This is a genomic window from Microcella frigidaquae (assembly GCF_014200395.1).
Taxonomy (GTDB): Bacteria; Actinomycetota; Actinomycetes; order Actinomycetales; family Microbacteriaceae; genus Microcella; species Microcella frigidaquae.
The window spans coordinates 398,205-510,020 of record NZ_JACHBS010000001.1 but is presented as its reverse complement, the minus strand read 5'-3'; the positions used below and the strand labels follow the sequence as shown (position 1 = coordinate 510,020).

Here is a 111,816-nt window from a genome sequence, read left to right as displayed (position 1 = left end):
CTGCCGAACCCGGATGTCGAGCTGTGGGTCGTCGTGCCCTACGACCGCGGCGACCTGGTGTCGCTGCTGCACGAGCGCGGCCGCATCGTCGAGACCACCTACGTCGAGCAGGGAACCCGGGTGCATGCCTTCGCGCCGCCCGAGGTCGCGACCCTGGTCGAGCCGTACGTCGTCACCGACGCACCGGCGGCCGACGCGCGCTAGTCGCGCACGGGCTCAGACCGAGCGCAGCACCGCCACGACCTTGCCCAGCACGGTCGCCTGGTCGCCCAGGATGGGTTCGTAGGCCGAGTTCTGCGGCAGCAGCCAGGTGTGGCCGTCGCGCTGCTTGAACACCTTGACGGTGGCCTCCCCGTCGAGCATGGCGGCGACGATCTCGCCGTTCTCGGCGGTGCTCTGCTGCCGCACGACGACCCAGTCGCCGTCGCAGATGGCCGCGTCGATCATCGAGTCGCCGACGACGGTGAGCATGAAGAGCTCCCCCTTGCCGACGAGCTGCCGGGGGAGCGGGACGACCTCCTCGACCATCTGATCGGCTGTGATCGGAATGCCCGCCGCGATGCGGCCGACCAGCGGCACCATCGCCGCGTCGCCCACGGAGGGGCCGGGGACGGTCTCGGAGCCGATGCCGCCGCTGCCGCCGGCGTCGTGCTCGAGGTCGATGAGCACCTCGAGGGCGCGCGGACGGTTGGTGTCGCGCCGCAGGTAGCCGGCGAGCTCGAGCTGGCCCAGCTGGTGTGACACGCTCGAGAGGGATGCGAGCCCCACGGCCTCGCCGATCTCGCGCATGCTCGGCGGGTAGCCCCGGCGCGCGACCGAGGCCTGGATCACGCCGAGGATCGCGCGCTGCTTCTCGCTCAGGGTGGTGCGGCGGCGGGTCGCGCCGCCGAACTCGGTCTCATCGGCCATCACGGCTCCGATCGTCGGAGGTCCCCGTCGGAATGTCGGGGGTCACGGGTTCACTGTTCTCGCGACCCTCGAAACTCTATCCAGTTCTCGGGCTCTGCTCAAACATCTGTTCGAGCGTGTCCGGCGATCCGGAGACGAACCGGGCGAAAAGGGTTGTATCTGTGTTCGATAGAAGGTATGTTCGAAACACAGGTTCGCATCGGGCTCTCCCGGCCGAGAGTCGGATGCACCCCCCCGGCGGCCCCCCGGCGCCGGGGGGCCTGTACCCCCTCGCGAACGTCGAGAACATCGCGGACATCGAGGACCACGATCAGAGAGGTCGATGACATGAGCAGCATCACCTACAGCAGCACGGCCTTCGCCATGCCGACGGTCGCACGCACCCGCCTGCGCCTCACCCGTCGCGGGCGCTTCGTCGTCGCCGCCCTCGTCTCGCTCCCGCTCGTGCTCGGCCTGCTCGGCATCGCCCTCAACGGCGGTGGCGCGGTCGCCGGTTCGACCGCGGCCCCGGAGACCGTGACCGTCCAGGCGGGTCAGTCGCTCTGGAGCCTGGCGGAGGAGCTCGCGCCCGACGCGGCCACCGCCGACGTCGTCGCCGACCTGGTCGCCGTCAACGGCCTCGCCGGCGGAGCGGTGCTGCCCGGCCAGGTGCTCATCGTCCCGGCCGCCTACGCCGACTGATTCGCACCTCAGCCGCGAGAGGCGCCCAGGCGCCCGCGACTACGATGGCCGGGTGACGAGCCTCGCCGACCTGCCGATCCGCGACGACCTGCGGGGCCTGACGCCCTACGGTGCTCCGCAGAAGGCCGTGCGCATTGCCCTGAACGTCAACGAGAACACCCACCCGGTGCCGGACGAGGTCGTCGCGCACGTGACGCGCGCGGTCGAGCGGGCCCTCCGCTCGGTGAACCGGTATCCCGACCGCGAGTTCACCGCGCTGCGCGAGCAACTCGCGGGCTACCTGAGCACCGCATCCGCGTCGCCCGTCACGGTGGCCCGGGAGCAGATCTGGGCCGCGAACGGCTCCAATGAGGTCATCCAGCACCTCCTGCAGGCCTTCGGCGGTCCTGGTCGGACGGTGCTGGGCTTTCCGCCCACCTACTCGATGCACGCGATCATCGCCGCCGGTACCGGAACGACCTGGGTCACCGGGCAGCGCGACGCCGACTTCCGGCTGAGCCCCGCGACGGCCGCGGCGGCTGTCGACCGGCACGATCCCGACGTCGTCTTCCTGTGCGCGCCGAACAACCCGACCGGAACGCCGCTCGGCCTCGACACGATCGCGGCGGTCTACGAGGCGAGCCGCGGCATCGTCATGGTCGACGAGGCCTACGCCGAGTTCATGCCCGCGGGCGAGCCGGACGCGCTGAGCCTGCTGCCCGGCCGTGAGCGCCTCGTCGTCTCGCGCACGATGAGCAAGGCCTTCGCCTTCGCCGGTGCCCGACTGGGGTACCTCGCCGCCGACCCCGCCGTGATCGACGCCCTCCGGCTCGTGCGCCTGCCCTACCACCTGTCGGCACTCACCCAGGCGGCCGCGGTGGCCGCGCTCGAGCACGCTCCGACGATGCTGCGCACGGTCGACGCGATCCGCGAGCAGCGAGACCGTCTGCTCGTCGAGCTGGCGGGGCTCGGCTACGCCCCCCACGCCAGCTGGGCGAACTTCGTGCTGTTCGGCGGGGTCGCCGACCCGCAGGCGACCTTCGAGCACCTGCTCGCCCACGACATCCTGATTCGCGACGTCGGTCTGCCGAACCACCTCCGCGTCACCGCCGGGACCCCGGCGGAGACCACGGAGTTCCTGGACGTGCTGGCTAGGATGGCCCGGTGAGCACCCCCCGCATCGCCGAGCTGAGCCGGGAGACGAGCGAGTCGTCGATCGCGCTGCGGCTGAACCTCGACGGCACCGGCCGTTCGTCGATCTCGACGACCGTGCCCTTCTTCGACCACCTGCTGACGGCCTTCGCGAAGCACGCGCTCGTCGATCTCGACGTGACGGCCCGCGGCGACATCGACATCGACGTGCACCACACGGTCGAAGACACCGGCATCGTGCTCGGCGCCGCCATCGCGCAGGCGCTCGGCGACAAGGCCGGCATCGCCCGCTTCGGTGATGCCCTCGTGCCGCTCGACGAGGCGCTCGCGCAGGCCGTCGTCGACGTCAGCGGCCGCCCGTACCTCGTGCACAGCGGCGAGCCGGCCGGCTTCGAGTTCCACCTGATCGGCGGCCACTTCACCGGCTCGATGGTTCGGCACGTGTTCGAGGCCATCACCATGCACGCCGGCCTCACCGTGCACCTCACCGTGCTCGGCGGGCGCGACCCGCACCACATCGCCGAGGCCGAGTTCAAGGCCTTCGCGCGCGCCTTCCGCCAGGCCGTGCAGCATGATCCGCGCGTCCAGGGCATCCCCTCGACGAAGGGCGCGCTCTGACCGCCGTGGCGCCCCGCGTGGTCGTGCTCGACTACGGCTCCGGCAACGTCCACTCGGCGGCGAAGGCGGTCGAGGCGGCAGGAGCCCGGGTCGAGCTGACGGCCGACCGCGAGCGCGTGATGGCCGCCGACGGCCTCCTGGTGCCCGGCGTGGGCGCGTTCCGTGCGGTGATGGATGCCCTCCGCGCCGTGCGCGGCGACGAGTTGATCGACCGGCGCCTCGCCGGCGGCCGCCCAGTGCTGGGCATCTGCGTGGGCCAGCAGATCCTCTTCGAGCGCGGCGATGAGCGCGGCGAGGTCACCGAGGGGCTCGGCCAGTGGCCGGGCACGGTCACGGCGCTGCACGCACCGACGGTGCCGCACATGGGCTGGAACACGGTGGAGGCCCCCGAGGGCTCGCGCCTGTTCGACGGTCTGCACGACGAGCGCTTCTACTTCGTGCACTCCTACGCCGCCCACGAGTGGACCCTCGATCCGCACCCGGCGATCCCCGCGCCGATGGTCACCTGGGCCGAGCACGGCGAGCGCTTCATCGCCGCGGTCGAGAACGGTCCGCTGAGTTCCACCCAGTTCCACCCCGAGAAGTCGGGCCAGGCGGGGCTCCGCCTGCTGTCGAACTGGCTCGTCACCCTCTGACCTGCCGCCGCGGCGCCGACCGCCCGCATCGATGCTGGCCGGGCGCCCGGGCGCGACGGAGTACGATCTTGTGTTTGGCCGCCGGAAACCGGCGAGTCCGCGAGTGATCCGATCAGAAAGTTGTCGATGAGCGAGTTCTCGACCATCCCCGCCCTCACCCTCCTTCCGGCGGTGGATGTCGCAGGAGGCAAGGCCGTGCGCCTCACCCAGGGGGAGGCCGGAACCGAGACCAGCTACGGCGACCCGATCGATGCCGCGCACGAGTGGGCGGAGCAGGGCGCCGAGTGGATCCACCTCGTCGACCTCGACGCGGCCTTCGGGCGCGGCAGCAACCGCTCGATCATCAAGAAGGTCGTCAAGACGACGGCGAAGAACGTCAACATCGAGCTCTCCGGCGGCATCCGCGACGACGCCAGCCTCGAGGCCGCGCTCGCCACGGGCGCCAAGCGCATCAACCTCGGCACGGCCGCGCTGGAGAACCCCGAGTGGGCCGCCCACGTGATCGCGGAGTACGGCGAAGCGATCGCGGTCGGTCTCGACGTGCGCGGAACGACGCTCGCCGCCCGCGGCTGGACCGAGGAGGGTGGTGACCTCTGGGCCGTCCTCGAGCGACTGGAGGCCGCCGGCTGCGCGCGCTACGTCGTCACCGACGTCACCAAGGACGGAACGCTCAAGGGCCCGAACCTCGACCTGCTGCGCTCGGTCATGGAGCGCACCCACCGTCCCGTGATCGCCTCGGGCGGCGTCTCGAGCCTCGACGACATCGCCGCGCTTCGCGAGCTCGTGCCGCTCGGCCTCGAGGGCGCGATCGTCGGCAAGGCGCTCTACGCGGGCGCGTTCACCCTGCCCGAAGCACTGGATGTCGCCGGCCGCTGATCGACCGGCCGACTCGGCCGGTCAGCCCTGGGAGGGGCGGCGGTTCGAGCCGAACGCCAGCGCCGATGACGACGGCTCCGCGCCGCCGGAGTTCGTCGCCGCGATGGCCGCCTTCCGCGCGGGCGCGACGACGATCGCCGCGGTGGTCGACGCCGTGCGCGGCTGCCGGTTCCTCATCCCGCTCGTCGCCGTCGCCGGCGGGACCGGCGTGACCGACACGGGCCTCGTCGTCGACAAGACGCAGGAGCTCTCGATCGTCACCGTCGCCGGCCCCGACGGGCGCCCGATCCTGCCCGTGTTCTCCTCCGTCGACGCGATGCGCCGGTGGCGGCCGGATGCTCGCCCGGTGCCCGCCGACGCGGTGCGCGTCGCCCTGGCCGCCGCCTCCGAGCACACCGACCGCGTGGTCATCGATCCGCGCAGCCCCGAGACTCTGGTCGTGCTGCCGCGGCCGGCGGTGTGGGCGATCGCGCAGGGCGAGCCGTGGGTGCCTGCCGTCGACGACCCCGAAGTGCTGGAGGCGGTCGCGCGGCCCGCGGCGCAGCATCCGGAGGTCTGGGGTGTCAGCCTGCTGGCCGGAGACCCGGAGGGACACGGGGAGCGGCCCGAGGTCGTCGTGCGGCTCGGGGTCGAGCGCGGCACCCCGCCCGAGCGGGTGCGCGACATCGTCGCCGCGCTCAGTGCGACCTGGGCGGCCGAGCCGGCCGTGGCCGAGCGGATCGATTCGCTGACCGTGCAGCCGGTGATGGGGACCTCGGCCGGCGACTAGCTGACGGGGCCGGTGTACTTCTCTCCGGGACCCTGACCGGGAGCGTCGGGGAAGGGCGAGGCCTCGCGGAAGGCGAGCTGCACCGAGCGGAGGCCGTCGCGCAGCACGCGGGCGTGGTGGTCGCCGAGCTCCGGCGCGGCAGCGGTGATGAGGCCGGCAAGTGCGGTGATGAGCTTGCGCGCCTCGGCGAGGTCGATCTCGTCCTCGCCGTTCTCCGAGAGGCCGCACTTGACCGCCGCGGCGCTCAGCAGGTGCACGGCGACAGTGTTGATGATCTCGACGGCCGGAACCTCGGCGATATCGCGCGACGGGTCGGAGGTGATCTCGCTCATGGGGCCTTTCGGGTCGTGGGGCGGCAGGGGCCGACGGGCCGTCGTTCCGGAAAGGCTGCGCGCCTGCTAGTCTTATGCGGTCTCCGGGGCGTCAACCCTGGAAGGAAAGTGGAGGAACCTCCCACCCGCGCTTGACCGCTTACAGGTTACCGGGTCGAATCACCCCGCTCGTCGGCCTCGCGCCGCGCGAGGTCTGCGGGTGGTGCTGGCATGTTTGCCAGGGTGCGTTCTCCCGCTCTCCGACGGAATCATCACTGATCCGAACGGATCACGACAGAGGAGAATCGCATCAGCGAACCGAGAACGAACGACCGCATCCGCGTCCCCGAGGTCCGACTCGTGGGGCCCGCTGGAGAGCAGGTCGGAGTCGTCAAGATCGAGGTTGCCCTGCGCCTGGCGCAGGAGGCCGACCTCGATCTGGTCGAGGTCGCCCCGAACTCGAAGCCGCCCGTGGTCAAGATCATGGACTACGGCAAGTTCAAGTACGAGGCGGCGCAGAAGGCCAAGGAAGCCCGCCGCAACCAGGCGAACACCATCCTCAAGGAGGTGCGCTTCCGCCTGAAGATCGACAAGCACGACTACGAGACCAAGCGCAAGCGCGCCGAGGGCTTCCTCAAGGAGGGCGACAAGGTCAAGGCCATGATCCTGTTCCGCGGGCGCGAGCAGTCGCGCCCTGAGCAGGGCGTGCGCCTGCTGCAGCGCTTCGCCGAGGATGTCGCCGAGTTCGGCACCGTCGAGTCGACCCCGACGATCGATGGCCGCAACATGGTCATGATCATCGGCCCGCTGCGCAACAAGGCGGATGCGAAGGCCGAGCAGATGGCCCAGCGCGCCGCGTCGAAGGCGGCCCGCAAGGAGGCCGAGGCCGCCGAGAAGGCGCCGGCCGCGGAGAAGCCGGCAGCGGAGAAGCCGGCAGCGGAGAAGCCCGCCGCGGAGAAGCCTGCCGCTGAGAAGCCCGCGGCCGACGATGCCGCTGCTCCTGCTGCGGAGAAGCCCGCTGCTGAGAAGCCCGCCGCGGCGAAGCCCGCCGCGCGGAAGCCCGCCGCGCCGAAGGCCGCGGCACCGAAGACCGAGACGCCCGCAGACGCCTAGCGTCTCGCACCCCGACCACGAGAAACGAGGAAGCAATGCCCAAGCAGAAGACGCACTCCGGTGCCAAGAAGCGCTTCAAGCTGACCGGCTCCGGCAAGGTCATGAAGCAGGGCGCAGGCATGCGCCACAACCTGGAGAAGAAGTCGAGCGAGACCACCCGCCGCCTGAACCGCGAGGTCGTCCTCGCCCCGCAGGACGCGAAGGTCATCAAGAAGCTCATCGGCAAGAAGTAACGCCCGAGACACGATCTGAAGGACTGAAGAAATGGCAAGAGTCAAGCGGGCTGTCAACGCCCAGAAGAAGCGTCGGGTCATCCTCGAGCGCGCCGAGGGCTACCGCGGCCAGCGGTCGCGCCTCTACCGCAAGGCTAAGGAGCAGGTCACCCACTCGCTCGTCTACGCGTACCGCGACCGCCGCGCCAAGAAGGGCGAGTTCCGTCGCCTGTGGATCCAGCGCATCAACGCCGCGGCCCGCGCCAACGGCATGACCTACAACCGCCTCATCCAGGGCCTCGGCCTCGCGGGTGTCGAGGTCGACCGCCGCATGCTGGCCGAGCTGGCCGTCAACGAGCCCGCGGCCTTCACCGCGCTCGTGAAGGTCGCCAAGGAGGCCCTCCCGGCCGACACCTCGGCGCCGAAGACCGCCGCCTAGCACCGCCCGCGGCATCGGTCCGCATCCCGCGAACGCGGCGCGCCCCTGACCGGGGCGCGCCGCGTTCGCGCGTTCACCCGGGGTTCATCCTCGCCTCGCTACCATGGCCGCGTGATCGACAACCCGCGCTCGCCCCGCGTGCGCGCCGCGGCGAAGCTCGCCAAGAAGAACCAGCGGGCCGAGACCGGCCTCTTCCTCGTGGAAGGGCCGCAGGCGGTCGCCGAGGCTCTGCAGCACTGCCCCGACCGGGTGGTCGAGGTCTTCTGCACGGCAGCCGCACTCGACCGGCACCCGTCGCTGCTGCGCGACGCCGACGCTGCGGGCGTGCGGGTCGAGCGGGTGACGGATGCGGTGCTCGAGGTGATCGCCGACACGGTCACCCCGCAGGGCGTTGTCGCGGTCTGCCGCCAGCGCACGGTCGAGCTCGACGACCTCGTGGCCGCGCGGCCCCGGTTGGTGGCGGTGCTCGAGGAGGTGCGGGATCCGGGCAACGCGGGAACGATCATCCGCGTGGCCGATGCCGCCGGTGCGGATGCGGTGATTCTCACGGGCACGAGCGTCGACGTCTTCAACCCGAAGGTGGTGCGGGCCACCACGGGGTCGCTGTTCCACCTGCCCGTCGTCACCGGGGTCGGCCTCGAGCCGACGCTGCGCGGCCTGCGTGCCGCGGGGCTGCGCGTGCTCGCCGCTGACATCTCGGGCGACGATCTGCTCGCCGTGCGCTCGGAAGGGCTGCTCGACGGCCCGACCGCCTGGCTGTTCGGTAACGAGGCCCGCGGGCTCGACCCCGAGCAGCTGGCGCTCGCCGACCGTGCGGTGATCGTACCCATCTACGGTGCGGCCGAGTCGCTGAACCTGGCGACCGCGGCCGCCGTGTGCCTGTACGAGAGCGCGTTCGCCCTGCGGGCGAGCGGTGCGGTCGCGCCGCACTAAACTCGACTCTCGTGCCGCCCAGCCCCGAGAACTCCCCGAACGCCGTGATCTCCGAGCAGGCCGTCGCCGCTGCCGTCGAGGCGGCGCTGGCCGCGATCGCCGCCGCCGGCGACACCGCGCAGCTCAAGGCCGCGAAGTCGGCGCACGCCGGGGAGGCCTCACCGCTCGCGGCGCTCAACGCCACGCTGCGCGACGTGCCGGCGGATCAGAAGGCGGCGCTCGGTGCTCTCGTCGGCCGGGCGCGTGCGCAGGTCGGGCAGGCGCTGGCCGCCCGCGAGGCCGAGCTCGCCGAAGCCGAGGAGACCGCGCGGCTCGCCGCCGAGGCGATCGACGTCACGGCGATCCCGGCCCGCGCCCTGCCGGGCGCCCGCCACCCGCTCAGCACGCTCATGGAGCAGATGAGCGACATCTTCATCGCCATGGGCTGGGAGGTCGCGGAGGGGCCCGAGCTCGAGAACGAGTGGTTCAACTTCGACGCCCTCAACATGGACGCCGACCACCCCGCCCGCGGCACGCAGGACACCTTCTTCGTCGAGCCGGAGGAGCGGCACCTGCTGCTGCGCACCCAGACCAGCCCCGTGCAGGTGCGCTCGCTGCTCGACCGCGGCGTGCCGCTCTACGTGGTGTCGCCCGGTCGGGTGTTCCGCAAGGACGAGCTCGACGCGACGCACACGCCGGTCTTCCACCAGCTCGAGGGCATCGCGATCGACAAGGGTCTGACGATGGCGCACCTGCGCGGCACGCTCGAGCACCTCGCTCGCGCGGTCATCGGCGAGGGCGCGCGCATCCGCCTGCGCCCCAACTACTTCCCGTTCACCGAGCCCAGCGCCGAGCTCGACGTGTGGCACCCGACCTTCAAGGAGGGCGCGCGCTGGATCGAGTGGGGCGGCTGCGGCATGGTCAACCCCAACGTTCTCCGCGCCGCCGGCATCGACCCCGAGGTCTACCAGGGCTTCGCCTTCGGCATGGGTATCGAGCGCACGCTGATGTTCCGCAACGGGGTGCAGGACATGCGCGACATGGTCGAGGGCGATGTGCGCTTCTCGCAGCAGTTCGGAATGGTGGTCTGATGCGCATCCCGCTCTCGTGGCTCCGCGAGTACGTGCCCGTTCCGACGACGGGTGAGGCCCGTGCCGACGCCGATGCGCTCCACGCCGCCCTCGTGAAGGTCGGGCTCGAGGAGGAGGACGTCCACGGCGCCGCCCTGACCGGCCCGATCGTCGTCGGCCAGGTGCTCGAGTTCGTCGAAGAACCGCAGGCCAACGGCAAGACGATCCGCTGGTGCCAGGTGCAGACCGCGCCCGGCGAGGTGCGCGGCATCGTCTGCGGCGCGCGCAACTTCCACGTGGGCGACAAGGTCGTCGTCACGCTGCCCGGCGCCGTGCTGCCTGGGCCGTTCCCCATCGCGGCGCGCACGACCTACGGCCACGTCTCCGATGGCATGATCGCGAGCGCGCGCGAGCTCGGCCTCGGCGACGACCACGACGGCATCCTGCGCCTGACCACTCTCGGTCTCGACCCGGAGGTCGGCACCGACGCGATCGCCCTGCTCGGTCTCGACGACATCGCCGTCGAGGTGAACGTGACCCCCGACCGCGGGTACGCCCTGTCGATCCGCGGCATCGCTCGCGAGTACTCGCACTCGACCGGCGCGGTGTTCCGCGACCCCGCCGCCCTGCCGACGACCCCGGCCGAGGGCTTCCGCGTCGTCGTCGACGACCGTGCGCCGATCCGCGGCCGTCGGGGCTGCGACGCCTTCGTCACGCGGGTCGTGCGCGGCATCGATCCGTCGCGTCCGACGCCGCCGTGGATGTCCTCCCGCCTGCAGCTCGCGGGCATCCGCTCGATCTCGCTCGTCGTCGACATCACCAACTACGTGATGCTCGAGCTCGGCCAGCCGATCCACGCCTACGACCTGGCCGCGCTGCAGGGCGGCATCACGGTGCGCCGCGCCGCGCCGGGGGAGACCCTCGAGACCCTCGACGGCCAGACCCGCACCCTCTACCCGGAGGACCTGCTCATCACCGACGAGTCGGGCCCCATCGGGCTCGCCGGCGTCATGGGCGGCGCCAGCACCGAGATCTCCGACAGCACGGTCGACGTACTCATCGAGGCCGCCCACTTCGAGGCCGTCACGATCGCGCGCACCTCGCGCCGCCACAAGCTGCCCAGCGAAGCCTCGCGCCGCTTCGCCCGCGGTGTCGACCCGCTCGTCGCCGAGCCGGCGGCCCAGCGCGTCGTCGACCTGCTGGTCGAGCTCGCCGGCGGCACCGTCGACACCCTCGGCTCGCGGTGGATCGACGCGATGCTGCCGACCGCCATCCACCTGCCCGAGGGCGCGGTGGATCGCCTCATCGGCGTCGACTTCTCGCTCGACGAGATCACTGACACCCTCACCGCGATCGGCTGCCGCCTCGAGGTGCAGACGGACGGCTGGCAGGTCACCCCGCCGAGCTGGCGCCCCGACCTCGTCGACGCCCCGTCGCTCGCCGAGGAAGTCGCCCGCATCGTCGGCTACGACCGCATCCCCGCCGTGCTGCCCGTCGCCCCGCCCGGGCGCGGCCTCACCCGCGAGCAGCGCGTCCGCCGCGCCGTCGCCGATGCGCTCGCCGCGAGCGGCTTCACCGAGGTGCTCGCGTACCCGTTCTCGTCGCGCGACGAAATCGCGCTGACCGACGGTGACGCCCCGAGTGTCGCGCTCGCGAACCCCTTCGACAGCGACCAGGCGCAGCTGCGCCGCAGCCTGCTGCCCGGCCTGACGCGCATCGCGCACCGCAACATCGCGCGCGGCCTCACCGACCTCGCCGTGTTCGAGATCGGCCACGTCTTCCAGCCCGAGACCGGTCGCGCCTACGGCGTGGATGCGGTGCCGGGCATCCAGGCGCGCCCCGAGGCGCCCGTGCTCGACGCGCTCGAGCACAGCATCCCGGCCCAGCCCTGGTACCTGGCCGCGCTGCTCGTCGGCGACCGCCGCCCGCGCGGAATCGGCCAGGCGGCCGAGCCAGGCGGTGTGGCCGACGCGCTCGCTGCGGCGCACCTCGTGGCGAACGTCGCCGGGGCCGCGCTGCGCGTCGCGCAGGGCTCGCACCCTGCGCTGCACCCGGGCCGCACCGCCGCCCTGTTCGTCGGAGACCTGCCGGTCGGCGTCGCGGGCGAGCTGCTGCCCGCGGTGGCCCTCGAGCGCGACCTGCCGCGCCGCGTCGGCATGCTCGAGCTCGACCTCGACGCGCTCATGGCCGCCGGCTCGAGCGCCGTCGAGGCGGGCGTGATCGCCGGATTCCCCGCCGCCACGCAGGACCTCTCGCTGGTCGTCGCCGAGTCGGTTCCGGCCGGGGCGGTGCGGGACGCGGTGGTCGAGGGCGCCGGAGAGCTGCTGGAATCGGCGACCCTGGTCGACGACTACCGCGGCACCGGGCTCGAGCCGGGGACGAAGTCGCTCACCCTCGCCCTGCGGTTCCGCGCGAGCGACCGCACACTGACGGCCGCCGAGGCAACCGAGGCGAAGCTCGCGGGCCTCGCGGTCGCCGCCGACCGGTTCGGCGCGACGCTGCGAGCCTAGAGACGCTTCGCGCGCGCGGGCCGCGCCTAGCGGCGTCCGCCGCCGAGCAGCCCGCCGAGGGCGCCGGCGATGAGGTCCTGGCCCTCCTTGCTGCCGATGAGGCCGCCGAGCAGGTCTCCGAGCGGGTTGCCGCTCGAGGTCTCCTTCTTCGCGGGGGTCTTCTCGGGCTCGGCCGCGCCGCCGCCGAGGAACTGGTTGGCGACCCAGGCCAGCACGATGGGGGCGATGATCGGCAGCACCTGCTCGACGATCGGCCCGATGTCGAAGCCCTCGGCCTTCGTCGCCGCCTTCGTGGCGGCGGCCCGGGCGACATCGTTCTTCTTCGCGCCGAAGACGTTGGCGACGATCTTCTCGCCGTCGGACTCGTCGATGTCGGCCAGCTTCTTCGGCGCCTTGCCCTTGTGGTGGCCGAGCGCCTTCTGCAGCGAGGCCGCACCGTCGTCGTCCTTCGCGTTGGCCGCCATGCCGCCGACGATGGCGGGTACCGCGACCTCGACGGCGGCTTCGGCCACACTCCGGTCGACACCGAGCTTCTCGGCGATGTCGCCGATCGGGATCATGTCGATGAGGCCGCTGAGGTCGGTCATGGGGGCTCCTTGCGTCGTCGGGTGCGGGCGCGCGCCCGTGTCGATGGCCATCGTATTGTCATGGAAGAGTTAAGGGCATGACTCTCTCGGTCGCGATCGCCGGCGCCAGCGGATACGCGGGCGGCGAGGTGCTGCGCCTGATGGCGGCGCACCCCGAGCTCGAGGTGCGCACGGTCACCGCGCACAGCAACGCGGGCCAGCCCCTCATCGATGTGCACCCGCACCTGCGCTCGTATGCCGATCTCGAGCTGCGCGAGACGACCGCCGAGACCCTGGCCGGGCACGACATCGTCGTGCTCGCGCTCCCGCACGGCGCGTCCGGTGCGATCGCCGCCGAGCTTCCGGATGACGTGCTCGTGCTCGACTGCGGCGCCGATCACCGGCTCACGAGCGAGGCCGCGTGGCAGCGGTTCTACGGCGGCGAGTACCACGGCGCCTGGGCCTACGGTCTGCCCGAGCTGATCCACGTCGACGGCACGCGTCAGCGCGAGAAGCTCGTCGGGGCGCGGCGCGTGGCGGTACCCGGGTGCAACGTCACCGCGGTGTCGCTCGGGCTCGTGCCGGGCATCCGCGCCGGGGTCATCGAGGCCCACGATACGACGGCCGCGCTCGCCGTCGGTCCGAGCGGCGCCGGACGCACCCTGCGCACCGACCTTCTCGCCAGCGAGCTGCTGGGCTCCGCCGCGCCGTACGCGGTGGGCGGGGTGCACCGGCACATCCCCGAGATCCTGCAGAACGTCGCCCTCGCCGGTGCCGCCGACGCGAGCATCTCGTTCACGCCCGTGCTCGTGCCGATGGCCCGGGGCATCCTCGCCACCGTCACCGCGCGCCTCGCCCCGGGTGTCGACGAGGCGGGCCTCCGCGCCGCCTGGGTCGACGCCTACGCCGACGAGCCTTTCGTGCACGTGCTGCCCGCCGGACGGTTCCCGACCACTGCCTCGGCGGTCGGCGCCAACACCGCCCTTATCGGGCTCGCCCTCGATGCCGACGCGCAGCGCGCCGTGATCGTGGTCGCCCTCGACAACCTCGTGAAGGGCACGGCGGGTGCCGCCGTGCAGTCCCTCAACCTCGCGCTCGGCCTGCCCGAGACGCTCGGCCTGCCCGTGAACGGAGTCGCCCCGTGACCGTCACCGCCCCGAAGGGCTTTCGCGCCGCCGGCGTCGCCGCCGGGCTCAAGCGCTCCGGCGCCCTCGACCTCGCGCTCGTCGTCAACGACGGGCCGTCGTCGGCCGCCGCCGCCGTGTTCACGAGCAACCGAGCGAAGGCGAACCCGATCCTGTGGTCGCAGCAGGTCATCGCCGATGGCGCGGTCAGCGCCATCGTGCTCAACTCGGGCGGCGCGAACTGCTTCACCGGCGCGCAGGGCTTCCAGACCACGCACGCGACCGCGGAGGGCGTCGCCGAGGCCCTCCAGATCAGCGCGGGCGATGTCCTCGTCTGCTCGACCGGCCTCATCGGCGAGCAACTCGATCGCGACGCGCTCCTGAGCGGCGTTGCGGCCGCGGCGGCCGGTCTCGGCCCGCACGGCGACGCAGCGGCCCGCGCCATCATGACCACCGACTCGGTGTCGAAGACGGTCGTCGTCGAGGGCCCGGGCTACACGATCGGCGGCATGGCGAAGGGCGCCGGGATGCTTGCGCCCGGTCTGGCCACCATGCTCGTCGTGCTCACCACCGACGCCGACCTGCCCGCCGCCGAGCTCGACCGGGCGCTCCGCGCCGCCACGCGCGTCAGCTTCGACCGGCTCGACTCCGACGGCTGCATGTCGACCAACGACCAGGTGACGCTCATGGCGAGCGGAGCATCCGGCGTCACGCCCGAGACGGACGCGTTCACCCTGCTGCTGGTCGACGCTTGCATGAGCCTGGCCCTGCAGCTGCAGGCCGACGCCGAGGGGGCGAGCCACGACATCCAGATCCACGTGCGCGGCGCTGCAAGCGAGGACGACGCGGTCGAGGTCGGCCGCTCGATCGCCCGCAACAACCTGTTCAAGGCCGCCGTGTTCGGCAACGATCCCAACTGGGGCCGCGTGCTCGCCGCGATCGGCACCACCAGCGCGGCGTTCGATCCCTACGCCGTCGACGTCAGCATGAACGGTGTGCGCGTCTGCCACGCGGGGGCCCCCGACCGCCCGCGCGACGACGTCGACCTGAGCCCGCGCACGGTGATCCTCGAGCTCGAGCTGCACGCGGGCGATCACGCCGCGATGATCCTCACCAACGACCTCACGCACGACTACGTGCACGAGAACAGCGCCTACGCGAGCTGAGAGACCCCCTGATGAGCGAGCTGAGAGACCCCGCATCCGTCACCGACGACCACGCCCAGGCGGCCGTCAAGGCGGCGACCCTCATCGAGTCGCTGCCGTGGCTGCGCCGGTTCCGCGACCGCATCGTCGTCATCAAGTTCGGCGGCAACGCGATGGTCAGCGATGAGCTGCAGCGCGCCTTCGCGGAGGACATGGTGTACCTGCGCACGGTCGGACTGCGGCCGGTGATCGTGCACGGCGGCGGGCCGCAGATCTCGGCAATGCTCGACCGGCTCGGCATCGCCAGCGAATTCCGCGGCGGCTACCGGGTCACGAGCCCCGAGGCGATGGACGTCGTGCGCATGGTGCTCACCGGCCAGATCAGCCGCGCGCTCGTCAGCGCCATCAACGCGCACGGCCCTCTCGCCGCCGCCGTATCCGGTGAGGATGCGGGGCTCTTCCAGGGCCGCCGGCGCGGTGTCGTCGTCGACGGCGCAGAGGTCGACCTGGGCCTGGTCGGCGACGTCGTCGGGGTCGACCCGGCCGCCGTGCTCGCGCAGCTCGACGCCGGGCGCATCCCGGTTGTCTCCTCGATCGCCCCCGACGCCGACACCCCCGGCCAGAGCCTGAACGTCAACGCCGACTCGGCCGCCGCGGCGCTCGCCGTGGTGCTGAAGGCCGAGAAGCTGGTGATCCTGACCGATGTCGCGGGGCTCTACCGCGACTGGCCCGACACCTCCTCGCTGGTGTCGAGCATCGATGCGGCCGAGCTGCGTGCCCTGCTGCCGCGGCTCGAGTCGGGCATGATCCCGAAGATGACGGCCTGCCTCGAGGCGGTCGAGGGCGGCGTTGGCAAGGCCGCGATCATCGACGGTCGCGTTCCGCACTCGATCCTGCTCGAGATCTTCACGCAGGAGGGCATCGGCACGGAGGTCGTGCCGTGAGCGGCGGCGGTCCCGTGATCACCGGTGCCGAGACGGATGCCCTCCGCGAGCGCTTCGCCCGCGTCGCCATGCGCTCGGCCCCGAGCCCGCTGGCCGTGCTCGCCCACGGTCGCGGCGCGCGGGTGTGGGACGTCGACGGCACCGAGTACCTCGATTTCCTCGCCGGCATCGCCGTCAACGCGCTGGGGCACGCGCACCCGGTGCTCGTCGAGGCGCTCAGCGCCCAGGCGCAGCGGCTCGTGCACGTCAGCAACTACTTCACGACCCCGCAGGCCGTCGCCTTCGCCGAGCGCCTGGTGCGCCTCACCGGCATGGGGGAGACCGCGCGGGTGTACCCGGCCAACTCGGGTGCCGAGGCGATCGAGGCCGCACTGAAGCTCGCGCGCCGCACCGGCCGGCCGCGCATCCTGGCCTTCGAGCAGGGCTTCCACGGCCGCACCATGGGGGCGCTCGCCCTCACCGGCAAGCCCGCGCTGCGGGCTCCGTTCGAGCCGATGGTGCCCGGAGTCCAGCACCTGCCGACCGACCTCGACGCGCTCGCCGCCGCGCTCGGCGACGATGTCGCCGCCGTGCTGCTCGAGCCGATCAAGGGCGAGGCTGGCGTCGTGCCCCTGCCGCCTGGTTTCCTCGCCGAGGCCCGCCGGCTCACCCGCGCGCACGGGGCGCTGCTCATCGTCGACGAGATCCAGACCGGCGCCGGGCGCACCGGCGACTGGTTCGCCTTCCAGCACGAGCTCTCCGACCCCGACGACCTGCCCGACGCCGTCGTCGTCGCGAAGGGAATCGGCGGGGGAGTCCCCGTCGGCGCGCTCGTCACCCGCGGCGCCGCCAGCGACCTCTTCACGCTCGGCCAGCACGGCTCGACCTTCGGCGGCAATCCCCTCGCGACGGGGGTCGCCGACGCCGTGCTCGCCGAGATCGAGCGGGCGGGGCTCGCGGATGCCGCGCGCACGCTCGGCGAGAGACTGCGGTCGGGCATCCTGGCCCTCGATGCGCCGCTCGTGACGGAGGTGCGCGGACGCGGACTGCTGCTCGGGGTCGGCCTCGCCGCCCCGGTCGCCCCCGCCGTGGTGTCGGCGGCGCTCGAACGCGGACTCATCATCAACGCCGCCAACGACGACAGCATCCGCCTGGCGCCGCCGCTGATCATCGACGACGACGACGTCGACCGCTTCCTGACGATCTTCGCCGACGCCCTCGCAGCCGTCGGGCTGCCTGCTGGCTCGCCCGCGAGTCTGCCCGCTGACCTGCCCGCCCACTTCCAGGAGGACGCCTCATGAGCTCCGCCCCCGCCGCACCGAGCGCCGTCCGCCACTTCCTGCGCGACGACGACCTGACGCCCGCCGAGCAGGCCGAGATCCTCGACCTCGCCGTCGCGGTGAAGTCCGACCGCTGGGCACGGAAGCCGCTGGCCGGCCCGCAGACGGTGGCCGTGATCTTCGACAAGTCGTCGACCCGCACCCGGGTGAGCTTCGCCGTCGGCATCGCCGACCTGGGCGGCTCGCCGTTGATCATCTCGACCGCGAGCAGCCAGCTCGGCGGCAAGGAGACCCCGAGCGACACGGCGCGCGTGCTCGAGCGCATGGTGAGCGCGATCGTGTGGCGCACCTACGCGCAGGCCGGGCTCGAGGAGATGGCGGCCGGCACCACCGTGCCCGTCGTCAACGCTCTGAGCGACGACTTCCACCCCTGCCAGTTGCTGGCCGACCTGCTCACGATCCGTGAGCACCGCGGCCGCCTCGCGGGGCTCACGGTCGCCTTCCTCGGCGACGGGGCCAGCAACATGGCGCACTCGTACCTGCTCGCGGGAGCGACCGCGGGCATGCACGTGCGCGTCGCCGCCCCCGCCGCGTTCATCCCGCGCGCCGACGTGGTGGCCGACGCCGAGCGCCGTGCCACCGAGACCGGCGGCTCGATCATCGTGACCACCGACCCGGTCGCGGCGGTCGCCGGGGCCGACGTCGTCGTCACCGACACCTGGGTCTCGATGGGCAAGGAGGACGAGAAGGCGCACCGCGTCGCGACCTTCGGCGGCTTCCAGGTCGATACGGCGATGATGGCGCATGCCGCCCCCGACGCCCTGTTCCTGCACTGCCTGCCCGCGGACCGCGGCTACGAGGTGGCCCCCGAGGTCATCGACGGTCCGCAGTCCGTGATCTGGGACGAGGCCGAGAACCGCCTCCACGCTCAGAAGGCGCTTCTCGTCTGGCTGCTCGAGAAGGCCGGGGCGGGCCGGTGAGCGGGGCGACGAACGAGGGAGCCCTGTGGGGAGGCCGCTTCAGCGACGGCCCCTCTCCCGCGCTGCAGCGACTCAGCCGCTCGACCCACTTCGACTGGCAGCTCGGCGGCTACGACATCCAGGGCTCCCGTGCGCACGCGCAGGCGCTCGCCGCGGCGGGCTACCTCACCGCCGACGAGCTCGCGGCGATGCTCGCCGGGCTCGACCGCCTGCACGCCCGCTGGGCCGATGGAACCCTGGCACCCCGCGACGATGACGAAGACGTGCACGGCGCCCTCGAGGCCGCCCTCGTCGCCGACCTCGGGCCGGAGCTCGGCGGGCGCCTGCGCGCCGGTCGTAGCCGCAACGACCAGATCGCGACGCTCATCCGGCTGTACCTGCGCGACCACGCTGCCGTGATCGCCACGGAGGTGCGCGCGCTCATCGGGGCGCTCGCCGAGCAGGCGGACGCGCATCCCGATGCTGTCATGCCCGGCCGCACGCACCTGCAGCACGCGCAGCCGGTGCTGCTGGCCCACCACCTGCTCGCGCACTGCTGGCCGCTCGTGCGCGACCTCGAGCGCCTGCGCGACTGGCGCGCTCGTGCCGACCGCTCGCCCTACGGCGCGGGGGCGCTCGCGGGGTCGAGCCTCGGTCTCGACCCGGCCCTCGTGGCCTCCGAGCTCGGATTCGCGGGCCCGACCGAGAACTCGATCGACGCCACGAGCGCGCGCGACCTGGTCGCCGAGTTCGCCTACATCGCGGCCCAGGTGGGCGTCGACCTCTCGCGCCTGGCCGAAGAGGTCATCCTCTGGAGCACCCGCGAGTTCGCCTTCGTCACCCTGCACGACTCGTGGTCGACGGGTTCGTCGATCATGCCGCAGAAGAAGAACCCCGACATCGCTGAGCTCGCGCGCGGCAAGGCCGGCCGTCTGATCGGCGACCTCGCGGGCCTGCTCGCCACGCTCAAGGGCCTGCCCTTGGCGTACAACCGCGACCTGCAGGAGGACAAGGAGCCGGTCTTCGACGCGGTCGAGACGCTCGAGGTGCTGCTCCCGGCGGTCACGGGCATGGTCGCGACACTGCGCTTCGACACCGAGCGGATGGCCGCGCTTGCCCCGGAGGGCTTCTCGCTCGCCACCGACGTCGCCGACTGGCTCGTGCGCCAGCGGGTGCCGTTCCGCGAGGCGCACGAGATCGCGGGCGCCCTCGTCGCGCATTGCGAGCGGAACAGCCTGCAGCTGCACGAGCCGAGCGACGCCGACTACGCCGCGATCGATCCGCGCCTGACCGGGGATGTCCGCTCGGTGCTGACCGTCACCGGCTCGATTGCGTCCCGCTCCGGCGCGGGCGGCACGGCGCCGGCCGCGGTCGCCGCGCAGCGCGCCCACCTCGCCGAGCGCCTCGCCGCGCTCGCCTGAGGTGCACGAATGAAGGACGGGCGGCACCCGCGCTCGGCGTGTCGAGCTCGACGCGCCGGGGCCGTAGAGCCCGCATCCTTCATTCGTGCGCGGCCGGAGGGCGGGGGAGCGCCCGGAGCCCGCTGATACGCTGGCGCGGTGAATCCCGCCCCCGCCGTCTCGCTCGCGCCCCTGCAGAACGACCCGTCCTTCGGGTCCCTCTGGGACGAGCTGAAGTGGCGCGGGCTCGTGCACGTGTCGACCGACCCGGTCGCACTGAAGGTCGCCCTCGACGGCGACCCGATCACCTACTACTGCGGCTTCGACCCGACAGCCCCCAGCCTGCACCTCGGCAACCTGGTGCAGCTGCTGCTCATGCGCCGCCTGCAACTGGGCGGCCATCGCCCGCTCGCCCTGGTCGGCGGCTCGACGGGCCTCATCGGTGACCCGCGCCCGACCGCGGAGCGTCAACTGAACGACCGCCAGACCGTCGCCGAGTGGGTCGGTCGACTGCAGGGTCAGGTCATCCGGTTCCTGTCGCCCGAGGGCGACAACGCCGTCCGTTTGGTCAACAACCTCGACTGGACGGCCGGTCTGAGCGCGATCGACTTCCTGCGCGAGATCGGCAAGCACTTCCGCGTCGGCACGATGATCAAGAAAGACGCGGTCGCCTCGCGGCTGAACTCCGACGCCGGCATCTCGTACACCGAGTTCAGCTACCAGATCCTGCAGGGTTACGACTTCCTCGAGCTGCACCGGCAGTACGGCTGCGTGCTGCAGACCGGGGGCAGCGACCAGTGGGGCAACCTGACGAGCGGAACCGATCTCATCCACAAGGTGGAGGGCCGCAGCGTCCACGCCATCGGCACGCCGCTGATCACGAACAGCGACGGCACGAAGTTCGGCAAGAGCGAGGGCAATGCGATCTGGCTCGACGCCGAGATGTGCAGCCCGTACGCGATGTACCAGTTCTGGCTCAACACCGACGATGCCGATGTGGTCGACCGGCTGAAGGTCTTCACCTTCCTGAGTCGTGCCGAGATCGAGCAGTACGCGCAGCTCGTCGCAGACGAGCCCTTCCGCCGGGCCGCACAGAAGCGGCTGGCGCTCGAGGTGACGGGCCTCGTGCACGGGGCGGACGCCGTCGGGTCCGCGATCGCGGCCTCCGAGGCCCTGTTCGGCCAGGGCGATCTCTTGGCACTGGATGCGGGCACTCTCGCCGCGGCCATCGCCGAGCTGCCGCGTGCCGAGGTCGCGGAGTCCGACACCGTCGTGTCGGCCCTCGTGGCCACCGGGCTCTGCTCGAGCGCGAGCGATGCCCGGCGCGCGATCGCCCAGGGCGGCGTCGCCCTCAACAACGTGCGAGTCGAGAGCGACGACGCGACCTTCGCCGGTGCCGCACTCGCGGGCGGGGCGGCGGTGCTCCGCCGCGGCAAGAAGACCCTCGCCGGGGTGATCCTGCACTGAGCGGGAGGGCCCTGAATTCCCCGGATTTCCGCGCGACACGCCCGGGATTCGCCCAAATTTGCCCCGCACCCGAACGAACCGTAATGTTCTAACTCGTCACCCCAAAGGTGCGGCCAGCGAGAGAGCGGGCCGGCCTCAAGCGGGACACCACAGTCCTCCAAGACAGAGCAGCCACTTGCTGGTGCGCTCATCGCCAAGTAGGATTGCGAATCCGTCCAGATGCTTCGACCATACGGTCAGAGCAACGGCTCGATCTGCACGATCAGGCCCGGGTCACCGGAACCGCCGATTTGCTTCGGATCGCCGGGACGGATACGGTAGGGAAGTTGCCCAGTTGCGACAGCCGAGAGGCTGAAGGTCTGGAGCGTCCGATCCTTGAGAACTCAACAGCGTGCACTAAGTCAATGCCAAACAACCTCGACGACTGACTTCGGTCAGTTGGAAGAGATTCCTTTGGATTGAAACGAATGTCAGTAGATATTCGAACTTCAGTCAGAACAAACTCGCCGGGCTGCTTGCAGCCGGCACAGTGATTGCCGGTCTCTTCGGAGATCGTGCGCACAACCTTTACGGAGAGTTTGATCCTGGCTCAGGACGAACGCTGGCGGCGTGCTTAACACATGCAAGTCGAACGATGAAGCCGGAGCTTGCTCTGGTGGATTAGTGGCGAACGGGTGAGTAACACGTGAGTAACCTGCCCTTGACTCTGGGATAAGCGTTGGAAACGACGTCTAATACCGGATACGAGCTGGGACCGCATGGTCACCAGCTGGAAAGAACTTCGGTCAAGGATGGACTCGCGGCCTATCAGCTAGTTGGTGAGGTAACGGCTCACCAAGGCGACGACGGGTAGCCGGCCTGAGAGGGTGACCGGCCACACTGGGACTGAGACACGGCCCAGACTCCTACGGGAGGCAGCAGTGGGGAATATTGCACAATGGGCGCAAGCCTGATGCAGCAACGCCGCGTGAGGGACGACGGCCTTCGGGTTGTAAACCTCTTTTAGCAGGGAAGAAGCGAAAGTGACGGTACCTGCAGAAAAAGCACCGGCTAACTACGTGCCAGCAGCCGCGGTAATACGTAGGGTGCAAGCGTTGTCCGGAATTATTGGGCGTAAAGAGCTCGTAGGCGGTTTGTCGCGTCTGCTGTGAAAACCCGAGGCTCAACCTCGGGCCTGCAGTGGGTACGGGCAGACTAGAGTGCGGTAGGGGAGATTGGAATTCCTGGTGTAGCGGTGGAATGCGCAGATATCAGGAGGAACACCGATGGCGAAGGCAGATCTCTGGGCCGTAACTGACGCTGAGGAGCGAAAGCGTGGGGAGCGAACAGGATTAGATACCCTGGTAGTCCACGCCGTAAACGTTGGGAACTAGATGTAGGGACCATTCCACGGTTTCTGTGTCGCAGCTAACGCATTAAGTTCCCCGCCTGGGGAGTACGGTCGCAAGACTAAAACTCAAAGGAATTGACGGGGGCCCGCACAAGCGGCGGAGCATGCGGATTAATTCGATGCAACGCGAAGAACCTTACCAAGGCTTGACATATACGAGAACGGGCTAGAAATAGTCAACTCTTTGGACACTCGTAAACAGGTGGTGCATGGTTGTCGTCAGCTCGTGTCGTGAGATGTTGGGTTAAGTCCCGCAACGAGCGCAACCCTCGTCCTATGTTGCCAGCACGTCATGGTGGGAACTCATGGGAGACTGCCGGGGTCAACTCGGAGGAAGGTGGGGATGACGTCAAATCATCATGCCCCTTATGTCTTGGGCTTCACGCATGCTACAATGGCCGGTACAAAGGGCTGCAATACCGCAAGGTGGAGCGAATCCCAAAAAGCCGGTCTCAGTTCGGATTGGGGTCTGCAACTCGACCCCATGAAGTTGGAGTCGCTAGTAATCGTGAATCAGCAACGTCACGGTGAATACGTTCCCGGGCCTTGTACACACCGCCCGTCAAGTCATGAAAGTCGGTAACACCCGAAGCCAGTGGCCCAACCGCAAGGAGGGAGCTGTCGAAGGTGGGATCGGTGATTAGGACTAAGTCGTAACAAGGTAGCCGTACCGGAAGGTGCGGCTGGATCACCTCCTTTCTAAGGAGCATCTGATGCGTCACTCCGGTGGCTGCATCCAGAACCCAGATCGGAAGCGAATGTCTTCCGCTGGGAGCTCATGGGTGGAACATTGACTTGGGTGCTCGGCGATGGCCGGCAGCGCAGTACGCATCTTCGGATGCTGGAACCGCGGTCGATCGGAGTTGGGCACATGCACGCTGTTGGGTCCTGAGGGACCGGACCTCGAGCCGTATGGCTCGGGACACGTACCCTCGGACTTCTGGGCACCGGCCGACATGGCGCGGGGCAGGGAGTGCCGACCGTATGTTGAGAACTACACAGTGGACGCGAGCATCTTAGAACTGAGGCCTTCGGGTCTCGGATCTACGATCAACGTCTCGAAAGAGACATAGATCATTGGTCTGCCGCTGGCGCCTTCGGGTGTTGGCAGCCGATCGATTCAACTCATGTAGTCAAGTTTCTAAGAGCAAACGGTGGATGCCTTGGCATCTGGAGCCGAAGAAGGACGTAGCAATCTGCGATAAGCCTCGGGGAGCTGATAAGCGAGCTTTGAGCCGAGGATTTCCGAATGGGGAAACCCCGCTGGGCGTACTTGTGCGACCTAGTGACTCCCGCCTGAATATATAGGGCGGGTAGAGGGAACGTGGGGAAGTGAAACATCTCAGTACCCACAGGAAGAGAAAACAACCGTGATTCCGTTAGTAGTGGCGAGCGAACGCGGAAAAGGCTAAACCGAGCATGTGTGATAGCCGGCAGGCGTTGCATGTTCGGGGTTGCGGGACTCTCCTGGTGATCTGCCGATCACCAAGGGTTACAGCGCGATATAGACGAATGGTCTTGAAAGGCCAGCCACAGAGGGTGCCAGCCCCGTAGTCGAAATGTCGTAATGGCCCGGAGAGGATCCCAAGTAGCACGGGGCCCGAGAAATCCCGTGTGAATCTGTCAGGACCACCTGATAAGCCTAAATACTCCCAGATGACCGATAGCGGACAAGTACCGTGAGGGAAAGGTGAAAAGTACCCCGGGAGGGGAGTGAAATAGTACCTGAAACCGTTTGCTTACAAACCGTCGGAGCAGCCCTAGCAGCTGTGACGGCGTGCCTTTTGAAGAATGAGCCTGCGAGTTAGCGATATGTGGCGAGGTTAACCCGAGAGGGGTAGCCGTAGCGAAAGCGAGTCTGAATAGGGCGATTCAGTCGCATGTCCTAGACCCGAAGCGAAGTGATCTATCCATGGCCAGGCTGAAGCGACGGTAAGACGTCGTGGAGGGCCGAACCCACTTAGGTTGAAAACTGAGGGGATGAGCTGTGGATAGGGGTGAAAGGCCAATCAAACTTCGTGATAGCTGGTTCTCTCCGAAATGCATTTAGGTGCAGCGTTGCGTGTTTCTTGCCGGAGGTAGAGCTACTGGATGGCCGATGGGCCCTACAAGGTTACTGACGTCAGCCAAACTCCGAATGCCGGTAAGTGAGAGCGCAGCAGTGAGACGGTGGGGGATAAGCTTCATCGTCGAGAGGGAAACAACCCAGACTACCGACTAAGGTCCCTAAGCGTGTGCTAAGTGGGAAAGGATGTGGAGTTGCACAGACAACCAGGAGGTTGGCTTAGAAGCAGCCACCCTTGAAAGAGTGCGTAATAGCTCACTGGTCAAGTGATTCCGCGCCGACAATGTAACGGGGCTCAAGCACACCACCGAAGTCGTAGGATTCGCATATTAGGTAGGCCTTCGTGGTCCAGCCGTGCGGATCGGTAGGAGAGCGTCGTGTGGCCAGTGAAGCGGCGGTGTAAACCAGCCGTGGAGGCCACACGAGTGAGAATGCAGGCATGAGTAGCGAAAGACGGGTGAGAAACCCGTCCTCCGAAAGACCAAGGGTTCCAGGGCCAGGTTAATCCGCCCTGGGTAAGTCGGGACCTAAGGCGAGGCCGACAGGCGTAGTCGATGGACAACGGGTTGATATTCCCGTACTGACGAAGAACCGCCCAAGTCAATCCAGTAATGCTAAGAGTCCGAATACCGGTGACCGATCCCTTCGGGGAGGAGCTCCGGGGCTAGCACTCGACCCTATGCTGGTGCGGCTAGCGTATTAACAGGTGTGACGCAGGAAGGTAGCTGGGCCGGGCGATGGTTGTCCCGGTGTAAGGACGTAGGGCGAGAGATAGGCAAATCCGTCTCTCACACAGCCTGAGATCCGATGCGTACCCCTCACGGGGGAAATCAGTGATCCTATGCTGCCAAGAAAAGCATCGACGCGAGGTTCCAGTCACCCGTACCCCAAACCGACTCAGGTGGTCAGGTAGAGAATACCAAGGAGATCGAGAGAATCGTGGTTAAGGAACTCGGCAAAATGCCCCCGTAACTTCGGGAGAAGGGGGGCCGGATGTGTGAAGGGACTTGCTCCCGGAGCATTGAAGGCCGCAGAGACCAGTGGGAAGCGACTGTTTACTAAAAACACAGGTCCGTGCTAAGTCGCAAGACGATGTATACGGACTGACGCCTGCCCGGTGCTGGAAGGTTAAGAGGAGCGGTTAGCGCAAGCGAAGCTGCGAATTTAAGCCCCAGTAAACGGCGGTGGTAACTATAACCATCCTAAGGTAGCGAAATTCCTTGTCGGGTAAGTTCCGACCTGCACGAATGGCGTAACGACTTCCCAGCTGTCTCAACCGCGAACTCGGCGAAATTGCACTACGAGTAAAGATGCTCGTTACGCGCAGAAGGACGGAAAGACCCCGTGACCTTTACTACAGCTTGGTATTGGTGTTCGGTGTGGCTTGTGTAGGATAGGTGGGAGACTGTGAAGCTGGCACGCTAGTGTCGGTGGAGTCGTTGTTGAAATACCACTCTGGTCACTCTGGATATCTAACTTCGGACCGTAATCCGGTTCAGGGACAGTGCCTGGTGGGTAGTTTAACTGGGGCGGTTGCCTCCCAAAAAGTAACGGAGGCGCCCAAAGGTTCCCTCAACCTGGTTGGCAATCAGGTGTCGAGTGTAAGTGCACAAGGGAGCTTGACTGTGAGACTGACAGGTCGAGCAGGGACGAAAGTCGGGACTAGTGATCCGGCAGTGGCTTGTGGAAGCGCTGTCGCTCAACGGATAAAAGGTACCTCGGGGATAACAGGCTGATCTTGCCCAAGAGTCCATATCGACGGCATGGTTTGGCACCTCGATGTCGGCTCGTCGCATCCTGGGGCTGGAGTAGGTCCCAAGGGTTGGGCTGTTCGCCCATTAAAGCGGTACGCGAGCTGGGTTTAGAACGTCGTGAGACAGTTCGGTCCCTATCCTCTGCGCGCGCAGGAAGTTTGAGAGGATCTGACCCTAGTACGAGAGGACCGGGTTGGACGAACCTCTGGTGTGTCAGTTGTTCCGCCAGGAGCACCGCTGATTAGCTACGTTCGGGATGGATAACCGCTGAAAGCATCTAAGCGGGAAGCCGGCCTCAAGATGAGACTTCCACGCCCTCGGGCGAGAGGCTCCCAGCTAGACTACTGGGTTGATAGGCAGGATGTGGAAGAGGGGACTAAAGACCCTTGCAGCTGACCTGTACTAATAAGCCGATAACTTGACAACACCTCCTTCTAGAGAATGAGTTGCTGCTCGCGTCCACTTTGTGGTTCTCGATTTACGGTCGAGAACTGCGCACAGACTCCAGCCTGTTCGATCAGTGCTGAGCTTGTCTGTCCGTAAACGATTGATAAATCAATAGTGTTTCGGCGGCCATAGCGAAGGGGAAACGCCCGGTTACATTCCGAACCCGGAAGCTAAGACCTTCTGCGCCGATGGTACTGCGAGGGCGACCTCGTGGGAGAGTAGGACACCGCCGGACTTCTTTGTGAGATGGCCACCCAGTGATGGGTGGCCATTTCGCGTTAAGGCACCATGTCTATACGCGTCGAGCGGTCGATGCGGAGCACGAGCTCGAGGAGTCACTCATGGCTGAACGTTCTGATCGCCCCCCGCGGGACGATCGTCCGCGCCGTCCCAGCGGTCCACAGGGCGCGGGTGCCACGAAGCCGGGCGCTCCGAAGCGAGATGGTCATACGAAGCGTGACGGTGCGCCGAAGCGTGACGGTGCGCCGAAGCGTGACGGTGCGCCGAAGCGTGACGGTGCGCCGCGTCGTGAGGGAGCCGCTCCTCGTGATGGCGCCCCGTGGCGTGATGCTGAGCCGCAGCGTGATGGTGCGCCGCGGCGCGACGGCGCACCGCAGTGGTCGGGTACTCCGCAGCGCTCCGGCGGGCCCAAGCGCGAGGGCACGGGGTACCGCGGTCCTCGGCCGGCGGGTGCGGGTCGTCCCGAGCGGCCGAACCGACCGGACGGCGACAACGATCGTCCGCGGCACGATGACCCGACGATTCCCGAGACCGTCACGGGCAAGGAGCTCGACCGCATTGCGCGCAACGAGCTGAAGACCCTCGCCAAGGAGAACGCCGACCGCGTCGCGCAGCACCTGGTGATGGCCGGGATGCTCATCGATGAAGATCCCGTTCTTGCGCATCGGCATGCGCAGGCGGCCGCGCGGCGGGCGGGCCGGATCGCTTTGACCCGCGAGACGCTCGCCATCACCGCCTATGCGGTCGGCGACTTCGCGCTCGCACTCCGCGAGCTGCGCACGTATCGACGGATCTCGGGCTCGAACGAGCAACTGCCCCTCATGGTCGACTGCGAGCGCGGCCTCGGCCGTCCCACGAAGGCGCTCGAGCTCGGGCGATCGGTCGACCGCCGAACGCTGAGCGTGCCGACCCGCGTGGAATTGGCGATTGTGATGTCGGGCGCTCGTCTCGACCTCGGCCAGACAGCGGAGGCTCTCACCGAGCTGGAGATCCCGCAGCTCGACGCGTCCACTGCCTACAGCTGGAGCCCGGCCCTGTTCGACGCTTACGCGATCGTGCTGGCCGAGCTCGGGCGCGACGAGGAGGCCGCCGAGTGGGGTCGTCGCGCCGATATTGCCGCCGAGGCGCTGGCGGCCGCGGGTACTGACGAGGGCGACGAGACCATCGAGATCGTCGAGCTCGAGGGCGACGGCGCCGGGGATGTCCCCGGTGCCGAGCACGACTCCTCGACGGAGGCCGGCGATGGCCCGGAGGGCGCCGATGCTCGGTAGGCGCACGACGTCCTCGCCCCTCGAGGGCCGCGATGCAGTGCTTCTCGACCTCGACGGCGTCGTCTACGCCGGGCCCGGAGCGATCCCGCACGCGGTCGAGAGCATCACGCGCGCCGCGCGGCAGCTCCGCGTCGGCTACATCACCAACAATGCCTCTCGCACGGACGAGTCGGTCGCGGCGCACCTGCGCGAGCTCGGGCTCGCGGTGGAGGCCGCCGACGTGGTGACCAGCCCGCAGGCCGCGGTGCGCATCCTGGCCACGCTCGTCGAACCGGGGGCGCTCATTCTCGTGGTCGGCGGTGACGGCCTCGTGAGCGAGGTCGAGGCGGCGGGCTTCCGGGTGACCCGGTCGGCGGAGGACCACCCCGCCGCCGTCATCCAGGGATTCGCCCCGCACGTCGGCTGGGAGCACCTGGCTGAGGCGTCGTACGCCCTGCACACCGGGATTCCGTGGGTGGCGACGAACACCGACTGGACGATCCCGCAGGCCCGCGGCGTCGCGCCCGGCAACGGCACACTCGTCTCGGCCGTGCACCTCGCCGTCGGTCGGCTGCCCGTGTTCGCGGGCAAGCCCGAGACGGCCATTTTCGATGTCGCGAAGGAGCGCTTCGGCGCCGAGAACCCGCTGGTCATCGGCGACCGGCTCGACACCGACATCATGGGCGGCAAGCGCGCGGGCCTCGCCACCGCCCTCGTGCTGACCGGCATCGACCGCGCCAAGCAAGTACTGGCCGCGCCGCCCACCATGCAGCCCGACTACATCCTCGGCGACCTGCGCGAACTGTTCGAGCCGTACCCGGCCGTGCGGAGCGAGGTCGACGCCGACGGCGTGCGCACCGTCGAGGTCGGGCGTGCGGTGGTGCGCATGAAGCAGCACGTGGTGCGCGTCGCGCGCGCCGGTGCCGACCCGCTCGACCTGCTGCGCGCGGGCGCCGCCGCGATCTACGCGTCGGGGCTGCAGATCTACGGCCTCGATGTCGACGAGCAGCTGATGGCCCTGGCGGTATCGTCGTGACCATGACCGACGGCGATGGCGATGACCTCGAGCCCGGCACGACGAGCGCGACCATGGCGTCGACGCCGGTTGCGCCACTGACCGAGTCGAGCCTGCATGCCGACGCCGACCCGGCCCTGCTGTCGCGGCTCGCCCTCATCGACGGGCAGCCCCTCGGCGACCGGGCGGCCGCCTTCCGGCAGGTGCACGACGAGCTGCGCCAGCAGCTCGAATCCTCCGACGGCGACCCCGGCCGTTCGGCCTGATGACTGCTGCGCCGCCGGGGCCGGAGCACGACGGCGCGTCCTCCGACAGCCCCGCCAGCACGGCCGGGGATGATGGCCCGCGCCGCCTCGACCTCGCGCTCGTGGAGCGCGGCCTCGCGCGCTCGCGCGGTGCCGCCCGCGCGGCCATCGAGGGCGGGCGCGTGAGCGTCGACGGGCGGCCCGTGGTGAAGCCCGCGCATCCCGTCGCCGCGGCGAGCACGATCAGCGTCGACGGTGACGACCGCTACGTCAGCCGTGCGGCCCACAAGCTGGTCGCCGGCCTCGACGCGGCCGGCGGCGGATCATCACCCCTCGATATCACCGGGATGCTCGCCCTCGACCTCGGCGCGTCCACGGGCGGCTTCACGCAGGTGCTGCTCGAGCGCGGTGCCCGGCAGGTGATCGCGCTCGACGTCGGGCACGGACAGCTCGCGCCCGAGCTGCGCGCCGACCCCCGCGTGGTGGTCGTTGAGGGCGAGAACGCCCGCGAGCTCGACGCCGCCCGGCTCTCCGAGGTGTCGGGTGTTGTCGCGCGCCCCGACCTGGTCGTGGGCGACCTCAGCTTCATCTCGCTGCGGCTCATCCTGCCCGCGATCGTCGCCACCGTCGGCACCGCGGTGCCGCTCATCCTGCTCATCAAGCCGCAGTTCGAGGCGGGTCGGCAGGGCATCCGCGAGGGCGTCGTGCGCGACGCGGCGGTGCGGGAGGACGCGATCATGGGCGTGCTCTGGGCGGGCCACGATCTCGGGCTGGAGGTGGCTGCGTTGCTCTCCTCCCCGATTGTCGGAACGGGCGGCAACCACGAGTATCTGGTGGTCTTCCGGCCGACCGATGGAGGGCATCCGTCAGAATGGAGGGGGCGTGCCGCCGAGCTCGCCCGGAAGGGGTCACCGTGAGCGAGCGCAGCATCCTCGTCGTCGCCCATACGGGGCGGCCCGAGTCGCTCGGCGCCGCCGTCGAGGTGGTGCGCCTGCTGCGCGCCGCCGGCGTCCAGCCGGTCGTCGACGCCGAATCGCTCGATGACCTGCGGGCCGCCTGCGACGCGGATGCGGAGCTCCGGGTTCTCGGCGACGACGTCGCGGTCGGCGAGCTCGAGCTCGTGATCGTGCTCGGCGGTGACGGCACGATCCTGCGAGCGGCCGAGCTCGCGCGCGGCGGGTCGGCCCCGCTGCTCGGCATCAATCTCGGCCACGTCGGGTTCCTCGCCGAGAGCGAGCGCGATGATCTCGCGAGCGCCGTCGCCCGGGCGCTCGACCGCGACTACCTCGTCGAGGAGCGCATGACGCTGTCGGTGCGGGTCAAGCACGGCAGCGAGGTGGTCTACGAGACGTGGGCTCTCAATGAGGCGACCGTCGAGAAAGCCAGCCGCGAGCGCATGCTCGAGGTCGTCATCGAGGTGGATGGTCGGCCGCTGTCGAGCTTCGGCTGCGACGGCGTCGTCATGTCGACCCCGACGGGCTCCACCGCCTACGCCTTCTCGGCCGGCGGGCCCATCGTGTGGCCGAGCCTCGACGCCCTGCTGCTCGTGCCGCTCAGCGCGCATGCCCTGTTCGCCCGGCCGCTCGTGGTCGGCCCCAACAGCTCGCTCGCCGTCGAGGTGCTCGACCGCACCCAGGGGGTCGGCGTGCTGTGGTGCGACGGCCGCCGCGCCGTCGACCTGCCGCGCGGCGCCCGCGTCGTCGCCCGCCGCTCGTCGACGCCCGTGCGCCTGGCCCGCCTGCACCCGGGCCCGTTCAGCGATCGGCTGGTCAACAAGTTCGCCCTGCCCGTGCACGGCTGGCGGGGTCCCATCGACGAGGAGGGCCGCTCGACGTGATCGAGGAGATCTCCATCCGCAACCTCGGGGTCATCGGCGAGGCGCGCCTGCCGCTCGGCCCCGGGTTCACGGCGCTGACCGGCGAGACCGGCGCGGGCAAGACCATGGTCGTGACGGCCCTCGGGCTGCTGCTCGGCGATCGTGCCGACACCGGCGCGATCCGCTCGGGCTCGGGGCAGGCCCTCGTCGAGGGGCACTGGCACGTGGCCGAGCGCGGCCCGGTCGCCGATCGCGTGCGCGACGCCGGGGGAGACCTCGACGGCGGCGCCCTCATCCTCAGCCGCTCCATCTCGAACGAGGGCCGCTCGCGCGCCGTCGTCGGCGGGCGTTCGACGCCGGTCGGCGTGCTCAACGAGATCGGGCAGCAGCTCGTCGTCGTTCACGGCCAGAGCGACCAGGTGCGCCTCAAGTCGGCCACCGCTCAGCGCGAGGCCCTCGACCGCTTCGCCGGGCCCGAGCTGAGCGCCGTGCTCGGGGACTACCAGGAGGTCTTCCGGCGCTGGAACGACGCGCAGTCGGAGCTCGACGTTCTCGTCGCCGAGCGCGATCGCCGCGCCCGCGAGGCGGAGGAGCTGCGCGTGGCGATGGCCGAGATCGAGCAGGCCGCGCCGCGCCCGGGCGAGGACATCGAGCTCGCCGAGCGGGCCGAGCGACTTACCAACATCGAAGACCTGCGGCTCGCCGCCGCGCAGGCCCACGAGCTGATCTCAAGCGAGAGCCTCGACGAGGCGCGCGACGCCCTCGCCCTCATCGAGACCGCCCGTCGCACGATCGACCGGGTGTCGAGTCACGACGCCGCCCTCGTGCCGATCGTCGAGGCCGCCGCGAACGCTGGCTTCGTCGTCGGCGAGCTCGCCACGCAGCTGGCCTCGTACCTCGCCTCGCTCGACAGCGACGGCGGACGCGAGCTCGAGGCGGTGCAGGAGCGCCGGGCCGAGCTCGCGACCCTCATGCGCAAGTACGGCCCGACCCTCGACGAGGTCATTGACTACCTCGATTCGGGTAGCGGTCGGCTGCTCGAGCTCGACCACGACAGCGATCGCATCGAGGCGCTCCGCGCCGAGGTCGACGCCGACCGTGCCCGGGTCATGATGCTCGCCGACCGGCTGAGCGACCTGCGGCGGGTGGCGGGCATCCGCCTCTCAGAGCGTGTGACGGCAGAGCTGGCGGCCCTCGCGATGGGCTCGGCGCGCATCACGGTCGAGGTGACGCCGCGCGACGACTACACGGCGACCGGGCGCGACCAGGTGGCCATTCTGCTGCAGCCGCACCCGGGCGCCGAGCCGCGCCCGCTCGGCCGTGGGGCCTCCGGCGGTGAGCTCTCGCGCGTCATGCTCGCCCTCGAGGTGGTCATCGCGGCGACCGACCCCGTGCCGACCTTCATCTTCGACGAGGTCGACGCCGGGGTCGGCGGCGCCAGCGCGATCGAGATCGGGCGACGCCTGGCGCGGCTCGCGCAGACCGCGCAGGTCATCGTCGTCACGCACCTCGCACAGGTCGCCGCCTTCGCCACCAACCACCTGCGGGTCGTGAAGGACCACGACGGGCACGTCACCGCCTCGAGCGTGCAGCAGCTGCACGGCGACGAGCGCATCGCCGAGATGGCGCGCCTGCTGAGCGGCCTGCCCGACAGCGAGTCGGGCCTCACCCACGCGCGGGAGCTCATCGAGACGGCCCGCGAGCTCGTCGGCTGAGCCGGGCCGACCGGCCGCGGCGGATCGTGGCTGAGCGGGACCAGCGAGCCGCGACCCCGCTCAGTCGTTGATCGGGATGCGGAACCGCTGCGCAGTCCCGTCGCGCTGCTCGAACCGCACGGCGAGGGTGATCGGTCCGGCTTCGAGTCCTTCCGGCACGCCGAGCACGTGGGTGGTCGGGCTGAAGTCGGCGGTGCACACCCGCCCGGCCGGCAGGGGGCCGAACACGAGCTCGAGCTCGGTCGTGCCGATCGTGCTGAGCACGACGGCGGGCGGCGGGCAGCTCGAGCTTCCCCAGGTGACCACGCGCAACGACTCGCGCTCGGGGCCCCAGTAGGCGAGCGGCTCCCCGCGGTCGAGCGCGTCGGGCGGCAGCGTGATGTCGGCGGGCACCTCGCGCAGCGTCTGCACGGCGATCGTCGCCGGCTCGGGCCAGGGCCAGAGATCCACCGCCGTCACCACCTCGCCGAAGCCGGTGTCCACGCGGGTCACCTCGGCCGTGTACGGCCCATCGCCCGATCCCCAGCCTTCGGGAGTCGCCAGCACGTGCGTGTGCGGCGCGAGGTCGTCGGTGCACGCCTGCGCGGGGGCCGGCTGCAGCTCGATCGCGATCCTCGCCTCGTCGAGCACCTCGATCGCGGTGGCGATCAGGGGACACGACGAACTCCAGTAGCTGACGATGGTGAGCGTCCCGCGGTCGTCGGCCAGCCAGCCGACGGGCTCACCAGCCCAGGTCTCGTCGAACACGGGCTCGCCGATGGGCGCGTCGGCAGGAAACCCCGGCTGCTCGGTGAGAGCGACCGAAGCGGGGGCTCCGCCCAGGCCCGCGCATCCCGCAAGCGCGATCATGACGGTGGCGACGAGGGCCGCGGTCGCTCCCGGGAGGCCTCGGTGCCGCATCCGGGGGGCGATGTCGAGGGCGGGGACGCTCATGCCGCACACTGTACGCTCACGGCGCACCGCGCGTCGAGGGCCGACCGGCTGCGCGTCGGATAGGCTAGAGGCCCGTGGCGGACACTTCTGACTCGGGCTCGAGCACACGGATCACCAAGCACATCTTCGTGACCGGGGGCGTGATCTCCTCCCTCGGCAAGGGTCTCACTGCCGCCAGCATCGGCAATCTGCTCACCGCGCGCGGCCTGCGCGTCGTCATGCAGAAGCTCGATCCGTATCTCAACGTCGACCCGGGAACGATGAATCCGTTCCAGCACGGCGAGGTCTTCGTGACCGATGACGGCGCCGAGACCGACCTCGACATCGGGCACTACGAGCGCTTCCTCGACATCAACCTCAGCCAGGCCGCCAACGTCACCACCGGGCAGATCTACTCGCAGGTGATCGCGCGCGAGCGCCGCGGCGAGTACCTCGGCGACACCGTGCAGGTCATTCCGCACATCACCGACGAGATCAAGCGCCGCATGCGCCTGCAGGCGAAGGACGACCCGCAGCCCGACGTGATCATCACCGAGATCGGCGGCACCGTCGGCGACATCGAGTCGCAGCCGTTCATCGAGGCTGCCCGGCAGGTGCGCCACGAGCTGAGCCGTCGCAACGTGTTCTTCGTGCACGTCTCGCTCGTGCCGTTCATGGGCGCGAGCGGCGAGCAGAAGACCAAGCCGACGCAGCACTCGGTGGCGGCCCTGCGCTCGATCGGCATCCAGCCCGATGCCCTCGTGCTGCGCAGCGACCGGCCCGTCTCGAGCGGCAACCGGCGCAAGATCGCCCTCATGTGCGACGTCGACGAGGCCGCGGTGGTCAATGCGGTGGATGTCCCCTCCATCTACGACATCCCGTCGATGCTGCACAGCCAGGGCCTCGACGCCTACATCATCGAGCAGCTGGGGCTCGACGCCGGCGACGTGCAGTGGGATCGCTGGAAAGACCTGCTGACCGCGGTGCACGAGCCGAAGCGCGAGGTGACGATCGGCCTGGTCGGCAAGTACATCGACCTGCCCGACGCCTACCTGAGCGTCACCGAGGCGCTGCGGGCTGGCGGCTTCGCCCACCAGGCGAAGGTGCATCTGCGCTGGATCGCGAGCGACGAGTGCGAGACGCCGGAGGGCGCGGCGAAGAACCTCGCCGACCTCGACGGCATCTGCGTGCCGGGCGGCTTCGGCGTGCGCGGCATCGAGGGCAAGCTCGGCGCGCTGCGCTTCGCTCGCGAGAACCGCATCCCGACGCTCGGCCTGTGCCTGGGCCTGCAGTGCATGGTCATCGAGTACGCCCGCGATGTCGCCGGGCTGCCCGGCGCGTCGAGCACCGAGTTCGACCCCGAGACCGAGTTTCCGGTGATCGCGACCATGGCCGAGCAGGTCGACATCATCGCCGGGGGAGACCTCGGCGGCACGATGCGCCTCGGCCTGTACGAGGCGGCGCTCGCACCGGGTTCGATCGTCGAGCAGCTGTACGGAGCGCCCGTCTCGCACGAGCGCCACCGCCACCGCTACGAGGTCAACAACGCCTACCGCGAGCAGATCGCCGCCGCGGGGCTGCAGTTCTCGGGCACGAGCCCCGACGGCTCGCTCGTCGAGTACGTCGAGCTGCCGCGCGCGGTGCACCCGTTCTACGTCGCGACTCAGGCGCACCCCGAGCTGCGGTCGCGGCCGACCAGCGCGCACCCGCTGTTCCGTGGGCTCGTGGAGGCGGCGCTGGAGCGCCAGCGTGCGTCGAAGCTCTTCGACGACGAGACCGGCGAGGTCGCGACGGTCGAGATGCAGAACGTGGTCGGATCGAGCACCGCGGAGTGACCGGATCGACCTCCCCCGACGACGAGGTGCTCCTGGCCGACGAGGCCTCGAGCGTCGAGGTGCTCGACAGCGCGATCGCGTTCGCCGGGGCGGTGTGGGACATCCGCCGCGAGCGCTTCGCCTACGGCGAGGGGCAGCTCGTGCGCGAGTTCATGGAGCACCCCGGCGCGGTGGCCGTGCTGGCCGTCGACGACGACGGGCGCGTACTGAGCATCCAGCAGTACCGGCACCCCATCCAGACCCGCAACTGGGAGCTGCCCGCCGGCCTGCTCGACGTCGACGGCGAGGATCCGCTGACGGCCGCGCGGCGAGAATTGGCCGAGGAGGTCGACCTCGTCGCGGCCGACTGGCAGCCGCTCATCACCCTGCACACCTCGCCGGGCGGATCGGACGAGGTGATCCACGTCTTCCGCGCCACCGGACTGACGGCGGCGCCCGAGGTGTTCGCCCGCGACTCGGAGGAAGCCGACATCGTCACGCGCTGGGTCGCGCTGGAGGAGGCGGTGGATGCCGTGCTCGCCGGGCGCGCGCGCAACGGCATCTTCCAGGCCGCGGTGCTGGCCGAGCACGCCCGCCGCTCGCGGGCCTGAGACGGCAGCGAGCGCCGGTCGTGGAGCAGCTCGAGCGGGCCGTGGAGCGGTACCTCCGCCACGTGCGGCTCGAGCGCGGCCGCTCGCCGCACACGGTCGCCGCGTACCGCCGCGATCTGGCGCGCTACCTGACGCACCTCGGCGCGCGCGGCATCGACGACCCCGCCGCGATCTCCGAGGTCGACGTGGGCGCCTTCGTCGCGGCCGTGCGCGACCCCGGTGATGGCACGACGGGGGTGAGCGCGTCGAGCGCCGCCCGCATGCTGTCGAGCGTGCGCGGCTGGCACCGCTTCCTCGCCGAGGAGGGCCTCGTCGCGCGGGATGTCGCCGCCGAGCAGCGCCCGCCGAAGCAGCCGAAGCGCCTGCCGAAGGCGATCAGCATCGCGGAGGTCGAGCGGTTGCTCGAGGCCTGCGGCGGCGACGACCCGATCGCACTGCGCGACCGCGCCCTGCTCGAGCTGCTCTACGCGACGGGGGCGCGGGTGAGCGAGGCCGTCGACCTCGCCGTCGACGACGTGCTGACGGGGGAGGGCGGCGTCGGCGAGGCCGTGCGGCTGTTCGGCAAGGGCCGCAAGCAGCGCATCGTGCCGCTCGGCCGCTACGCGCGCGAGGCGCTCGACGCCTACCTGGTGCGCGGGCGGCCGGTGCTGGCCCCGCGCGGTTCGGCGACGCCGGCGCTCTTCCTGGGTGCCCGGGGCGCGAAGCTGTCGCGCCAGAGCGCCTGGCTGATCATCCGAGATGCCGCGGCGCGCGCATCCCTCACCGCCGAGATCTCGCCGCACACCCTGCGCCACTCGTTCGCCACCCACCTGCTCGAGGGCGGCGCCGACGTGCGCGTCGTGCAGGAGCTGCTGGGGCACGCGAGCGTCGCCACCACCCAGCTGTACACGCTGGTCACGGCGGATGCGGCGCGCGAGGCCTGGGCGACCGCCCACCCGCGCGCACTCTAGCCCGCACGTCGCGCGGTGCCGGGGTCTCAACCCACGGGCTGCAGCCGATCGGTGCGCCCTTCGCCGTCGGGCCCCACGCGCACGGCCCAGTCGGCACCGTCGGCGCGCACGATGTGGCTGATGCCGTCACGGCGGACGGCGGCGAGGGGCGCGCAGCTGCGCGTCTGCGTTGGCCCGATGACACCCCCGCCCGGGTCGTCGACGACGCTGACGATGCAGAGCACCGGGTCGTCGCCCGCGCCCTGGCGGAGGTACGCCCAGGTGGCCACCAACGGGGCGGGGCCGTCGGCGGCCAGGGGCACGACGGAGGGCCCCATGAGCAGGCCGTCGCGGTCGCCGACGACGGCGAGCGGATCGGTGACGCCCTCGAGAACGGGGAACACGAGCCAATCGAGCACGCTGCGCACACCTCCGACGGTGGGCACGGGCTGGTTCTGCAGCAGACGGGGGCCGCCCGTCGGGCCCCACGCGACGACGTCGAGGCCCTGCCCACCCGGCGTCAGGCGCAGGGCCAGCGCGATGCCCTCTGTCGCGAACCGCTCTGCGAGCACGCACGACCCGCTGAGAGCTCCCGGGCTGGTCCCCGATGCACCCTCGCTCACCCACACGCAGTAGGGGTCGTAGTCGGTGCTGCGGCCGTCAACCGTGGCGGCGGCACGGAAGACGACAGCGGTCAGCCCGTCCCCGAGCTGTACGGTGCGCGGGCCGAGCGTCACACCCGAGACGTAGTCGCGGGTGAGCGGGGCGACCCAGGCGTCGTCGACCGCGGTGGCGGGGTGCTCGAACACCGCGAGCGGGTCGCCGGGGCCGCCGGGCATCGCCAGCAGGGGAGCGATGCCCGCGAGGGCGAGCGCGGCGAGGGCGAGGCCCGTGCGGCCCGTGGTGCGCATCCGCCGTTCATGGCGCTCGGCAGCAGTCGCCGCTGCATCGGTGGCCGCGTCGTCGGCGGCGGCTGCGGCTGCAGTTGCGGTTGCGGTTGCGGCTGCGGCGGATGCGGGCGCCTCGTTCGCCACGACCCCCGTCTGCTCGACCCGCTGCTCGGCGGCTGTGGCGATCGCACGCTCCTCGCCGCGCCGGATCAGCTCGCGCAAGGCCGCCTCGGCGAGCTCGCGGTCGGTGACGCGACCTTCGCGGCCGAACGACCACACCTCGAGCTGCGCGTCGTCGACGCCGTCGAACGGGTTCGCCATGCGTGCAGTCAACCACTCCCGTCGGAGCGCCGCCTGCGAGGCGCCCCGCCCCGGCGACGAGCCGTCACTAGACTGGGGCGCTATGAGCGGCGACACCCACGGCGGAGCAGAACTGGCGGGCTTCGACGCGCTCATGCCCGGGCCGACCGGACGACCCCTGCGCGACTTCCCCGAGCCGCCGGCCCTCGCGAACCACGGGCCCGCCCGCGTGATCGCGCTGTGCAATCAGAAGGGCGGCGTCGGCAAGACGACGACCACCATCAGCCTCGGGGCGGCGCTCGCCGAGTACGGCCGCAAGGTGCTCGTCATCGACTTCGACCCGCAGGGCGCGCTCTCGGCCGGCCTCGGGGTGCCGAGCCACGACGTGCCCACCGTCTACGATCTGCTGCTCGGCCGCGAGACCGACACCCGCAAAGCCGTGCAGGCGACGGCGACGCCGAATCTGCACATCATTCCGGCGAACATCGACCTCAGCGCGGCCGAAGTGCATCTCGTCAACGAGGTCGCGCGCGAGCAGATCCTCGCCCGCGTGCTGCGGCCGATCCTCGACGACTACGACGTCGTGCTCATCGACTGCCAGCCGAGCCTCGGGCTGCTCACCGTCAACGCGCTCACCGCGGCGCACGGCGTGCTGATTCCGCTCGAGTGCGAGTACTTCGCCCTGCGCGGGGTCGCGCTGCTGGTCGAGACCATCGACAAGGTGCGCGACCGCCTGAACCCCGCCGTGCAGCTCGACGGCATCCTCGCCACGATGTACGACGCGCGCACCCTGCACAGCCGTGAGGTGCTCGAGCGCGTCGTCGAGGTGTTCGGCGAGAAGGTGCTCGAGACGGTCATCGGGCGCACCGTGAAGTTTCCCGACGCCTCGGTCGCCGGCGCGCCCATCACGACGTTCGCGCCCGACCACCCGGCGGCGGGCGCCTACCGCCAGCTGGCCCGAGAGCTGATCGCGCGTGGCCAGGTCGCCTGAGCCGGCGGCCGGTTCGGCGGGGCAGGCGGGCGTCGCGAGCGCGGCGGCGACGATCGAGGCGGCGACGATCGAGGCGGATGCTGCGCCCACCGGTTTCCGCGTCACCCTCGACGACTTCGACGGCCCGTTCGATCTGCTGCTGAGCCTCATCACCAAGCGCGAGCTCGACATCACCGAGGTGAGCCTGTCGGTCGTCACCGACGAGTTCCTCGCCTATCTGCGGGCGATGGAGCAGGACGGCTCGATCGACGCCCTCGACCAGGCCAGCGAGTTCCTCGTCGTCGCCGTCACACTGCTCGACCTGAAGATCGCAAGCCTGCTGCCGCAGGGCGAGCTCGTCGACGCGGAGGACGTCGCGCTGCTCGAAGCGCGCGACCTGCTGTTCGCGCGGCTGCTGCAATACCGCGCCTTCAAGGAGGTGTCGGCCTGGTTCGCCCGCCGGCTGGAGGAGGAGAGCACCCGCCAGCCGCGCTCGGTGCGGCTCGAAGACCAGTACCGCGAGCAGAAGCCCGAACTCGTCTGGACCCTCAGCGTCGACGACTTCGCCGCCCTCGCGCTGCTCGCCTTCACGCCGAAGGAGGTGCCGGTGGTCGGGCTCGACCACCTGCACGCTCCGCTCGTGTCGATCCGCGAGCAGGCCGCGCACGTGGTCGCGCTGCTGCGGCAGGGCGAGCCCGTGACCTTCCGGCAGCTCATCGCCGGGGCCGACGCGAAAGGCGTGATCGTCGCGCGCTTCCTCGCGCTGCTCGAGCTCTACCGGCACGCGGCGGTCGGCTTCGAGCAGCTGGAGCCGCTCGGCGAGCTCACCGTGCGGTGGACGGCCGAGAACTGGACGGATGAGAACCTCGTGAACCTGGGAGCCGACTATGGCCAATGAGGCGCAGGCCGCTGAGACGCACGCCACCGAGACGCCGGTCGAGGAGACCGCCGCGCCCGAGGTCGCGGCGACGGCGGAGGACGCCGAGCGCGAGCCCCGCATCCCCGACGGTGTGGAGGTGGCGCGCGCGCTCGAGGCGATCCTGATGGTCGTCGATGAGCCGCAGAGCGTCGTCGGGCTCGCGAGCGCGGTCGGGCGGCCGGTGACGGAGGTGCGCGCGGCGATCGCGGCGCTCGTGGCCGACTACGACGGGGCACCCGGGGCCGATGGCGTGCCGGGCGTGCGGCGCGGCTTCGAGCTGCGCGAGGTCGGCGGCGGCTGGCGCATCTACGTGCGCGGCGAGTTCGACGACCTCGTGCGCGACTTCGTGCACACTCAGAGCCCGGCGAAGCTCTCGCAGGCCGCGCTCGAGACCCTCGCCGTCATCGCCTACAAGCAGCCGATCAGCCGGGGCGCGATCGCGTCGATCCGCGCGGTCAACGTCGACTCGGTGGTGCGCACGCTGCTCGGCCGCGGCCTCATCACCGAGGCCTTCACCGACAGCGAGACGGGCGCGATCCACTACGAGACCACCGACCTGCTGCTGACCCAGCTGGGCATCAACTCGCTCGACGAGCTGCCGAAGATCTCGCCGCTGCTCGACGACGGGCGCGAGGGGTTCGACGATGTCCGCTGACCGCGACCGCCAGCGGAATGCGCGCTCCGGCCGCGCGGGTGGCGACGGTGCCGAACGCGACCGCCGCGCCGACCGCGACCTCGTGCCCGACGTCGTCATCGACTGGTCGAGCGAGCCGTCGAACCGCCGCGCCGGTGACAGCCCGACGAGCGAGCGCCTGCAGAAGGTGCTCGCCGCGGCCGGGGTCGCGAGCCGCCGCGTGTGCGAGCAGTTGATCGTCGCTGGCCGGGTGAGCGTGAACGGCGTCGTCGTCACCGAGCTCGGCACGCGCGTCGAGCCGGCCACCGACCACGTCGCCGTCGACGGCGTCGCCGTGCAGCTCGACACCTCGAAGCGCTACGTCATGCTCAACAAGCCGACCGGCGTGGTCAGCACGATGAGCGACGAGAACGGCCGTCGCGACCTCACCGAATTCACCGCCGAGTACGACGAGCGCCTCTACAACGTCGGGCGCCTCGACGCCGAGACCAGCGGCCTGCTGCTGCTCACCAACGACGGCGAGCTCGCCAACGTGCTCGCGCACCCGCGCTACGGCGTCGAGAAGACGTACATCGCCCAGGTCGAGGGAACCGTGACGCCCGCGACGCTCCAGCGCCTGAAGACGGGCATCGAGCTGGATGACGGGCCCATCGCCGTCGACCGCGCCAAGATCGTCGGCGCGCCGTCGAAGGGCCGCACGATGGTCGAGGTCACCCTGCACTCGGGTCGCAACCGCATCGTGCGCCGCATGCTCGCCGCCGTCGGGCATCCCGTCACGGCGCTCGTGCGCCGCTCGTTCGGGCCGCTGCACCTCGGCACCCTGCCGCTCGGCCGCACTCGTGACCTCACGGATGCCGAGCGCGGCGCGCTGTTGACCCTCGCCCGCACCGCCCAGCAGTCGGAGGAGACGAGATGACCGACCGCCGCCTGCACGAGCAGGTGCACATCATCGGCGCCGGCCTGCTCGGCACCAGCATCGGCCTCGCCCTCACCGAGAAGGGCGTCGACGTGACGCTCGCCGACGTCTCGCCGACGGCTGTGCGGCTCGCGGTCGACTACGGGGCGGGCCGCGCTCCGCGCACCGACGATCGACCCGGCCTCGTCGTCGCGGCCGTGCCGCCGGATGTCACGGCGGCGACCGTGGCGCGGGCGCTGCAGGAGCATCCCGAAGCCCTCGTCACCGACGTGGCGAGCGTGAAGGGCAGCGTGCTCGCCGAGCTGCGCGAGCTCGGCGCCGACGTCACGCGGTACCTCGGCACGCATCCGATGGCCGGGCGCGAGCGCGGCGGGCCGATCTCGGCGCGCGCCGACCTGTTCGTCGGCCGCCCGTGGGTGCTCGCCGGCCACGACGACATCACGTACCGCCGCGCCGGGGCGATCGAAGACCTCATCCTCGACGTCGGGGCCGTGCCGATCGAGATGACCGTCGCCGAGCACGACCGCTCGGTCGCGATGATCAGCCACGTTCCGCAGCTCGTCGCGAGCGCCATGGCCGCGCGGCTGCGCGACGCCTCGAACGGTGCTGTCGGCCTCGCCGGGCAGGGCGTGCGCGACGTCACGCGCATCGCCGCGAGCGACCCCGGGCTGTGGGTGCAGATCCTGTCGGCGAACGCCGAGCCCGTCGCGCAGATTCTGCGCGGCGTGCGCGACGACGTGGATGCCCTGCTCGCCGCCCTCGCCGACCCCGAGGCGCCCGGCTCGCGCCGCGCTCTCGCCGAGCTCATCGCGGCGGGCAACGCCGGAGTCGCGCGCATTCCGGGCAAGCACGGCACCGACAAGCGCTTCGCGCAGCTCGTGGTGATGATCGACGACACTCCGGGCCAGCTGGCCCGCCTGCTGACCGAGATCGGCGAGCTCGGCATCAACATGGAAGACCTGCGGCTCGAGCACTCGCCGGGCGCCCCCGTCGGCTTCGCCGAGGTGTCGGTGCTGCCCGACGTCGAGCAGCGCCTCGTCGACGAGCTCTCGGCGCGCGGCTGGCGCATCGCGGGCGCGAGCTGAGCATCCCGACCCGTTGTTCACCACCCTCGGAAGGACCCCATGAGCGACCTCATCGTAGCTGTCGACGGCCCCGCCGGCAGCGGCAAGTCGAGCGTGAGCCGCGAGGCGGCCCGCCGCCTCGGCTTCGCCTACCTCGACACCGGCGCAGCCTACCGCGCGCTCGCCTGGCACTGCCTCGACGAGGGGGTCGATGTCGAGGATGCCGTTGCCGTCGCCGCGCGCGTGCCCGGTTTCGACTACGCCATCGGCATGAGCCCCGACCGCTACTTCGTGCGCGTGGGCGGCGAGGACATCACCCCCGACATCCGCGAGCCGCGCGTCACGGCCGTCGTGAGCGCCGTGGCGCGCGTGCCGGAAGTGCGGGCGGGGCTCACCGAGCTGTTCCGGCGGCTCGTCGCCGAGCGCCCCGAGCCGGGCGTGATCGTCGAGGGGCGCGACATCACGACCGTCGTCGCCCCCGACGCTGCGGTTCGAGTTCTGCTGACGGCCACCCCGGAGGCTAGAATGGCCCGTAGGTCGGCCGAGCTAGGCGCGAAGCCGACCGAGTCGATGACGCAGCAGCTCGCTTCTCGCGATGCGCAAGATCTGAAGGTCGTCGACTTCATGAACGCCGCCGAGGGCGTCACGACCCTCGACTCGACCGAGCTCGACTTCGAGCAGACGGTGCAGGCGTTGATCGACATCGTGCGCGCCCGGCCTTCCGCCTAGGGGAGGCGGCGCGGAACACGCCTCCCCGGTGGGGGAGGAGAACAGGGGAGGAACCCCGACATGACCGCTGACCAGAACCCCGAGACCCGCGCCGACGCCCGTGACCACGACGCCGCGCGCGATCACAACGCCTCGCTCGCCGCCGATCGCTCCGCCGGCGGGCCGGGAACGTTCGTCGAGCCCGACGCCGCGTCGCTCGAGGCCGCCGAGGCCGTCGCCGCGCGCCTCGCAGAGCTCGACGACGACCTCGCCGACAAGCGGGCGGATGCTCTGCGCGCCGGCCTCGCCGACTACGACCTCGACGACGACGACCTCGATCTGCTCGACGGCGCCGAGCTGGGTGAGGACGGCATCATCACGATGCCCGCGCTGCCGGTGCTCGCGATCGTGGGCCGCCCGAACGTGGGCAAGAGCGCGCTCGTGAACCGCATCCTGGGCCGCCGCGAGGCGGTCGTCGAGGACACGCCGGGCGTGACCCGCGACCGCGTCACCTACAAGGCCGAGTGGAACGACAAGAAGTTCACCCTCGTCGACACCGGCGGATGGGAGCCCGACGCGTCGGGCATCAACGCCTCGGTCGCCGCGCAGGCCGAGGTCGCCGTCGACCTTGCCGACGCCGTGCTGTTCGTCGTCGACGCCATCACCGGCATCACGGCGACCGACGAGTTCGTCGTGAAGATGCTGCGCCGCTCGAAGAAGCCGGTGATCGTCGCCGCGAACAAGATCGACGACGCGCGGCAGGAGCCGGAGGCGGCCGCACTGTGGAGTCTCGGGCTCGGGCAGCCGTGGCCGGTCTCGGCCCTGCACGGTCGCGGCGTGGCCGACCTGCTCGATCACGTGCTCACCGTGCTGCCGGAGGTTTCCGCCGTGGCGAAGCAGGAGTTCGGCGGTCCCCGCCGCGTCGCCCTGCTCGGCCGCCCGAACGTCGGCAAGTCGAGCCTGCTCAACAAGGCGGCGCGCGAGGAGCGCGTCGTCGTCAACGAGCTCGCCGGCACCACGCGCGACCCCATCGACGAGCAGATCGAGCTCGGCGGCAAGGTGTGGCGCTTCGTCGACACCGCGGGCATCCGTCGTCGTGTGCATCTGCAGCAGGGTGCCGACTTCTACGCCTCGCTGCGCACCGCGGCCGCGCTCGAGAAGGCGGAGGTCGCGGTCGTGCTGATCGACGTGACCGAGCCGCTGAGCGAGCAGGACGTGCGCATCATCGACCTCGTGCTCGAGTCGGGCCGCGCGCTCGTGCTCGCGTTCAACAAGTGGGACCTGCTCGACGACGACCGCCGCCGCTACCTCGAGCGCGAGATCGAGCAGGATCTGCACCACGTCGCCTGGGCGCCGCGGGTCAACATCTCGGCCCGCACGGGTCGCCACCTCGAGAAGCTGGTCCCGGCCCTCGAGGTCGCGCTCGAGTCGTGGGACACCCGCATCCCGACCGGCAAGCTGAACGCGTTCGTCGCCGAGCTGACGGCGGAGCATCCGCACCCCGTTCGCGGGGGCAAGCAGCCGCGCATCCTCTTCGCGACGCAGGCGTCGACCCGTCCGCCGACCTTCGTGCTCTTCACGACCGGATTCCTCGACCCGCAGTACCGCCGCTTCATCACGCGCCGCCTGCGCGAGGTCTGGGGCTTCGAGGGCACCCCGATCGTGGTGAACATGCGAGTCAGGGAGAAGAGGCAGCGCTAGACGATATGGGTCTTCGGTCTGGTTCTTGAGGCTGGGGCCTCGATTCGCGTATTCGTGGGTTGCCAGCCGTTGAGGGCTGGCCTGTCCACCAGGCGAATGGAGGCCCCAGTTGAGAATCCAGCGTACGAGCGTCGGTCTGGACGTGCACGCCCGCAGCGTCGTGGGATGCGCGATCGACGAGGACACTGGGGAAGTGATCCGTCACCGTTTCGGCTACGACCCCGCGGCAGTGCTGGAGTGGGTGCGGAGCCTGCCGCAGCCGGCAGCGGTGACGTATGAGGCCGGGCCGACCGGGTTCGCTCTGGCCCGCTTGTTCACCGCCGCAGGCATCGAGTGCCTCGTGGCGGCGCCGTCGAAGTTGCAGCGCCCGGTCGGGGAGCGAGTCAAGACCGACGCCAGGGACGCGATGCATTTGGCAAGACTGCTGCGACTGGGAGAGATCGTCGCGGTTGCCGTGCCCACGATCGAGCAGGAAACCGCACGCGACCTGGTGCGAGCACGAGAGGACAATCGGGGTGAGCTGATGGCTGCACGGCATCGGCTCTCGAAGCTGCTGTTGCGCCACGGGATCATCTATGACGGCAAGCAGGCGTGGACCGGCGCGCATGATGCCTGGCTGCGCCGGCAAAGGTTCGACCATCCCGGACTGCAGGCCGCGTTCGATGCCGACTACGAAGCAGTGCAGCAGGTGCGCGCCCGCAAAGACCGACTCGACGCGATCATCGAGCAGATGGCCGCGACCAGCAACTACGCGCCCGTGGTGCGACGCCTGGGGTGCTTGCGCGGGATCTCGACCTTGACCGGGTTCGGCCTCGCGGTCGAGATCGGCAACTGGGAGCGCTTCACCGGATCCAGCATCGGCGCGTTCGTCGGGCTGGTGCCCTCAGAGCACTCCTCCGGACAGTCACGCTCGCAAGGCTCGATCACCAAGACCGGCAACACTCACGCCCGCCGCCTGCTGGTCGAGGCCGCCTGGCATCACCGCAAACCCTATCGGCCCGGAGCGGTGATGCAGGCCCGGTGGGCTGCCGCGCCCAGCCTCGCCGTGTCCCGCGGCGACGACGGCAACCGGCGCCTGCATCAGAAATGGCAGCACTTCACCGCACGCAAGAAGCGGCCCACGATCGCGAACGTCGCCATCGCCCGCGAGCTCGCCGGCTGGTGCTGGTCCCTGGCTGTGATGCCCGACTGACCTGGGCCCCCTGACCGGTCGGTTCAGACGGCAGGTGACGGCAGCGCGAGGAGCGACCCGCGGAACAGCTATGAGCAGCCCGCCCGAAGGGCAGGCGACGCTCGATCCTAGACAAGCGGAACCGCTCCAGCCGAACAGCACGTCCTGCGGTAACCAACCCGCGCATATCAGTCTGACCGCGCGTCGCCCACGACACGCACGACACCCACACCGCCCGCGCCGACCACACGAAAGAGCGCCCGAAGCATGATCACTCCGGGCGCTCTTTCCCCTGCCACTTGACAGGAATCAGTCACATATCAGCTGTAGTTCCTAGGGACGTTGTTCATGCCGCCGCGAGGACGGTCATGGGCGCCTTGTGGCCGAGGGAACCGTGGGGTCGCTGAGTGTTGTAGTAGCGCACCCATTCTGGCAGCACCGCTCGTCGGTGGTCACTGTCGCGGTAGGTCGCCGCGTACGCCCATTCCCGCAACAGCGTCTGGATGAACCGTTCGGCCTTGCCGTTCGTGCGCGGCCGGTACGGGCGCGTGCGAATATGCACCAGCCCCACCTCGGCGCACGTTGCCGCCCACAGCCGGGAGACATACGCGGACCCGTTGTCGGTCATCACCTCCTGCACGATCACGCCATGCCGGGCGAACCACGCGATCGCGCGGTGCAGGAACCCGACCGTGGTCGCAGCCGTCTGGTCAGGCAACACCTCCACGTAAGACAGTCGGGTCGCATCATCGACGGCGACATGCACCGCCTCCCAACCGGCTTTCCGACTGCGTCGGTCTGCTCCCTGGCCGAGGGCGCGTTTGCCGGGGCGGCGGAAGCGGCCCAACGTCTTGATGTCCAGGTGGATCAGCTCCCCGGCATGGCGACGGCAATACCGGTTCGCCGGCTCGACGGGCTCCAACTTCGACAGTCGGTTCAACCCGACGCGGGCCAGCACCGCGCAGACTGTCGAGACCGCCATCTGCAGGATCGCAGCGATCGTGGACGCCGTTTTGCGCAGTGTTCGCAGGCGCACGATGGCCGCTTCAACACTGGCTGGGGTCTTCTTCGGGGACGACTTCGGCCGTGACGACCGGTCAGCGAGGGTTTCGCCGGCATCGAACCGGGCCAACCATTCGTAGGCGCGACGTTCGCTGATCCCGCCCGCGAAGGCCGCGTCGGCGACCTTCCAGTTCAGCTCGCGAACGCGTCGACACAGCAGTCGTCGACCTTCAACAGACAAACGGGCATTAGCGTGAAGTTCCATCGGGCTCCTTCAGGTGAGAGCGACTAGACACCCTCAAGCCTGGAGGAGCCCGACCTGAACAACGTCCCTAGGAACTACAGCTAGCGCTGCCCGCAGAGGCCATTTCTGGCCTCTGCCCCTGACTCGCCGGGGCCCGTCTCGGGCCCCGGGGCGCGAGAAGAGGCACCACCACGCCCGCCACCGCGCTCCGTCCCGTGGTCCGTCCGCCGTGCCTGCCCGCACGCCGCGCCCGTTCGCCAGCCCGCACTGTTCCCGCACGCCGTGCCGCACTGTTCCCGCACGCCGTGCCGCACTGTTCCCGCACGCCGCGCCGCACTGTTCCCGCACGCCGCACCGCACCGCGCCTGCACGGCCCGTCGCATCCCGCCGGGGGCGGTGACCGGGTTGTGCTCGCCGAGACTTCCAGATCTGCGGATGCACCTGACACGCTTTCATGTCCATCCGCAGATCTGGAAGCACACGGCATTCCGTGCCTGCGGCCTTCCGCAAGGACGGAGCGGGTGAAGCTGTTTCGGTGCGTCCGTCGTCGTGGAAGGCGGCGCTGGCGTGGCGGCGGTGCCGGTGGCGTGGCGGGACGGACGGCCGCGCTACGAGGGGACTCCGGGTCAGGCGCGGCGCGGGGCGGCGAACTCCGTCACCACGCCGGGATGCTCGAACGGGGTCGCGAGCATCGAGTCGGGTGCCCGGCGCGCGAGGGAGGGGAACCCGGCGGCGGCGAGCAGCCCGTCGTCGAGGTGCAGCAGCTCGGCGTCGACGAGGGGCCACGGCTCGTGCGCGTTGCGCGCGTGGATGGTGCGGCCGAGGTGCCGCTCGTGGAACCCCCAGCGCGCGGTGAGGAAGCGACTGAGCTCGGAATCCACCGGGGTCGCGCCGGGACGGGCGACGATGTTCGTGCCGGGGTGGGTGCCTGTGCGGCGCCGGGCGCGATACTCGAGAGTGCCCGAGCGGGTGCCGGGAGCGTCCGGTGCACCGCCGAGCGGGTCGAGCGTCACGGTGCGAGTGGCACGCATCCACTGATACGGCAGCCCGAAGAGGGCGCGGGCGGCGAGCACGCTGGGCAGCCGCTCGGCGTCGAGCGACCGGAACACCACGCCGCGCCGGCCCTGCTCGTCGACGGAGTAAGTGCGCACGTTGATCTCGATGAAGGTTCCGGCATGGGGTACGGGCGGCAGCGGCAGGAAGGCGTGGTCGCTCAGCACGAAGGGGATCAGCCCGACCCAGGCGCTGCCGTCGTGCACGTCGGGGCGGGTTCCCGGTGGCAGGAACGGCGCGACCTCGCTCGGGTCGATGCGCCAGTGCAGGAAGAGGAAGTCGCTCCAGCGCTGCCGGATCACCGCGCGGCCGGGTAGCGGCGGCGCGACGCGGGAAATCGGGTCGGCACTGATCGGGTCGGCGGGCATCCTCCCATCATCCTCGCCTAGCCTGGGCTCACCATGACCCACGACCCCCTGTCGAGCACGCCGCCGCCGCTGCCGAGCGGCGCCCAGCGCGACCCCGGCGACGCGTGGGTCGAGGGCCCCGAAGGGCAGCGCTACTGGGGCCGCTTCGGTGCGGCCGGGCTGCTGGCGTGGCACCCCGAGGCGGGCATCTTGCTGCAGCACCGTGCCGTCTGGTCGCACCACGGCGGCACCTGGGGCCTTCCCGGCGGAGCCCGCAAGCAGGGCGAGTCGGCGCAGGCCGCCGCCGTGCGCGAGGCGGGGGAGGAGGCCGGCGTGCCGGCCGATGCCGTCGAACCGCTGTTCGAGAGCGTTCTCGACCTCGGCTTCTGGTCGTACACCACCGTCGCCGTGCGGGTGACGCGCCTGTTCGCGCCGATCGTCGCCGATGCGGAGAGCGTCGCCCTGCGCTGGGTGCCCATCGACGAGGTGGATGCTCTGCCGCTGCACCCCGGATTCGCCGACTCCTGGCCCGCGCTGCGCGCGCGCCTCGGCTAGGCCTCGTCGTCGGTGACCCGCGCGGCCTCGAGCCGCTTGAGCGTCTCGAGCGCGTCGTCGGCCGCGTCGCGGAACGGGTGCAGCACGGTCGAGATAGTCTCGTCGACGAGGGCCTGCCGGTAGGCGTGGGCGGCGTTGTCGGTGTGCACGGTGACGGCGATCGGGCAGGTCGCGCCCGCGCGCCGCAGGGCCGCGGCGAGCACGAGGTTGGTGTCGACGTCGGGCACCGTCGAGATGATGAAGCGGGCGTGGGCGAGGGGCAGTGTCTCCGGAAACTCCGGGCTGCGGGCATCGCCGAACACGACGTCGACGCGGGCGTCGAGCGCAGCATCCGTCACCGCCACCTCGGCGAACGGGTCCCACTCCACCAGCAGCACCCGGCAGTCGTCGGCGACGAGCTCGCGGATCAGCTGGCTTCCGAACCGCCCGTTGCCGAACACGATCGCGTCGTACTGTTCGGCCGACTCGACGGATGCGGGCCGCAGGTGCCGCCGCTGCAGACGCGACAGCCACGGGTCGAGGCGGTCGGCGATCGGGATCGCGTAGGGGATCAGGTAGCTCGAGCCGGCGATCGTGATGAGGGCGACGAGGGTGACGAGCCCGACGACACTGTCGTCGACCAGGCTCAGGTCGCGGGTGAGGGCGATGAGGATGAGGCTGAACTCGCTGATCTGCGCGATCGCGAGCCCAGCGAGGAATCCGACGCGGGCGGGATAGCCCATCGCGCTCATGATCGCGATCATGATGATCGGAGAGCCGACGAGTACGAAGATCGACAGCGCGATCGCGAGGGGAACCTGGGCGCCGATCGCGGCGAAGTCGAGCTCGGCGCCGAGCACGATGAAGAAGAACAGCAGCAGGAAGTCGCGCAGGCCGATGAGGGAGGCGTGCACCTGCTCACGGTAGCGGGTGGAGGCGAGCGCGAAGCCGGCGAGGAAGGCGCCGACCTCGATCGAGAACCCGAGCACGTCGGTGAGGGCGGCGATGCCGATCGCCCAGGCGACGCTCCAGACGATCAACAGCTCGGCACTCGTCGCGACGCGGTCGAGCAGCCAGGGCAGCACCCACCGCATTGCGACGGCGATGCCGACGAGCAGGCCGCCGCCGCCCAGCAGGATGCGCAGAGCTTCGGCGCCGACGTCGAGACGGGCGCCCTCGGCGGCGCCGGTGCCGAGGCTGGTGAGCACGATCATGACGACGATCACGACCACGTCTTGCACGATGAGCAGCCCGAGCGCGACGCGGCCGTGCAGCTCGTCGAGCTGGCGCTGATCGCTGAGCAGCTTCACGACGATGATCGTCGATGAGAACGTGATCGCAACGCCGACCACGGCGGCCGCGACGAGGTCGAGCCCGAACAGCAGGGCGATGCCGAAACCGGCGACGGCGGTGACGACGATCTGCCCGATGCCGGTGGCGAGGGCCACGGGCCCGACCGAGCGGATGAGGTTGACATCGAGCTTGAGGCCGACGAGGAACAGCAGGATCGCGATGCCGATCTCGGCGAAGAGGTCGAGCGCCTCGGCCTGATGCACCCAGTCGAAGCCGGTCGGGCCGACGATCACGCCGACGACGATGAACCCGATGATGAGCGGCTGGCGCAACCGGTGCGCGATGAACGCGACGGCGGCGGCGAGCACGAGGATCAGCCCGGTAATGCCGAAGGTGTCGAGCTCGAGGGGCATGGCACCATCCTGCCCCACCGGCGAGGGATGCCGCGGCTCAGTCGCCGATGGGCCACCAGGGTGGCAGCACGAGGCGCCAGCGTCGTGCGAGCTGACGACGATCGCGCGGTTCGGGGGAACGCAGCCAGACCGCGATGACGGCGACCGCGGCCGCAGCGATCGTGGCGGCCGCTGTCTCGGCCACGGCCTGGGGGTCGTCCTCGGGCACCTCAGGCGGCGTCACGGCCCCGTGCTCGATGAGCAGCCGCACCGAGTGCGCGAAGTGCTCGGCGAGCATCGCCGAGAGCCCGGCCGTGCCGCGGTCGAGCTCACGCGCGTAGACCGCACCGTGCCGGTCGACATGCGCGAAGACCTCGTCGGCCGACGCGGCGGTCGCGCTCAGGATCGTCTCGGCGGTGGCCGGCTCGATGAGGCGACGGCGGATCTCGTCGAGCTCGGCGCGCAGGGCCCCGCGCAGGATGTCGCTGGCATCGCATCCGTGCTCGTAGATCGTCGAGCGGTGCACGCCCGCGGCGGCGGCGAGGGCGCTGCCGGTGATGCGCTCGACGGGACGGTCGGCGGCGAGCTCGAGCACCGCGGCGTGCAGGCGCGCCCGGGAACGCTGCCAGCGGGGGTCCGCTGGGCGGGCATCCGGCTCGACCGCTGTCACGCGCTCATCGTACGGCGGAATAGGTGCGGCCAGGAGTACGCTGAACTAGTAAACCGACAACTGTCGGACAAATGCCGGATGCGCGACCAGAGCTCGCCGACCCGGCCGAGGGAAGGGAACCCATCATGAACGCGCAGCAGTACCGCCTGCAGAACCGCACCGCCCTGGTCACTGGAGCGGCGAGCGGCATCGGGCGCGCAACGGCGCTCCGCCTGGCGAGCGAGGGCGCATCCGTCGTCGTCGCCGACGTCGCCGACGAGAAGGCCGCGGCGGTCGTCGCCGAGATCGAGGCGGCGGGCGGTACCGCGCTGGCCGTGCACCTCGACGTCACGGACGAGGCGAGCTGGGCATCCGCGATCGAGACCACCGTCAGCCGCTTCGGCGGGCTGGGCATTCTCGTCAACAACGCGGGCATCGGCGACACGGTGCCGGTCGAGCAGAGCACCACCGAGGAGTACCAGCGTGTCATCGCGATCACCCAGAACAGCGTCTACTTCGGCCTGAAGGCTGCCGCCGAGGCGCTCAAGGCGAGCGGCAACGGTGCGGTCGTGAACGTCTCGTCGATGTTCGGCATCGTGGGCGGCTTCGGGGGCTCGCCGGCCTACGCGGCCGCGAAGGGTGCCGTGCGCACGCTCACCAAGTCGGTCGCGCTCGGCTGGGCGACGGCCGGTGTGCGGGTCAACTCGATCCACCCCGGATTCGTCGACACGCCGATTCTGGGCGACGTCGATCGCTCGATGCTCGCGCAGACCACCCCGATGGGCCGGATCGCCCGGCCGGAGGAGCTCGCCGCGGCGATCGCCTTCCTCGTCAGCGACGATGCGTCGTTCATGACGGGCTCGGAACTCGTCGTGGACGGCGGCTACACCGCGCGCTGATCGTCGGTCGGCAGCCGGAGCCTCCGCTGCACGATCGGGCGGTGGGGCTTCGGCCGCGCCACCTCGGTGAACCCCGCGGTGGCGAAGAGCGCGAGGGTGCCGGTGTTGAGATCGCCGGGGCTCGGTGCACGGCCGTGCGCGGGGTCGGTGTCGACCGGGTAGGCCTCGATGCGGGCGGCTCCGTGCGCCGCGGCGTGGGCGATCGCGGCGTCGAGCAGCGCGCGGGCGACACCGGTGCGCCGATGGGCGGGGGCGACGGCGAAGCACACGATCGCCCAGATCGCGGGGTCGCCGAGGTCGGGGTCGGGCGTGCCGTCGGCGATGAGCCGGGTGCGCGGGAGCCGGACGTAGTCGGCCCGGGGCGCGACGCTCACCCAGCCGACCGCCTCGCCGGCGCGACGGGCGAGCAGGCCGCGGGGGTGACCGTCGGCGTGGTCGGCCCTCGCCGCCGCCCGTCGGTCGTCGTCGGTGGCGGCCGCGTATTCGGCGTTGGTGGTCAGCCACCAGCGGCACCAGCACCGCCGTGATTCGCCCGTCGATGCCAGCACCGCCTCGAGCGCGCTCCAGGGCAGCAGCTCGGCGGGCTCGACGGTGATCAGGCCCTCCTCGCGCTCGGTCACGAGACCTCCAGCAGGGGCAGCATGCGCTGCGTCACGAGCGGGGCGACCGCGAGGTGAGCGAAGTCGCGGGGGTGCACCCAGAGCACGTCGACGATCTCGGCGCGGGGCGTGACCGCCTCGATGCCGCCGAGCGCGCTGAGGTGCGCGCGGAACACCTCCGCCTCGACGAGCATGCCCGCCTCGTTGGCGGCGGGAGCGGTGAAGGTTCCGAGCGGCTCGAGCGCCTCGGGATCGACGATGAGGCCCAGCTCTTCGTGCAGTTCGCGGGCGAGGGTCTGCGCGCCGGTTTCGCCCGGCTCGTACTTGCCGCCCGGCTGCATGAACACGCTCGTGCCCTCCTTGCGCACCAGCAGCAGCCGACCCATGTCGTCGACGATGAGCGCCGCCGCCACCTCGATCGCCGCGGAGCCCGCCATCTAGTGGGTGCTCCCGCCGGGCAGGTCGGCGTCGTGGTGGGGGCGCGTCGCGAGCGTCGTGCTGATGGCGATGCGGATGCCCCGCTCGAGCTCGTCGAGCGTGAACTGCGGGCTGCCCCCGAGCTGCGGCGTCGCCGGAACGTGGATGAATCCCGCCCGCAGCGGCCGAGCATCTGCTTCGCCGGTGGCCGATCGGTGCGCGGTGCGCTGTTCGACGAGCCCCATGAGCGCGTAGAACGCGTGGTTGCAGACGTAGCTGCCGGCGGTGAGGGAGACCTCGGCGGGGATGCCGGCGGCGGCGATGTCGTGCGCGATGGCCTTGACGGGCAGCCCTGTGAAGCGGGCGGCGGGGCCACCCGGCTCGATGGCCAGGTCGCGCGGCTGGTCGCCGTCATTGTCGGCGATGCGGGCATCCGCCAGGTTGAGGGCGACGCGTTCGGGGGTGATGGCGTGCCGCGTCTCGGCAAGCCCGAGCGCAATGACGATGTCGGGATCGTGCGCCTCGATCGCGGCGGCCAGCAGGGGAGCGGCCCGCGCGAACGAGACCGGCAACACCTCGGCCACGATGCGGCAGTCGGGATGCCCGAGCTCGGCCAACCGCCGCGCGAGCTCGCCGCTCGGGTTGACGGGGGCGCCGGCGAACGGCTCGAACCCGGTGACGAGCACCGTGGGGTGTGCGCGGGTGTGGTCGGTAGGTGGCGCGACAACGCTCATGCGACCACTGTGCCACGCCGAGGGCCCGCGGGGACGACGCTCCGCTCACGAGGCCCGCTCACGAGGCCCGCGCGCCTGCCACCGTGCCCGCCCGCACCTCTGCCCGTGCGCCTGCCAGCGCATCGCTGAGCGCGCGACTCCGACTCGGCATGTCGAGGGGTTCTGGCGGGTGCTCGCCCGGCGGCGCCCCCGGTCGCGCACTTGTCGGCCCACCCGGCAGCACGCCGGGCGGATGCAGCAGGTACTGCGGCCCGGCCCGGGTGATCTCCCAGCCGTTGTTGTGCGCGAGCAGGTGGTGATGCCGGCAGAGCAGGATGCCGTCGGCGACGTCGGTGCGCCCACCGTCGCGCTGCCAGTGCTCGATGTGGTGCGCCTCGCACCAGGAGGGCGGACGCTCGCAGCCCGGCCAGCGGCACCCACCGTCGCGCGCCGCGAGGGCGAGGCGCTGGGCGCGGCTGAACAGTCGCCGCTCGCGCCCGAGATTGAGCGGCTGGCCGGCGTTGTCAGCGGCGGCGTCGATGAGGAGGGCGACCGTTCCGGCGCCGCAGGCGATGCGTTCGACGGTCGCGAGAGACACCGGGTCGTGCTGCCCCTCGAGAAAGCCGCGCCCGCGCCGCGCGTCGAATTGCTCTGCGGCCACGAGCACCCGCACGCCGATCGGCCCGTCGCCGAGCAGGTGCGCGGGGTCGGCGGCGACCCCTTGGCGGAGCAGCTCGACAAACCCGTCGCTCGCCCGCTGGGCGTCGGTGCGCTGGACGTCGGTGCGCTCGTCGCCGAAACCGTCGGTCTCGGCGGAGGCGCCGCCACCATCGTCGAAGCTCGGAACACGCCGCTGCGGAGCCGTCAACCGGTCGTACACCTCGCTCACCAGCGCGAAGCTCTCGGGGTCGAGCGTCCAGGACGCGTAGCCCATGCCGTCGGCGCGTCGCCCGATGCGCAGCGACCGCTGCGCCCGTCGGGCTTCCTCGCGCTCGGCCACTCCGTCGACATCGCTCGAGAGACGCAGTTCGAGGTCGTCGCGTGCCGCGCGGGCTTCGCGCTCGGCGCGGTCGGCATCCAGTCGACCGACCGACTCCACCAGCACGGCGCTTTCCGCCGCGAGCAGTTCGGCCGACACGTCGCCGCCCGGCTCACCGAGCCCGCGCCGCAGGGCGTCGGCCACCGTGACGCTCACCCGCCCGTCCAGAACCGCCGACGCTACGGGGTCGAGGGTCGAACGCGGGTCGACGAGTGTCGCGCCCACGCGCACCGCGGTGCGGGCATCCGCCCGCCGTGACCCGGTCGTGACGGTGACGAGCTCGTCGGCTGTACGATGCCCGGTGCGCTGCGCCAACCCGGACGCCCCCAGCTCGTGCGCCGACCGCCGCGCGATCTCGCCCGCCAGCAGCGACACGTGCAGTTGCGCGAGCCGCACCTCGTCGGCGGCCGCGCGGGTCAGGGCGAGCAGCGCGTCATCACCGAGGGCACGGAACGGCTCGAGGGCGCGGGGGACGCGCTCCAGAGCATCCACCGCCGCCGCGAACGCGGCCTCCACCTCGATCTGCACGAGTCGAACATACGTTCGACCACCGACATCGTGCACGCCGCATCCACAGCCCCGATCGAGCGGGGGATGCGGGGCTCAGGCCCCCTGCTCGCCGTCGCCCGGCGGCACCATCCGGTCGCCGCGACCGCTCGCCGGCGGCTTCGGCATGCCGCCCGCCCAGAACAGCACGGTTCCGACGAGCAGGAAGGTGATGCCGAGCGCGAGGTTGTCGGGGGTGACCGCCGTGAACACGACGCCGATGCCGAAGAAGGTGATGCCGATGGCGAGCAGGGCGGCTCGGGCGGCCTGCCGCTGCGCGGGATCAGGCGTCGATGCCGGCGTCGGCTCGGCCTCGTTCTCGGGATGCTCGCTCACGCCACCCACGATACGACCCGCCCCTCCCCGACAGGCGTAGCATCGCGCCCATGGCCGCCCCGCCGCCGACGCCTCCCGCCGCCGCTCCCGCTCCCGCCCCAGGCCCGAGCGCGACGCTCGACCCGCGACGCGCCCGCCTGGTGCTGATCGTGGTGAGCGTGGCGCTCATGACGGTGGTGTCGGCAGTGAGCGGCCTCAACGTGGCCCTGCCGAGCCTGGCGCGCGCGACAGGTGCGAGCCAGACCGAGCTCACCTGGATCGTCGACGCCTACACGGTGATCTTCGCCGGACTGCTGCTGGCCTCGGGTGCGATCGGAGACCGGCTCGGCCGCAAGGGCATCCTGCTCGTCGGCCTCGCGATCTTCGGCGCGGCCGCGGCCGCCGCCGCTTTCGTCGAGACGCCCGAGGCGCTCATCGCCCTCCGTGCGGTGATGGGCATCGGCGCGGCGGCGATCATGCCGACGACGCTGTCGGTGATCACGACGACGTTACCGCTCGAGCAGCGCGGCACGGCCGTCGGCGTCTGGGTGGGCGTGGCGGGCGGCGGGGCCGCGATCGGAGTGTTCGCGTCGGCGCTGCTGCTGCAGTGGTTCGAGTGGCCGGCATTCTTCTGGCTCAACGTGAGCCTCGCGGCCGTCGGCTTCGTGGGGACGATGCTGGTGGTTCCGCCGGGTCGTGACGAGCATCCACCGCGTTTCGACGGCCTCGGTGCGGTGCTGAGCCTCGTCGCGGTCGGCGGCATCGTGTTCGGCATCATCGAGATTCCGGAGCGCGGTGGCGACGACCCGCTCGCCCTCGGGGTGCTGGCCCTCGGCCTCGCCGCCCTCGTGGCGTTCGTGCTGTGGGAGTGGCGCACGCCCGCCCCGCTGCTCGACCCGCGCCTGTTCGCGGTGCGCGGCTTCGGCATGGGCAGCCTCTCGCTGTCGGCGCAGTTCTTCGCGGCGTTCGGATTCTTCTTCGCGGCGCTGCAGTACCTGCAGTTCGTGGCCGGGCTGAGTCCGCTGTGGGCGGCGGGGTGCCTGCTGCCGATGCCGTTCATCCTCATCCCGCTCGCGCGGTTCTCGCCGCGCCTGGCCGAGCACTTCGGCTACCGCCGCGTTGCGCCCGTGGGCCTGCTGCTGATCGCCGCGGCCTTCGTGGTCTTCAGCCGCCTCGAGGTCGAGCTGAACTACGCGGTGTTCTTCACGGGCATCGTGCTCTTCGCCACCGGCATGGCGCTCTCGGGCGCTCCCTCGACGACGGCGATCACGCGATCGTTGCCCGCCGGTAAGCAGGGTGTGGCGTCGGCGGTCAACGACACCGCCCGCGAGTTCGGGAGCGCACTGGGCATCGCGGTTCTGGGCAGCATCCTCACCCAGACCTACAAGGCGGGGGTGCAGGATGCGATCGCGGGCCTCCCGCCCACGATCGCCTCGGCCATCGAGTCGTCGATCGCCTTCACCCAATCTCCCCGGGTCGCCGAGTTCGGAGCCGCCGCCGAGCCCATCATCGCCGCGGCCAAAGAGTCGTTCCTCGACGGCGTCACGACGGCCCTGCTCGTGGCGGCCGGGGTGCTCGCCGTGACGGCGGCGATCACGGCGACGTTCGGGCCGCGGCGGGTCGCCGCCGCGCCCGACGCCGCGCCCGCCGCCAGCGCTGCCCCGACCTCCTGACGAACGCCGGCGGTCACCCGACGCGCGTGAACTCGCGCCCGATCGCGGCGGCGACCTCGTCGCGCACGCCCGCCTCGGCCGCGAACGACCCCCACGCGTCGAGCGCCTGATCGATTCGCCGCAGCGCGGCCTTCGCGCCCGGCACGGCGAAGCGGTCGGCGACGGCGAGCAGGTCTGCTCGCGTGATGTCGGTGAACCGGCCGCCCACGCTCATGAGGTGCTGCCGCAGCCAGATGTTGTCGGCGTCGCGCGCGTAGGTGATGTCGTAGGCGGGGCTCAGCTGCCAGTCGCCGTCGGGCGGCAGCAGGAAGGCGTGGTTCTTGCTGTGGTCGTCGTGGTTGGCGGCGGCGACGTTGAACGCCATCCGCCGGAAGATCTCGGTGCGGTCGTCGTCGCTCAGGCCGAGCGCGGCGGCCGCGGTGAACAGCTGCGCATAGTCGTTGGTGCCGCGCAGGGTGAAGTCGACGGCCGCGAGTCCGCACAGCGACTGCAGGTGCCAGCGCTCGGCGCCCTGCGCCGTCAGCACGCGGTCGAAGCGCCGCGTCAGAAAGTGCGCGCGGCCGTTCTCGGCGAGCAGGCGTGTCTCGGGCATCCGGATGCCGGCGGCGCGCGCCATGAGCGAGTACGCGTATTCGATGCGCGTGTACTGCTGCGATTCGCCGAGCTGGTGGTCGGCACCGACGCCGTCGAACTTGAGCAGCCACGAGCCTTCGCCGGGGCGGGGGAGGGCGTGCCCGGGGCGGATCTCGCCGGTGGCGTCGTCGATGGTGACGACGGCTTTGGCGCGGGCTCCGCCGGCGCTCGTGCCGACCGAGATGATCTGCCGCAGCGCGTCGGCCGAGTGCCGGTCGTTATCGAGGGTGCCGCTGACGGCGGCGCGCGCTGTTTCGATGAGGGATGCGAGCTCGAGCGCGGTCGGCACCGGTGCCGCCGGGCTGCGGTCGGGAACGAATTCGAGCGCCCCCATGCCGCGCGACCCGAGGTAGGCGAGCCGGTCGAGCGGCGTGATCTGCGCGCGGTCGATGCCGTCGGCGGCGAGCCAGGCGTCGATGATGCTGTTGCCGAAGCGGTCGGGCAGCGCGTCGGCGATCATCGGCGGCAGGCCCTGGAACGTCTCGCGCCCGAGCCCCGGAAACCGGAACACGCTCGTGCGGCTGCCGAGCGGCATGAGCAGCGGGCTGAGTTCGACCCCGCCGCGCCGCCACGCGGGCGTGTACTGAAAGCCATAGGCCCCGCCGACCTCGCTGATGGCGCCGACGGTCTGCCCCCACACGCGCACTTCGACGACGCTGACCGGCTGGTACACCGCGGCTCAGCCTCCCACTCGTCGGGCACGCTTCGGTGCTGCCGTCGCGCGCCGTGCCGCCGCGAGTGCCTCGAGCGGCGTGGGCCCCTCGGGCGGCAGCAGCGCGTCGAGCACGTCGAGGCGATCGAGCGCCCGCAGCACCGCGAGCAGCGTGTGCAGCCGCGACCCGCGCCCCTGCTCGAGCCCCTGCACCGCCGACCGCGACACGTTCGCCCGCTCGGCGAGCCCCGCCTGGTCGTACCCCGCCTCGATCCGCAGCCGGCGCACGGCATCACCCACTCGACCCTCCCACTCGTCGAGCGTCAGCATCGCGCCTGTTTTTTCACTCATTAGCCCCATTTTGCGCGCCAATGCCTGAAAAAGCAATCACCGCTCCGGATGCTCCCTCCCCGCCCCTCGACGTGCATCACCCCACCGCCCCAACCCGCTAGACTCTCTCTTCGTGCCCGCGTCTCACCGCGGCCACGGGCTGTGGCGCAGCTTGGTAGCGCACTTGACTGGGGGTCAAGGGGTCGCAGGTTCAAATCCTGTCAGCCCGACCAAATGAATTGAGGGGTTCTCAAAGAGAACCCCTCAATTCATTTCCCCGGGCAGAGAAGGGTGCACCTGCGAGCAGGTGGGCCCACAGCGCGCGAGGGGCCCCGAGCGCTGCGAAGCAGCGTTTGGGGGAGCCGCTGGGGACAAATCGAACCTGCCAGGCGGCACCCGGCAGCGAGCACCGCTCGCCGCCGCGAGCAGTCGAACAGGCGATCCCCACACTCCACCGAGTCTCCCGTCGATCCCGACTTCGACCCATTACCCTGACTCGAGAGCGAGAGGAGGCTGACTGTGGACACGCTCTACTTGACGCCGCTCTACACCCAGACGGAAGCAACTCGACTCATCGGCATGCCTCAGTCGACGTTCAACACGTGGGCTTCCGGCTACTCGACTCCGGCCGGCACGAGAATGCCGAGCTTCATCACAACATCCCGCCCTGGTCGCGGCTACACCGTTCCGTTCGTCGGTCTCGCGGAAGCCTGGATCGTACGTGCCTTCACGCGGGCGGGTGTGCCGGTGTCGCGCATCCGCCCGGCACTCGAGACCCTTCGAACCGAGATCGGTGTCGAGCACGCTCTGGCGAGTGACCGCCTGAAGACCGACGGTGCGGAGATCCTGTGGGACCTCCGGCGAAACGACGGCATGTTCGACGACAACCGACTCGTCGTGCTGCGGAACGGCCAGGCCAGCTTCGGCGAGATCGTTCGTGAGCATCTCAAGCGTGTCGATTACCGCGACGGCTTTATTGCCCATCTCAGCATTCTGAGAGCCGACGGTGCGGACATCACGATCGATCCCCACATCAACTTCGGGCAACCGACGTTGTCAAACTTCGGAGTACGGGTGGGCGATGTGATCGACCGCATTTCGGCGGGGGAGTCGATTGCGGAGGTCGCTGCAGACTTCAGTCTTCCGACCGAAACCGTTTCCCGACTGGCGCTGTCGGCCGCCTGAGCGTGGAAGACATGGGCGTGCGGTTCTTCACTGACCGCAGCCTGGGTGATCACGTCGTTCCTGAAGCGCTTCGGGCTGCCGGCTGGGTCGTCGTGAGCATGCGAGAGCGCTACGGCAATCTGACAGCGCAGTCCCTCGCCGACATTGACTGGATCACCGACGCGACCGCAGAGGGCGAAGTGCTTCTCACCGGCGATAAGGCGATCGCGAAGCGTCCGCTCGAGGCACAAGCGGTTGTCGAGTCAGGGGCACGGGTGTTCGCCCTCGGCAGCAGCCAGCTCACGGGTCCGCAGAAGGCGCAACGGTTCATCGACCAACAGCCCGTGATCGCTCGCCGCGCGCAGGGCCAGGCGGGCCCCTACGTTGTCAGCGTCACTGCCCGCGGTCTCGTGACCCTCAAACTCTTCTCCTAACTGGTTTCGCCTCCCTGTCCTCCCTCTCGCTCTTCGCTCGTCGTCCTGGTGTAATCACCCTCAACGAACGGAAGGCAGCCACGACCATGCAGTACCTCCTGCTCATCATCAGCGACCCCGCCGCCCCCACCTACGTCCCGGAGGAGGACAACATCGAAGAGTGGGTGGCCGACCTCGTGGCCCGCGGCGCCTCCGTCGTCGGCAACCGCCTGCGCCCGCCGTCCGACGCGACGACGGTCACGGTCCGCGACGGAAAGACGATCCTCACCGACGGCCCGTTCACCGAGTCGAAAGAGTGGATCGCCGGCTTCGACGTCATCGAGGTCGACAACCTCGACGACGCTCTCGAGATCGCGGCGGCTCACCCGATGGCCCGCTTCGGCCGCGTCGAGGTGCGCCCGGCCTGGCCGTTCGACGAGTAGCCCGGCACCCAGAAGCACACGGCTCCGGATGCCCAACCCCACGCCCGCGGCGACCGAAGCGAGCGCAGCTCTCGCCGAGGTCGTCGCGTCCGAGCGCCTGCGCATCGTGGCGACTTTGATCCGCACGACCTGCGACTGGGATCTCGCGGAGGACTGCTTCCACGACGCCGTCACCCGCGCCCTGACGACTTGGCCCGTGCGCGGAATCCCCGACAACCCCGCCGCCTGGCTGACGACGGCGGCGAAGAACCGCGCGATTGACCTGCTGCGCAAGGCCCTGGCTGAGCAGCGGGCGACCGAGCGCGCCGCCCACGAACCCCCACCGGAGCAAGAGACAGAGGAAGAGGAGGCAGACGTGATCGACACCTTCGACAACGACCGCCTCCGTCTCATCTTCACCTGCTGCCACCCGGCTCTCGCCATGGAGAACCGCATCGCCCTCACCCTCCGCACCGTGCTGGGCTTGAGCGTCGCCGAGACCGCGCACGTCTTCCTGGTGAGCGAGCAGACCATGCAGAAGCGCTTGGTGCGCACGCGCGCGAAGATCCGCAGCGCGAACATCCCCTACCGCGTGCCGCCCCCGCGCCTGCTGCCCGAGCGCATCGCCGGAGTGCTCGCCGTGCTCTACCTGCTTTTCACCGAGGGCTACTCCTCCGGCAGCGGATCCGACCTCATCCGCCCCGTCCTCGCCGACGAGGCGATCCGCCTCACGCGTCTCGTGGCCCAACTCATGCCGCAGCAGCCCGAAGTGCTGGCCCTGCTCGCCCTCGAGCTCTTCCAGCACTCGCGCGCAGCCACGCGCCTCGACGCCGCCGGAGACCTCGTGCTGCTCGAACACCAAGACCGCTCCCGCTGGAACGCCGATGCAATCACCGAAGCCTCTCGGATGCTCGCCGCAGCCGAGCACACCCTCCAGCACCTCGGCACCCCGCCCGGCCCCTACCTGCTGCAGGCCCAGATCGCCGCCGAGCACGCGACCGCCCCGACGGCTGCGGCGACGAACTTCGCCCGCATCGCCACCCTCTACGCCCACCTCAGCCAGGTGGCGCCGTCGCCCATCGTCGACCTCAACCGAGCGATCGCCGTGGCCTTTTCTGAGGGTCCGGATGCGGGCCTCGCCCTCCTCGACACCCTCGAGCTCGACGCGCAGTTGGGGGAGTACCACCTGCTTCACGCGACTCGCGCCGACCTGCTCCGCCGCTCAGGCCGCCCCCAGGATGCTCTGCCGCACTACCGTCGAGCCCTGAGCTCGCCCCCTCCGACCCAGTGCGCCGCTTCCTCCAGCACCGCATCGACGTGACAGTGTCTAGCTAGCTCGAGCCACTCCAGGCTGCCGGCACGAGCGCCCACAAGACCTCTGCTTCTTCGTCGTTTTCGTTTCGCCAGGTGTGGGGCTGGTGTCCAGAGAAGGTCACACTGTCTCCGGGTGCAAGGTGCACGTCGTATTGCGGAAACCGCAGGGTGATGTGCCCTCGCAAGACGTGAAGCACTTCGGTCTTGCATGACATGGTGTAGAAGTCGTCGCCTCCGCTCGCGCCCGCTTGCAGCGTCGACCGCAGAAGCTGAATCTCGCCTTCGGCGCGTGGCGTGAGAAGGCGATCGTCGACGAGTGAGCCTCCGAAGTTGATTGCGGGGGCGTCGTCAAGGTGAATGACTTCGTGTTCCGGTGCAGTGAAGAGTGAGCCGACCGGCAGCGACAGCACCTGACACAGCATGACGAGGGTGGCGACACTCGGCGAGGTCTCGTCTCGTTCGATACGACTGATGAACCCTTTGGTCAGCTTCGTCGCCTCGGCAAGCTGTTCAATCGTGAGCCCTTGCGCGAGTCGCGTGGCGCGCAGTTTTGGGCCAATAGAGATAGGCCCGGTCTGTGGTGACGGGGGAACAGCGCGCATGGCATGCAGTCTACTGAGTAACCTATTAAGAATCAGAAGTTGCGCAACAGACAACTATGCGCGTAGGGTACAACTCGCACGACAAGGAGGTCACTCGAGCATGATCGGTCCGCGAGATTCAAGCCGAACCCCGCGCTACGCGGGTGCTGCCACGTTCGCTTTGCTCCCTCGCCTTGACGAGGTTCAGCGGGCTGACATTGTGGTTGTGGGCGTGCCTTTCGACTCGGGAGTCAGCTATCGACCGGGTGCCCGTTTCGGACCGGGGCACGTGCGTGAGTCCTCGCGTCTTCTTCGCCCATACAACCCGGTGGTCGACGTGTCACCGTTCGAGGTCTGCCAGGTGGCCGACGCCGGCGACATTTCGGTGAGCCCCTTCTCAATCGATGACGCTGTGCGAGAGATCGAAGCTCGAGCTGACGACTTAACCTCTGATGGCGCCCGCCTCGTCACGATCGGCGGCGACCACACGATCGCACTGCCCCTGCTGCGGTCGGCGGCGAAGAAGCATGGGCCGCTCGCGGTAGTTCACTTCGACGCGCACCTCGACACCTGGCAAACCTACTTCGATGCTCCGGTCACCCACGGCACTCCGTTTCGACGCGCGGCCGAAGAAGGTCTGATCGACATGACGGGAAGCCTTCACGTCGGCATTCGAGGCCCGTTGTACGGCAAGGGTGATCTCAGCGATGACGCGCAGCTCGGCTTCTCGATCATCGCTGCACATGAAGTAGAACGACATGGCCTTGCCGCGGCGATCGATCGGCTTCACGAACGCATCGGCGACCGCCCCACGTATGTCTCGGTTGACATCGATGTGCTTGACCCTGCGCACGCGCCAGGAACAGGAACTCCTGAGGCCGGAGGGCTCACCAGCCGCGAGATGTTGGAGTTCATTCGAGCCTTCCGCGAGCACCATGTGGTCGGCGCAGACCTTGTCGAGGTGGCTCCCGCCTATGACCACGCTCAGATCACGGGCATCGCCGCTGCGCACGTCATGTATGAACTCATCACTGCGATGGCCTCAACACACTAGACCGCAACACCCCCTTCGACACCCCGAGGAGAGATAAAGATGTCTGAAACTCCCGTCATCGAACGCAGATCTATTGACTACATTCCATGGTCAGAGCGTCGCGGAAAGCTCTGGCACCAGGCACCGTTCTGGTTCACCGGCAACTTCGTACTTCCGACAATGGTGGTCGGCTTCATTGGCCCCCAGATCGGCCTCTCGGTCGGGTTCTCGTTCTTGGCCATTCTTCTGGGCGCGTGTTTCGGCACCTTCTTTATGGCGTTCCACGCCAACCAAGGGCCGCGCATGGGGCTACCCCAAATGATCCAGTCGAGGGCGCAGTTCGGCAGCCGCGGCGCGGTCGTGCCATTCCTCGCGACGGTCTTCGTGTACGTGGGCTTCTCGGTGTTCAATGTCGTGCTCGCCGCAGAGGGGCTCGGGCTCATCCTCCCTGCCGAGAAGGCGTTCTGGTACCCAGTGGTGACCATCGCCGGTGTGCTCATCGCGGTGTTCGGCCACCACCTGTTGCATTTCATCCAGCGATGGTTGGTCTACTTCGTCGTGGTGTCGTTCGCAGTCGTCACAATTGTGGCTCTCACGACGCTCCCTGCGCCGGTCGGTATCGAGGCGGGTGGCTGGAATCTCAACGCATTCCTCGTTCAGTTCTCGCTCGCCGCCGGCTACAACATCAGCTACGCCGTCTATGTCTCTGATTACTCGAGATACCTGCCGGCCAACTCCTCTGCGCCCAGGCTAATCTTCTTCACTTACATCGGCGCCGCGGCGTCGGCGGTGTGGATGATGAGTCTCGGTGCACTAATCTCGAGCCGCCTGCCCGGAGTCGACGCTGTTGAAGCGCTCAACATCGTCGGAGACAACTTCTTCGTGGGCTTCGGAATCATCGTGGTTCTCATCGCCACGGTCGCTAACCTGTCAATCATGAGCGTCAATATGTATGGCGCCATGCTGACTAGCGTGAGCGCCGTCGACTCGTTCAAATCTGTGCCGAAAACGCGCACCACTCGGGTGGTTGGTCTCGTCGTCATCGGGCTCGCCGTGCTCGTCGTCGCGCTCATCCTGCCTGACGACCTTCTCGGCGCGGTCAACAACTTCGTGATCCTGATGCTGTACTTCCTCGTGCCGTGGACTGCCGTCAACCTTGTTGACTTCTACTGGGTTCGTCGCGGCAAGTATGCGATCACCGAGATCTTCCGGTCAGACGGCATCTATGGCCGCTGGTCGTGGCGCGGCCTCACCGCCTACTTCTTGGGCTTGGTGTCGATGGTGCCGTTCGTCTATCTCCCTGGCGTATGGGAGGGCTCGATTGCGGTCTTGGTCGACGGCGCAGACTTCTCGTTCGCAATCGGTCTGGTCGTGTCCGGTGTCGCATATTTGCTGCTTGCACGGGGAATCGACCACGAGGCCGAGGCCGAGGCGCGCCGGGCGAGCGAACGTGAACTCGAGGGAACAGTCGCCGAATGACGAATGTTGTGCAGGGCGGGCGTCGAACGATCGCAATCGTTCAGCGCCCGCCTGCAGTTCTCAACCTCGCAGAGTCCATCGACCGCGCTGTGAGCGCGATCGACGAAGCAGCGAATGCCGATCTCATTGTCTTTCCCGAAACGTGGCTCACGGGGTATCCGGCGTGGGTCTTCGGCATGGCGGGGTGGGGTGACCCCGAAGGCAAACACTGGTACGGCCGACTGTTGCGTGAGAGCCCAGTGCTGGGTGCCGCTGACGACCTGAATGACGCACTGGGCCCGATTCGTCACGCGGCCCGCAGAGCCTCTTCGGCTGTCGTTCTCGGTCTCAACGAGCGCTCGCGCAATGGCGGAACCCTCTACAACAGCTTGGCGACGATCGATCCAGAAGGCCGGTTGGCTAACCTTCATCGCAAGCTCGTGCCGACGCACACTGAACGCATCGTGTGGGGTGCGGGAGACGGCGCCGGGTTGCGTTCGGTAGACACGCCCGCGGGTCGTGTGGGTGGCTTGATTTGCTGGGAGCATTGGATGCCCCTCGCACGCCACGCGCTTCATGAACAGGGCGAACAGATTCATGTCGCGGTGTGGCCCGACATGACCGACACGCACGAGGTCGCCGCGCGGTCGTACGCTCTCGAGGGCGGGTGTTTCGTGGTGTCAGCGGCGTTGTATCTCACCTCTGCAGACCTTCCGAGCGAGTTGGTTGATGCCTATCGAAAAGGGGTCGGCCCGCACTCAGAGGGTGACGTACTTTTCGACGGTGGTTCGTCGATCGCGTCGCCTGATGGCACATGGCTTGTCGAGCCGGTGCGCGGGCGTGCCGAAATCATCAAGGCTGAGATCGATCTCGACCTGGTCGACGAAGCCCACACTGATCTCGATGTGGCAGGGCACTACAGCAGACCCGATGTATTGAGGCTTCACGTCGATCGTTCGCGCTTCGACCCGCGCGGTGACACCGATGACGATCGCTGAGATCGTCGTCGCCACAGGCCTGGTGTCATTGGCACTCGGCGCCGTGTCAGGTTTCGCGTTGCTTGCGGCGGTCGACAAGCCTGAGCTGCTGAAGCGGGTCGGAGTCGTCGACTTGGTGCGCGTGCGTCAAGTGCACCTCGACTGGATCATCATGGGCGTTGTGATGATTGCGGTCGGGCTCGCAGTGCCCAACATGCCACTCTGGGCCGGGGTGCTCACGCTATTTGGTGGGGTGGTGAACCCGGCCACCTTCCTACCGATGGCGTTCTCTCGCACTGTCGCGTCAACTCGCACCTTTCAGACTGTCTCGTTTGTCTCGTTCTGCTCTCTGAGTGTGGGTCTGATCGCCAACTCACTGGTGTACATCTCGCGTTTCGTCTCATAGTGCACCCCCTCGAGCCCAGTTGAGGGCGAGTTCTTGCGAAGAGACGACTGTCGGACGCGGTCTCACGGTCGCGATTGTTGTCCATCTCGATCGCGTTGAGGCGCCCCATCGAAGAGCGCGGCCGGTTCCAGTTCACTGATCCGCCCCCCTCGCCGACGAGGCGATCCGCCTCACGCGTCTCGTGGCGCAGCTCATGCCGCAGCACCCCGAGGTGCTCGCCCTGCTCGCCCTCGAGCTCTTCCAGCACTCGCGCGCGGCCACGCGCCTCGACGCCGCCGGAGACCTCGTGCTGCTCGAAGACCAAGACCGCTCCCGCTGGAACGCCGCCGCAATCGCCGAAGGCTGCCGGATGCTCGCCGACGCCGAGCACACCCTCCACATCCTCGGCGCCTCACCGGGCCCGTACCTGCTGCAGGCCCAGATCGCCGCCGAGCACGCGACCGCCCCGACGGCTGCGGCGACGAACTTCGCCCGCATCGCCACCCTCTACGCCCACCTCAGCCAGGTGGCGCCGTCGCCCATCGTCGACCTCAACCGAGCGATCGCCGTGGCCTTTTCTGAGGGTCCGGATGCGGGCCTCGCCCTCCTCGACACCCTCAACCTCGACGCGCAGCTGGGGGAGTACCACCTTCTGCACGCCACCCGCGCCGACCTGCTCCGCCGCTCAGGCCGCCCCCAGGATGCTCTGCCGCACTACCGTCGAGCCCTGAGCTCGCCCCCTCCGACCCAGTGCGCCGCTTCCTCCAGCGCCGCGTCAACCAAGCCAATGTCGACCGGTGACGAGCTGGGATCCAGACTGCAGACTTTGTGATCGCAGCTGAACTAGCGCCCCAAGAGCCAGGCGAATGCACCCCTCTTTCTCGGCGTAATGAGCCCTAGTCCATTTAGGTCGCGAAGGATTCGTTTGGCAAGGAGATCCTCTTTTTTGCTTAAGGCTTCGTCAAAGAGCCTTCGAATGGATGTTTGAGATCCTCGCGCAGCACCGCCCGCCCAGATCGCCACAGTCGCCGCGAGGCGAGAGTCGCCGGCGACATTCCTTTCCAGCAGCTCGATGACAAGCTCAGATGTGGCCTTCTTTGCGGCCTCGGTACCCTCAGGCGCTCGGACAGTCGCAGTCATCAATCGCTCAATGACTCGATCTCTCTCCAGTTGCTTGCTCTGACCATGTAGCTTGCTTCGAGCGTGGTTGACGGCTTCAGCGTCGATCCCGTGACGGCCGACAGAGGTAAGCATTCCGTCACTAGCGGAGGTCGATTCCAGATGTATCCAGAGATCAGTTCGATCCTCCACGGTCAGTCTTGACGCGTAGGAGCCGACAGGATCGGCAGGTAACGGTGTCGACGACATCAGAGAAGTGACGGCTTCCACCGTCGGATTGAGACGCAGCCACTCTGTGCCTATCTCGATGGAACGAACGTCATCCTGGCGTTCGGCGAGTTCGGCGAGTTCCGCGATCGCAACCGCTGGACCCCCGTATCTGGTTCGGCTCCGGATTTTTAGGCGAGCCAGAGGGAGGGCTTCGTCACTGCGGGGCTCATAGCTTTCAAGTTCCTCTGAAAGGCGTTCACTCGCTCTTTCGCTCAGTCCGTCGACAAGCCGGAGCAAGAATGAGACACTTGGCTCGTCTAGTTCAATCGACGCTACCCCCTCGCAAATGTCTCGCACGAGGATCTCTTCAACTTGACTTTGGGGGACGACATCGACAAGCGCGCGCGCAAACTCGTGCGCTGTCCAGCGCTGTTCTGCTCGACGTTCTGCAGAAACGCCAACTGTCTCCTCTGACGGACTCGGTTCCCACGCAAGGTTCTCGAGCAATTCAGTTTCAAGAGCCTCCACGAGTTCGGCGACTTGCTCGGAAGTCAGATAAACCGCCAGCCTGGTAGCGATGCTAGGAAGCACCGCGAGCACTTTGTCGTCAGTCTCGACGCTTAGGTCGGACCACGCCTTCTCGACAAGCAATTGACTAGCGAGAGCGTTTACTTCAGCATCCACCTCGATTCCGTCGGGCGACTGGTTGAGATAGCTAGCCCACGACACCCAGCCTTCGCTCGACGAGTTCGCCATGCCGAACAACGCGTGACGCTCGATAAGTTGAGAATCAGAGATCTGACTCAGGACGCGTTCTCGAATCGCATCGACTTCAATTCGAATGTCAGTGTTCGACGCGCCCTGGAGGGTCAAGTAGACAGCCGAGAGTAGTGATTCGTTGTCTGTTCTTGACTCCACCGCCGCGATGAGCTCCAGAAGTCGAGATCGGCCTTCGCCGGTAGCGACTGCGCCAGCCGCCGGTACGGGGCGGCCACCTGCTCGCGCTCGGCTGGTGGCTTCTGCCGATGACGCAGGGCTCTCAAGCTCGGAGAGCGCCGCCATGACATGGTTGCCCGACGCTCTCCAGAAATCGAGTGCGGTGTCGAGAGGCAGCGTAGAAAGAGCTTCATGCAAAGGCCCAGGACTGTCCGAGTAGCTGGAAACCAGGATTGTCCGTAGGCCTTTGGCCTGCGACTCGTCTGCATACGGAAGTGTGTTTGCGATGCGCGAAACGAGCTCATCGGTCGGGTTCAGCGCATTTACTCGATCGACTAAGTCTCTGAAGGCTTCGTCGTTCCGTGCGATCATCGCTAGCATCAGCGCGCCTGGTATGCCTTCAAGGGGGAATCCTGCACGTAGTCGCGTGGCAAGAATCGCCGGTGCGATTTCGCTAGCAACGTGAGTCAAGTCTTCGTGATCCATTTCTTCAAGAAGCAGACAGGCGGACTCGAACGCGAGTAGTTGACCCGGACCAAAGTTCGCCTCACCTTCAGCGACGATGAGTCTCACTGCGACACCAAGAACCTTGGACGACTGACCGGCAAAGGCGGCGACGACTGATCTAGGGGCAGTCTCGGTGGCAAAATCCACAGCGTCGCCCAAGAGCGGATCCGCGAGGCCCTCAGTGTGGCCCGCCCCTTGCAGGTACAGAAGGTCGGGCTTCGGATCAGGTATGTTTGCGGCCGCAATCTTCGAAAGGTACGCCGCCAATTGGCGTTTCAGGGTGAGTGTTGCGTCCTCACGGCCCCTTCGGTCAATCCTACCGTCTGTAAGGAGCGCTCCTGCAGGCGTCTCGATGTCGGCAACAGATTCCTCGACTTCGTCTTGCTCGGTTAGCTCGTCTTCGCGGTCTTCCACCTCGACACCGAACAATTCCACAACCCGAATTGCTTCTGGAGACGTTGCTTCTCTTTCTCGCCGAAGAAACTCGAGCAAGCGCGGAAGGCGAATCAGTTCTGAAGATACGGCCGGAAATTCGGTTTCCAAAACGCTCAAGACGGCAATTTCTCTTGCGCGTTCCTGCCATGGAATACCGCGCGATTCTGCGACTCGTGCCTTTATTGCGAAGTCGTTTAGCAAAACCTTAACTCGCCGAGGGCTTCGAACGTGGACGGGAACTAGAGCGAAGACAACGGAATCAAACAGCGCGGGGTCGAAGTCTCGCATCTCGCTCCAGATGCCTGCCTGCACTTCAACGAGTTCCCGAGCGAACTTCGTCAAAGCTCTTGGTCGCAAAGGGGGTAGCGAAATTTGATGCTGGAAGATCTTGTCGAGGAATGCGCCGGGGGTGGCGTAGTAAGGGTCGCTGTCTCGGACAGGCTTGGCCTGAGGAACCTTTCGGAGTGATCGCTCGATCACTTCGCGGTCTGCTGCAACTATGAACACGCAACTCTTCTGATCGAGAAACGTCTTCAGATCAATCAGAGTCGCGACGACGTCCTCGGGTGCGCAACGGTCCAACTCATCTATGAATACAACCAGTCGCGTAGCTCCGCGTTTCAACACCCTATTGACAAGCGCGCCAAATCGGCGTGAGAACTGGTCATCCCCGGTTGGAGGGGAAGTCGACACCTTAACTACTGCGCCCTCTAGCACTTTCGGGCCCACCAGGAGGGCCACGAGCACAAGCCCGAAGACCGTACCTGCGGCCGGCATCGATGAAGCCAACGCGACCCCGAACTCGATCTGTTGAACTAATGCGGAGGCAGCGGAGACGCAGAGAAGAAAAAACAAGGACAGCAGTAACGCGCCGGCGATTCCGAGAAGGAGGGAACGCCAGTTCCGTTTCGCCCAGGAGCCCAGCCGCAGGTCGGATGCCTCGGTCGTCTCGTGCAGTTCATGACTGAACAAGGGATCCTGCGACAACCCGAGATCGTTCGCAACGCTTTCAATAAAGTTGCGCTTCAGGTCCTGGCCGCCGTACTTCCAAGCGTCGTACCTGACAACCGAAGTCTTCTTGTCGGTTTGAGTCTCGACGTGAGATTTGATCATCGAGTAGATGCTCGATTTGCCCGAACCCCACGGACCAAAAAGTGCAATGTTGATAGGCGCGTTCGCGGTGAGTGTCACCTCGGCAACTGCGCGAGCGAGCGCCTCGTGTTCTAGTCGGTCGTCTGCGGGTCCTTCCAAGCGCCCGTCCGAGATGAGATCCCCGGGCTGCACAATCATGGCCAATCCGGACTTGTGTGCCGTCGATTTCGACAACTGCGCTCCTTCAACTGGAACCCGCCCATCCCGCATCGCAGGGATATTCTGACGATTATTCCAGAGTGCTCCGACGTCAGGTTAGGGCGTCGAGCGGAATCGTCGTAGACGGGTAGTTCGCCTGCGCGTGGTGCGCACTTGTTTCGTGCCGATCGTGCCGCGCCGTCTGCGGAGCTTTGTCTTGCCTCCTCAGTACAGTGAACGCATGCCCCCAACGACCCGAGAAGCCCAGCGCGCCGAACTCCACAAGGCCATCTGGCGGGTAGCAAACGACCTGCGCGGCTCGGTCGACGGCTGGGACTTCAAGAGCTACGTGCTCGGCATGCTCTTCTACCGCTTCATCTCCGAGAACCTCACGGCCTACCTGAACCGCCAAGAGCGAGCAGCAGGCAACGAAGCCTTCGACTACGCCAAACTCCAAGACGCAGAGGCCGAACACGGCCGTCGAGAGACGGTCAAGGAAAAGGGCTTGGGGCCTGACCCCGGTTCTTGGACACGCTGAATCCAGCACCTGGTGCTGGGGAAGCGAGATGATCGAAGAACCATGGCCAGGAAGAACTACTCCGAAGAGTTCCGTCGTGAGGCCGTCGACTTGTACGAGTCCACCCCGGGCGCCACGGTCCGCGGCATCGCCGAGGACCTCGGCATCGTCCGCGGCACCCTGCGGCACTGGCTCGAGGCCTACGGGACCGGCAAGAAGACCGCCGCTGACGGGACGTTGACCTCCAGCCCGCTGCAAGCCAAGACGTCCGCCGCGAGCTCGTCGGCACCGACGGACGAGACGCCGGAGCAGAGGATCGCCCGGCTCGAGGCCGAGAACGCGGCGTTGCGAGCGGAGACCACCAAGCTCACGACCGAGCGGGAGATCCTGCAGCGGGCGGCCAAGTATTTCGCCGGGGAGACGCGCTGGTGAGTCGCTTCCAGTTCGTCGCCGACAACTCCGCCACCTTCGAGGTGAAGCGACTGTGCGAGCTCGTCGAGATCGAGCGCTCGTCCTACTACGCCTGGCTCAAGGCCGCGCCGGCCCGCGAAGCCAGAGCAGCTGACGACGCAGCGCTGGCTGAGCGGATCAGAGCGGTCCATGCCGAGGACAACACTCAGGGCGCGCCGCGGATCACCGCCGAGCTCAACGCTCAACTCGGCGACAGCGCGGCTGCCGGTGAGCGGGTCAACCACAAGCGTGTCGCGAGGGTGATGCGCTTTGAGGGCATCCGCGGCTACATGAAGAAGCGCCGGGTCCGCACCACGATCCCCGAGCCGTCGGGGCAGAAGTACCCCGACCTGCTCAAGCGTGACTTCACCGCCGAGCGCCCCAACGAGCGCTATGTCGGCGACATCACCTACCTGCCGCTGGCCGACGGGACGAACCTGTACTTGGCGACCGTGATCGACTGCTACTCCCGTCGGCTGGCCGGGTGGGCCATCGCCGACCACATGCGCACCGAACTCGTCGAGGACGCCCTCAAGGCCGCCGCCGCGACCCGGGGCAGCCTCAAGGGCGCCGTGTTCCACAGTGACCACGGGTCGGTCTACTGCTCGAAGGCCTACGCCACGCTCTGCCGCAAGCTCGGCGTGACCCAGTCCATGGGCGCCGTCGGATCCAGCGCGGACAACGCCCTCGCAGAGTCGTTCAACGCCACGATGAAGCGTGAGGTTCTCCAAGACGCCGCCTGCTGGAGTGACGAGCTGACCTGCCGTCGGCAGGTCTTCAGATGGCTCGTCCGCTACAACACCAAGCGACGCCACTCGTGGTGTCGCTACACCTCGCCGGTCGCCTTCGAGACCGGCTACACCGCTACGCTGCGACCTGCTGCGTAATCACACCCCGTGTCCAAGATCCGGGGGTAGGGCCCCTTCTACATCCTCCCGAGCGAGCTCTTCGCAAACGTCAAGGCACGAGCCGCGAATGACGAGAACCTCAACGAAACCCTGGGCCGTGTCTTCCAGAACATCGAAGGCTCGGCCGTCGGCACCGAGTCCGAAGACGACCTCAAGGGCCTGTTCCAAGAACTCGACCCCAACTCGAACAAGCTCGGCAACACGGTCGCCCAGCGCAACCAGAAGCTCGTCAAGCTGCTCAACGCCATCGGCGACCTCAACCTCGGCGACTTCGAGAACCACGAGATCGACGCGTTCGGCGACGCCTACGAATACCTCATGCAGATGTACGCCGCCGACGCCGGCAAGTCGGGCGGCGAGTACTACACGCCGCAGGAGGTCTCCGAGCTGCTTGCCCGCATCGCCAGCCACGGCAAGACCGAGCTCAGCAAGGTCTACGACCCGGCGGTCGGCTCGGGCTCACTGCTGCTGAAGTTCCAGAAGGTGCTCGGCCCCGGGAAGGTCGGCGGCTACTTCGGTCAGGAGATCAACCTGACCACCTACAACCTGGCGCGCATCAACATGTTCCTGCACGACGTGCCTTACGAGCAGTTCCACATCGCTCACGGCGACACCCTCACGCACCCCGAGCACTGGGACGACGAGCCGTTCGAGGCGATCGTCTCCAACCCGCCCTACTCGATCAAGTGGGAGGGCGACGCGAACCCGCTGCTCATCAACGACCCGCGTTTCGCCCCGGCCGGCGTGCTGGCCCCTAAGTCGAAGGCCGACCTCGCCTTCACGATGCACATCCTCAGTTGGCTGGCCGTCAACGGAACGGCCGCCATCGTCGAGTTCCCGGGCGTCATGTACCGCGGCGGTGCCGAGGCGAAGATCCGCAAGTACCTGGTCGACAACAACTACGTGGATGCGGTGATCCAGTTGCCCGCCGACCTCTTCTTCGGCACCACCATCGCGACGTGCATTCTCGTGCTGAAGAAGTCGAAGCAGTCGAACGACGTCGTCTTCATCGACGCCTCGGCAGAGTTCACCCGCTCCGGCAACAAGAACAAGCTCGCGGATGCTCACCGCGACCGCATCCTGGCCACCCTCTTCGAACGCGCTCCGGTCGACCACTTCGCCGCGGTCGTGCCGAATGCCGACATCGCTGCCCATGCCTACGTACTGTCGGTCTCTTCGTATGTGCAAGCCGAAGACACCCGAGAGGCCGTCGACATCACCGCCCTCAACGCGGAAATCGCTCGCATCGTTGCGCGTCAGACCGAACTGCGGACGGCCATCGACGCAATCGTCGCCGACCTTGAGAGCACCTAATGGCGCCGGCATCGCAAGGTTCAGCAGTTCGGCCGATTCTCGGTCTTCCGGTACGGTTCGCGAGCTTGGGCGAGGTTGCGGATATTGCGAACTCAGGTGTTGACAAGAAATTGGTCGAAGGGCAGGCTCCAGTTCGCTTGCTGAACTTCATGGATGTGTATCGAAACACGCGCATCACCTCTCAGGTGGTCAATGCGACGACGACCGCTCCGGAGTCAAGAGTTCAGGCGACTGCTCTAGTTATGGGCGACGTTGTAGTTACTCCTACTTCGGAATCAATTGATGATCTCGCCCGCTCCGCGGTCGTTGTGGAGGACATTCCGAATCTCGTTTACAGTTACCACGTTATGCGATTGAGGCCCGACCGCACGATTATCGACTCTTCCTTCCTTTCCTACCTCTTCGGTTCGCGAGGGCTTCAGACGCAGATTCGTGCGGCAGCAAATGGAATTACACGTTTCGGCCTAACGCGATCGAAGTGGGAGTCCCTCCGAGTCCCTTTGCCGCCAATTGAAGTGCAGAGAGATGTTGTTCGGAAATTGGATAGTTTCACAAGATTGGAGGCCGAGATTCAGGGGGAATTGGCGCTCCGAAAAGTGCAAGTTGCACATTACCGACGGTCTTCAATTGCGCTCGCGGAAGGCACGTATCCTTCCGTCGCCCTTGAGGATGTGTTCGACATGAGGACCGGGTATACACCGTCAAGATCCGAGCCGAGGAACTGGACTGACGGTTCCGTACCTTGGTTTCGCCTCGAGGATATACGCGAGCGCGGTCGAATCTTGGAAGACTCGTTTCAGCACGTGACCACATTCGCGGTGAAAGGAGGTCGGCTCTTCCCGGCAGACTCATTGCTAATGTCGACGATCGCCACGATTGGGGAGCATGCCTTAGTTCGAGTCCCACACCTGGCTAACCAACAGTTCATCTCTTTGTCGGTTAACTCTAAGTTCGAATCGCTGCTGGACAAGAGATACCTCTTCCATCTTGCATTCGGGTTAGGTGAGTGGTGTCGCAAGAACACAACCGGGTCCTCTCTCCCGATGGTTCGGATGGTTGACTTCAAGAAGGTTCCGGTGCCGATCCCGCCACTATCGATACAACGTGCCGTGGCGGAGCCACTAGATCGGTTCGAGGAGTTGATCGTGAACCTTGGCGCCGAGCTCGCCGCGCGGCGCAAGCAGTACGAGTACTACCGCGACAAGCTGTTGACGTTCGAGGAGGCTCCTGCGTGAGCATCCCGCCCCCGGCGCATTTCGAGCCGATCGTGGTCAGTGCCGAGAGCACGGTGGTGGCCGAGTTCACGCCCGACCCGTCGGCGGCGGCCGCGTACCAGTCGGAGGCGGCGCTGGAGGCGGAGTTCATCCGTCTGCTGCAGGGGCAGGCCTACGAGTATGTGTCTCTGCGCACCGAGGCCGCGCTGCTGGCGAATCTGCGGGTGCAGCTGCAGGCGCTGAATCAGGTGGAGTTCTCTGACGACGAGTGGCAGCGGCTGCTGAGCGAGTACATCGCGGGCGCGAACGATGGCACCGTGAACAAGACGGTGCGCATTCAAGAAGACCACGTGTACGCGTTTCGGCGTGACGACGGCAGCACGAAGAACATCGCGCTGATCGACAAGAAGAGCATCCACAACAACCGCCTGCAGGTGATCAACCAGTACGAGGTCGAACAGGGTGGAGACGCTGGCGGGGCATACGCGAACCGCTACGACGTGACGATTCTGGTGAACGGACTGCCGCTCGTGCACGTCGAGCTGAAGCGGCGCGGCATCGACATCCGTGAGGCGTTCAACCAGATCGACCGGTATCAGCGGCACAGTTTCTGGGCCGGTTCGGGTCTGTTCGACTACGTGCAGCTGTTCGTGATCAGCAACGGCACCCTCACGAAGTACTACTCGAACACCGCGCGGCGCCAGCACGTCGAGGATGCCCGCGGTCAGCAGCGGGTGAAGAAGTCGAGCAACTCGTTCGAGTTCACGTCGTGGTGGGCTGACGCGTCGAACACGCCGATTCGCGACCTGGTGGGCTTCACGAAGACGTTCTTCGCCAAGCACGCGCTGCTCGCGATTCTGACCCGCTACTGCGTGCTGACCGCCGACCGGCAGCTGCTGGTGATGCGGCCGTACCAGATCGTGGCGACGGAGCGCATTCTGCAGCGCATCGAGATCGCCACAAACTACAAGCAGCTCGGCACGACGGCGGCCGGCGGCTACGTGTGGCACACGACCGGGTCGGGCAAGACGTTGACGTCATTCAAGGCGGCGCAGTTGGCGTCCCGGCTGCCGAGCGTAGACAAGGTGCTGTTCGTCGTCGACCGGAAAGATCTCGACTGGCAGACCCAGCGCGAGTACGACCGGTTCGAGAAGGGCGCGGCGAACGCGTCGACGTCGACGGCCGAGCTGTCGAAGAACCTGGCCGACCCCGAGCGCCGCATCGTCATCACGACCATTCAGAAGCTGGCGCGCCTGGTGCAGTCGCAGAAGGGCCACAGTATCTACGACGGGCACGTCGTGCTGATCTTCGACGAGTGCCACCGTTCGCAGTTTGGCGACATGCACACGTCGATCACGAAGGCGTTCAAGCGCTACAACCTGTTCGGCTTCACCGGCACGCCGATCTTCGCCGAGAACGCCGGCTCGGGCGGTAAGCCTCTGCTGAAGACCACCGAGCAGGCGTTCGGCGAGAAGCTGCACACGTACACGATCGTCAATGCGATCACCGACAAGAACGTGCTGCCGTTCCGCATCGACTACGTCAACACCATCACAATGCCCGAGGGGCTGACCGACAAACAGGTCGCGGCGATCGACACCGAGAAGGCGCTGCTCGACCCGACGCGCATCGGCAACATCGTCGAGTACATCCTCGAGCACTTCGACCAGAAGACCCGGCGCAGCGAGAACTACGCGCTGGGGGAGCGCCGTGTGCGCGGCTTCAACGCCCTGTTCGCGACGGCGTCGATCGAGGCGGCGAAGCGCTACTACGCCGCGTTCCAGACGATGCAGGCGACCATTCCGGATGCTCAGCGCCTGAAGGTCGGCATCATCTACTCGTTCGCCGCCAACGAGGCCGAGGCTGACTCTCTCGATGGCGCGGGGTTTCTCGACGAAGAGGGATTCGATCCATCCGGCCTCGATCTGCCCTCGCGGGAGTTTCTCGATGCCGCGATCGCCGACTACAACCGCCTGTTCGGCACCCAGTGGGACACCTCGTCGAACGGCTTCGCCGGCTACTACACCGACCTGTCGAAGCGGCTGAAGAACCGCGAGATCGACCTCGTCATCGTCGTCAACATGTTCCTCACCGGGTTCGACGCGACGACCCTCAACACGTTGTGGGTCGACAAGAACCTGCGGTCGCACGGGCTGATTCAGGCCTACTCGCGCACCAACCGCATCCTGAATTCGGTGAAGACGTACGGCAACATCGTCAGCTTCCGCGACCTCGAGAAGCAGACCAATGACGCGATCGCCCTGTTCGGCAACAAGAACGCGCGCGGCGTCGTGCTGCTGAAGCCGTACGGCGAGTACTACGCCGAATACTCGGCGCTGGTCATCGATCTGCTCGAGCGGTTTCCGGTCGAGGTGCCGATCGTGGGGGAGGAGGCGCAGCGCGAGTTCGTCGCGCTGCTCGGCTCGATCCTGCGACTCGAGAACATCTTGACCTCGTTCGACGACTTCGAGTCCGATGAGCTGCTGACCGCGCGGCAGAAGCAGGACTACCGCTCGATCTACCTCGACATCTACGCCTCGATCCGGCGCCCGACCGACGAGAAGGAGGTCATCAACGACGACCTCACCTTCGAGATCGAGTTGATCAAGCAGGTCGAGATCACCGTCGACTACATCCTGCTGCTGGTGCAGAAGTACCGCGACGAGCGCGGAGACGGCGACGACACCGAGGTGCGTGCACAGATCAGCCGCGCGATCGACGCGTCGCCCAGCCTGCGCAACAAGAAAGAGCTCATCGAGGCTTTCGTCGACCGCGTCTCGGCCACCGGCGCCGTCGACGAAGAGTGGACCGCCTACGTCGTCGCCCGCCGGGATGCGGAGCTCACGCAACTCATCGCCGACGAGTCTCTGCACCCCGACGCCACCCGCGAGTTCATCGACCGCGCCTTCCGCGATGGCGCGCTGCAGACCTCCGGTGTGGCGATCGCCCGCGTGCTGCCGCCCGCCTCGCGCTTCGCGCCGGACGGCGCGCACGCGGCCAAGAAGCAGCGCGTGCTCGACCGGCTCGGCGAGTTCTTCGAGCGGTACTTCGGGTTGGGTTAGTCCAGTCTTGAGCTCTCCTAGTTCGTCAGAAGCCTCATCCAGCGGAGCATCTGCTCGGGGTGCAGGGGGCGGTGGCGCACGAGCAGCTTCTTCAGCGCACCGAGAACGAGATGTCGACTCGCCTCCGAGTGATACCAGCCGGGTTCGATGAGCCATTCGGTGCGTTCGCGGACCCTCGCGACGAGTTCCCGTGCCGCGCGCGGGGTCTTGTTCCCGTACGCCTCCACGAAAGTGACAAGCGGAATCCAGAGCTTCCTCGTCGGGATTTCGACCTGCTGATTCAGGTATCGGTTGCTGGGGCGGAAGATCGTGTAACTCTGCTCCCGCATACCCGTACTGCTGGCCACGAGGAACTCGATTGTTCCTTTGCGCCGATCTGACTTGTCCCAACCGATAAAGGCCGGGCTAAGGGGCTCCAAAGGTTTCTCGAGGAAGTAGTAGTGGCTTCGGCCGATAGTTCCGGCCCAGACGGCGAAGCTCTCGCTCATGGCAATCGTCATCGGTTCAGTGCGACGTGTCCAGCCGTCAGGTGCGGGTCGCACCTCTCGCGATGTTGGCACGTACGTCGGTGCGAGATTCCGTGCTCGGAGAGTCTCCATGCACGGGTGCTTCGGCCAGGGCTTCCCGAGCTCGTCGAACCACACGGCCCCACCGTTCTGGGGCCGAATGAAGTAGACGGGAGACTCACATTTCGGGCACATGGCGTTGGGGCTATCGAGCGAAGATCCTCCACCCCAAGTGTCGACAGCGGACCACCCCGAGTAGCCGTAGCCGCCTCCGCCGCCTCGACCCTTGTGTCCTTCTCCTCCCCAGCCGCATCGGCAGTTCTTGGGGTGGTTCCATCCGTTGCACACGCGACTGGTTCTTCTCGGTCGCTGATCAGTTGCGGTTGAGTCCGCCGGCGCCGCGAGTACTCAAGGCGTCCTTCCACCATGACTCCCGCTTATTGACGTAGTCGTCTTGGGTCTTCTCATCCATGACCTCGAGGATCGACCACTGGAAGTGCTTCTCGATGTCCGCAGCCTCGAACTTCTTGAGCTCGACATTTCCTCCGTGGCGTGACTTGGCGTAGCTGGCCCATCGCGCCCACATCATCTGTGAGCCATCCGCCTTTCCTACGTAGGCGGAGCCGGTGGAAGTATCGACGATGAGGTAGATGCCCTTCATGTTCCGAAGGGCGGTGTGCCAACTTTCGTATCGCCGGTCGACGATCTCCTTGAGCTTCGCCCAGCTGATGGTGACGTTGGCGTAACCAGGGAACCCTTCGTCACCGAACCCGGTCGCCCGAACCTCGTGCACTTCGATGTTCGGGAAGATGGCGCTCGGTTTGCGCACTTCCGTTTGCGCGCCCTTGGGGTTTGAGTAGCGAACGATGACCCGACCGAAGTAGCCGCGGTACTGGGCCACATCGCGGCTCTGGTAGGCCTTCTCGCCTTTTTCGTTGTCCGTGATGCCGACGATCTCCACGATCCGCGTCAAGAGCCAGAGGCTGCCGCCGATCTTGGTCATCCCAATGACCCTCTGGCCCACTTTGAAGGCCGACTTCGAGCGGTAGTAGAGCAGGTGCGCGAGCGCATCTTCCGGGTCGCGGCGATATCGAGCGATGGGGTCAGAATCCTCATCGTTGCCCCACTTGAAGGTCAAGCGGACGCGGTACGTGTCTCCGTTCAGTTCGTCGTCGGTGAGGTGCAGGAGATCGTTGATCAGGATGGGAGTCTCGTCGGCCATGTGGTGAGGCTATCTCGCAGGGAGGACACGAGGGGTAGATGATCGGGGCCCACCACTCTCCTGCCTCGCCCGGTTTCCACTACGTGTGCCCGCCGACCTGAAGTCTTTACAGATATAGAAGTAAATGTAAGTATGATCTACTTGTGCTTTCGGATCACACCGCCCTCGAGGTCCCGGTCGCTGTGCGCGAGCGCCGAGTGTGGCGCCCGCGTGAGACGGGGTACTACTCGCGCCGCGAACTCGAGCGCCAGTCCGGGGAATATGAGGCGATCATCCCGATCTCGCTCGCAGGCTGGCGACCGAGCATCCCGGCAGCGCTGGTGGCCGAGCTTGAAGATGCGACGGCCGCGCTCGTCGACTTCGATTCCTACGCCGACCGGCGGCTTTCGGCGGCGAGCGGAACGCTCGGGCCGATGTCGGCGATCCTCCTGCGCTCCGAGAGCGCGTCGAGTTCGCAGATCGAGCGGCTGACGAGTTCGGCCCGGCAGCTGGCTCTCGCCGAGCTGGGGGAGGCAAGTGGTGCCAACAGTCGCACCGTTGTCGGAAATGTTCGCGCCATGGAAGCCGCGCTCGCCCTGGCTGATCGCCTCGACGCGGCAGCCATCCTCCAGATGCACGAGGCGCTGCTGAGCCACCAGGAGGACATGGCCGAGTACGCCGGGCGGTGGCGCGATGAGCTGGTCTGGATCGGTGCGGGCGACGCCGGGCCGATCGGGGCAGAGTTCGTCGCGCCGCACCCCGAGCACCTGTCGGCGGCCCTCGCCGATTTCGAACGCTTCATCGCGCGCGATGATTTGCCGGTGCTGCTTCACGTCGCTGTCGCTCACGCGCAGTTCGAGACCCTGCACCCCTTCGTTGACGGCAACGGGCGCACCGGTCGTGCGGTGGCTCAAGCCATGCTCAAGGCGAAGGGGCTCGTGGCCCGCACCACCGTGCCGATCTCCTCGGGCCTGCTCGTCGACATCGACAGCTACTTCGACGCTCTCACCGCGTTTCGGGCGGGGGATGCCCTGCCGATCGCTCGGCGATTCGCCCTGGCCGCTCTCGCCGCTGCAGCGACCGGCATGACGCTCATCGACGACCTTGCGGCCGCTTTGGAGGGAGCGTACGAGAAGCTGGCGGGTGTGCGCAGTGACGCCGCTGCGCGCCGGGTGCTGCCGGTCTTGATCGGCCAGCCGATCGTCAACGCGACGTACCTGCGGTCGACGCTCGGGCTCAACGAGGTGGCGGTCAAGCGGGCTCTGGACACGCTCGTGGCGCGAGGGGTGCTCGTCGAGTCGTCAGGGCGCCGACGCAACCGCACGTGGGCGCAGCCGGAGATGCTCGCTGCGCTTGACGCCTACGCGCGACGAGTGAGGCGAGGGCGCCGCTGACGAAGTGTGTCGTCGCGAACTCGTAAGGTGACGGAATGGTCATCCTCATCCGTTCCGGCGACTCAGGCTGGAGCGAGCCGTCGCTCACCGGGTACGAGAACGAGGCGTCGCTGCAGCAGCTGATCGCCGAGCATCCGTCTCTGATACCGGGCGTGGGTGAGCGCGCCGTCGCGTGCCGCGAGTTCTCGAGCGGGGTCGGACCGGCAGACGTCGTGATTCTCGACGAGTCGGGCGAGCTGACGCTCGTCGAGTGCAAGCTGACGACGAACCCGCAGATTCGGCGCGAGATCGTCGGGCAGGTGCTCGACTACGCCTCGCGGCTGTGGGGGATGGGAGTCGAGGCCTTCGAGGCGACCTGGCGGCGGGCGTCGAAGTCGGAGGTGTCGCCGCTGGCGGCGTTCGACGCGGAGGGTGCCGAGACGCGCGAGCGCCTGGCCGAGAACCTCGAGGCCGGGCGTATGCGTCTGGTGCTCGCCGTCGACAAGGTCAATGACGACCTGAAGCGCATCGTCGAGTATCTGAACGCGATCACGCTCGGCGAGATCGCGGTGTTCGTCATGGAGTTCCAGCGGGCGCAGCGCGATGGTGTCGAGGTGCTCATCCCGACCGCGTTCGGCTCCGAACTTGCTGACGCGCGGGGTCGCCGTGACCGGGTCACGCGCGAGCGGTGGCCGATCGAATCGTTCGCCGAGTGGGGCGAGCAGCATGACCCCGACGGGCTGCCCGCCTACCGGGCGCTGCGGGAGCGGCTGCTGCAGCGCGGGTGGCGGATGAACGGGGTGCGGGCATCCACCCCGTCATTGAACGCCAGCATCGAGGTGCCGGCGCTCGGCGGCGTGCGCAAGTGGCCGATCTCTCTGCAGTCGGATGCGCAGCGCGGGTTGCGGCTCAACCTGCGTTTCGTCGACTTCGCCATGGCGCCGGAGGTTGCCGAGCGGATGACGGCCGAGGTGGAGGCCACCGTGCCCGGTGTGATCGACGCAGAGCGTGTGCGCGCGGAGAGGTACAAGGTGCAGCCGCGGGTGCTGCTGGGGTCGCTGAGCCCTCAGCAGGCGGAGGCGCTGGTCGACGCGCTGACGGCGGCGCTCGCCGAATAGCGGTGACGGCGTGGTGGATTCTCAGCGCGTCGGATTCGGATCGTTTCGCAACGCCGCAGCGAGCGGCGGCAGGTACCTCTCGACGACCTCTCGCACGGTTGCGCGGTCGACCCCGAAGTACTGGTGAACCAGGATGTTGCGGAAGCCGCGGACTTGCGGCCAGGCGATCTCGGGATGTGCGTCAGTCAGCTCTGCGGGGAGGTGCTTCGCCGCCTCGCCGATGATCTGCAGGTTGCGTTCGACGGCGTCTTCGGCCATGTCAGCAAGGTCACGGTCATCACTCGCAAGCGCGTCAGCGTATCGTCGGCACCGATCGATCGCCTCAAGGATGTCGGCGACGCGCTGATCAGTGCTGCGGCTCACAGGGCGACCGCGTCAGCTAGCGCTGACTCTGAGATGGATGGCTTGAGGAGCTGTTCGGGAAAGATGTCGATGTCGTCGCGACCGAACAGGGCGCGGGCTTCCTCCATGAGACCGGAGGCGCGCATGAGCAGGTTACCGTCGGCGGGGTTCATGGCCACCACGATGTCGATGTCGCTGTTGGGGCCAGCATCGCCGCGGGCCACTGAACCGAAGAGACGGGGGTGCGTTGCGTTGTACTTCTCCAGGAGAGCGTCCAACTCGCGTCGGCGCGCGGTGAGCAGTTCGCGCAGGGCGAGAGTCTCCGGTGTCGCGACGGTCATCGACATGCGTCGAGGATACCGGGGGAGGCTGTCACCGGCTCGAAGAGTTGACGTCAACGGCGACGTCGTCGATGACGGTCAGACCAACCGGCAGTGGGTTCACCCCCCTGACGTGGCATCGCCTCACCTTTGTCGGTGGTCGCCCCTAGCCTGAGGCTGTGCCCGTCAGAGCGAGGGGCCGGGAAGGGCCGCAGATGTCGACCTCGAGCGAGAACGCCGCGAAGAAGATTCTCTACATCGACATGGACAACACGCTCGTTGACTTCCCGAGCGGCATCGACCGGGTGTCGCCCGCCCTGCTCGAGCAGTACCCCGACCGCGACGACATTCCGGGCATCTTCGCCCTGATGGATCCGCTGCCCGGCGCGATCGATGCCGTGCACGAGCAAGCGCCACTGTTCGACATCTACGTGCTGTCGACTGCCCCGTGGGCGAACCCGACGGCCTGGCACGACAAGCTCGAGTGGATCAAGACGCACTTCGGCGCCGAGAAGGGTTCCGTGCTGTACAAGCGGCTGATCCTGTCGCACCACAAGCACCTGAACCGCGGCGACTTCCTGGTGGATGATCGCCCCGAGCACAACGGAGTCGACAAGTTCCCCGAGCACGGAGGAGAGGTCATCCACTTCGGCGAGCACGGAACCCACACGACCTGGCCTGAGGTCGTCGCCTACCTGAAGGAGAGCGCATGAAGGTCGAACTCTGGCCGATTCGCCGCCTGCTCACCGAGCAGGCGCTGCGCATCCCGGACTACCAGCGGCCCTACCGCTGGCAGCCGCGCAGCGTGCTGCAGCTGATCGACGACGTGCGCGCCTTCGCGCCGCACGGCGCGTACCGGCTCGGCACGGTGATCCTGCACGAGAACGACGGCCACCTCGACGTCGTCGACGGCCAGCAGCGCTTCGTGACGCTCGTCATGCTCGCGGCGCTTCTCGACGACCTGGCGTTTCAGGATGCCCGCCCGTCGCACCTCGCCACCGACGAGCTCGCCCACCACACCGTCGGGCAGTTCGGCCTCAGTGACTCGGCGCGGGCGCTCTCCGTCAACGCCGCTCAGGCGCGCGAGCTGCTCGCCAGCTGGACTGCCGACGAGCGCGAGGCGTTCGCCCAGTTCGTGTTCGACGGCTGCGAGGTCGTGGTGCTCTCGCTGCCGCGCATCGACGAAGCGTTCCAGATGTTCGACGCGCAGAACACGCGCGGGCGGCCGCTCGACCCGACCGACCTGCTGAAGGCGTACCACCTGCGCGAGATGGAGTCGGACGCGGTGCCGCGCGCGACCACCCTGCAGATGGTGGCGCTGTGGGAGTCGATCAAGCCGGCCGAGATCAGCACTCTGTTCGCCGAGCTGCTGCACCCGATCCGCTGCTGGGCGAGCGGTCGGCCCGTGCCCGAGGGCGGTTTTCGCGTCAGTGATGTCGACCAGTTCAAGGGCGTGCGGCAGGGCGACCCCGACAACGAGCACTACGCCTGGGCGCGCCCGATGCTCTACGCCAAGAACTTCACGGAGGACTTCACGCAGGAGAATGCCGCGCTCGTGCGCTTCGGCGCGATCGCGCCCGTCGCGTACCCGCACCAGGTCCTGCAGCCGATCATCAACGGCGAGACCTTCTTCACCTTCGTCGCCCACTACCACCGGCTCGCCACCCGCTACGGCATGCTCGGCGATGCTGACCTGCACGACCGCCCGCACCCGATCGGCTGGTTCGAGCAGCATCGCCGCGACCGCCGCTATGCCCTCGTGCGGCGGCTGTTCGACGCGCTTCTGCTGCTCTACGTCGACCGCTTCGGCGACCTCCTCGTCGACGACGCGGCGCGGCTCTTCGCGCGCCTCGTGCTCGCATATCGCGCCCAGCACTGGGCCGTGCGTCGGTCGATGGTCAACCGCTTCGCGCTCGGCCAAGCGGTCGGCGACGGCGGCGACGTCAACCTGTTCGCCGAACTGCGCGACACCCTGCGCCCGCACGCGCTCGTGCGTCGGGCCGTGCCCAAGCCCGTGCTGCCCGCGAACGTCCGGGCCTTCGGCGGCTACGACGACATCGTCGCCGCGTTCTGGCCCGCCATCCCCGCGCCCCGCGAACGCGAAGACGCTGATCCGATCGACGGCGCGGATGCGCGAGAGGAGGCGCAGCGATGACGACGACGGTGCCCGCCATCCTGTCGGTGCGTGACGCGGTCTCCGCCGCGCGCTACCGCGTGCCGATCTACCAGCGCGCCTACGCCTGGACGGCCGACGAGATCGAGACGCTCGTGTCGGACATCCGCGATGCGCGAATCGCAGACCCGACCGGCCGGTACTTCGTGGGCGCTCTCGTGCTGCATACCGAGCGCGACCCCGACGACCACACCGAGCTGCTCGACATCGTCGACGGTCAGCAGCGGCTCACGACGATCACCATCATGCTCACGCACCCCACCGTGCGGCAGCGCTTCGCCGACGCGGTCGACCTGCCCACGATCGACCCGCGACTCATCGGGTTCGAAGGCCGCCCCGCCGCGAGCCGCGATCTCGCCCGCATCGCGGGCGCGCGAAATGCCGACGAGCTCGAGCGCCTCGACGACGACGGAATTCGCGCCGCTGCCCGCCTCGTCGGCGCGTTGGTGGACCGCGGCGAGCTCGAGGCCGCCGACATCGCACACCTGCTCGACCGCGTGCAGCTCGTGCGCACCCTGCTGCCCGCGCGCACCGATCTGAACCACTACTTCGAGATCATGAACAGCCGCGGCGAGCAGCTCGAGAAGCACGAGATCGTCAAGGCCCGCCTCATGGAGCGGCTCGACACCGACACCGACCGGCGCACGTTCGCCGCCCTCTGGGACATCTGTTCCGACCTCACCAAGCACGTGCAGGCGCTCACCCCCAAAGCGGCCCGGACCGCCCTATTCGGCGAGACCTGGAACCGACGCACCGCCGCCGGCTTCGCCCAGCTCGGGGAGGCGCTCGACGCGGCGCGCGAACCCGCTGAGGCTCGATCGATCCTGGCCATTCTCGCTGCGGACCCGCCGAGTGTGGCCCGCACCGGTGCGACCGACGACGATGACGAGACCCCGCGCTACGGCGCCATCATCGACTTCCCGAACTTCCTTCTGCAGGTACTACGGCTGCACGTCAGCGTGTCGGGTGTCTCGGGCGCGCGCGAGGCCGATGGTGACGAGGTGTCGCTCGACGACAAGACCCTCGTCGAGCAGTTCGAGCGCGTCTTCGACGGGCGCGGCCCGGAGGCCGTGAAGCGGTTCGCCGAAGAGCTGCTCGAAACGCGGTTTCTGTTCGACAACTACGTGATCCGCACCGACAGCGTGCGCGACAGCACCGACGACGACTCCAACTGGGTCATCCACCGCGCCCACAAGGTGGGCGAGGGGCGCACCCAGAAGGTGTCGCCCGTCGCCGCCTTCGGCGACACGATCGAGCACCAGCGCGTGCTCATGCTGCAGGCCATGTATCAAGTGGTTGACTCGCGTCGCGCCTACAAGGAGTTCCTCCACGTCATCCTGCGCGAGCTGCGGCAGCAGTGGCGGGCGAGCACCGAGATCGACGCGCAGGTGCTGATCGCCACCCTCGAAGACGCTGCCGCGCAACGCGCCGCCCGCGCGGTCGAGAGCGGTGTCGATACCGGCACCGCCGTGCAACACTTCCTCTTCACCTACCTCGACTACCTGCTGTGGAAGCAGTACGTCGTCGACGGCGAGCTCGCCCCCGCGGGGGTGAAGCCCGCGGAGTTCCGGTTCCAGTACCGCAAGTCGGTCGAGCACTTCTATCCGGTGCAGCCCGACCGCGACCCGTTGCCTACCGACGTCGTCAACCGCTTCGGCAACCTGTGTCTCATGGGCCGTGACGAGAACGCTCGACGCTCCAACCTCATGCCGACCGCCAAGATCCGGCAGTACCTGTCGGGCGATCAGAGCCTGAAGTTCCAGCTCATGGCATCCGACGCGACCGCCGCCGACGAGTGGGGCGAGGCGCAGATCGAGCGGCACGGTCGGCTGATGCTCGACCTCATCGGCCGCTCGCTGCAGTAGCGACGGAGGGATCGCCACCGTCGCAACCGGCTCCACCGACGACGGGACGCCTGTCGGCATCGTCGATCGGCCGTAGGTCGTCCGATTCTCAGCGCGAGCTGTTCGCCGTGCGCCCCCGCACGATGCCGATGAACTCATCGACCAGAGGATGCGCGCCCACAATCGGCCACACGAGCGACACGCGCGTCTCGAGCCCATCGGTGAGCGGGCGCGCGACGACGTCCTTGCGCGAGTGGGCGCGGGCGACCGACTGCGGCATGACGGCGACGCCGACGTTGGCCGCGACGAGCTCGATCGCGTCGAGCCCGCTGCCGCCGAGCAGGTCGACGTCGAGCAGAGCGAGGTCGTCGAGGCCCGCCAGGTCGGCGCGGGTGAGGCTGTCGAGGCTCGCGGGCAGCGAGCCTTTCGGCGCCACGACGACGGGCGCTTCGCGGTACAGCTCGATGGCGTGCCGGTCGTCGTCGGGGGAGGTGTCGCGCACGAGCGCCATGTGCGCGGTGCCGTCGGCGAGGGCTTTGAGCGCCGCATCCTGATTCAAGGGGGTCAGTTCGAGGCGGCCGGGGGGTCGGCGTTCGCGCCAGATGCGCTCCCACTTGCCGGGGGTGACGCCCGGCACGAAGGCGACGACGAGCGGCTCGTGGCGCGGGCGGGTCGGCGTCGCGGGCATAGTCCCAGGCTAGCCGGGGAAGTGCCGCCACCCGCCGTCGGAGATCACCTCGACGACGCCGTCGACGACGCTGATGGCGCTCGCGTCGTCGATCACATAGGCGGGGTTGCCCAGCTTCGCGGCCCAGTTCTCGGCCGCGGTCATGGGGTTGCCGGGCCCGCCGTCGCGCGCCAGGTGCGGGCAGATCGAGAAGTCGACGAGCCCGAGCGCGGTGTCGTCGCCCCAGGGCGCCGGCCAGCCGACGAACTCGGTGCCGATGCGCGGCGTCATCACCATGCTGCCCGCGCTCATGCCGACCCAGACGGTGTCGGTCAGCGAGGGCAGCAGGTCGGCAAGGCCCGATTCGCGCATCCAGTGAGCGAGATACAGGGCGTCGCCGCCGGCGACGAGCAGCACGTCGGTCTCGAGCACGAGCGGCGTCCAGCGCTCGGCGTCGATGCTCGGCAGGGCGGTGAGTTCGAGCACGCCCATGCTCTTCCAGCCGAGGTCGACCATCGGATTCTCGGAGCGTCCGCTGATGAACTCCCAGGCCTTCGTGCCGGGCCCGACCCACGGATGGCCGTATTGCGCGGTCGGGATGCACAGGGCCGTCGCCTCGCTCACGGGTGTGCCGAGCATCCGTTCGAGCGCGTCGTGGATCGCGGCGGTGGTGACGCCGCCCGAGGTGAGCAGGAGCTTCATGAGGCCCCAGGCTAGCCCCGCCGCGCGCCGGGGCACCGTCGCCCTCCCGTACGCTCGACTGCATGACCGATGCCTCGCGCGAAGACCGCCGCCAGCAGCCGAAGCCGAAGAAGGAGCAGCTGCTGAGCCCGGCGACGGCGGCGAAGAAGCTCGAGCTGTACCTTCCGGCGACGCCGCCCGAGTTTCAGCAGACCCCGATCTCGCGCACGGCCCTGGCCGAGCTGCAGGCGAATCCGCCGGAGTGGCTGGTGACGCTGCGGCGCGAGGGCCCGCATCCGCGCAGTGTCGTCTCGGCCCGGCTGGGGGTCTCGAACTCGGCGCTCGCCCGGGGCGGCGTGAGCGACGTGATGACGACGGCCGAGATCGCGGACCTGCTGGCCGAGATGCCCGAGTGGCTGGTCGAGGAGCGCGAGAAGCGCGCGCCGGGCTCGGGTCGCCCGCCGGGCACCGCGGTGGGCGAGCGGCCGGCGCGACCCGAGTAGCGCGATACCGGCGCTCAGGGTGACGGCGTGCGGGCATCCCGTCGACGGCGCACCGCACCGGCTGCCGTCGTCAGCACGATGGCGATCACGGCGGCGGCGAGCACCGCTTCGACGCGGCCGACACCGAGCTGCAGCGCGTCGAACTCGTTGCTCGAGGTGAGCAGCACGGCCGGCGTGAGGAAGGTCACGAACACGGCGTAGCTGCCCTGCCGCAGGTAGGCGACCGAGAGCAGGCCGCAGAGGGCCGCGACGATGAGCGGCCACGGCGCGGGCGCGAACGAGACGGCAGTCGCGATGAGGGCGCCGACGATGGTGCCGGCGACGCGGTCGACCGACCGCGCCGTGCGGCGGTCGCCGCCGACCGAGACGATCATGGCGAACGACAGCAGAGCCCAGCCGGTGAAGGGAAAGTCGAGCAGTTCGCCGAGCCCCACGATGGTCACGGCACCGACGGCCAGCACCAGGCCGTCGACGAGGCGTTCGCGAACGGTTCCGGTGGTCGGCGGCAGGTCGCTGGGCGGCAGCAGGCGGGCGAGCCCGAGGGTGAAGGCCGCGCCGATCAGGGTTCCCAGCACCACCTGCCACAACTCGGCGCCGGTGGTGGCGAGGGCGGCGAACGCGAGCAGGTTGACGGGCGCGCGGGTCATGGTGGCGAACTCGCCGAGTCGGAAGAAGGCCTGGGCGAGGCTGGCCGCGATGAGCGCGGGGAAGATCGCGACGGGCCCGATCGGCCCGAGCAGGAAGCCGATGAGCGCGACAGCGACCGCGAGGCCCGCGGCGGCGAACCGCGAGCTCTGCTGCGCCGCGCGCAGCGGCGAGAGCAGCAGCATGATCGTGATGAACGCCGACTGGGCCGTGTTCGGCCCGATGAGCAGGGCGACGGGGGCGAGCACCGCGCCGATGGCCGCCACGAGCACGACCGCGGCGACGATCGCGGGTCGGCCGAGCCGCAGGTCGAATCGGGGTGCGTACGTCGCCATCGTGCCCTCCGTTGCCGTGTTTCGTCAGCCGGGAGCGTTAGCGTGTGCTGACCGTCCCTCAGCCTAAGGATGACCGCATGACGTTCGATGCATTGACCGAGCTCGCCGACCTCTACCGCGACCTGCACGCGCACCCCGAGCTCAGCTTCGCCGAGACCCGCACGGCCGGCATCGTCGCCGAACGGCTCGGCGCGCTCGGCTTCGCGGTGACGCCCAGCGTCGGCGGCACCGGCGTGGTCGGCGTGCTGGAGCGCGGCACGGGCCCGACGGTGCTGATGCGCGCCGACATGGATGCCCTGCCGGTGCGCGAGGAGACCGGGCTGCCCTACGCGAGCACGGTGACGGCGATCGGCGCCGACGGTGCCGAGGTGCCGGTCATGCACGCGTGCGGGCACGACATGCACGTCACGGCCCTCATCGGCGCGCTCGGGGCGCTCGCCGCGGCGGATGACTGGCAGGGGCGCATTCTGGCGGTGTTCCAGCCGGCCGAGGAGAAGGGCGCCGGCGCCCGGGCGATGATCGATGACGGCCTCTACACCCGCTTCGGCACTCCCGACCTGGTGATCGGGCAGCACGTCGCCCCACTGCCCGCCGGCGCGATCGGGGTGCGCACCGGGGCCGCCTTCGCCGCGTCGGATGCCCTCCGCATCACCCTCTACGGCCGCGGCGGGCACGGCTCCCGCCCGGAGGCCACCGTCGACCCGGTCGTGCTCGCGGCCTCGACGATCCTCCGACTGCAGACGGTGGTGTCGCGCGAGATCGCCGCGACTGATACCGCCGTGGTGACGGTGGGCGCCGTGCACGCCGGCACGGCGGCGAACATCATCCCCGATTCGGCGGAGCTGCGGCTCAGCATCCGCACCTTCGACCCCGACGTGCGTCGGCGGGTGCTGGCGGCGATCGAGCGCATCGTGCGCGGCGAGGCGCAGGCGGCCGGGGCCGACCGCGAGCCGGTGGTCGAGACCGAGTACTCGTTCCCGGCCGTCGTCAACGACGCCGCGGCCGCCGACCGGGTGCGCGCCGCGTTCGCCGCGGCGCTGCCGCAGGTGATGGTCGTCGACCCGGGCGTGGTGACGGGCAGCGAAGACGTCGGCATCCTCGCCGTCGAGGCCGGGGCACCGTGCGTCTACTGGGTGCTCGGCGGGGCCGACCCAGCGCAGTTCGCCGGACTGACAACAATCGACGAGATCGCGGCGCACGTGACGACGCTGCCCTCGAACCACTCGCCGCAGTTCGCGCCGGTCATCGAGCCGACGCTGCCGATCGGCGTGACCGCGCTCGTCGCGGCGGCGAAGGAGTGGCTGGCGCGCTGAGCGCCGCGCGCTGCCCTCGGCGGCCCGGGTGGGCCGCGCTAGGCGCGCCGCCCCCACACGCCGAGCAGCCCCGGCAGCACGGCGACGAGCCCGAGCAGCCCGAACACGACGCTCGCCGCCAGCGCGTCGCTCGCGGCGATGCCCGCCACCGGCAGCAGGGCGGCGGCCGCGCCTTCGCGCAGCCCCCAGCCGCTGATCGTCACGGGCACCAGCATGGTCAGCAGCACGAGCGGCACGAGGGCGAGCACGGCTCCCACCGGCAGAGCGACGCCCACGCTGAGCGCGCTGAACGCGAACGCGGCCAGGATGCTCGCCGTCGTCCCGACCGACAGCCCCAGCTGGGCGACCACGACCCGCCGGCCTACGAGCGCCACCGCCGACGTGCGCCCGAGCTCAGCGGCGCGTGCGCCCGCGCGCCCCGGCAGCAGCCGTGCGCCGGACGCGCCCGCCACCACGAGGCCGATGAGCGCCGCGCCCCCGAGCGCGATCGTCGCGGCGAGCACGACGACCTCGGTCGGCAGGTCGAGCCCGCCGGGCACCACGACGATCACGGTCGCCGCGACCGCCATCGTGGCGAGCAGCGCCACCTGCCCGGCGAAGCGCTCGACGACGACGGCCTGCGCGGCCACGGCCAGCCCGGCCGGCCCGCGGCTGCGCACCGCGCGGCCCGCGTCGCCGACGACCCCGCCGGGCACGGTCGAGTTGACCAGCTGCGCCAGGTAGTACTCGCGCACGGCGAGCCGCCGGGTCAGCGGCAGCCCGAGAGCCCCGGCCGTGAGGCGCCAGCGCTCGGCGGCGAGCAGCGTGTGCAGGGTGAGGGCGAGCGCGGCGGCGAGCATCCACCACGGGTTCGCGGAGGCGAGCGCCGCGAGAGCCGCGCGGCCGTCGGCGACCTGCCACAGCAGTGCCAGCAGGCCGACGGTGACGACCGACTGGATGCTCAGCAGCAGCCAGCGGCGCCCGAGCCGCACCCTCTCTGGGTCGGTCACTCGCGCCGCCGCCAGAGGGACACGATGTCGCGCCCGAACGACCAGCCGAGCGCGCCGAGCACGCCGACCGCGAGCACGATCGCGAGCGGGTGCGGCAGGCCCGGCAGCTGCAGCACGATGAGCGTGATCATCTGGATGACCGCGACGACTTTGCCGCTGTAGCGCGGGGGCAGCGGGCCGTGCAGCCACGGCCAGATCGCGCCAGCGATCCCGAACAGGTAGCGGGGCAGACCGAGCAGCAGCACGATCCACGGCGCTCCGCCGACCACGACGGCGAGGGCCGCGAGCACGAGCGCGAAGACCGAGTCGACCTCCATGTCGAACCGCCCGCCGATGGCGGTCGCGAGGCCCTGCCGTCGTGCGAGGTGCCCGTCGACGCCGTCGAGGCTCAGCGAGACAGTGGCGATGGCGATGATCGCGATCGTCGCGGGCGTCGGGCCCGACGCGGGAGCGCCGGTCAGCAGAGCACCGAACAACGGGATGCTCAGGGCCGACACGAGCGCCAGCCGGAAGAGCGTCACCGCGTTGGCCCCGCCCAGCCGCGCGTGCCCGTGGTGCCGGTGCAGCTGACGGGCCGCGACGCTCGCGCCGACGGCGTACACGCCCGCCCCGGCGGCGAGGGCGCCCGCTCCGGCCGCGGCGAAGGCGAGCATCCCGAGCCCGATGACGACCGCGAGACCGCCGACCGCGAGCGCCGCGAATCGAGCGGCGACCCCGCGCGCGCCCCCCCGGCGCGGGCGCGGCGACGGGCACGGCGGTCATGGCTCGACGCTACTGGCGCTCAGCCGAACAGGTGCCGGTACGCGCCGTAGCCCTCGGCCTCGAGCCGGTCGACCGGCACGAAGCGCAGAGCGGCCGAGTTCATGCAGTAGCGCAGACCGCCCTTGTCGCGCGGGCCGTCGTCGAAGACGTGCCCGAGGTGGCTGTCGGCGCCCGTCGAGCGCACCTCGACCCGCTTCATGAACAGCGAGCGGTCGATGTGGGTCGAGACCGCGTCGGCGTCGATCGGCTGCGTGAAGCTCGGCCAGCCCGTGCCGCTGTCGAACTTGTCGAGCGACGAGAACAGCGGCTGGCCCGACACGACGTCGACGTAGATGCCGGGCTCGTGGTGATCCCAGTACTCGTTGCGGAAGGCGGGCTCCGTGCCGTCCTGCTGCGTCACGCGGTATTGCAGGGGCGTGAGACGGCTCAGCGCGTCGGCGGTGGCGCGGTAGTCGACGGGGTTGTGCTGCTCGGCCACGGTTCCTCCTCGGGAGCCTCACTCGGGGCCGCCGGCCGATCGGGAAGGGTGACCAGCCAGCAGCCGATGAGGATCAGGATGAACCCGAGGCCTGTGAAGACGGTGACCGTCTCGCCCAGCACGAGCGCGCCGGCGACGACGGCGACGGCGGGGTTGACGTAGGTGATCGCCGTCATGCGCACGGGGCCGATCTCGGCGATGAGGGCGAACATCAGCAGGAAGGCGATCGCGCTGCAGACGACGGCGAGCACGAGCACCGAGACGATGGCCGCGGGGGAGGGCACGACGGTCGGCCACCCCCCGGTCACCCCGACGATCGGCAGGTAGATGACGGCGGCGGCGGCGAGGGCCAGCGACATGACGCCGATACCCGGCAGGTCGCTCATGTACTTGGCGAGGATCGCCGGGCCGACCGCGTAGCCGACGACCGCGACGCTCAGCAGCGCGACCGCGCCGAGGTCGCCGCGGCCCAGGTCGAGGCCGACGACGGCGGCGACGCCCGCCGTGCCGGTGAGCAGGCCGAGCACGGTGAGCGCGGTCACGCGGTGGCGACGGCCGAACACGAACGCGACGCCGATCGCCACCAGCGGGATGCTCGCCAGCAGCAGCCCGGTGGTCGAGCTCGGCAGCGTGATCTCGGCCGCGTTGAGCGCGTACCAGGGCAGCACGATCTCGGCCACCGCGAAGGCCAGCAGCACCTTCCAGCGACGCAGCACCGGCATCAGCGCCCGTCGGCGCGCGGCGATCGGAAGCAACAGGGCGGCCGCGAGAACGCAGCGTGCCAGCACGAGGAACTCAGGGCTGAGCTCGGCGACCGCGATCTTGATGAACAGGTACGGGATTCCCCAGATCACGCCGAGCGCGATGAACAGGATCAGGCCACGGCGAGTCACCGGCTCATTCTCGCGCATGCCGGGCGGCCCGCGAGCACGGTGCGCGGGTGCGCAGTGCCTTCCGGGTCAGCGGCCGCGGGGCGGCTACGCTGACGCCGTGCCGCACCCCAACTCGCGTCAGGCGCGCGCCGCCCGTCGGCGTCGCACGCGCGTCGCCGCGGCCGACAACGACCTCACACCGACCCAGTGGGCTGAGCTGCAGGCGCTGTGGGGCGGTTGCGCCTACTGCGGCGCCACCGATCGCCCGCTGCAGCGCGACTGCGTTCAGCCGATCACGCGCGGCGGCCGCTATACGCTCGACAACGTCGTGCCCGCGTGCGGATCGTGCAACGCCAGCAAGAGCAACGACGAGGTCACCAGCTGGATGCGCCGCACCCGCCGCGACGAGCGCGCATTCCTCGAGCGGCTCGTCGCCGTGCGTGCCGCGCTGGGCGGGGCGGCAGCGGATGGTGTCGAACCGGTCTCCGAAACCGTCAGCGAATCGGAATGACGCCGTCGAGGCCGAACCACGCGCGGTCGGCGCTGAGTGCCGGCAGTCGCAATCGGTCGGCGAGCGCGAGGCAGAGCCGGTCGGCGAGCGAGAGGGGCGTGCCCGGCATCCAGCGCACCGCGGCGGCCTCGGCGTCGTCGACATCGACGGGCAGAACCTGCAACGGGTAGCTCAGCAGGAGCGCTCGAGCGACTTCCCACGCATCGGCGCGGCGCACCTTCTGCGCGACCTCCGACCAGTTCACCGCGCTGATCACGGCCCCTTCGACCAGGTGTTGCCGCACGACCTCGGCGCCCGGCTCGCCCTGCAGGTAGGCGAGCAGCGCGGAGGAGTCGACGACGATCACGGTTGCGCGGTGGTCGTGTCGTGGCCGGCATCGCGGCGGCGGTCGGCCATGAGTTCGCCCAGCAGGTCGCGGCCGGCCAGCCGTGACCGCACCAGGCGTTCGACCGCGCTCCGGTCGGCGAGCAGCACCCCGAGCTCGGTGTCGAGCGCGACGAGCACCGAGCCCTCCTCCCACCCGTGCCGGGCGCGGATGCTCGCGGGGACCACCACACGACCCTTGTTTCCCACCTGAACAGCCAGCGTGTCACTCATAGGGTGACCGTACCACGTGAGACCCCCGGCTCGACCAGACTGTCGATAGCCTGAGCCCGTGCGCCGCGCCCTCCTCGTCCTCTCCATCGTCGTCGCGGCGACCCTCGTTCTCGCCGGAACCGTCGTCGCCGGGGTGTCGATCGCGCGCGTGCTCGCCGACGTCTATCTCGCCCAGGTCGCGGCCGGCGAAGGTGACGGTGCCGGCGACGACCGCGGCACCGACCCCGGCCAGGGCGGCATCGGCGGGGGATCCGCCGACGGGCCCGGCATCGAGTCCGACGAGGATTTCGGAACCGTCGAGGTGTACGACGTCATGGCGAGCGGCGAGCTCGACCCGCCCGCGGCGGGTGATGCCGCCGACGTCTGGGGGCTGTACGTCGACCTGGTGGGGGCCGAGGTCGCTGGGGCGAGCATCCTGCAGTTCAAGGTCGGCGACGCGCCCGAGAGCGACACGCTCGCCTACGTCGTGCAGGATCGCGACCCGCAGTACTGGATTCTCGTGGTCAACCTCGCGATCGTCGACGAGCCCGACCTGCTGGCCGCCACACTCGTGCACGAGCACGCCCACGTGTTCTCGTACGCCGAGACGCAGTTCGACGCTCGGCCCACGAGCTGCAGCACCTTCGAGGTCGCCGAGGGCTGCGTGCTCTCGGACGCCTACCTGTGGGCGTTCTACGAGGAGTTCTGGTCGGGCTATCCGGAGCACCCCGACCTGGAGAACACCGATCCCGACATCGCGTACGACTTCTACCTCGCGCACGAGGAGGACTTCGTCAGCGACTACGCCGCCACGAACATCGGCGAGGACTTCGCCGAGTCGTTCATGACCTATGTGCTGGAGGATGACTGGTCGCCCCGCACGCCGACGGGGGCGAAGCTGTCGTTCTTCGACCGCTACCCCGAGCTCGTCGAGCTCAGAGAGCGGATGCGGGCCGCTCTCGGCGCAGCGTGAACAGGTAGGGCTCGGCCAGGCCGCGGAGGTCCATCGCCCCGACCAGCGTGTCGTCGTCGACCGCGCGGAAGACGTCGATGATCGGCAGCTGGTCGTAGCTCATCGCGGCCGACGTCACGCCGCGGTACTCGACCGGCCGGAGGCGCGCCCGGGGTCGGCGGGTGGCGAGCAGGGGCAGCAGCGCCCGGAACGCGATCGCCGTCGCGCGACCCGTGAACCGCTGGCCGTGCCGAGCGGCGAGCCCGAGCGGCACCCGGCCGGGGTCGGCGTTCACGAGCCGTCCGCGCGCGCCGACGAAGACGAGGGGATGCACGCTCTCGGCGCTGTCGAAGCGCTTGCCGTGCCAGCCGAGGTTCTCGAGCAGGCCGTCGAACGGGCCGCCGGTCGGGATGCCCGCACCCCGCCAGTCGCCGACCATGGTCGGCACGGCCACGGGCGCGAGGGTGTCGTAGAACGCGAGCGCCTCGGAGAGCGCGGCGCCCTGCTCGAGGCTCGCGAGGGTGCGGTGCGCGGCGGCGGGGTCGGTCACCCTCCCGATTCTTCACCCTATGAATGTGCCCGGCGCCCGGAAGCCGGAAAGTCGTTTCCGGTATCGTGGCATCACTAGCGCACCTGAGGAGGCGTCGACCCCGCCGTGGACCATAGTCCCGCACCATCCGACTCACCCAGCCATAGTCCCGAGCGGCCGGTCATCCGATGATCGAGCCGCTGCTCACGCTCCTCCTCGGCATCGTGCTGATCCTCGCGATCATCGCCGCCAACGGCTACTTCGTGGCCCAGGAGTTCGCCTTCATGTCGGTCGACCGCACGAAGCTGGCTGCCCGCGCTGCCGAGGGTGACGCCGCCGCGGCCCGCGCTCTGCGGGTCACGAAGCGCACGACCTTCATGCTCTCCGGTGCCCAGCTCGGCATCACCGTCACCGGCTTGCTCGTCGGCTTCGTCGCGGAGCCGCTCGTCGGCGAATCGATCGGGGTGCTGCTCGGCGGCACCGGTATCGACCCGATCGTGTCGATCACCATCGGCACCGTGCTCACCCTCTCGGTCGCCGCGATCGTGCAGATGATCGTCGGCGAGCTGTACCCGAAGAACCTCGCCATTGCCGCGCCCGAGAAGCTGTCGCGCGGCCTCGCGCGCTCAACCCTCGTCTACCTCACGGTCTTCGGCTGGCTCATCGCCTTCTTCGACCGCTCGGCGAACCTGCTGCTGCGCCTGCTGCGCATCGAGCCGGTGCACGACCTCGACGTCAGCGCCTCCGCCGAGGATCTGCCCCACATCATCGCCGACTCGCGCGACAGCGGCGACCTGCCCCGCGAGCTGTCGCTCATGATCGACCGCATCCTCGACTTCCCCCAGCGCGACGTCGAGCACGCGATGATCCCGCGCTCGCAGGTCGACTGGGTGCGCCCGACAGCGACCGTCGCCGAGCTGCGCGCCCTCATGGCCCGCGCCCACACCCGGTACCCGGTCATCGACGACGACGATGCCCCGGTCGGCGTCGTGCACCTCGCCGACGTGCTCGGCCTGCCCGCCGACGCGGCGGACGTTCCCGTCGCCACGCTCATGCGGCCCGCGACGGTCATCCCGACCCTCATGCTGCTACCGGATGCTCTCGCCCAGCTCTCCGCCACCCGCAACGAGCTCGCCTGCGTGATCGACGAGTACGGCGGATTCGCCGGCCTGCTCACTCTCGAGGATCTCGCCGAGGAGGTCGTCGGCGAGATCACCGACGAGCACGACCTCGACACGGGCGAGCTCGTGATCCCCGACGGCGACGACGAGTGGCTCATGGACGGCGACGTGCACCTCGACGAGGTCGAGCGCGCCATCGGGCACGAGCTGCCGCGCGGCGATGTCGAGACCATCGCGGGCCTGCTCATCGCGGCGCGCGGCGCACTGCCCGCCGAGGGCGACACAGTCACCATCGACCTGCCGCTCGACCCCGCCGAGCTGGTCGCTGACGATCCGCAGCACCGCCGCATCGCCGTCGACGTGCTCGAGGTCGAGCGGCATGTGCCGACCGCCGTGCGGGTGCGGCTGCTCACACTGTCGGTCGACGAGCTCGACCGCGAGGAGGACGCCCGATGACCGATCCGCTGCTGAACCCGTGGATCGTGACGCCCATCACGGTCGCGCTCATCGCCCTGAGCGCGTTCTTCGTCGTCATCGAGTTCGCGCTGCTCGGCGCGCGCCGCCACCGGCTGGAGGAGCGGGCGGTCGAGAGCCGGTCGGCCCGCGCCGCGCTCCGCGGCATCAATGAGCTGACCCTCATGCTCGCCGGAGCCCAGCTGGGCATCACCGCCTGCACCTTCGCGCTCGGCGCCATCACCAAGCCAGCGGTCGACGCCTGGCTGCAGCCGCTGTTCGCCGCGGTCGGCGCACCGGAGTGGCTCGCGGGCGGCGCCGCCTTCGTGCTCTCGCTGTTCGTCGTCACCTTCCTGCACCTCGTCGTCGGCGAGATGGCCCCCAAGTCGTGGGCCATCGCCCACCCCGAGACGTCGGCCCTCGTGATCGGACTGCCCTCGCGCGGCTACATCTGGCCGCTGCGCCCCCTGCTGGGCTGGGTCAACCGCATCGCCAACCGGCTCGTGCGGGCCAGCGGTGTCGAGCCGGTCGAGACGGTCGCCGTCGGGGGACAGGACGCCGCCACGATCCGCCAGCTCGTCGAGCACTCGGCGAGCGTCGGCACGCTCGAGTCGGAGGTGCAGCAGCAGATCTCGGGGCTCATCGACCTCGGCTCGCTGCCGGTCTCGGCGCTCGTGCGCACCGGCCGCGCCCCGACGCAGGTGCCGGTCGGAGCCACCGTCGCCGACGTGCGGGCCGCCGCGCGCGCGTCGGGCCACCTGCGCATCCTGCTGCGCACCGACGACCCGGCCGCGCCCGCGGTCGTGCACGTGCGCGACACGCTGCTCGACCCGGACGACCGCGCGGCGGCCGACCGGGCGCGGCGCGCCTTCGTGCTCGCCGCCGACACCCCGGTCTATGAGGCGCTCGCCCGCATGCGCGAGCACAGCGTGCAGCTGGCCGTCGTCGTCGAAGGCGGCAGCCTGCGCGGCGTCGTGACCCTGGCCGACATCCTCACGCGGGTGCTGCCCGTGCCGGCGCGCTGAGCCGACCGCCGCGGCTGTTCGCGCGGATGCTCAGGCGAGGTCGAGCCGCATGACCACCCGGCGCGTCGTCGGGTGCGAGACCTCGGTGAACCCCGCCGCGAGAAACGGCCCCACCGGCCCCACGTTCAGCTCGTCCCAGGTCACCGCGGCGCCGCGCGTCAGCATCGGGTAGCCCTCGACCGCGCGGGCCCCGCGCGCGCGGGCGTGCTCGACCGCCGCCGCGACGAGGGCGTACGTGAGGTGCTGCCCGCGGAACCCGCGCCGCACCACCAGGCAGGCGATCGCCCACACCGTGTCGTCGTCGGGCAGCTCGGCGCGGCCGGCCCAGGGAACGGGGGAGCCGCGCAGGCGGCGGAACGCGCTGCGGGCATCCACCGCCGCCCAGCCGGCCGGCTCGTCGTCGACGTACGCCACGATGCCCGCGGTGCGGGCCGGATCGCGGTCGGGGGAGCGGTCGTCGCACCCGACCGCCTCGCGCAGCACCTGGGCGCGCTGCTCGACCGGCAGGGCGTACCACTCGCGGTCGCCGAGCCGCTGCCGCGTGCACTGGCAGCGGCCCGCCGCGCCCGTGAGGATCGCCTGCAGGTCGTCCCAGCTCGCCTCGTTCGCGGGCACGATGCGGATGCTCGACTCAGCCACGCGTGCCACGCTAGTGCGCCGCCCGCCTGAGCACGAGCGTCTGCAGAAGCATCCGAGGTTCGGTCGAACCCCCTGCGGGCGCACGTTCTGCCAGCGTTCGCGCTCGCGATCGTGCACGACAGCCCGGTCCGCGACCGCCGATAGGCTGGAGGCGTGTCCAAAGTCCTGACCTCCCTCCCCGTCGGCGAGCGCGTCGGCATCGCGTTCTCCGGCGGCCTCGACACCTCGGTGGCCGTCGCCTGGATGCGCGACAAAGGCGCGATCCCCTGCACCTACACCGGTGACCTCGGCCAGCCCGACGAGCCCGACGTCGCCGCCGTTCCCGGCCGGGCGAAGGAGTACGGCGCCGAGATCAGCCGGCTCGTCGACGCCAAGGCCGCCCTCGTCGAGGAGGGCCTAGTCGCCCTCGCCTGCGGTGCCTTCCACATCCGCAGCGCGGGCAAGGCCTACTTCAACACCACACCGCTCGGCCGTGCCGTCACCGGCACCCTCCTCGTGCGCGCCATGAAGGAGGACGGCGTCGAGATCTGGGGCGACGGCAGCACCTACAAGGGCAACGACATCGAGCGCTTCTACCGCTACGGCCTGCTCGCCAACCCCCGCCTGCGCATCTACAAGCCCTGGCTCGACGCCGACTTCGTCACCGAGCTGGGCGGCCGCCAGGAGATGAGCGAGTGGCTCGTCGCGCACGGCTTCCCGTACCGCGACTCGGCCGAGAAGGCCTACTCGACCGATGCCAACATCTGGGGCGCGACGCACGAGGCGAAGACGCTCGAGCACCTCGACGTCTCGCTCGAGACGGTCGAGCCGATCATGGGCGTGCGCTTCTGGGACGAGTCGGTCGAGATCGCCGCCGAGACGGTCACGGTGCGCTTCATCGAGGGCCGTCCCGTCGCCCTCAACGGCGTCGAATTCACGGATGCGGTGCAGCTGGTGCTCGAGGCGAACCGCATCGGCGGCCGCCACGGCCTGGGCATGAGCGACCAGATCGAGAACCGCATCATCGAGGCCAAGAGCCGCGGCATCTACGAGGCTCCCGGCATGGCCCTGCTGCACATCGCCTACGAGCGGCTGCTCAACGGCATCCACAACGAGGACACGATCGCGAACTACCACGCCGAGGGGCGCCGCCTCGGGCGCCTCATGTACGAGGGTCGGTGGCTCGACCCGCAGTCGCTCATGCTGCGCGAGAGCATCCAGAAGTGGGTGGGCTCGGCGGTGACCGGCGAGGTGACGCTGCGCCTGCGGCGCGGTGACGACTACACGATCCTCGACACGACCGGCCCCGCCCTGTCGTACGCGCCCGAGAAGCTCTCGATGGAGCGCGTCGGTGACGCGGCCTTCGGCCCCACCGACCGCATCGGCCAGCTGACGATGCGCAACCTCGACATCGCCGACTCGCGCGCCCGGCTCGAGCAGTACGCCGCCCAGGGCATCATCGGCGGGGCGACGGCGCAGCTCGTCGGCAGCATCACGGCGGGGGAGGCCGAGGAGGTCGTCGAGCACGCGGTGCCGCTCACGGCCGAGCGCGAGGCGCTCGCCGAGGCGATCGACGCCGCGGGCGAGAGCGCCGCGTTCGACCTCGGCACCGACTGAGGCTCAGCCCTCCGCGGGCTTCCCCTCGAGCTCCTCGCGCCAACCTGCCTCCTTCTGCAGGTACTCGTTGTCGGCGAAATCAGCGAAGTCGCTCTCGTCGGTCACGCGCCGCACCTCGAGCTTCTGCCCGGGGCCGAGTGGGCACCGTCGCGCCCAGTCGGTGGCGGCATCGAGGTCGTCGACCCGGATCGTCCAGTAGCCGTTGAAGAGCGACTCGACCGGACCGTAGGCGCCCGGGGTGACCGAGGGCTCCGGGGTCGAGAAGTCGACGACCGCGCCCTCCGCCGGGTCGCTGAGGCCGTCGCCGCCGACCATGACGCCCGCATCCATCATCGCCTCGTTGTACCGGCCCATGGCGGTGATCACCGACTCCATGTCCTGGGCTTTGCTGGCAGCGAGACCGGCCTCGCTGGCACGCATGATGAGCATGTAGGTGGGCATGGCGGCTCCTTCGACCAGATGTCCCCGCCGTCAGTCGGCGGGCAGGCTCACCGTAGCGAGGATCCGTCGGCGCGCGCCAGGCGGTGCCTGCTCGCGCTGCAGCAGCGGCGCGATCGCCTCGCGCATCCCCGCCAGGGCCGTGCGCCACTCGTCGTCGGTCGCGTGGACGGCGATCTGCCGGAACCCGACGAGATCGGCCGCGAGCGTCGTGCGGGGGCCATCGAGGTAGCCGTCGAAAGCGCCGGCGAGGCTCGCCAGATAGGCGAGGAATCCGCCGCGGAGCGCCTCGGCATCGAGCTCGGGATCGTCGGCATCGACGCTCGTGCGCTCCTCGCGCAGCCGCAGGGTGCGCTCGACGGTTCCGCGCACTTTCCGCTCTGCGACAACGGTCAGCACCTCGGCGTCCACGAGCGCGCCGACGTGGCGGTAGAGAGTCGCGGGCGCGATCTCGGGCAGGCGCTCGCCCAGGTCGCGCGTGGTGAGCGCGTCGCGGCCGAGCATCGCCTGGATAATCCGAAGCCGCACGGGGTGCAGCAGCAGGTCGGCGGTCGTCATGATCCCACCCTATCAATCTCAGTTGCACAAACATTATCAACTATGATATCAATGAGGAGTTCCCGAGAAGAAAGGCCTGATGTGCCGACCATCACGATCGACGCCCAGAGCGTCACCCTGCGCCTCACCGTCGCCGAGCGCATCTTCGCGCTCCGCGGCGACCTCCGACTGCCCCTCGACGCGATCAGCGCCGTGGATGCCGTACCCGACGGCCTCGCCGCCGTCCAGGGACTCCGTGCCCCCGGACTCGGTGTGCCCGGCGGAGCGAAGATCGGCACCTGGCGCCGTCGTGGCGGAGCCACCATCGCGCTCGTCCGTGGTCGTGGGCCGGCCCTGCGCATCCACACCCGTGCCGGTTCGCTGCGTTCGGTGATCGTCTCGACCGAGCGCGCGCCCGAGCTTGCCGCGCAGCTGGGCGGCCTGGTGGCGGACCCGGCTCGATGACCGCGATCTCGATCCCCGCCGCGGTGCCGCTCGCCGCCGAGATCCTCGAGCCCGTACCCGGCCTGGCCGGGGCGCTCGCTCTCGCAGTCCTCCTCCCCGGCAGCGGCCCGATCGACCGCAACGGAGACGCTCGCCGTCTGCCCCTCGGCATCCAGCGCCAGCTCGCGGAGGGCCTGGCGGCCCGGGGCATCGCGAGCGTCCGCTGGGACAAGCGCGGCGTCGGCGCGACGGGCGGCGACTTCCTGGCGACCGGGTTCCACGACCTCGTGGACGACGCTCTCGCCGTCGTCGACCATGCCGCGACCCTCCTCGCCGGCGCGCACCTGCCAATCGTGGTGATCGGCCATAGCGAGGGCTCCGCGATCGCGGCGCGCATCCTCGCCGAGCGACCCGCGGTGGCCGGGGGAGTGCTCCTGTCGGGCTATGCCCGCTCGGGCCTCGAGGTGCTGCGCTGGCAGGCGCAGGCGCTGCAGGATCAGGTGCCGGGACTCGTGCGGGGCATCCTGCGCCTGATGCGCACCGACCTCGAGGCGCAGACCGAGAAGAACCGGCAGAAGATTCTCGCCACCACCGGCGATGTCGCCCGCATCGGCGGCGCCCGCATCAACGCCCGCTGGCACCGCGAGTTCATGGCCTACGACCCGACCGCCGACCTGCGGTCCGCCCCGCAGCCGGTCCTCGCCCTGGGCGGAGAGTTCGACCTGCAATCCCCGCCGGAGGACACCCTGCTCATCGCGACAGTGCGCGCGGCACCCACCCGGAGCGAGGTGCTCGACGGGCTCAGCCACATCCTGCGGCGTCAGCCGGCGGCATCGTTGAAGGACTACCGCAGCGATCTGCGCCGGCCCATCGACGAGCGCATCGTGCCGCTCATCGCAGACTGGGTCGACGACACACTGTCCGGGCGCGTCGTCTGACACCGCGTACCCTGGGAGGCATGGCAGTCGAGCGCGGCATCCGCAACAACGGCGCGGCCCCGACCCCGCGCGCGGCCGCCCCATCGACGACGGATGCTCGTCCCCAGGTCCGCCCGACGACCGAGGGCTGGCAGCAGAAGCTCGGCCCGGACGGCCGGCCAGTGCTGCAGTTCGCCGAGCCGAAGCGCGGCAAGCCGCCCGTGCACCTCGCCGATCTCACGCCCGAGCAGCGCACCGCCCGTGTCATCGAGCTCGGCCTGCCCGGCTTCCGCGCGAAGCAGCTGAGCACCCACTACTTCACCCACTGCACGACCGACCCGGCGCGCATGACCGACCTGCCGGCCGCCCAGCGCGACGAGCTCGTCGCCGGCCTGCTGCCGCCGCTGCTGACCGAGGTGCGGCGCCTGCGCACCGACAACGGCGACACCATCAAATTCCTCTGGAAACTGCACGACGGAGCCCTGGTCGAGAGCGTGCTCATGCGCTACCCCGGCCGCATCACCTTGTGCGTCTCCAGCCAGGCCGGGTGCGGCATGAACTGCCCGTTCTGCGCCACCGGCCAGGCCGGGCTGACGCGCAACATGTCGACTGCCGAGATCGTCGACCAGGTCGTGCAGGCCAACGCGGCGATCGCCGCAGGCGAGCTCGGTGGCAAGAAGCGCGGCGAGACCACGCCCGAGCGGGTCAGCAACATCGTGTTCATGGGAATGGGCGAGCCGCTCGCCAACTACAACCGCGTGATGGATGCGGTGCGCACGATGGTCGCCCCCCAGCCCGACGGCCTCGGCATGAGCGCCCGGCACATCACCGTCTCGACGGTCGGGCTCGTTCCCGCCATCGAGAAGCTCGCCGCCGAGAAGGTGCCGGTCACCTTCGCGCTGAGCCTGCACGCGCCCGACGACGAGCTGCGCGACGAGCTGATCCCGGTCAACTCGCGATGGAAGGTCGACGAGGCCCTCGACGCCGCGCGCGCCTACTTCGATGCCACCGGCCGCCGGGTGTCGATCGAGTACGCGCTCATCAAGGACATGAACGACCACGCCTGGCGCGCCGACCTGCTCGCGCAGAAGCTGCTCGCCCGGGGGCGGGGCTGGGTGCACGTGAACCCGATCCCGCTGAATCCGACGCCCGGGTCGATCTGGACGAGCTCGGAGCCCGCGGTCATGCGCGAGTTCGTCCGGCGGCTGGAGGCCGCCGGCATCCCCACGACCCTGCGCGACACGCGGGGCAAGGAGATCGACGGTGCCTGCGGACAGCTCGCCGCCGCAGACGGCGCCTGACCCGCTCGATTCGGAAAGAACCGCCGAACTTTCGCGCCGTGACCGGCCGTGCGGCCCCGATCGCGGGACGCCCGCTCGCTACCCTCGTGAGCGAAACCGCCCCCGACCCGCGCGGCCGTCGACCACAAGTCGATCGTGCGCGCAGGAGAACGAACCATGACCGACGCCGTCATTGCCCAGCGCGAGGCCTGGAAGGCCCGCGAGACCCTCGCCGAGCAGCTGATCCCGCTGATCGGCCGTCTCTACCGCGACCACGGGGTGGTGACCTCGATCCACGGCCGCCGGCTCATCAACCAGTCGCCGATCGGCGTCATCAAGGCGCACCGCTACGCGCACCACGTCACGGGTGCGGTGCTGCCGCTCGAGCGCACGCGCGAGGTGCTGGATGCCCTGCTCACGCTCGACCCGGGCTCCGCATCCCTCGACATCGCGCGCCTGCTCGGCGACTACGACGCGCACGGTGCCGGGCGCTCGCTCGCCGCCTACCTCGGTGAGGTCGTCGGCGCTGCTCCGGCGCCCACCGGCGACCCGCGCGGCACCGACGTGGTGCTGTACGGCTTCGGCCGCATCGGGCGGCTGCTGGCACGCATCCTGATCGCCCACGCCGGCAACGGCGCGGGACTGCACCTGCGCGCGATTGTCGTGCGCAAGGGCGGCGAGAACGACATCGTCAAGCGCGCGAGCCTGCTGCGCCGCGACTCGGTGCACGGGCCCTTCGAGGGCACGATCACCGTCGACGCCGAGGCGAACACGATCCTCGCCAACGGCACGCTGATCCAGGTGATCTACGCCGACGACCCGGCCGCGATCGACTACACCGCCTACGGCATCGACAACGCGATCGTCGTCGACAACACGGGCCGCTGGCGCGACGAGGAGGGGCTCGCGCAGCACCTGCGCTCGACGGGTGTCGCACGGGTGCTGCTGACCGCCCCGGGCAAGGGCGCGCTGCCGAACATCGTGCACGGCATCAACCACGAGACGATCACGGCGGACCAGCGCATCGTCACCGCCGCCTCGTGCACGACCAACGCGATCACCCCGGTGCTGAAGGTGCTGAACGACGAGTACGGCATCGTGCACGGCCACGTCGAGACCGTGCACTCGTTCACGAACGACCAGAACCTGATCGACAACTTCCACAAGGGCGACCGGCGCGGCCGCTCGGCCGCGCTCAACATGGTCATCACCGAGACCGGCGCTGCGAAGGCCGTCGCGAAGGCGCTGCCCGTGCTCGAGGGCAAGCTCACCGGCAACGCGATCCGCGTGCCCACCCCCGACGTGTCGATGGCGATCCTCAACCTGCGTCTCGCCCGACCGACCACGCGCGACGAGGTGAACACCTTCCTGCGCCAGGCCTCGCTGCACTCGAACCTGCGCCAGCAGATCGACTACATCGAGTCGCCCGAGGTGGTCTCGACCGACTTCATCGGCTCGCACCGCGCCGGCATCGTCGACGGACTCGCCACCATCAGCACGGGCGACAACCTCGTCGTGTACGTCTGGTACGACAACGAGTTCGGCTACAGCTCGCAGGTCGTGCGGGTGCTCGAGACGATGGCGGGGACGCACCCGGCGGTCGTTCCTGCCCGCGTGGGGGAGTAGCGCGCCGCGCGCCGAACACCCGCTAGCGCCACCCGCGCCACCCGGCCCCGACGGGGGCGCGGGGGATGCGGCTAGCGGAACGCGGGGATGCCCGTGATCGCGTTGCCGAGGATCAGCGTGTGCACCTCATCGGTGCCCTCGTAGGTGCGCACCGACTCCAGGTTGTTGGCGTGCCGCAGCGGCGAGTGCTCGAGGGTCACGCCGTTGCCGCCGAGCATCGCGCGCGCCTCGCGGGCGATGTCGATCGCCACGCGCGCGTTGTTGAGCTTGCCCACGGAGATCTGGTGCGGCTGCAACTGGCCCGCATCCTTGAGGCGACCGAGCTGCAGGGCGAGCAGGAAGCCCTTGTCGATCTCGAGCGCCATGTCGACGAGCTTCTGCTGGGTCAGCTGGTAGGCGGCGACCGGCTTGCCGAACACCTCGCGCTGCTGCACGTAGGCCAGCGCCGCGCGGTAGCTGTCGAGCGCCGCGCCCATGACGCCCCAGACGATGCCGTAGCGCGCCTGGTTGAGGCAGGTGAACGGTCCGCGCAGACCCTCCGCGCCGGGCAGCTGCGCCGACGCGGGCACGCGCACCTCGTCGAGCACGATGTCGCACTGGATCGACGCACGCATCGACAGCTTCTGGGCGATCGGCGTCGCGGTGAAGCCGGGCGTGCCGGTCGGCACGAGGAAGCCGCGGATGCCCGCATCCGTGTTCGCCCAGATCACGGCGATGTCGGCGATCGACGCGAGTCCGATCCAGCGCTTGCTGCCGGTGATGACCCAGTCGTCACCGTCGCGGCGCGCGAAGGTGCGCATCGAGGCCGGGTCGCTGCCGGCCTCCGGCTCGGTGAGGCCGAAGCATCCGATCGCCTCACCACGCGCCATGCGCGGAAGCCACTCTGTCTTCTGCTCCTCCGAGCCGAAGGTGTGGATGGCGGTCATCGCCAGCGAGCCCTGCACCGAGACGAAGGTGCGCAGGCCCGAGTCGCCGGCCTCCAGCTCGGCGGCCGCGAGGCCGTACTCGACGGCCGATCGTCCGGCGCAGCCGTACCCCTGCAGGTGCATGCCCAGCAGGCCGAGGGCGCCCATCGGTTGGATGATCTCGCGCGGGAAGACGCCCTCGTCGTACCAGCGGGCGATGTTCGGGCGCAGGTCGCTGTCGACGAACGCGCGCACGCGGTCGCGGGTCGCTCGCTCCTCGTCGGTGAGCAGGCTGTCGAAACCGATGAGGTCAAGGGGCGAGTCGGTCATGAGGGTCCTCTCTGGTGCACGCTCATCGTGCCCGTCGCTCGCGCTTTTGTCCACTTGTACAGTTGCCTCATGATTCGACCCCTCGACGGGATGCTCGTCGCCGATCTCAGCCGCGTGCTCGCCGGCCCGACCGCGGCTGTCATGCTCGCCGACCTGGGCGCGCGCGTGGTGAAGGTCGAGCGCCCGGGTGCCGGCGACGACACGCGCGCCTGGGGTCCGCCGTGGGCGGGGTCGTCGAGCGCGTACTTCGAGTCGGCCAACCGCAGCAAGCAGTCGATCGCCCTCGACTTCGGCGACCCCGACGACCTCGCGACGGCCCGCGCGCTCGTCGACCGCGCCGACGTCGTCATCGAGAACTACCGCACCGGCGCCCTCGAGCGCTTCGGACTCGACGCCGTGAGCGTGCGCGCGCGCAACCCACGCGCCGTCTACTGCTCGATCACCGGCTTCGGGTCCACCGGCGAGGGTGCATCGATGCCGGGCTACGACTTCCTCGTGCAAGCGCTCGGCGGCCTCATGAGCATCACCGGCGACGCCGGCGGCGAGCCGCGCAAGGTCGGCGTGGCCATGGTCGACCTGCTCGCCGCCAACCACGCGGTCATGGGAGTGCTCGCCGCGCTGCTGCACCGCGAGCGCGCGGGCGGCGAGGGCCAGCACGTCGAGGTCTCGCTCATGGGCAGCCTGCTCGCCTCGCTCGCCAACCAGGCCTCGTCGTACCTCACGACCGGGCAGTCGCCGCGCGCGCTCGGCAACCGGCACCCCTCGATCGCCCCCTACGAGACGCTGCGCTGCCGCGACGGGATGCTCGCCGTCGCCGTCGGCAATGATGCGCAGTTCGCGGCCCTGTGCCGTGAGCTGGGGTCTCCCGAGCTCGCGAGCGACCCGCGCTTCGCGACCAACCCCGCGCGGGTCGCGCACCGTGACCAGCTCGAAGCCGCTCTCGAGGCGCTGCTGGCCGCGGACGACGCCGCGGCCTGGGCGGCGCGCCTGCTCGCGGTCGGGGTGCCCGCCGGAACCGTCAACGGCATCGGCGAGGCGCTTGCGCTCGCGCGGCGGCTCGGGCTCGCACCGACGGTCGCGGTGGGGGAGGGGCATCCGGAGCAGTTGGCGCACCCCGTGCGCTACTCGGCCTTCGCGCCCGTCGTGCCGACGGCGCCGCCGGCGCTCGATGAGCACGGCGCCGCTCTCCGCGCCTGGCTCGCCGAGGGCTAGAGCGCGTCGGCAGCGGGGTCCGGGGGAGCCGGGGCGGCCTGTTCAGCCCGGGCGAGCACGTCGCGGGCGAGCCGCGTCGCTCCGGCGACGGCGGCCGGCATGACGGCGATCGCGCCGCCGGGCACCAGGAAGACCAGCTGGGTGGCGATGCCGAACCCCAGCTCCCGGGAGCGCGAGCCGCGCAGGAGCCGCCCGCGCCCCGTGAGGTCGATGCCCCGCGCCTGGAACGGTCGCGTGGTGAGCTCGCGCGCGATGAGGTGACCGGCGAGCATCGGGCCGACGATCGCCGCGGCGACGGACCCGACGACGGGGATCAGGCCGATGACCCACGTCGTGAGCGCGTAGCCGAGCGCGCGCAGCACGAGCAGCACGCCGTCGCCGACCGAACGCCAGAAGCGCAGCGGGGAGGGAGTGAAGCCGCCGAGGTCCTCCTCGGCCGCGCGCCAGATCCGCTCGTAGAAGGGGTCGCCGATCAGCAACGTGAGGGTCGTGAAGGTGTAGATCGTGGCGGTGATCGCGCCAGCGACGAGCAGCAGCGCCAGCAGGGTGCGGAGGATGCCCCGGTCGCGCTCGGCCCATCCGTCGGCGAAGGGCGTGATCGCCTGGGCCAGCGCCTCGACGTTGAGCCCCAGGGTGATCAGCACGACGGCGATGAGGGTGGCCGCGATGAGGGCTGGCACCATGCCGAGGGCCATCGCCCCGGGCCGTGTGCGCCACAGCGCGAAACCCCTCGGCACCAGCGCGGCGCCGGCCAGCAGCTCGCGGACCACGTGTCGCAGGCGCCTCATGCGAGCCACTGTAGACGGCGCGGCGAAGACCTGTACACGGTGGCGAAGAGACTGCCGGGAATCTCCATGACGGCGATGCGGCCGGATGCTCGCTGACCCTAGGCTGGGCCCAGGTGCGCACCGCCGCCGCCCTGGGGCCGCGCCCCGCACCATCCGTCCATTCGATGAGGAGCCTCATGAGCAAGTACGCAGTGATCAACCCCGCCACCGGCGAGACGCTGCGGTCGTACTCGACCGCGACCGACGCCGA

At 69.3% G+C, this 111,816-nt stretch carries 107 protein-coding genes, 1 tRNA gene, 3 rRNA genes and 3 pseudogenes (2 of these 114 running past the window's edge); 76 read left to right on the top strand and 38 right to left on the bottom strand.

The window, feature by feature from the left end:
- A protein-coding gene (gene hflX / locus BJ959_RS02465) for a GTPase HflX (RefSeq protein ID WP_153982715.1) crosses the window boundary here: on the top strand, nucleotides 1-204 show its 3' end. It extends 1,374 nt beyond the left edge of the window; only the last 204 of its 1,578 coding nucleotides appear in the window; the start codon falls outside the window, past its left edge; it ends in the stop codon at nucleotides 202-204.
- Between the two features lie 12 nt (nucleotides 205-216).
- Here the strand turns inward: hflX and lexA are convergent, their stop codons facing one another.
- Nucleotides 217-909 carry a transcriptional repressor LexA gene (gene lexA, locus BJ959_RS02460; protein WP_153982716.1) on the bottom strand — a complete coding sequence of 231 codons (693 nt, stop codon included), beginning with the start codon at nucleotides 907-909 and terminating at the stop codon, nucleotides 217-219.
- Between the two features lie 327 nt (nucleotides 910-1,236).
- Here lexA and BJ959_RS02455 point away from each other — a divergent pair, with 327 nt between their 5' ends.
- From BJ959_RS02455 to BJ959_RS02430, 6 genes are all read left to right on the top strand, one after another.
- The gene (locus tag BJ959_RS02455; RefSeq protein ID WP_153982717.1) at nucleotides 1,237-1,590 is read left to right on the top strand and encodes a LysM peptidoglycan-binding domain-containing protein; all 354 of its coding nucleotides are present in this window, start codon (nucleotides 1,237-1,239) and stop codon (nucleotides 1,588-1,590) included.
- 52 nt (nucleotides 1,591-1,642) lie between these two features.
- Nucleotides 1,643-2,737 (top strand): histidinol-phosphate transaminase, encoded by a 1,095-nt coding sequence (locus BJ959_RS02450; RefSeq protein ID WP_153982718.1) that lies wholly within the window; start codon nucleotides 1,643-1,645, stop codon nucleotides 2,735-2,737.
- Nucleotides 2,734-3,339, top strand: a complete 606-nt coding sequence (gene hisB / locus BJ959_RS02445) for an imidazoleglycerol-phosphate dehydratase HisB (RefSeq protein WP_153982719.1) — start codon at nucleotides 2,734-2,736, stop codon at nucleotides 3,337-3,339. Before BJ959_RS02450 ends, hisB begins: the two co-directional genes overlap by 4 nt.
- A gap of 5 nt (nucleotides 3,340-3,344) precedes the next feature.
- Entirely contained in the window at nucleotides 3,345-3,974 is a 630-nt protein-coding gene (gene hisH / locus BJ959_RS02440) for an imidazole glycerol phosphate synthase subunit HisH (protein ID WP_153982720.1), read from the top strand.
- Between the two features lie 126 nt (nucleotides 3,975-4,100).
- Nucleotides 4,101-4,850, top strand: a complete 750-nt coding sequence (gene priA / locus BJ959_RS02435; RefSeq protein WP_153982721.1) for a bifunctional 1-(5-phosphoribosyl)-5-((5-phosphoribosylamino)methylideneamino)imidazole-4-carboxamide isomerase/phosphoribosylanthranilate isomerase PriA — start codon at nucleotides 4,101-4,103, stop codon at nucleotides 4,848-4,850.
- Complete coding sequence (locus tag BJ959_RS02430) at nucleotides 4,834-5,619, top strand: SseB family protein (protein ID WP_153982722.1); 786 nt, start codon at nucleotides 4,834-4,836, stop codon at nucleotides 5,617-5,619. The genes priA and BJ959_RS02430 overlap by 17 nt, the downstream gene beginning before the upstream one ends.
- On the opposite strand, the gene BJ959_RS02425 is transcribed toward BJ959_RS02430, so the two are convergent.
- Nucleotides 5,616-5,951, bottom strand: a complete 336-nt coding sequence (locus BJ959_RS02425; protein ID WP_153982723.1) for a DUF1844 domain-containing protein — start codon at nucleotides 5,949-5,951, stop codon at nucleotides 5,616-5,618. The genes BJ959_RS02430 and BJ959_RS02425 overlap by 4 nt on opposite strands.
- 267 nt (nucleotides 5,952-6,218) lie before the next feature.
- On the opposite strand from BJ959_RS02425, the gene infC reads away from it, so the two are divergent.
- From infC to pheT, 6 genes are all read left to right on the top strand, one after another.
- Nucleotides 6,219-7,043 carry a translation initiation factor IF-3 gene (gene infC / locus BJ959_RS02420; RefSeq protein ID WP_343997958.1) on the top strand — a complete coding sequence of 275 codons (825 nt, stop codon included), beginning with the start codon at nucleotides 6,219-6,221 and terminating at the stop codon, nucleotides 7,041-7,043.
- 35 nt (nucleotides 7,044-7,078) lie between these two features.
- A complete protein-coding gene (rpmI, locus tag BJ959_RS02415; RefSeq protein WP_047563269.1) occupies nucleotides 7,079-7,276 on the top strand; it encodes a 50S ribosomal protein L35 in 198 nt (65 codons plus the stop codon).
- A gap of 31 nt (nucleotides 7,277-7,307) precedes the next feature.
- Nucleotides 7,308-7,694 carry a 50S ribosomal protein L20 gene (gene rplT, locus BJ959_RS02410; protein ID WP_153982725.1) on the top strand — a complete coding sequence of 129 codons (387 nt, stop codon included), beginning with the start codon at nucleotides 7,308-7,310 and terminating at the stop codon, nucleotides 7,692-7,694.
- 111 nt (nucleotides 7,695-7,805) lie between these two features.
- On the top strand, nucleotides 7,806-8,627 hold the full coding sequence (locus tag BJ959_RS02405) for a TrmH family RNA methyltransferase (RefSeq protein WP_153982726.1): 822 nt from the start codon (nucleotides 7,806-7,808) through the stop codon (nucleotides 8,625-8,627).
- 11 nt (nucleotides 8,628-8,638) lie between these two features.
- Entirely contained in the window at nucleotides 8,639-9,697 is a 1,059-nt protein-coding gene (gene pheS, locus BJ959_RS02400) for a phenylalanine--tRNA ligase subunit alpha (protein WP_341800031.1), read from the top strand.
- On the top strand, nucleotides 9,697-12,186 hold the full coding sequence (pheT, locus tag BJ959_RS02395; RefSeq protein ID WP_153982727.1) for a phenylalanine--tRNA ligase subunit beta: 2,490 nt from the start codon (nucleotides 9,697-9,699) through the stop codon (nucleotides 12,184-12,186). The genes pheS and pheT overlap by 1 nt, the downstream gene beginning before the upstream one ends.
- Nucleotides 12,187-12,212: 26 nt before the next feature.
- Here the strand turns inward: pheT and BJ959_RS02390 are convergent, their stop codons facing one another.
- A complete protein-coding gene (locus BJ959_RS02390; protein ID WP_165879041.1) occupies nucleotides 12,213-12,773 on the bottom strand; it encodes a DUF937 domain-containing protein in 561 nt (186 codons plus the stop codon).
- Between the two features lie 77 nt (nucleotides 12,774-12,850).
- Between BJ959_RS02390 and argC the strand changes: the two genes are divergently transcribed.
- The 10 genes from argC (at nucleotide 12,851) to rrf (ending at nucleotide 26,941) form a co-directional block, all read left to right on the top strand.
- Nucleotides 12,851-13,897: an N-acetyl-gamma-glutamyl-phosphate reductase gene (gene argC / locus BJ959_RS02385; RefSeq protein WP_153982729.1), complete on the top strand. Its 1,047-nt coding sequence runs from the start codon at nucleotides 12,851-12,853 to the stop codon at nucleotides 13,895-13,897.
- Nucleotides 13,894-15,042 carry a bifunctional glutamate N-acetyltransferase/amino-acid acetyltransferase ArgJ gene (argJ, locus tag BJ959_RS02380; RefSeq protein WP_153982730.1) on the top strand — a complete coding sequence of 383 codons (1,149 nt, stop codon included), beginning with the start codon at nucleotides 13,894-13,896 and terminating at the stop codon, nucleotides 15,040-15,042. Before argC ends, argJ begins: the two co-directional genes overlap by 4 nt.
- Before the next feature lie 11 nt (nucleotides 15,043-15,053).
- The gene (gene argB, locus BJ959_RS02375; RefSeq protein ID WP_153982731.1) at nucleotides 15,054-15,965 is read left to right on the top strand and encodes an acetylglutamate kinase; all 912 of its coding nucleotides are present in this window, start codon (nucleotides 15,054-15,056) and stop codon (nucleotides 15,963-15,965) included.
- Entirely contained in the window at nucleotides 15,962-17,245 is a 1,284-nt protein-coding gene (locus tag BJ959_RS02370; protein WP_341800034.1) for an acetylornithine transaminase, read from the top strand. Before argB ends, BJ959_RS02370 begins: the two co-directional genes overlap by 4 nt.
- Nucleotides 17,242-18,204 carry an ornithine carbamoyltransferase gene (gene argF, locus BJ959_RS02365; RefSeq protein ID WP_153982732.1) on the top strand — a complete coding sequence of 321 codons (963 nt, stop codon included), beginning with the start codon at nucleotides 17,242-17,244 and terminating at the stop codon, nucleotides 18,202-18,204. Before BJ959_RS02370 ends, argF begins: the two co-directional genes overlap by 4 nt.
- Nucleotides 18,201-19,604 (top strand): argininosuccinate lyase, encoded by a 1,404-nt coding sequence (gene argH / locus BJ959_RS02360; protein ID WP_341800035.1) that lies wholly within the window; start codon nucleotides 18,201-18,203, stop codon nucleotides 19,602-19,604. Before argF ends, argH begins: the two co-directional genes overlap by 4 nt.
- A gap of 138 nt (nucleotides 19,605-19,742) precedes the next feature.
- On the top strand, nucleotides 19,743-21,050 hold the full coding sequence (gene tyrS / locus BJ959_RS02355; protein ID WP_153982734.1) for a tyrosine--tRNA ligase: 1,308 nt from the start codon (nucleotides 19,743-19,745) through the stop codon (nucleotides 21,048-21,050).
- 566 nt (nucleotides 21,051-21,616) lie between these two features.
- Nucleotides 21,617-23,139 (top strand): 16S ribosomal RNA (locus BJ959_RS02350).
- 432 nt (nucleotides 23,140-23,571) lie between these two features.
- Nucleotides 23,572-26,685, top strand: a 23S ribosomal RNA gene (locus BJ959_RS02345).
- Between the two features lie 139 nt (nucleotides 26,686-26,824).
- Nucleotides 26,825-26,941: ribosomal RNA gene (gene rrf, locus BJ959_RS02340) — 5S ribosomal RNA — on the top strand.
- The 16S, 23S and 5S rRNA genes sit together here, the layout of an rRNA operon.
- 100 nt (nucleotides 26,942-27,041) lie before the next feature.
- On the opposite strand, the gene BJ959_RS02335 is transcribed toward rrf, so the two are convergent.
- Entirely contained in the window at nucleotides 27,042-27,617 is a 576-nt protein-coding gene (locus BJ959_RS02335) for a hypothetical protein (RefSeq protein ID WP_183321843.1), read from the bottom strand.
- Between the two features lie 36 nt (nucleotides 27,618-27,653).
- Between BJ959_RS02335 and BJ959_RS02330 the strand changes: the two genes are divergently transcribed.
- From BJ959_RS02330 to recN, 6 genes are read left to right on the top strand one after another with little or no spacing between them, the layout of a single operon-like run.
- Entirely contained in the window at nucleotides 27,654-28,217 is a 564-nt protein-coding gene (locus BJ959_RS02330; protein WP_183321841.1) for a hypothetical protein, read from the top strand.
- Nucleotides 28,207-29,232 carry an HAD-IIA family hydrolase gene (locus BJ959_RS02325; RefSeq protein WP_153982735.1) on the top strand — a complete coding sequence of 342 codons (1,026 nt, stop codon included), beginning with the start codon at nucleotides 28,207-28,209 and terminating at the stop codon, nucleotides 29,230-29,232. Before BJ959_RS02330 ends, BJ959_RS02325 begins: the two co-directional genes overlap by 11 nt.
- 2 nt (nucleotides 29,233-29,234) lie before the next feature.
- Nucleotides 29,235-29,477: a hypothetical protein gene (locus BJ959_RS02320; protein WP_153982736.1), complete on the top strand. Its 243-nt coding sequence runs from the start codon at nucleotides 29,235-29,237 to the stop codon at nucleotides 29,475-29,477.
- A complete protein-coding gene (locus tag BJ959_RS02315; RefSeq protein WP_153982737.1) occupies nucleotides 29,477-30,373 on the top strand; it encodes a TlyA family RNA methyltransferase in 897 nt (298 codons plus the stop codon). The genes BJ959_RS02320 and BJ959_RS02315 overlap by 1 nt, the downstream gene beginning before the upstream one ends.
- Entirely contained in the window at nucleotides 30,370-31,293 is a 924-nt protein-coding gene (locus BJ959_RS02310) for an NAD kinase (RefSeq protein WP_424960754.1), read from the top strand. The genes BJ959_RS02315 and BJ959_RS02310 overlap by 4 nt, the downstream gene beginning before the upstream one ends.
- Entirely contained in the window at nucleotides 31,290-32,987 is a 1,698-nt protein-coding gene (recN, locus tag BJ959_RS02305; protein WP_153982739.1) for a DNA repair protein RecN, read from the top strand. The genes BJ959_RS02310 and recN overlap by 4 nt, the downstream gene beginning before the upstream one ends.
- A gap of 60 nt (nucleotides 32,988-33,047) precedes the next feature.
- On the opposite strand, the gene BJ959_RS02300 is transcribed toward recN, so the two are convergent.
- The gene (locus tag BJ959_RS02300; RefSeq protein ID WP_153982740.1) at nucleotides 33,048-33,920 is read right to left on the bottom strand and encodes a hypothetical protein; all 873 of its coding nucleotides are present in this window, start codon (nucleotides 33,918-33,920) and stop codon (nucleotides 33,048-33,050) included.
- A gap of 74 nt (nucleotides 33,921-33,994) precedes the next feature.
- On the opposite strand from BJ959_RS02300, the gene pyrG reads away from it, so the two are divergent.
- The 3 genes from pyrG to BJ959_RS02285 are packed head-to-tail and all read left to right on the top strand — an operon-like array spanning nucleotide 33,995 to nucleotide 37,274.
- The gene (pyrG, locus tag BJ959_RS02295) at nucleotides 33,995-35,734 is read left to right on the top strand and encodes a CTP synthase (protein WP_153982741.1); all 1,740 of its coding nucleotides are present in this window, start codon (nucleotides 33,995-33,997) and stop codon (nucleotides 35,732-35,734) included.
- Nucleotides 35,731-36,324 (top strand): NUDIX domain-containing protein, encoded by a 594-nt coding sequence (locus BJ959_RS02290; RefSeq protein ID WP_341800036.1) that lies wholly within the window; start codon nucleotides 35,731-35,733, stop codon nucleotides 36,322-36,324. The genes pyrG and BJ959_RS02290 overlap by 4 nt, the downstream gene beginning before the upstream one ends.
- A gap of 20 nt (nucleotides 36,325-36,344) precedes the next feature.
- Entirely contained in the window at nucleotides 36,345-37,274 is a 930-nt protein-coding gene (locus BJ959_RS02285; protein WP_341800037.1) for a site-specific tyrosine recombinase XerD, read from the top strand.
- Between the two features lie 26 nt (nucleotides 37,275-37,300).
- Here the strand turns inward: BJ959_RS02285 and BJ959_RS02280 are convergent, their stop codons facing one another.
- Entirely contained in the window at nucleotides 37,301-38,464 is a 1,164-nt protein-coding gene (locus tag BJ959_RS02280; protein ID WP_153982742.1) for a hypothetical protein, read from the bottom strand.
- Between the two features lie 82 nt (nucleotides 38,465-38,546).
- Here BJ959_RS02280 and BJ959_RS02275 point away from each other — a divergent pair, with 82 nt between their 5' ends.
- The 8 genes from BJ959_RS02275 (at nucleotide 38,547) to BJ959_RS02240 (ending at nucleotide 46,547) form a co-directional block, all read left to right on the top strand.
- Nucleotides 38,547-39,434, top strand: coding sequence for a ParA family protein (locus BJ959_RS02275; RefSeq protein ID WP_153982743.1), 888 nt, complete (start codon nucleotides 38,547-38,549; stop codon nucleotides 39,432-39,434).
- Complete coding sequence (locus BJ959_RS02270) at nucleotides 39,418-40,311, top strand: segregation and condensation protein A (protein WP_424960755.1); 894 nt, start codon at nucleotides 39,418-39,420, stop codon at nucleotides 40,309-40,311. Before BJ959_RS02275 ends, BJ959_RS02270 begins: the two co-directional genes overlap by 17 nt.
- Complete coding sequence (scpB, locus tag BJ959_RS02265) at nucleotides 40,301-40,987, top strand: SMC-Scp complex subunit ScpB (protein ID WP_153982744.1); 687 nt, start codon at nucleotides 40,301-40,303, stop codon at nucleotides 40,985-40,987. Before BJ959_RS02270 ends, scpB begins: the two co-directional genes overlap by 11 nt.
- Nucleotides 40,977-41,882, top strand: coding sequence for a pseudouridine synthase (locus BJ959_RS02260; RefSeq protein ID WP_153982745.1), 906 nt, complete (start codon nucleotides 40,977-40,979; stop codon nucleotides 41,880-41,882). The genes scpB and BJ959_RS02260 overlap by 11 nt, the downstream gene beginning before the upstream one ends.
- The gene (locus BJ959_RS02255) at nucleotides 41,879-42,967 is read left to right on the top strand and encodes a prephenate dehydrogenase (protein WP_153982746.1); all 1,089 of its coding nucleotides are present in this window, start codon (nucleotides 41,879-41,881) and stop codon (nucleotides 42,965-42,967) included. The genes BJ959_RS02260 and BJ959_RS02255 overlap by 4 nt, the downstream gene beginning before the upstream one ends.
- A gap of 39 nt (nucleotides 42,968-43,006) precedes the next feature.
- Nucleotides 43,007-43,675, top strand: coding sequence for a (d)CMP kinase (gene cmk, locus BJ959_RS02250; protein ID WP_153982747.1), 669 nt, complete (start codon nucleotides 43,007-43,009; stop codon nucleotides 43,673-43,675).
- Between the two features lie 60 nt (nucleotides 43,676-43,735).
- On the top strand, nucleotides 43,736-45,355 hold the full coding sequence (der, locus tag BJ959_RS02245) for a ribosome biogenesis GTPase Der (protein WP_183321839.1): 1,620 nt from the start codon (nucleotides 43,736-43,738) through the stop codon (nucleotides 45,353-45,355).
- Between the two features lie 109 nt (nucleotides 45,356-45,464).
- Entirely contained in the window at nucleotides 45,465-46,547 is a 1,083-nt protein-coding gene (locus tag BJ959_RS02240; RefSeq protein WP_183321837.1) for an IS110 family RNA-guided transposase, read from the top strand.
- A 325-nt stretch (nucleotides 46,548-46,872) separates the two neighbouring features.
- Here the strand turns inward: BJ959_RS02240 and BJ959_RS02235 are convergent, their stop codons facing one another.
- Together BJ959_RS02235 and BJ959_RS02230 are read right to left on the bottom strand one after the other, a co-directional pair.
- The gene (locus tag BJ959_RS02235; RefSeq protein ID WP_183321834.1) at nucleotides 46,873-47,793 is read right to left on the bottom strand and encodes an IS481 family transposase; all 921 of its coding nucleotides are present in this window, start codon (nucleotides 47,791-47,793) and stop codon (nucleotides 46,873-46,875) included.
- Between the two features lie 605 nt (nucleotides 47,794-48,398).
- Nucleotides 48,399-49,193: a YqjF family protein gene (locus BJ959_RS02230; protein ID WP_183321832.1), complete on the bottom strand. Its 795-nt coding sequence runs from the start codon at nucleotides 49,191-49,193 to the stop codon at nucleotides 48,399-48,401.
- 33 nt (nucleotides 49,194-49,226) lie between these two features.
- On the opposite strand from BJ959_RS02230, the gene BJ959_RS02225 reads away from it, so the two are divergent.
- On the top strand, nucleotides 49,227-49,727 hold the full coding sequence (locus BJ959_RS02225; RefSeq protein WP_153980913.1) for an NUDIX domain-containing protein: 501 nt from the start codon (nucleotides 49,227-49,229) through the stop codon (nucleotides 49,725-49,727).
- On the opposite strand, the gene BJ959_RS02220 is transcribed toward BJ959_RS02225, so the two are convergent.
- Nucleotides 49,724-51,412, bottom strand: a complete 1,689-nt coding sequence (locus tag BJ959_RS02220) for a cation:proton antiporter (RefSeq protein WP_153980914.1) — start codon at nucleotides 51,410-51,412, stop codon at nucleotides 49,724-49,726. The genes BJ959_RS02225 and BJ959_RS02220 overlap by 4 nt on opposite strands.
- Before the next feature lie 37 nt (nucleotides 51,413-51,449).
- The gene (locus BJ959_RS02215; protein WP_153980915.1) at nucleotides 51,450-52,061 is read right to left on the bottom strand and encodes a TetR/AcrR family transcriptional regulator; all 612 of its coding nucleotides are present in this window, start codon (nucleotides 52,059-52,061) and stop codon (nucleotides 51,450-51,452) included.
- A 125-nt stretch (nucleotides 52,062-52,186) separates the two neighbouring features.
- Here BJ959_RS02215 and BJ959_RS02210 point away from each other — a divergent pair, with 125 nt between their 5' ends.
- Nucleotides 52,187-52,939 (top strand): SDR family NAD(P)-dependent oxidoreductase, encoded by a 753-nt coding sequence (locus BJ959_RS02210; protein ID WP_153980916.1) that lies wholly within the window; start codon nucleotides 52,187-52,189, stop codon nucleotides 52,937-52,939.
- Here BJ959_RS02210 and BJ959_RS02205 read toward each other — a convergent pair.
- The 5 genes from BJ959_RS02205 to BJ959_RS02185 form a co-directional block, all read right to left on the bottom strand.
- Complete coding sequence (locus BJ959_RS02205; protein WP_165878959.1) at nucleotides 52,924-53,559, bottom strand: GNAT family N-acetyltransferase; 636 nt, start codon at nucleotides 53,557-53,559, stop codon at nucleotides 52,924-52,926. The two genes, BJ959_RS02210 and BJ959_RS02205, sit on opposite strands and share 16 nt — an antisense overlap.
- Nucleotides 53,556-53,975 carry an NUDIX hydrolase gene (locus BJ959_RS02200; protein ID WP_153980918.1) on the bottom strand — a complete coding sequence of 140 codons (420 nt, stop codon included), beginning with the start codon at nucleotides 53,973-53,975 and terminating at the stop codon, nucleotides 53,556-53,558. Before BJ959_RS02200 ends, BJ959_RS02205 begins: the two co-directional genes overlap by 4 nt.
- Nucleotides 53,976-54,689: a pyroglutamyl-peptidase I gene (pcp, locus tag BJ959_RS02195; protein WP_153980919.1), complete on the bottom strand. Its 714-nt coding sequence runs from the start codon at nucleotides 54,687-54,689 to the stop codon at nucleotides 53,976-53,978.
- A 58-nt stretch (nucleotides 54,690-54,747) separates the two neighbouring features.
- Nucleotides 54,748-56,235: a DUF222 domain-containing protein gene (locus BJ959_RS02190; RefSeq protein WP_165878960.1), complete on the bottom strand. Its 1,488-nt coding sequence runs from the start codon at nucleotides 56,233-56,235 to the stop codon at nucleotides 54,748-54,750.
- A 75-nt stretch (nucleotides 56,236-56,310) separates the two neighbouring features.
- A complete protein-coding gene (locus BJ959_RS02185) occupies nucleotides 56,311-56,589 on the bottom strand; it encodes a hypothetical protein (RefSeq protein ID WP_153980921.1) in 279 nt (92 codons plus the stop codon).
- Nucleotides 56,590-56,639: 50 nt separating this feature from the next.
- Between BJ959_RS02185 and BJ959_RS02180 the strand changes: the two genes are divergently transcribed.
- Complete coding sequence (locus tag BJ959_RS02180; protein ID WP_183321830.1) at nucleotides 56,640-58,241, top strand: MFS transporter; 1,602 nt, start codon at nucleotides 56,640-56,642, stop codon at nucleotides 58,239-58,241.
- 13 nt (nucleotides 58,242-58,254) lie between these two features.
- On the opposite strand, the gene BJ959_RS02175 is transcribed toward BJ959_RS02180, so the two are convergent.
- The gene (locus BJ959_RS02175) at nucleotides 58,255-59,547 is read right to left on the bottom strand and encodes a HipA domain-containing protein (RefSeq protein WP_153980923.1); all 1,293 of its coding nucleotides are present in this window, start codon (nucleotides 59,545-59,547) and stop codon (nucleotides 58,255-58,257) included.
- A 6-nt stretch (nucleotides 59,548-59,553) separates the two neighbouring features.
- Nucleotides 59,554-59,877, bottom strand: a complete 324-nt coding sequence (locus tag BJ959_RS02170; protein ID WP_165878962.1) for a helix-turn-helix transcriptional regulator — start codon at nucleotides 59,875-59,877, stop codon at nucleotides 59,554-59,556.
- Between the two features lie 135 nt (nucleotides 59,878-60,012).
- On the opposite strand from BJ959_RS02170, the gene BJ959_RS02165 reads away from it, so the two are divergent.
- From BJ959_RS02165 to BJ959_RS02145, 5 genes are all read left to right on the top strand, one after another.
- A tRNA-Pro gene (locus BJ959_RS02165) sits at nucleotides 60,013-60,089 on the top strand.
- Between the two features lie 286 nt (nucleotides 60,090-60,375).
- Nucleotides 60,376-61,041 carry a DUF433 domain-containing protein gene (locus tag BJ959_RS12930; protein ID WP_153980925.1) on the top strand — a complete coding sequence of 222 codons (666 nt, stop codon included), beginning with the start codon at nucleotides 60,376-60,378 and terminating at the stop codon, nucleotides 61,039-61,041.
- An 11-nt stretch (nucleotides 61,042-61,052) separates the two neighbouring features.
- Nucleotides 61,053-61,454 (top strand): PIN-like domain-containing protein, encoded by a 402-nt coding sequence (locus BJ959_RS02155; RefSeq protein WP_153980926.1) that lies wholly within the window; start codon nucleotides 61,053-61,055, stop codon nucleotides 61,452-61,454.
- A gap of 86 nt (nucleotides 61,455-61,540) precedes the next feature.
- Nucleotides 61,541-61,876, top strand: a complete 336-nt coding sequence (locus BJ959_RS02150; RefSeq protein WP_153980927.1) for a YciI family protein — start codon at nucleotides 61,541-61,543, stop codon at nucleotides 61,874-61,876.
- A 28-nt stretch (nucleotides 61,877-61,904) separates the two neighbouring features.
- Nucleotides 61,905-63,176, top strand: a complete 1,272-nt coding sequence (locus tag BJ959_RS02145) for an RNA polymerase sigma factor (protein WP_221234915.1) — start codon at nucleotides 61,905-61,907, stop codon at nucleotides 63,174-63,176.
- 10 nt (nucleotides 63,177-63,186) lie between these two features.
- Here the strand turns inward: BJ959_RS02145 and BJ959_RS02140 are convergent, their stop codons facing one another.
- On the bottom strand, nucleotides 63,187-63,771 hold the full coding sequence (locus tag BJ959_RS02140) for a helix-turn-helix domain-containing protein (RefSeq protein ID WP_153980928.1): 585 nt from the start codon (nucleotides 63,769-63,771) through the stop codon (nucleotides 63,187-63,189).
- A gap of 100 nt (nucleotides 63,772-63,871) precedes the next feature.
- Here BJ959_RS02140 and speB point away from each other — a divergent pair, with 100 nt between their 5' ends.
- From speB to BJ959_RS02115, 5 genes and pseudogenes are all read left to right on the top strand, one after another.
- Complete coding sequence (speB, locus tag BJ959_RS02135; RefSeq protein ID WP_153980929.1) at nucleotides 63,872-64,804, top strand: agmatinase; 933 nt, start codon at nucleotides 63,872-63,874, stop codon at nucleotides 64,802-64,804.
- Between the two features lie 39 nt (nucleotides 64,805-64,843).
- Complete coding sequence (locus BJ959_RS02130; protein ID WP_153980930.1) at nucleotides 64,844-66,262, top strand: purine-cytosine permease family protein; 1,419 nt, start codon at nucleotides 64,844-64,846, stop codon at nucleotides 66,260-66,262.
- Nucleotides 66,259-67,239, top strand: coding sequence for a carbon-nitrogen hydrolase family protein (locus tag BJ959_RS02125; RefSeq protein WP_153980931.1), 981 nt, complete (start codon nucleotides 66,259-66,261; stop codon nucleotides 67,237-67,239). Before BJ959_RS02130 ends, BJ959_RS02125 begins: the two co-directional genes overlap by 4 nt.
- The gene (locus BJ959_RS02120; RefSeq protein WP_183321828.1) at nucleotides 67,226-67,624 is read left to right on the top strand and encodes a hypothetical protein; all 399 of its coding nucleotides are present in this window, start codon (nucleotides 67,226-67,228) and stop codon (nucleotides 67,622-67,624) included. Before BJ959_RS02125 ends, BJ959_RS02120 begins: the two co-directional genes overlap by 14 nt.
- A 160-nt stretch (nucleotides 67,625-67,784) precedes the next feature.
- Nucleotides 67,785-68,435, top strand: a pseudogene (locus tag BJ959_RS02115) (DUF6596 domain-containing protein); the annotation flags it as partial.
- An 11-nt stretch (nucleotides 68,436-68,446) separates the two neighbouring features.
- Here BJ959_RS02115 and BJ959_RS02110 read toward each other — a convergent pair.
- Nucleotides 68,447-72,136, bottom strand: coding sequence for a KAP family P-loop NTPase fold protein (locus tag BJ959_RS02110; protein WP_165878964.1), 3,690 nt, complete (start codon nucleotides 72,134-72,136; stop codon nucleotides 68,447-68,449).
- Nucleotides 72,137-72,341: 205 nt separating this feature from the next.
- On the opposite strand from BJ959_RS02110, the pseudogene BJ959_RS02105 reads away from it, so the two are divergent.
- The 5 genes and pseudogenes from BJ959_RS02105 to BJ959_RS02085 all read left to right on the top strand — a co-directional run.
- Nucleotides 72,342-72,605 (top strand): annotated as a pseudogene (locus BJ959_RS02105) (type I restriction-modification system subunit M N-terminal domain-containing protein); the annotation flags it as partial.
- Between the two features lie 75 nt (nucleotides 72,606-72,680).
- Nucleotides 72,681-73,954, top strand: a protein-coding gene (locus BJ959_RS02100; protein ID WP_425560386.1) for an IS3 family transposase whose coding sequence is annotated in 2 segments (ribosomal slippage) — nucleotides 72,681-73,029 and nucleotides 73,029-73,954 — 1,275 coding nt in all. Because the reading frame shifts where the segments join, the coding sequence is not laid out codon by codon here.
- A 36-nt stretch (nucleotides 73,955-73,990) separates the two neighbouring features.
- A pseudogene (locus BJ959_RS02095) lies at nucleotides 73,991-75,289 on the top strand (type I restriction-modification system subunit M); the annotation flags it as partial.
- Nucleotides 75,289-76,524 carry a restriction endonuclease subunit S gene (locus BJ959_RS02090; protein WP_153980935.1) on the top strand — a complete coding sequence of 412 codons (1,236 nt, stop codon included), beginning with the start codon at nucleotides 75,289-75,291 and terminating at the stop codon, nucleotides 76,522-76,524. The pseudogene BJ959_RS02095 and the gene BJ959_RS02090, both read left to right, overlap by 1 nt.
- Nucleotides 76,521-79,565: a type I restriction endonuclease subunit R, EcoR124 family gene (locus BJ959_RS02085; protein ID WP_153980936.1), complete on the top strand. Its 3,045-nt coding sequence runs from the start codon at nucleotides 76,521-76,523 to the stop codon at nucleotides 79,563-79,565. Before BJ959_RS02090 ends, BJ959_RS02085 begins: the two co-directional genes overlap by 4 nt.
- 17 nt (nucleotides 79,566-79,582) lie before the next feature.
- Here BJ959_RS02085 and BJ959_RS02080 read toward each other — a convergent pair whose 3' ends face one another.
- Nucleotides 79,583-80,053, bottom strand: a complete 471-nt coding sequence (locus tag BJ959_RS02080; RefSeq protein WP_153980937.1) for a hypothetical protein — start codon at nucleotides 80,051-80,053, stop codon at nucleotides 79,583-79,585.
- Between the two features lie 391 nt (nucleotides 80,054-80,444).
- Nucleotides 80,445-81,293, bottom strand: a complete 849-nt coding sequence (locus tag BJ959_RS02075; protein ID WP_153980938.1) for a GIY-YIG nuclease family protein — start codon at nucleotides 81,291-81,293, stop codon at nucleotides 80,445-80,447.
- A 143-nt stretch (nucleotides 81,294-81,436) separates the two neighbouring features.
- Here BJ959_RS02075 and BJ959_RS02070 point away from each other — a divergent pair, with 143 nt between their 5' ends.
- Complete coding sequence (locus tag BJ959_RS02070) at nucleotides 81,437-82,666, top strand: Fic family protein (RefSeq protein WP_341799817.1); 1,230 nt, start codon at nucleotides 81,437-81,439, stop codon at nucleotides 82,664-82,666.
- Nucleotides 82,667-82,701: 35 nt separating this feature from the next.
- Nucleotides 82,702-83,763, top strand: coding sequence for a PDDEXK family nuclease (locus BJ959_RS02065; protein ID WP_153980939.1), 1,062 nt, complete (start codon nucleotides 82,702-82,704; stop codon nucleotides 83,761-83,763).
- Nucleotides 83,764-83,784: 21 nt separating this feature from the next.
- Here the strand turns inward: BJ959_RS02065 and BJ959_RS02060 are convergent, their stop codons facing one another.
- Nucleotides 83,785-84,126, bottom strand: a complete 342-nt coding sequence (locus BJ959_RS02060) for a HepT-like ribonuclease domain-containing protein (RefSeq protein ID WP_153980940.1) — start codon at nucleotides 84,124-84,126, stop codon at nucleotides 83,785-83,787.
- The gene (locus BJ959_RS02055; RefSeq protein WP_183321823.1) at nucleotides 84,123-84,452 is read right to left on the bottom strand and encodes a nucleotidyltransferase family protein; all 330 of its coding nucleotides are present in this window, start codon (nucleotides 84,450-84,452) and stop codon (nucleotides 84,123-84,125) included. Before BJ959_RS02055 ends, BJ959_RS02060 begins: the two co-directional genes overlap by 4 nt.
- Nucleotides 84,453-84,640: 188 nt before the next feature.
- Between BJ959_RS02055 and BJ959_RS02050 the strand changes: the two genes are divergently transcribed.
- From BJ959_RS02050 to BJ959_RS02040, 3 genes are read left to right on the top strand one after another with little or no spacing between them, the layout of a single operon-like run.
- Nucleotides 84,641-85,138 carry a 5' nucleotidase, NT5C type gene (locus BJ959_RS02050; protein WP_153980942.1) on the top strand — a complete coding sequence of 166 codons (498 nt, stop codon included), beginning with the start codon at nucleotides 84,641-84,643 and terminating at the stop codon, nucleotides 85,136-85,138.
- Complete coding sequence (locus BJ959_RS02045) at nucleotides 85,135-86,580, top strand: DUF262 domain-containing protein (RefSeq protein WP_153980943.1); 1,446 nt, start codon at nucleotides 85,135-85,137, stop codon at nucleotides 86,578-86,580. The genes BJ959_RS02050 and BJ959_RS02045 overlap by 4 nt, the downstream gene beginning before the upstream one ends.
- On the top strand, nucleotides 86,577-88,463 hold the full coding sequence (locus BJ959_RS02040; protein ID WP_153980944.1) for a GmrSD restriction endonuclease domain-containing protein: 1,887 nt from the start codon (nucleotides 86,577-86,579) through the stop codon (nucleotides 88,461-88,463). Before BJ959_RS02045 ends, BJ959_RS02040 begins: the two co-directional genes overlap by 4 nt.
- Before the next feature lie 88 nt (nucleotides 88,464-88,551).
- Here the strand turns inward: BJ959_RS02040 and BJ959_RS02035 are convergent, their stop codons facing one another.
- Together BJ959_RS02035 and BJ959_RS02030 are read right to left on the bottom strand one after the other, a co-directional pair.
- The gene (locus BJ959_RS02035) at nucleotides 88,552-89,130 is read right to left on the bottom strand and encodes a LysR family transcriptional regulator substrate-binding protein (RefSeq protein WP_153980945.1); all 579 of its coding nucleotides are present in this window, start codon (nucleotides 89,128-89,130) and stop codon (nucleotides 88,552-88,554) included.
- 9 nt (nucleotides 89,131-89,139) lie between these two features.
- On the bottom strand, nucleotides 89,140-89,811 hold the full coding sequence (locus BJ959_RS02030; protein ID WP_153980946.1) for a Type 1 glutamine amidotransferase-like domain-containing protein: 672 nt from the start codon (nucleotides 89,809-89,811) through the stop codon (nucleotides 89,140-89,142).
- Between the two features lie 62 nt (nucleotides 89,812-89,873).
- On the opposite strand from BJ959_RS02030, the gene BJ959_RS02025 reads away from it, so the two are divergent.
- Entirely contained in the window at nucleotides 89,874-90,293 is a 420-nt protein-coding gene (locus tag BJ959_RS02025) for a DUF5997 family protein (protein WP_153980947.1), read from the top strand.
- Nucleotides 90,294-90,307: 14 nt separating this feature from the next.
- Here the strand turns inward: BJ959_RS02025 and BJ959_RS02020 are convergent, their stop codons facing one another.
- Nucleotides 90,308-91,273, bottom strand: a complete 966-nt coding sequence (locus BJ959_RS02020) for an FUSC family protein (protein WP_153980948.1) — start codon at nucleotides 91,271-91,273, stop codon at nucleotides 90,308-90,310.
- Nucleotides 91,274-91,350: 77 nt separating this feature from the next.
- On the opposite strand from BJ959_RS02020, the gene BJ959_RS02015 reads away from it, so the two are divergent.
- Nucleotides 91,351-92,586: an amidohydrolase gene (locus BJ959_RS02015; protein WP_153980949.1), complete on the top strand. Its 1,236-nt coding sequence runs from the start codon at nucleotides 91,351-91,353 to the stop codon at nucleotides 92,584-92,586.
- Between the two features lie 38 nt (nucleotides 92,587-92,624).
- Here the strand turns inward: BJ959_RS02015 and BJ959_RS02010 are convergent, their stop codons facing one another.
- The 4 genes from BJ959_RS02010 to BJ959_RS01995 all read right to left on the bottom strand — a co-directional run bounded on the left by BJ959_RS02010 (nucleotide 92,625) and on the right by BJ959_RS01995 (nucleotide 95,708).
- Nucleotides 92,625-93,575: a lysylphosphatidylglycerol synthase domain-containing protein gene (locus tag BJ959_RS02010; RefSeq protein WP_207948959.1), complete on the bottom strand. Its 951-nt coding sequence runs from the start codon at nucleotides 93,573-93,575 to the stop codon at nucleotides 92,625-92,627.
- Nucleotides 93,572-94,228, bottom strand: coding sequence for a CDP-alcohol phosphatidyltransferase family protein (locus tag BJ959_RS02005; protein ID WP_153980950.1), 657 nt, complete (start codon nucleotides 94,226-94,228; stop codon nucleotides 93,572-93,574). The genes BJ959_RS02010 and BJ959_RS02005 overlap by 4 nt, the downstream gene beginning before the upstream one ends.
- Nucleotides 94,229-94,356: 128 nt before the next feature.
- Complete coding sequence (gene msrB, locus BJ959_RS02000) at nucleotides 94,357-94,815, bottom strand: peptide-methionine (R)-S-oxide reductase MsrB (protein WP_153980951.1); 459 nt, start codon at nucleotides 94,813-94,815, stop codon at nucleotides 94,357-94,359.
- Nucleotides 94,764-95,708 (bottom strand): EamA family transporter, encoded by a 945-nt coding sequence (locus BJ959_RS01995; protein ID WP_153980952.1) that lies wholly within the window; start codon nucleotides 95,706-95,708, stop codon nucleotides 94,764-94,766. Before BJ959_RS01995 ends, msrB begins: the two co-directional genes overlap by 52 nt.
- Nucleotides 95,709-95,805: 97 nt before the next feature.
- On the opposite strand from BJ959_RS01995, the gene BJ959_RS01990 reads away from it, so the two are divergent.
- Nucleotides 95,806-96,198 carry an HNH endonuclease gene (locus BJ959_RS01990; RefSeq protein WP_341799819.1) on the top strand — a complete coding sequence of 131 codons (393 nt, stop codon included), beginning with the start codon at nucleotides 95,806-95,808 and terminating at the stop codon, nucleotides 96,196-96,198.
- Here BJ959_RS01990 and BJ959_RS01985 read toward each other — a convergent pair.
- Nucleotides 96,182-96,544: a PIN domain-containing protein gene (locus BJ959_RS01985; RefSeq protein WP_153980954.1), complete on the bottom strand. Its 363-nt coding sequence runs from the start codon at nucleotides 96,542-96,544 to the stop codon at nucleotides 96,182-96,184. The genes BJ959_RS01990 and BJ959_RS01985 overlap by 17 nt on opposite strands.
- Complete coding sequence (locus tag BJ959_RS01980) at nucleotides 96,541-96,795, bottom strand: AbrB/MazE/SpoVT family DNA-binding domain-containing protein (RefSeq protein WP_165878965.1); 255 nt, start codon at nucleotides 96,793-96,795, stop codon at nucleotides 96,541-96,543. The genes BJ959_RS01985 and BJ959_RS01980 overlap by 4 nt, the downstream gene beginning before the upstream one ends.
- Nucleotides 96,796-96,853: 58 nt before the next feature.
- Here BJ959_RS01980 and BJ959_RS01975 point away from each other — a divergent pair, with 58 nt between their 5' ends.
- Nucleotides 96,854-97,747 carry an NADH:ubiquinone oxidoreductase subunit 4 (chain M) gene (locus BJ959_RS01975; RefSeq protein ID WP_153980956.1) on the top strand — a complete coding sequence of 298 codons (894 nt, stop codon included), beginning with the start codon at nucleotides 96,854-96,856 and terminating at the stop codon, nucleotides 97,745-97,747.
- On the opposite strand, the gene BJ959_RS12925 is transcribed toward BJ959_RS01975, so the two are convergent.
- Nucleotides 97,710-98,276, bottom strand: a complete 567-nt coding sequence (locus BJ959_RS12925) for a DUF4334 domain-containing protein (protein WP_153980957.1) — start codon at nucleotides 98,274-98,276, stop codon at nucleotides 97,710-97,712. The two genes, BJ959_RS01975 and BJ959_RS12925, sit on opposite strands and share 38 nt — an antisense overlap.
- Nucleotides 98,277-98,443: 167 nt before the next feature.
- Here BJ959_RS12925 and BJ959_RS01965 point away from each other — a divergent pair, with 167 nt between their 5' ends.
- Both BJ959_RS01965 and BJ959_RS01960 read left to right on the top strand, forming a co-directional pair.
- Complete coding sequence (locus tag BJ959_RS01965; RefSeq protein WP_153980958.1) at nucleotides 98,444-99,832, top strand: hemolysin family protein; 1,389 nt, start codon at nucleotides 98,444-98,446, stop codon at nucleotides 99,830-99,832.
- Nucleotides 99,829-100,854: a CNNM domain-containing protein gene (locus BJ959_RS01960; RefSeq protein ID WP_153980959.1), complete on the top strand. Its 1,026-nt coding sequence runs from the start codon at nucleotides 99,829-99,831 to the stop codon at nucleotides 100,852-100,854. The genes BJ959_RS01965 and BJ959_RS01960 overlap by 4 nt, the downstream gene beginning before the upstream one ends.
- A gap of 30 nt (nucleotides 100,855-100,884) precedes the next feature.
- Here the strand turns inward: BJ959_RS01960 and BJ959_RS01955 are convergent, their stop codons facing one another.
- On the bottom strand, nucleotides 100,885-101,493 hold the full coding sequence (locus BJ959_RS01955; protein WP_153980960.1) for a GNAT family N-acetyltransferase: 609 nt from the start codon (nucleotides 101,491-101,493) through the stop codon (nucleotides 100,885-100,887).
- Between the two features lie 153 nt (nucleotides 101,494-101,646).
- Between BJ959_RS01955 and argG the strand changes: the two genes are divergently transcribed.
- On the top strand, nucleotides 101,647-103,089 hold the full coding sequence (gene argG / locus BJ959_RS01950; protein ID WP_153980961.1) for an argininosuccinate synthase: 1,443 nt from the start codon (nucleotides 101,647-101,649) through the stop codon (nucleotides 103,087-103,089).
- Between the two features lie 3 nt (nucleotides 103,090-103,092).
- Here the strand turns inward: argG and BJ959_RS01945 are convergent, their stop codons facing one another.
- Together BJ959_RS01945 and BJ959_RS01940 are read right to left on the bottom strand one after the other, a co-directional pair.
- Nucleotides 103,093-103,530, bottom strand: a complete 438-nt coding sequence (locus BJ959_RS01945) for a YciI family protein (protein ID WP_207948960.1) — start codon at nucleotides 103,528-103,530, stop codon at nucleotides 103,093-103,095.
- A 30-nt stretch (nucleotides 103,531-103,560) separates the two neighbouring features.
- A complete protein-coding gene (locus tag BJ959_RS01940) occupies nucleotides 103,561-104,085 on the bottom strand; it encodes a helix-turn-helix domain-containing protein (RefSeq protein WP_153980962.1) in 525 nt (174 codons plus the stop codon).
- Between the two features lie 81 nt (nucleotides 104,086-104,166).
- Between BJ959_RS01940 and BJ959_RS01935 the strand changes: the two genes are divergently transcribed.
- From BJ959_RS01935 to BJ959_RS01920, 4 genes are all read left to right on the top strand, one after another.
- Nucleotides 104,167-104,529 (top strand): hypothetical protein, encoded by a 363-nt coding sequence (locus BJ959_RS01935; protein ID WP_153980963.1) that lies wholly within the window; start codon nucleotides 104,167-104,169, stop codon nucleotides 104,527-104,529.
- Nucleotides 104,526-105,446, top strand: coding sequence for an alpha/beta hydrolase (locus BJ959_RS01930; RefSeq protein WP_153980964.1), 921 nt, complete (start codon nucleotides 104,526-104,528; stop codon nucleotides 105,444-105,446). Before BJ959_RS01935 ends, BJ959_RS01930 begins: the two co-directional genes overlap by 4 nt.
- A 20-nt stretch (nucleotides 105,447-105,466) precedes the next feature.
- The gene (rlmN, locus tag BJ959_RS01925) at nucleotides 105,467-106,726 is read left to right on the top strand and encodes a dual-specificity RNA methyltransferase RlmN (protein WP_153980965.1); all 1,260 of its coding nucleotides are present in this window, start codon (nucleotides 105,467-105,469) and stop codon (nucleotides 106,724-106,726) included.
- Nucleotides 106,727-106,882: 156 nt separating this feature from the next.
- Nucleotides 106,883-108,331, top strand: coding sequence for a glyceraldehyde-3-phosphate dehydrogenase (locus tag BJ959_RS01920; RefSeq protein WP_153980966.1), 1,449 nt, complete (start codon nucleotides 106,883-106,885; stop codon nucleotides 108,329-108,331).
- 71 nt (nucleotides 108,332-108,402) lie between these two features.
- On the opposite strand, the gene BJ959_RS01915 is transcribed toward BJ959_RS01920, so the two are convergent.
- On the bottom strand, nucleotides 108,403-109,566 hold the full coding sequence (locus tag BJ959_RS01915) for an acyl-CoA dehydrogenase family protein (RefSeq protein WP_153980967.1): 1,164 nt from the start codon (nucleotides 109,564-109,566) through the stop codon (nucleotides 108,403-108,405).
- 69 nt (nucleotides 109,567-109,635) lie between these two features.
- On the opposite strand from BJ959_RS01915, the gene BJ959_RS01910 reads away from it, so the two are divergent.
- Entirely contained in the window at nucleotides 109,636-110,778 is a 1,143-nt protein-coding gene (locus tag BJ959_RS01910; protein ID WP_153980968.1) for a CaiB/BaiF CoA transferase family protein, read from the top strand.
- Here the strand turns inward: BJ959_RS01910 and BJ959_RS01905 are convergent.
- Nucleotides 110,775-111,566 (bottom strand): EI24 domain-containing protein, encoded by a 792-nt coding sequence (locus tag BJ959_RS01905; RefSeq protein ID WP_165878966.1) that lies wholly within the window; start codon nucleotides 111,564-111,566, stop codon nucleotides 110,775-110,777. The genes BJ959_RS01910 and BJ959_RS01905 overlap by 4 nt on opposite strands.
- 176 nt (nucleotides 111,567-111,742) lie before the next feature.
- Here BJ959_RS01905 and BJ959_RS01900 point away from each other — a divergent pair, with 176 nt between their 5' ends.
- Nucleotides 111,743-111,816 carry the 5' portion of an NAD-dependent succinate-semialdehyde dehydrogenase gene (locus BJ959_RS01900; RefSeq protein WP_153980970.1) on the top strand. It continues 1,297 nt past the right edge of the window, so 74 of the gene's 1,371 nt are visible here — the first part of the coding sequence; it begins with the start codon at nucleotides 111,743-111,745; its stop codon lies off the right edge, out of view.

What these genes read in the sequence shown, in the direction of transcription:
- BJ959_RS02145 (WP_221234915.1), top strand. Translation starts at nt 61,905, where the DNA reads ATGCCCAACCCCACGCCCGCGGCGACCGAAGCGAGCGCAGCTCTCGCC.
- pcp (WP_153980919.1), bottom strand. Translation starts at nt 54,689, where the DNA reads ATGAGCGTTGTCGCGCCACCTACCGACCACACCCGCGCACACCCCACG.
- BJ959_RS02430 (WP_153982722.1), top strand. Translation starts at nt 4,834, where the DNA reads ATGTCGCCGGCCGCTGATCGACCGGCCGACTCGGCCGGTCAGCCCTGG.
- BJ959_RS02325 (WP_153982735.1), top strand. Translation starts at nt 28,207, where the DNA reads ATGCTCGGTAGGCGCACGACGTCCTCGCCCCTCGAGGGCCGCGATGCA.
- BJ959_RS02015 (WP_153980949.1), top strand. Translation starts at nt 91,351, where the DNA reads ATGACGTTCGATGCATTGACCGAGCTCGCCGACCTCTACCGCGACCTG.
- BJ959_RS01960 (WP_153980959.1), top strand. Translation starts at nt 99,829, where the DNA reads ATGACCGATCCGCTGCTGAACCCGTGGATCGTGACGCCCATCACGGTC.
- BJ959_RS02425 (WP_153982723.1), bottom strand. Translation starts at nt 5,951, where the DNA reads ATGAGCGAGATCACCTCCGACCCGTCGCGCGATATCGCCGAGGTTCCG.
- rplT (WP_153982725.1), top strand. Translation starts at nt 7,308, where the DNA reads ATGGCAAGAGTCAAGCGGGCTGTCAACGCCCAGAAGAAGCGTCGGGTC.
- BJ959_RS02255 (WP_153982746.1), top strand. Translation starts at nt 41,879, where the DNA reads ATGACCGACCGCCGCCTGCACGAGCAGGTGCACATCATCGGCGCCGGC.
- BJ959_RS02320 (WP_153982736.1), top strand. Translation starts at nt 29,235, where the DNA reads ATGACCGACGGCGATGGCGATGACCTCGAGCCCGGCACGACGAGCGCG.
- BJ959_RS02220 (WP_153980914.1), bottom strand. Translation starts at nt 51,412, where the DNA reads ATGCCCCTCGAGCTCGACACCTTCGGCATTACCGGGCTGATCCTCGTG.
- BJ959_RS02260 (WP_153982745.1), top strand. Translation starts at nt 40,977, where the DNA reads ATGTCCGCTGACCGCGACCGCCAGCGGAATGCGCGCTCCGGCCGCGCG.
- BJ959_RS02140 (WP_153980928.1), bottom strand. Translation starts at nt 63,771, where the DNA reads ATGCGCGCTGTTCCCCCGTCACCACAGACCGGGCCTATCTCTATTGGC.
- argF (WP_153982732.1), top strand. Translation starts at nt 17,242, where the DNA reads ATGAGCTCCGCCCCCGCCGCACCGAGCGCCGTCCGCCACTTCCTGCGC.
- BJ959_RS02045 (WP_153980943.1), top strand. Translation starts at nt 85,135, where the DNA reads ATGAAGGTCGAACTCTGGCCGATTCGCCGCCTGCTCACCGAGCAGGCG.
- BJ959_RS01940 (WP_153980962.1), bottom strand. Translation starts at nt 104,085, where the DNA reads ATGACGACCGCCGACCTGCTGCTGCACCCCGTGCGGCTTCGGATTATC.
- BJ959_RS02130 (WP_153980930.1), top strand. Translation starts at nt 64,844, where the DNA reads ATGTCTGAAACTCCCGTCATCGAACGCAGATCTATTGACTACATTCCA.
- speB (WP_153980929.1), top strand. Translation starts at nt 63,872, where the DNA reads ATGATCGGTCCGCGAGATTCAAGCCGAACCCCGCGCTACGCGGGTGCT.
- BJ959_RS01965 (WP_153980958.1), top strand. Translation starts at nt 98,444, where the DNA reads ATGATCGAGCCGCTGCTCACGCTCCTCCTCGGCATCGTGCTGATCCTC.
- BJ959_RS02065 (WP_153980939.1), top strand. Translation starts at nt 82,702, where the DNA reads ATGGTCATCCTCATCCGTTCCGGCGACTCAGGCTGGAGCGAGCCGTCG.
- BJ959_RS02335 (WP_183321843.1), bottom strand. Translation starts at nt 27,617, where the DNA reads ATGCCGATGCGCAAGAACGGGATCTTCATCGATGAGCATCCCGGCCAT.
- BJ959_RS01980 (WP_165878965.1), bottom strand. Translation starts at nt 96,795, where the DNA reads ATGAGTGACACGCTGGCTGTTCAGGTGGGAAACAAGGGTCGTGTGGTG.
- cmk (WP_153982747.1), top strand. Translation starts at nt 43,007, where the DNA reads ATGAGCGACCTCATCGTAGCTGTCGACGGCCCCGCCGGCAGCGGCAAG.
- BJ959_RS02170 (WP_165878962.1), bottom strand. Translation starts at nt 59,877, where the DNA reads ATGAGTGAAAAAACAGGCGCGATGCTGACGCTCGACGAGTGGGAGGGT.
- BJ959_RS02030 (WP_153980946.1), bottom strand. Translation starts at nt 89,811, where the DNA reads ATGAAGCTCCTGCTCACCTCGGGCGGCGTCACCACCGCCGCGATCCAC.
- scpB (WP_153982744.1), top strand. Translation starts at nt 40,301, where the DNA reads ATGGCCAATGAGGCGCAGGCCGCTGAGACGCACGCCACCGAGACGCCG.
- BJ959_RS02225 (WP_153980913.1), top strand. Translation starts at nt 49,227, where the DNA reads ATGACCCACGACCCCCTGTCGAGCACGCCGCCGCCGCTGCCGAGCGGC.
- argB (WP_153982731.1), top strand. Translation starts at nt 15,054, where the DNA reads ATGAGCGAGCTGAGAGACCCCGCATCCGTCACCGACGACCACGCCCAG.
- BJ959_RS02040 (WP_153980944.1), top strand. Translation starts at nt 86,577, where the DNA reads ATGACGACGACGGTGCCCGCCATCCTGTCGGTGCGTGACGCGGTCTCC.
- BJ959_RS02050 (WP_153980942.1), top strand. Translation starts at nt 84,641, where the DNA reads ATGTCGACCTCGAGCGAGAACGCCGCGAAGAAGATTCTCTACATCGAC.
- BJ959_RS01915 (WP_153980967.1), bottom strand. Translation starts at nt 109,566, where the DNA reads ATGACCGACTCGCCCCTTGACCTCATCGGTTTCGACAGCCTGCTCACC.
- argC (WP_153982729.1), top strand. Translation starts at nt 12,851, where the DNA reads ATGACTCTCTCGGTCGCGATCGCCGGCGCCAGCGGATACGCGGGCGGC.
- BJ959_RS01930 (WP_153980964.1), top strand. Translation starts at nt 104,526, where the DNA reads ATGACCGCGATCTCGATCCCCGCCGCGGTGCCGCTCGCCGCCGAGATC.
- BJ959_RS02210 (WP_153980916.1), top strand. Translation starts at nt 52,187, where the DNA reads ATGAACGCGCAGCAGTACCGCCTGCAGAACCGCACCGCCCTGGTCACT.
- BJ959_RS02455 (WP_153982717.1), top strand. Translation starts at nt 1,237, where the DNA reads ATGAGCAGCATCACCTACAGCAGCACGGCCTTCGCCATGCCGACGGTC.
- BJ959_RS02020 (WP_153980948.1), bottom strand. Translation starts at nt 91,273, where the DNA reads ATGGCGACGTACGCACCCCGATTCGACCTGCGGCTCGGCCGACCCGCG.
- BJ959_RS02055 (WP_183321823.1), bottom strand. Translation starts at nt 84,452, where the DNA reads ATGTCGATGACCGTCGCGACACCGGAGACTCTCGCCCTGCGCGAACTG.
- BJ959_RS02300 (WP_153982740.1), bottom strand. Translation starts at nt 33,920, where the DNA reads ATGAGCGTCCCCGCCCTCGACATCGCCCCCCGGATGCGGCACCGAGGC.
- BJ959_RS02080 (WP_153980937.1), bottom strand. Translation starts at nt 80,053, where the DNA reads ATGAGCGAGAGCTTCGCCGTCTGGGCCGGAACTATCGGCCGAAGCCAC.
- BJ959_RS02315 (WP_153982737.1), top strand. Translation starts at nt 29,477, where the DNA reads ATGACTGCTGCGCCGCCGGGGCCGGAGCACGACGGCGCGTCCTCCGAC.
- BJ959_RS01910 (WP_153980968.1), top strand. Translation starts at nt 109,636, where the DNA reads ATGATTCGACCCCTCGACGGGATGCTCGTCGCCGATCTCAGCCGCGTG.
- BJ959_RS02150 (WP_153980927.1), top strand. Translation starts at nt 61,541, where the DNA reads ATGCAGTACCTCCTGCTCATCATCAGCGACCCCGCCGCCCCCACCTAC.
- BJ959_RS01945 (WP_207948960.1), bottom strand. Translation starts at nt 103,530, where the DNA reads ATGCCCACCTACATGCTCATCATGCGTGCCAGCGAGGCCGGTCTCGCT.
- BJ959_RS02090 (WP_153980935.1), top strand. Translation starts at nt 75,289, where the DNA reads ATGGCGCCGGCATCGCAAGGTTCAGCAGTTCGGCCGATTCTCGGTCTT.
- priA (WP_153982721.1), top strand. Translation starts at nt 4,101, where the DNA reads ATGAGCGAGTTCTCGACCATCCCCGCCCTCACCCTCCTTCCGGCGGTG.
- BJ959_RS02230 (WP_183321832.1), bottom strand. Translation starts at nt 49,193, where the DNA reads ATGCCCGCCGACCCGATCAGTGCCGACCCGATTTCCCGCGTCGCGCCG.
- BJ959_RS02120 (WP_183321828.1), top strand. Translation starts at nt 67,226, where the DNA reads ATGACGATCGCTGAGATCGTCGTCGCCACAGGCCTGGTGTCATTGGCA.
- BJ959_RS02390 (WP_165879041.1), bottom strand. Translation starts at nt 12,773, where the DNA reads ATGACCGACCTCAGCGGCCTCATCGACATGATCCCGATCGGCGACATC.
- der (WP_183321839.1), top strand. Translation starts at nt 43,736, where the DNA reads ATGACCGCTGACCAGAACCCCGAGACCCGCGCCGACGCCCGTGACCAC.
- BJ959_RS02180 (WP_183321830.1), top strand. Translation starts at nt 56,640, where the DNA reads ATGGCCGCCCCGCCGCCGACGCCTCCCGCCGCCGCTCCCGCTCCCGCC.
- rpmI (WP_047563269.1), top strand. Translation starts at nt 7,079, where the DNA reads ATGCCCAAGCAGAAGACGCACTCCGGTGCCAAGAAGCGCTTCAAGCTG.
- BJ959_RS02075 (WP_153980938.1), bottom strand. Translation starts at nt 81,293, where the DNA reads ATGGCCGACGAGACTCCCATCCTGATCAACGATCTCCTGCACCTCACC.
- BJ959_RS02155 (WP_153980926.1), top strand. Translation starts at nt 61,053, where the DNA reads ATGGGCGTGCGGTTCTTCACTGACCGCAGCCTGGGTGATCACGTCGTT.
- BJ959_RS02200 (WP_153980918.1), bottom strand. Translation starts at nt 53,975, where the DNA reads ATGGCGGGCTCCGCGGCGATCGAGGTGGCGGCGGCGCTCATCGTCGAC.
- BJ959_RS02280 (WP_153982742.1), bottom strand. Translation starts at nt 38,464, where the DNA reads ATGGCGAACCCGTTCGACGGCGTCGACGACGCGCAGCTCGAGGTGTGG.
- pheT (WP_153982727.1), top strand. Translation starts at nt 9,697, where the DNA reads ATGCGCATCCCGCTCTCGTGGCTCCGCGAGTACGTGCCCGTTCCGACG.
- BJ959_RS02235 (WP_183321834.1), bottom strand. Translation starts at nt 47,793, where the DNA reads ATGGAACTTCACGCTAATGCCCGTTTGTCTGTTGAAGGTCGACGACTG.
- BJ959_RS01905 (WP_165878966.1), bottom strand. Translation starts at nt 111,566, where the DNA reads ATGAGGCGCCTGCGACACGTGGTCCGCGAGCTGCTGGCCGGCGCCGCG.
- BJ959_RS01920 (WP_153980966.1), top strand. Translation starts at nt 106,883, where the DNA reads ATGACCGACGCCGTCATTGCCCAGCGCGAGGCCTGGAAGGCCCGCGAG.
- lexA (WP_153982716.1), bottom strand. Translation starts at nt 909, where the DNA reads ATGGCCGATGAGACCGAGTTCGGCGGCGCGACCCGCCGCCGCACCACC.
- BJ959_RS02275 (WP_153982743.1), top strand. Translation starts at nt 38,547, where the DNA reads ATGAGCGGCGACACCCACGGCGGAGCAGAACTGGCGGGCTTCGACGCG.
- BJ959_RS02005 (WP_153980950.1), bottom strand. Translation starts at nt 94,228, where the DNA reads ATGCTCGCCTTCGCCGCGGCCGGAGCGGGCGCCCTCGCCGCCGGGGCG.
- rlmN (WP_153980965.1), top strand. Translation starts at nt 105,467, where the DNA reads ATGGCAGTCGAGCGCGGCATCCGCAACAACGGCGCGGCCCCGACCCCG.
- BJ959_RS02035 (WP_153980945.1), bottom strand. Translation starts at nt 89,130, where the DNA reads ATGCCCGCGACGCCGACCCGCCCGCGCCACGAGCCGCTCGTCGTCGCC.
- BJ959_RS02125 (WP_153980931.1), top strand. Translation starts at nt 66,259, where the DNA reads ATGACGAATGTTGTGCAGGGCGGGCGTCGAACGATCGCAATCGTTCAG.
- BJ959_RS02025 (WP_153980947.1), top strand. Translation starts at nt 89,874, where the DNA reads ATGACCGATGCCTCGCGCGAAGACCGCCGCCAGCAGCCGAAGCCGAAG.